The 111,163-nt window shown below is 72.2% G+C and carries 108 protein-coding genes and 1 tRNA gene (2 of these 109 running past the window's edge); 44 read left to right on the forward strand and 65 right to left on the reverse strand.

The genetic code is table 11. The annotated features are described in order from the left end of the window. From LQ940_RS15190 to LQ940_RS15225, 8 genes are all read right to left on the reverse strand, one after another. A protein-coding gene (locus tag LQ940_RS15190; RefSeq protein WP_231244353.1) for an RraA family protein crosses the window boundary here: on the reverse strand, positions 1-410 show its 5' portion. 238 nt of this gene lie to the left of the window's left edge; only the first 410 of its 648 coding nucleotides appear in the window; it begins with the start codon at positions 408-410; the stop codon falls past the left edge of the window. Positions 411-443: 33 nt separating this feature from the next. Next, positions 444-1,109: an RraA family protein gene (locus LQ940_RS15195; protein WP_231244354.1), complete on the reverse strand. Its 666-nt coding sequence runs from the start codon at positions 1,107-1,109 to the stop codon at positions 444-446. Then, on the reverse strand, positions 1,106-2,368 hold the full coding sequence (locus LQ940_RS15200) for a Rieske 2Fe-2S domain-containing protein (RefSeq protein WP_231244355.1): 1,263 nt from the start codon (positions 2,366-2,368) through the stop codon (positions 1,106-1,108). The genes LQ940_RS15195 and LQ940_RS15200 overlap by 4 nt, the downstream gene beginning before the upstream one ends. A 48-nt stretch (positions 2,369-2,416) precedes the next feature. After that, a complete protein-coding gene (locus LQ940_RS15205) occupies positions 2,417-3,472 on the reverse strand; it encodes an amidohydrolase family protein (RefSeq protein WP_231244356.1) in 1,056 nt (351 codons plus the stop codon). A 43-nt stretch (positions 3,473-3,515) separates the two neighbouring features. Beyond that, entirely contained in the window at positions 3,516-4,508 is a 993-nt protein-coding gene (locus LQ940_RS15210; RefSeq protein ID WP_231244357.1) for a hypothetical protein, read from the reverse strand. A 128-nt stretch (positions 4,509-4,636) separates the two neighbouring features. Beyond that, complete coding sequence (locus LQ940_RS15215; protein WP_231244358.1) at positions 4,637-5,386, reverse strand: IclR family transcriptional regulator; 750 nt, start codon at positions 5,384-5,386, stop codon at positions 4,637-4,639. Between the two features lie 54 nt (positions 5,387-5,440). After that, the gene (locus tag LQ940_RS15220; protein ID WP_231244359.1) at positions 5,441-5,821 is read right to left on the reverse strand and encodes a RidA family protein; all 381 of its coding nucleotides are present in this window, start codon (positions 5,819-5,821) and stop codon (positions 5,441-5,443) included. Continuing rightward, entirely contained in the window at positions 5,811-6,623 is an 813-nt protein-coding gene (locus tag LQ940_RS15225) for an IclR family transcriptional regulator (protein WP_231244360.1), read from the reverse strand. The genes LQ940_RS15220 and LQ940_RS15225 overlap by 11 nt, the downstream gene beginning before the upstream one ends. Before the next feature lie 237 nt (positions 6,624-6,860). Here LQ940_RS15225 and LQ940_RS15230 point away from each other — a divergent pair, with 237 nt between their 5' ends. From LQ940_RS15230 to LQ940_RS15245, 4 genes are all read left to right on the forward strand, one after another. Continuing rightward, positions 6,861-7,787 (forward strand): PaaI family thioesterase, encoded by a 927-nt coding sequence (locus LQ940_RS15230; protein ID WP_231244361.1) that lies wholly within the window; start codon positions 6,861-6,863, stop codon positions 7,785-7,787. A 62-nt stretch (positions 7,788-7,849) separates the two neighbouring features. Continuing rightward, positions 7,850-9,025 (forward strand): acyl-CoA dehydrogenase family protein, encoded by a 1,176-nt coding sequence (locus tag LQ940_RS15235; RefSeq protein ID WP_231244362.1) that lies wholly within the window; start codon positions 7,850-7,852, stop codon positions 9,023-9,025. A gap of 117 nt (positions 9,026-9,142) precedes the next feature. Continuing rightward, on the forward strand, positions 9,143-10,255 hold the full coding sequence (locus LQ940_RS15240) for an alcohol dehydrogenase catalytic domain-containing protein (RefSeq protein ID WP_231244363.1): 1,113 nt from the start codon (positions 9,143-9,145) through the stop codon (positions 10,253-10,255). Positions 10,256-10,318: 63 nt separating this feature from the next. Next, positions 10,319-10,948 carry a TMEM175 family protein gene (locus LQ940_RS15245; protein WP_231244364.1) on the forward strand — a complete coding sequence of 210 codons (630 nt, stop codon included), beginning with the start codon at positions 10,319-10,321 and terminating at the stop codon, positions 10,946-10,948. 13 nt (positions 10,949-10,961) lie between these two features. Here the strand turns inward: LQ940_RS15245 and LQ940_RS15250 are convergent, their stop codons facing one another. Next, the gene (locus tag LQ940_RS15250; RefSeq protein ID WP_231244365.1) at positions 10,962-11,744 is read right to left on the reverse strand and encodes an MBL fold metallo-hydrolase; all 783 of its coding nucleotides are present in this window, start codon (positions 11,742-11,744) and stop codon (positions 10,962-10,964) included. A gap of 95 nt (positions 11,745-11,839) precedes the next feature. Between LQ940_RS15250 and LQ940_RS15255 the strand changes: the two genes are divergently transcribed. Both LQ940_RS15255 and budA read left to right on the forward strand, forming a co-directional pair. Further along, complete coding sequence (locus LQ940_RS15255) at positions 11,840-12,694, forward strand: sugar phosphate isomerase/epimerase family protein (RefSeq protein WP_231244366.1); 855 nt, start codon at positions 11,840-11,842, stop codon at positions 12,692-12,694. Then, entirely contained in the window at positions 12,691-13,359 is a 669-nt protein-coding gene (budA, locus tag LQ940_RS15260; RefSeq protein WP_231244367.1) for an acetolactate decarboxylase, read from the forward strand. Before LQ940_RS15255 ends, budA begins: the two co-directional genes overlap by 4 nt. A gap of 3 nt (positions 13,360-13,362) precedes the next feature. Here the strand turns inward: budA and LQ940_RS15265 are convergent, their stop codons facing one another. Continuing rightward, positions 13,363-13,680, reverse strand: a complete 318-nt coding sequence (locus LQ940_RS15265; RefSeq protein WP_231244368.1) for a hypothetical protein — start codon at positions 13,678-13,680, stop codon at positions 13,363-13,365. A 167-nt stretch (positions 13,681-13,847) separates the two neighbouring features. Between LQ940_RS15265 and iolE the strand changes: the two genes are divergently transcribed. Together iolE and LQ940_RS15275 are read left to right on the forward strand one after the other, a co-directional pair. Next, entirely contained in the window at positions 13,848-14,753 is a 906-nt protein-coding gene (gene iolE / locus LQ940_RS15270) for a myo-inosose-2 dehydratase (protein ID WP_231244369.1), read from the forward strand. A 2-nt stretch (positions 14,754-14,755) separates the two neighbouring features. After that, a complete protein-coding gene (locus LQ940_RS15275) occupies positions 14,756-17,446 on the forward strand; it encodes an MGH1-like glycoside hydrolase domain-containing protein (RefSeq protein WP_231244370.1) in 2,691 nt (896 codons plus the stop codon). Here LQ940_RS15275 and LQ940_RS15280 read toward each other — a convergent pair. Next, complete coding sequence (locus LQ940_RS15280) at positions 17,443-18,945, reverse strand: alpha-amylase family glycosyl hydrolase (protein ID WP_231244371.1); 1,503 nt, start codon at positions 18,943-18,945, stop codon at positions 17,443-17,445. The two genes, LQ940_RS15275 and LQ940_RS15280, sit on opposite strands and share 4 nt — an antisense overlap. A gap of 125 nt (positions 18,946-19,070) precedes the next feature. On the opposite strand from LQ940_RS15280, the gene LQ940_RS15285 reads away from it, so the two are divergent. Genes LQ940_RS15285 through LQ940_RS15295 form a run of 3 tightly spaced genes read left to right on the forward strand, consistent with a single transcriptional unit; the run spans position 19,071 to position 22,481 of the window. Beyond that, a complete protein-coding gene (locus LQ940_RS15285; protein ID WP_231244372.1) occupies positions 19,071-20,927 on the forward strand; it encodes a GMC family oxidoreductase in 1,857 nt (618 codons plus the stop codon). Between the two features lie 4 nt (positions 20,928-20,931). Next, positions 20,932-21,999 (forward strand): ferritin-like domain-containing protein, encoded by a 1,068-nt coding sequence (locus tag LQ940_RS15290; protein WP_231244373.1) that lies wholly within the window; start codon positions 20,932-20,934, stop codon positions 21,997-21,999. 2 nt (positions 22,000-22,001) lie between these two features. Beyond that, positions 22,002-22,481, forward strand: a complete 480-nt coding sequence (locus LQ940_RS15295) for a hypothetical protein (RefSeq protein ID WP_231244374.1) — start codon at positions 22,002-22,004, stop codon at positions 22,479-22,481. Between the two features lie 42 nt (positions 22,482-22,523). Here LQ940_RS15295 and LQ940_RS15300 read toward each other — a convergent pair whose 3' ends face one another. From LQ940_RS15300 to LQ940_RS15310, 3 genes are all read right to left on the reverse strand, one after another. Beyond that, the gene (locus tag LQ940_RS15300) at positions 22,524-23,510 is read right to left on the reverse strand and encodes an aldo/keto reductase (protein ID WP_231244375.1); all 987 of its coding nucleotides are present in this window, start codon (positions 23,508-23,510) and stop codon (positions 22,524-22,526) included. Between the two features lie 179 nt (positions 23,511-23,689). Further along, the gene (locus tag LQ940_RS15305; protein ID WP_231244376.1) at positions 23,690-24,457 is read right to left on the reverse strand and encodes an ABC transporter permease subunit; all 768 of its coding nucleotides are present in this window, start codon (positions 24,455-24,457) and stop codon (positions 23,690-23,692) included. Positions 24,458-24,510: 53 nt separating this feature from the next. Then, positions 24,511-25,452, reverse strand: coding sequence for an ABC transporter ATP-binding protein (locus LQ940_RS15310; protein ID WP_231244377.1), 942 nt, complete (start codon positions 25,450-25,452; stop codon positions 24,511-24,513). Positions 25,453-25,663: 211 nt separating this feature from the next. Between LQ940_RS15310 and LQ940_RS15315 the strand changes: the two genes are divergently transcribed. Continuing rightward, positions 25,664-26,854, forward strand: a complete 1,191-nt coding sequence (locus LQ940_RS15315; protein WP_231244378.1) for a sensor histidine kinase — start codon at positions 25,664-25,666, stop codon at positions 26,852-26,854. Further along, a complete protein-coding gene (locus LQ940_RS15320; protein WP_231244379.1) occupies positions 26,851-27,528 on the forward strand; it encodes a response regulator transcription factor in 678 nt (225 codons plus the stop codon). The genes LQ940_RS15315 and LQ940_RS15320 overlap by 4 nt, the downstream gene beginning before the upstream one ends. A 47-nt stretch (positions 27,529-27,575) precedes the next feature. Here LQ940_RS15320 and LQ940_RS15325 read toward each other — a convergent pair whose 3' ends face one another. After that, entirely contained in the window at positions 27,576-28,172 is a 597-nt protein-coding gene (locus LQ940_RS15325; RefSeq protein WP_231244380.1) for a TetR/AcrR family transcriptional regulator, read from the reverse strand. A gap of 80 nt (positions 28,173-28,252) precedes the next feature. Between LQ940_RS15325 and LQ940_RS15330 the strand changes: the two genes are divergently transcribed. Both LQ940_RS15330 and LQ940_RS15335 read left to right on the forward strand, forming a co-directional pair. Continuing rightward, positions 28,253-29,032, forward strand: a complete 780-nt coding sequence (locus LQ940_RS15330; protein WP_231244381.1) for an SDR family oxidoreductase — start codon at positions 28,253-28,255, stop codon at positions 29,030-29,032. 140 nt (positions 29,033-29,172) lie between these two features. Continuing rightward, positions 29,173-29,916 carry a B3/B4 domain-containing protein gene (locus LQ940_RS15335; protein ID WP_231244382.1) on the forward strand — a complete coding sequence of 248 codons (744 nt, stop codon included), beginning with the start codon at positions 29,173-29,175 and terminating at the stop codon, positions 29,914-29,916. A gap of 22 nt (positions 29,917-29,938) precedes the next feature. Here the strand turns inward: LQ940_RS15335 and LQ940_RS15340 are convergent, their stop codons facing one another. Then, a complete protein-coding gene (locus LQ940_RS15340; RefSeq protein WP_231244383.1) occupies positions 29,939-31,840 on the reverse strand; it encodes an FAD-dependent monooxygenase in 1,902 nt (633 codons plus the stop codon). Positions 31,841-31,986: 146 nt separating this feature from the next. On the opposite strand from LQ940_RS15340, the gene LQ940_RS21780 reads away from it, so the two are divergent. Together LQ940_RS21780 and LQ940_RS15355 are read left to right on the forward strand one after the other, a co-directional pair. Next, positions 31,987-32,862 carry a MarR family winged helix-turn-helix transcriptional regulator gene (locus LQ940_RS21780; protein ID WP_269214989.1) on the forward strand — a complete coding sequence of 292 codons (876 nt, stop codon included), beginning with the start codon at positions 31,987-31,989 and terminating at the stop codon, positions 32,860-32,862. Positions 32,863-32,980: 118 nt separating this feature from the next. Next, entirely contained in the window at positions 32,981-33,988 is a 1,008-nt protein-coding gene (locus tag LQ940_RS15355; RefSeq protein WP_231244387.1) for a DUF389 domain-containing protein, read from the forward strand. Between the two features lie 32 nt (positions 33,989-34,020). On the opposite strand, the gene LQ940_RS15360 is transcribed toward LQ940_RS15355, so the two are convergent. The 3 genes from LQ940_RS15360 to LQ940_RS15370 all read right to left on the reverse strand — a co-directional run bounded on the left by LQ940_RS15360 (position 34,021) and on the right by LQ940_RS15370 (position 35,651). After that, the gene (locus LQ940_RS15360) at positions 34,021-34,449 is read right to left on the reverse strand and encodes a type II toxin-antitoxin system VapC family toxin (RefSeq protein ID WP_231244384.1); all 429 of its coding nucleotides are present in this window, start codon (positions 34,447-34,449) and stop codon (positions 34,021-34,023) included. Beyond that, positions 34,446-34,673: a FitA-like ribbon-helix-helix domain-containing protein gene (locus tag LQ940_RS15365; RefSeq protein WP_231244385.1), complete on the reverse strand. Its 228-nt coding sequence runs from the start codon at positions 34,671-34,673 to the stop codon at positions 34,446-34,448. Before LQ940_RS15365 ends, LQ940_RS15360 begins: the two co-directional genes overlap by 4 nt. Before the next feature lie 435 nt (positions 34,674-35,108). Continuing rightward, the gene (locus LQ940_RS15370; protein ID WP_231244386.1) at positions 35,109-35,651 is read right to left on the reverse strand and encodes an SRPBCC family protein; all 543 of its coding nucleotides are present in this window, start codon (positions 35,649-35,651) and stop codon (positions 35,109-35,111) included. Positions 35,652-35,890: 239 nt separating this feature from the next. Here LQ940_RS15370 and LQ940_RS15375 point away from each other — a divergent pair, with 239 nt between their 5' ends. Both LQ940_RS15375 and LQ940_RS15380 read left to right on the forward strand, forming a co-directional pair. Then, positions 35,891-37,114, forward strand: coding sequence for an IS481 family transposase (locus LQ940_RS15375; RefSeq protein ID WP_231245226.1), 1,224 nt, complete (start codon positions 35,891-35,893; stop codon positions 37,112-37,114). Positions 37,115-37,285: 171 nt separating this feature from the next. Next, on the forward strand, positions 37,286-38,509 hold the full coding sequence (locus tag LQ940_RS15380) for an IS481 family transposase (RefSeq protein ID WP_231245226.1): 1,224 nt from the start codon (positions 37,286-37,288) through the stop codon (positions 38,507-38,509). A 61-nt stretch (positions 38,510-38,570) separates the two neighbouring features. On the opposite strand, the gene LQ940_RS15385 is transcribed toward LQ940_RS15380, so the two are convergent. The 6 genes from LQ940_RS15385 to LQ940_RS15410 all read right to left on the reverse strand — a co-directional run bounded on the left by LQ940_RS15385 (position 38,571) and on the right by LQ940_RS15410 (position 44,245). Further along, positions 38,571-38,644, reverse strand: a tRNA-Met gene (locus LQ940_RS15385). Positions 38,645-38,691: 47 nt separating this feature from the next. Continuing rightward, entirely contained in the window at positions 38,692-41,661 is a 2,970-nt protein-coding gene (locus tag LQ940_RS15390; RefSeq protein WP_231243176.1) for a UPF0182 family membrane protein, read from the reverse strand. Further along, positions 41,658-42,254 (reverse strand): PPA1309 family protein, encoded by a 597-nt coding sequence (locus LQ940_RS15395; RefSeq protein ID WP_231243175.1) that lies wholly within the window; start codon positions 42,252-42,254, stop codon positions 41,658-41,660. Before LQ940_RS15395 ends, LQ940_RS15390 begins: the two co-directional genes overlap by 4 nt. Continuing rightward, positions 42,251-43,327 (reverse strand): YlbL family protein, encoded by a 1,077-nt coding sequence (locus LQ940_RS15400; protein WP_231243174.1) that lies wholly within the window; start codon positions 43,325-43,327, stop codon positions 42,251-42,253. The genes LQ940_RS15395 and LQ940_RS15400 overlap by 4 nt, the downstream gene beginning before the upstream one ends. A gap of 51 nt (positions 43,328-43,378) precedes the next feature. Then, entirely contained in the window at positions 43,379-43,660 is a 282-nt protein-coding gene (locus tag LQ940_RS15405; protein WP_231243173.1) for a hypothetical protein, read from the reverse strand. A gap of 156 nt (positions 43,661-43,816) precedes the next feature. Beyond that, the gene (locus tag LQ940_RS15410) at positions 43,817-44,245 is read right to left on the reverse strand and encodes a molybdenum cofactor biosynthesis protein MoaE (RefSeq protein ID WP_231243172.1); all 429 of its coding nucleotides are present in this window, start codon (positions 44,243-44,245) and stop codon (positions 43,817-43,819) included. A gap of 42 nt (positions 44,246-44,287) precedes the next feature. On the opposite strand from LQ940_RS15410, the gene LQ940_RS15415 reads away from it, so the two are divergent. Together LQ940_RS15415 and LQ940_RS15420 are read left to right on the forward strand one after the other, a co-directional pair. Further along, positions 44,288-45,613, forward strand: coding sequence for a zinc-dependent metalloprotease (locus LQ940_RS15415; protein WP_231243171.1), 1,326 nt, complete (start codon positions 44,288-44,290; stop codon positions 45,611-45,613). Further along, on the forward strand, positions 45,610-46,230 hold the full coding sequence (locus LQ940_RS15420) for an NUDIX hydrolase (RefSeq protein ID WP_231243170.1): 621 nt from the start codon (positions 45,610-45,612) through the stop codon (positions 46,228-46,230). The genes LQ940_RS15415 and LQ940_RS15420 overlap by 4 nt, the downstream gene beginning before the upstream one ends. On the opposite strand, the gene LQ940_RS15425 is transcribed toward LQ940_RS15420, so the two are convergent. The 3 genes from LQ940_RS15425 to LQ940_RS15435 form a co-directional block, all read right to left on the reverse strand. Then, entirely contained in the window at positions 46,155-46,694 is a 540-nt protein-coding gene (locus tag LQ940_RS15425) for a M48 metallopeptidase family protein (protein ID WP_231243169.1), read from the reverse strand. The genes LQ940_RS15420 and LQ940_RS15425 overlap by 76 nt on opposite strands. A gap of 9 nt (positions 46,695-46,703) precedes the next feature. Continuing rightward, a complete protein-coding gene (locus LQ940_RS15430; RefSeq protein ID WP_231243168.1) occupies positions 46,704-47,735 on the reverse strand; it encodes a PHP domain-containing protein in 1,032 nt (343 codons plus the stop codon). Between the two features lie 331 nt (positions 47,736-48,066). Next, a complete protein-coding gene (locus LQ940_RS15435) occupies positions 48,067-48,858 on the reverse strand; it encodes an enoyl-CoA hydratase/isomerase family protein (RefSeq protein WP_231243167.1) in 792 nt (263 codons plus the stop codon). A gap of 200 nt (positions 48,859-49,058) precedes the next feature. On the opposite strand from LQ940_RS15435, the gene LQ940_RS15440 reads away from it, so the two are divergent. Then, positions 49,059-49,217, forward strand: coding sequence for a DUF5679 domain-containing protein (locus tag LQ940_RS15440; RefSeq protein WP_091115022.1), 159 nt, complete (start codon positions 49,059-49,061; stop codon positions 49,215-49,217). A 151-nt stretch (positions 49,218-49,368) separates the two neighbouring features. Continuing rightward, positions 49,369-50,253, forward strand: coding sequence for a hypothetical protein (locus tag LQ940_RS15445; protein WP_231243166.1), 885 nt, complete (start codon positions 49,369-49,371; stop codon positions 50,251-50,253). A 16-nt stretch (positions 50,254-50,269) separates the two neighbouring features. On the opposite strand, the gene LQ940_RS15450 is transcribed toward LQ940_RS15445, so the two are convergent. The 5 genes from LQ940_RS15450 to LQ940_RS15470 form a co-directional block, all read right to left on the reverse strand. Continuing rightward, entirely contained in the window at positions 50,270-50,431 is a 162-nt protein-coding gene (locus LQ940_RS15450; protein ID WP_231243165.1) for a hypothetical protein, read from the reverse strand. Between the two features lie 132 nt (positions 50,432-50,563). Next, positions 50,564-50,761, reverse strand: a complete 198-nt coding sequence (locus LQ940_RS15455) for a hypothetical protein (protein WP_231243164.1) — start codon at positions 50,759-50,761, stop codon at positions 50,564-50,566. A 53-nt stretch (positions 50,762-50,814) separates the two neighbouring features. Continuing rightward, positions 50,815-51,162, reverse strand: coding sequence for a WhiB family transcriptional regulator (locus LQ940_RS15460; protein ID WP_231243163.1), 348 nt, complete (start codon positions 51,160-51,162; stop codon positions 50,815-50,817). 135 nt (positions 51,163-51,297) lie between these two features. After that, on the reverse strand, positions 51,298-51,531 hold the full coding sequence (locus LQ940_RS15465; protein ID WP_231243162.1) for a hypothetical protein: 234 nt from the start codon (positions 51,529-51,531) through the stop codon (positions 51,298-51,300). 144 nt (positions 51,532-51,675) lie between these two features. Continuing rightward, on the reverse strand, positions 51,676-53,715 hold the full coding sequence (locus LQ940_RS15470; RefSeq protein WP_231243161.1) for an ATP-dependent DNA helicase UvrD2: 2,040 nt from the start codon (positions 53,713-53,715) through the stop codon (positions 51,676-51,678). A 74-nt stretch (positions 53,716-53,789) separates the two neighbouring features. Here LQ940_RS15470 and LQ940_RS15475 point away from each other — a divergent pair, with 74 nt between their 5' ends. Continuing rightward, positions 53,790-54,035 carry a mycoredoxin gene (locus tag LQ940_RS15475; protein ID WP_231243160.1) on the forward strand — a complete coding sequence of 82 codons (246 nt, stop codon included), beginning with the start codon at positions 53,790-53,792 and terminating at the stop codon, positions 54,033-54,035. Positions 54,036-54,100: 65 nt separating this feature from the next. On the opposite strand, the gene nudC is transcribed toward LQ940_RS15475, so the two are convergent. Next, positions 54,101-55,015, reverse strand: coding sequence for an NAD(+) diphosphatase (nudC, locus tag LQ940_RS15480; RefSeq protein WP_231243159.1), 915 nt, complete (start codon positions 55,013-55,015; stop codon positions 54,101-54,103). Between the two features lie 29 nt (positions 55,016-55,044). Here nudC and deoD point away from each other — a divergent pair, with 29 nt between their 5' ends. Together deoD and LQ940_RS15490 are read left to right on the forward strand one after the other, a co-directional pair. Further along, positions 55,045-55,761, forward strand: coding sequence for a purine-nucleoside phosphorylase (deoD, locus tag LQ940_RS15485; protein ID WP_231243158.1), 717 nt, complete (start codon positions 55,045-55,047; stop codon positions 55,759-55,761). A gap of 28 nt (positions 55,762-55,789) precedes the next feature. Beyond that, on the forward strand, positions 55,790-56,836 hold the full coding sequence (locus LQ940_RS15490; RefSeq protein WP_231243157.1) for an FAD-dependent oxidoreductase: 1,047 nt from the start codon (positions 55,790-55,792) through the stop codon (positions 56,834-56,836). On the opposite strand, the gene LQ940_RS15495 is transcribed toward LQ940_RS15490, so the two are convergent. The 8 genes from LQ940_RS15495 to LQ940_RS15530 form a co-directional block, all read right to left on the reverse strand. Further along, complete coding sequence (locus LQ940_RS15495; RefSeq protein WP_231243156.1) at positions 56,826-60,029, reverse strand: ATP-dependent DNA helicase; 3,204 nt, start codon at positions 60,027-60,029, stop codon at positions 56,826-56,828. The genes LQ940_RS15490 and LQ940_RS15495 overlap by 11 nt on opposite strands. Further along, positions 60,026-63,274, reverse strand: a complete 3,249-nt coding sequence (locus LQ940_RS15500; protein ID WP_231243155.1) for an ATP-dependent helicase — start codon at positions 63,272-63,274, stop codon at positions 60,026-60,028. Before LQ940_RS15500 ends, LQ940_RS15495 begins: the two co-directional genes overlap by 4 nt. 103 nt (positions 63,275-63,377) lie before the next feature. Next, complete coding sequence (locus LQ940_RS15505; RefSeq protein ID WP_231243154.1) at positions 63,378-64,742, reverse strand: LLM class flavin-dependent oxidoreductase; 1,365 nt, start codon at positions 64,740-64,742, stop codon at positions 63,378-63,380. 119 nt (positions 64,743-64,861) lie between these two features. Further along, a complete protein-coding gene (locus LQ940_RS15510) occupies positions 64,862-65,965 on the reverse strand; it encodes a ring-opening amidohydrolase (RefSeq protein WP_231243153.1) in 1,104 nt (367 codons plus the stop codon). 18 nt (positions 65,966-65,983) lie between these two features. Next, entirely contained in the window at positions 65,984-66,916 is a 933-nt protein-coding gene (locus LQ940_RS15515; protein WP_231243152.1) for a carbamate kinase, read from the reverse strand. Between the two features lie 40 nt (positions 66,917-66,956). Then, positions 66,957-68,249, reverse strand: coding sequence for an SLC13 family permease (locus LQ940_RS15520; protein WP_231243151.1), 1,293 nt, complete (start codon positions 68,247-68,249; stop codon positions 66,957-66,959). Further along, positions 68,246-69,751: a potassium/proton antiporter gene (locus tag LQ940_RS15525; protein ID WP_231243150.1), complete on the reverse strand. Its 1,506-nt coding sequence runs from the start codon at positions 69,749-69,751 to the stop codon at positions 68,246-68,248. Before LQ940_RS15525 ends, LQ940_RS15520 begins: the two co-directional genes overlap by 4 nt. Next, positions 69,738-70,283, reverse strand: a complete 546-nt coding sequence (locus LQ940_RS15530; RefSeq protein ID WP_231243149.1) for an SPFH domain-containing protein — start codon at positions 70,281-70,283, stop codon at positions 69,738-69,740. The genes LQ940_RS15525 and LQ940_RS15530 overlap by 14 nt, the downstream gene beginning before the upstream one ends. Positions 70,284-70,422: 139 nt before the next feature. Here LQ940_RS15530 and LQ940_RS15535 point away from each other — a divergent pair, with 139 nt between their 5' ends. Further along, positions 70,423-71,379, forward strand: coding sequence for a sensor histidine kinase (locus LQ940_RS15535; protein WP_231243148.1), 957 nt, complete (start codon positions 70,423-70,425; stop codon positions 71,377-71,379). Then, positions 71,376-72,020 (forward strand): response regulator, encoded by a 645-nt coding sequence (locus LQ940_RS15540; RefSeq protein WP_231243147.1) that lies wholly within the window; start codon positions 71,376-71,378, stop codon positions 72,018-72,020. Before LQ940_RS15535 ends, LQ940_RS15540 begins: the two co-directional genes overlap by 4 nt. A 2-nt stretch (positions 72,021-72,022) precedes the next feature. On the opposite strand, the gene LQ940_RS15545 is transcribed toward LQ940_RS15540, so the two are convergent. Further along, positions 72,023-72,835, reverse strand: coding sequence for a class I SAM-dependent methyltransferase (locus LQ940_RS15545; RefSeq protein WP_231243146.1), 813 nt, complete (start codon positions 72,833-72,835; stop codon positions 72,023-72,025). Positions 72,836-72,961: 126 nt separating this feature from the next. Here LQ940_RS15545 and LQ940_RS15550 point away from each other — a divergent pair, with 126 nt between their 5' ends. Beyond that, entirely contained in the window at positions 72,962-73,642 is a 681-nt protein-coding gene (locus LQ940_RS15550; RefSeq protein WP_231243145.1) for a winged helix-turn-helix transcriptional regulator, read from the forward strand. Here the strand turns inward: LQ940_RS15550 and LQ940_RS15555 are convergent. From LQ940_RS15555 to LQ940_RS15570, 4 genes are read right to left on the reverse strand one after another with little or no spacing between them, the layout of a single operon-like run. Further along, a complete protein-coding gene (locus LQ940_RS15555; protein WP_231243144.1) occupies positions 73,639-75,543 on the reverse strand; it encodes a hydantoinase B/oxoprolinase family protein in 1,905 nt (634 codons plus the stop codon). The two genes, LQ940_RS15550 and LQ940_RS15555, sit on opposite strands and share 4 nt — an antisense overlap. After that, positions 75,540-77,624, reverse strand: a complete 2,085-nt coding sequence (locus tag LQ940_RS15560) for a hydantoinase/oxoprolinase family protein (protein ID WP_231243143.1) — start codon at positions 77,622-77,624, stop codon at positions 75,540-75,542. Before LQ940_RS15560 ends, LQ940_RS15555 begins: the two co-directional genes overlap by 4 nt. A gap of 19 nt (positions 77,625-77,643) precedes the next feature. Further along, positions 77,644-78,312 carry a lysophospholipid acyltransferase family protein gene (locus tag LQ940_RS15565; protein WP_231243142.1) on the reverse strand — a complete coding sequence of 223 codons (669 nt, stop codon included), beginning with the start codon at positions 78,310-78,312 and terminating at the stop codon, positions 77,644-77,646. A 20-nt stretch (positions 78,313-78,332) separates the two neighbouring features. Further along, a complete protein-coding gene (locus LQ940_RS15570) occupies positions 78,333-79,118 on the reverse strand; it encodes a GNAT family N-acetyltransferase (RefSeq protein ID WP_231243141.1) in 786 nt (261 codons plus the stop codon). Positions 79,119-79,952: 834 nt separating this feature from the next. On the opposite strand from LQ940_RS15570, the gene LQ940_RS15575 reads away from it, so the two are divergent. Both LQ940_RS15575 and LQ940_RS15580 read left to right on the forward strand, forming a co-directional pair. Then, positions 79,953-81,299, forward strand: coding sequence for an HNH endonuclease signature motif containing protein (locus tag LQ940_RS15575; protein ID WP_231243140.1), 1,347 nt, complete (start codon positions 79,953-79,955; stop codon positions 81,297-81,299). A 14-nt stretch (positions 81,300-81,313) separates the two neighbouring features. After that, a complete protein-coding gene (locus tag LQ940_RS15580) occupies positions 81,314-81,490 on the forward strand; it encodes a hypothetical protein (protein ID WP_231243139.1) in 177 nt (58 codons plus the stop codon). Positions 81,491-81,539: 49 nt separating this feature from the next. Here the strand turns inward: LQ940_RS15580 and LQ940_RS15585 are convergent, their stop codons facing one another. The 7 genes from LQ940_RS15585 to LQ940_RS15615 are packed head-to-tail and all read right to left on the reverse strand — an operon-like array spanning position 81,540 to position 89,321. After that, positions 81,540-82,169: a maleylpyruvate isomerase family mycothiol-dependent enzyme gene (locus LQ940_RS15585; RefSeq protein ID WP_231243138.1), complete on the reverse strand. Its 630-nt coding sequence runs from the start codon at positions 82,167-82,169 to the stop codon at positions 81,540-81,542. A 40-nt stretch (positions 82,170-82,209) separates the two neighbouring features. Beyond that, entirely contained in the window at positions 82,210-83,601 is a 1,392-nt protein-coding gene (locus tag LQ940_RS15590) for an amidase (protein WP_231243137.1), read from the reverse strand. Positions 83,602-83,605: 4 nt separating this feature from the next. Beyond that, positions 83,606-84,217: an SRPBCC family protein gene (locus LQ940_RS15595; protein ID WP_231243136.1), complete on the reverse strand. Its 612-nt coding sequence runs from the start codon at positions 84,215-84,217 to the stop codon at positions 83,606-83,608. Continuing rightward, entirely contained in the window at positions 84,214-86,619 is a 2,406-nt protein-coding gene (gene cutA / locus LQ940_RS15600; RefSeq protein ID WP_231243135.1) for an aerobic carbon-monoxide dehydrogenase large subunit, read from the reverse strand. The genes LQ940_RS15595 and cutA overlap by 4 nt, the downstream gene beginning before the upstream one ends. After that, complete coding sequence (locus LQ940_RS15605; RefSeq protein WP_231243134.1) at positions 86,616-87,095, reverse strand: (2Fe-2S)-binding protein; 480 nt, start codon at positions 87,093-87,095, stop codon at positions 86,616-86,618. Before LQ940_RS15605 ends, cutA begins: the two co-directional genes overlap by 4 nt. Then, positions 87,088-87,900 (reverse strand): FAD binding domain-containing protein, encoded by an 813-nt coding sequence (locus LQ940_RS15610; RefSeq protein WP_231243133.1) that lies wholly within the window; start codon positions 87,898-87,900, stop codon positions 87,088-87,090. The genes LQ940_RS15605 and LQ940_RS15610 overlap by 8 nt, the downstream gene beginning before the upstream one ends. Then, positions 87,897-89,321: a uracil-xanthine permease family protein gene (locus LQ940_RS15615; protein ID WP_231243132.1), complete on the reverse strand. Its 1,425-nt coding sequence runs from the start codon at positions 89,319-89,321 to the stop codon at positions 87,897-87,899. Before LQ940_RS15615 ends, LQ940_RS15610 begins: the two co-directional genes overlap by 4 nt. Positions 89,322-89,427: 106 nt before the next feature. Here LQ940_RS15615 and LQ940_RS15620 point away from each other — a divergent pair, with 106 nt between their 5' ends. From LQ940_RS15620 to LQ940_RS15635, 4 genes are read left to right on the forward strand one after another with little or no spacing between them, the layout of a single operon-like run. After that, a complete protein-coding gene (locus LQ940_RS15620; protein WP_231243131.1) occupies positions 89,428-90,081 on the forward strand; it encodes an oxamate carbamoyltransferase subunit AllH family protein in 654 nt (217 codons plus the stop codon). Beyond that, positions 90,078-91,511, forward strand: a complete 1,434-nt coding sequence (locus tag LQ940_RS15625; RefSeq protein ID WP_231243130.1) for an FdrA family protein — start codon at positions 90,078-90,080, stop codon at positions 91,509-91,511. Before LQ940_RS15620 ends, LQ940_RS15625 begins: the two co-directional genes overlap by 4 nt. Further along, positions 91,508-92,905: a DUF1116 domain-containing protein gene (locus LQ940_RS15630; RefSeq protein ID WP_231243129.1), complete on the forward strand. Its 1,398-nt coding sequence runs from the start codon at positions 91,508-91,510 to the stop codon at positions 92,903-92,905. The genes LQ940_RS15625 and LQ940_RS15630 overlap by 4 nt, the downstream gene beginning before the upstream one ends. A 48-nt stretch (positions 92,906-92,953) precedes the next feature. Beyond that, a complete protein-coding gene (locus LQ940_RS15635; protein WP_231243128.1) occupies positions 92,954-95,359 on the forward strand; it encodes an SCO7613 C-terminal domain-containing membrane protein in 2,406 nt (801 codons plus the stop codon). On the opposite strand, the gene LQ940_RS15640 is transcribed toward LQ940_RS15635, so the two are convergent. From LQ940_RS15640 to moeZ, 3 genes are all read right to left on the reverse strand, one after another. Next, positions 95,338-95,655 carry an MGMT family protein gene (locus tag LQ940_RS15640; protein WP_231243127.1) on the reverse strand — a complete coding sequence of 106 codons (318 nt, stop codon included), beginning with the start codon at positions 95,653-95,655 and terminating at the stop codon, positions 95,338-95,340. The genes LQ940_RS15635 and LQ940_RS15640 overlap by 22 nt on opposite strands. Positions 95,656-95,747: 92 nt before the next feature. After that, positions 95,748-96,659 carry a S1 family peptidase gene (locus LQ940_RS15645; RefSeq protein ID WP_231243126.1) on the reverse strand — a complete coding sequence of 304 codons (912 nt, stop codon included), beginning with the start codon at positions 96,657-96,659 and terminating at the stop codon, positions 95,748-95,750. A 129-nt stretch (positions 96,660-96,788) separates the two neighbouring features. Further along, on the reverse strand, positions 96,789-98,015 hold the full coding sequence (gene moeZ / locus LQ940_RS15650) for an adenylyltransferase/sulfurtransferase MoeZ (protein ID WP_231243125.1): 1,227 nt from the start codon (positions 98,013-98,015) through the stop codon (positions 96,789-96,791). A gap of 236 nt (positions 98,016-98,251) precedes the next feature. On the opposite strand from moeZ, the gene LQ940_RS15655 reads away from it, so the two are divergent. The 3 genes from LQ940_RS15655 (at position 98,252) to LQ940_RS15665 (ending at position 99,585) form a co-directional block, all read left to right on the forward strand. Further along, positions 98,252-98,839, forward strand: coding sequence for a TetR/AcrR family transcriptional regulator (locus tag LQ940_RS15655; protein WP_231243185.1), 588 nt, complete (start codon positions 98,252-98,254; stop codon positions 98,837-98,839). Positions 98,840-98,882: 43 nt separating this feature from the next. Continuing rightward, positions 98,883-99,104 (forward strand): DUF3107 domain-containing protein, encoded by a 222-nt coding sequence (locus LQ940_RS15660; protein WP_231243124.1) that lies wholly within the window; start codon positions 98,883-98,885, stop codon positions 99,102-99,104. A 184-nt stretch (positions 99,105-99,288) separates the two neighbouring features. Then, complete coding sequence (locus LQ940_RS15665) at positions 99,289-99,585, forward strand: GlsB/YeaQ/YmgE family stress response membrane protein (RefSeq protein WP_231243123.1); 297 nt, start codon at positions 99,289-99,291, stop codon at positions 99,583-99,585. A gap of 15 nt (positions 99,586-99,600) precedes the next feature. Here LQ940_RS15665 and LQ940_RS15670 read toward each other — a convergent pair whose 3' ends face one another. Further along, positions 99,601-100,314, reverse strand: coding sequence for a ferritin-like fold-containing protein (locus LQ940_RS15670; RefSeq protein WP_231243122.1), 714 nt, complete (start codon positions 100,312-100,314; stop codon positions 99,601-99,603). 229 nt (positions 100,315-100,543) lie between these two features. Between LQ940_RS15670 and LQ940_RS15675 the strand changes: the two genes are divergently transcribed. Next, entirely contained in the window at positions 100,544-101,959 is a 1,416-nt protein-coding gene (locus tag LQ940_RS15675) for a DEAD/DEAH box helicase (protein WP_231243121.1), read from the forward strand. Positions 101,960-101,987: 28 nt separating this feature from the next. Then, positions 101,988-102,227 (forward strand): hypothetical protein, encoded by a 240-nt coding sequence (locus tag LQ940_RS15680; protein WP_231243120.1) that lies wholly within the window; start codon positions 101,988-101,990, stop codon positions 102,225-102,227. A gap of 14 nt (positions 102,228-102,241) precedes the next feature. On the opposite strand, the gene LQ940_RS15685 is transcribed toward LQ940_RS15680, so the two are convergent. Beyond that, complete coding sequence (locus LQ940_RS15685) at positions 102,242-103,318, reverse strand: hypothetical protein (protein ID WP_231243119.1); 1,077 nt, start codon at positions 103,316-103,318, stop codon at positions 102,242-102,244. Next, the gene (locus tag LQ940_RS15690) at positions 103,315-104,457 is read right to left on the reverse strand and encodes a hypothetical protein (protein ID WP_231243118.1); all 1,143 of its coding nucleotides are present in this window, start codon (positions 104,455-104,457) and stop codon (positions 103,315-103,317) included. Before LQ940_RS15690 ends, LQ940_RS15685 begins: the two co-directional genes overlap by 4 nt. A 110-nt stretch (positions 104,458-104,567) precedes the next feature. Between LQ940_RS15690 and LQ940_RS15695 the strand changes: the two genes are divergently transcribed. Both LQ940_RS15695 and LQ940_RS15700 read left to right on the forward strand, forming a co-directional pair. After that, positions 104,568-105,323, forward strand: coding sequence for a dihydrofolate reductase family protein (locus LQ940_RS15695; RefSeq protein ID WP_231243117.1), 756 nt, complete (start codon positions 104,568-104,570; stop codon positions 105,321-105,323). Beyond that, complete coding sequence (locus tag LQ940_RS15700) at positions 105,320-105,829, forward strand: flavin reductase family protein (RefSeq protein ID WP_231243116.1); 510 nt, start codon at positions 105,320-105,322, stop codon at positions 105,827-105,829. Before LQ940_RS15695 ends, LQ940_RS15700 begins: the two co-directional genes overlap by 4 nt. A gap of 13 nt (positions 105,830-105,842) precedes the next feature. Here the strand turns inward: LQ940_RS15700 and LQ940_RS15705 are convergent, their stop codons facing one another. Together LQ940_RS15705 and LQ940_RS15710 are read right to left on the reverse strand one after the other, a co-directional pair. Further along, on the reverse strand, positions 105,843-106,922 hold the full coding sequence (locus LQ940_RS15705; RefSeq protein ID WP_231243115.1) for a hypothetical protein: 1,080 nt from the start codon (positions 106,920-106,922) through the stop codon (positions 105,843-105,845). After that, positions 106,919-108,097: a hypothetical protein gene (locus tag LQ940_RS15710; protein ID WP_231243114.1), complete on the reverse strand. Its 1,179-nt coding sequence runs from the start codon at positions 108,095-108,097 to the stop codon at positions 106,919-106,921. Before LQ940_RS15710 ends, LQ940_RS15705 begins: the two co-directional genes overlap by 4 nt. A 109-nt stretch (positions 108,098-108,206) precedes the next feature. Here LQ940_RS15710 and LQ940_RS15715 point away from each other — a divergent pair, with 109 nt between their 5' ends. Beyond that, positions 108,207-108,608, forward strand: a complete 402-nt coding sequence (locus tag LQ940_RS15715) for a hypothetical protein (protein ID WP_231243113.1) — start codon at positions 108,207-108,209, stop codon at positions 108,606-108,608. Here LQ940_RS15715 and LQ940_RS15720 read toward each other — a convergent pair. Together LQ940_RS15720 and LQ940_RS15725 are read right to left on the reverse strand one after the other, a co-directional pair. After that, positions 108,598-109,290 (reverse strand): L,D-transpeptidase, encoded by a 693-nt coding sequence (locus LQ940_RS15720; RefSeq protein ID WP_231243112.1) that lies wholly within the window; start codon positions 109,288-109,290, stop codon positions 108,598-108,600. The genes LQ940_RS15715 and LQ940_RS15720 overlap by 11 nt on opposite strands. 4 nt (positions 109,291-109,294) lie before the next feature. Continuing rightward, complete coding sequence (locus tag LQ940_RS15725; protein WP_231243111.1) at positions 109,295-110,083, reverse strand: ParA family protein; 789 nt, start codon at positions 110,081-110,083, stop codon at positions 109,295-109,297. A gap of 130 nt (positions 110,084-110,213) precedes the next feature. On the opposite strand from LQ940_RS15725, the gene LQ940_RS15730 reads away from it, so the two are divergent. Next, on the forward strand, positions 110,214-110,975 hold the full coding sequence (locus LQ940_RS15730; protein WP_231243110.1) for an SDR family NAD(P)-dependent oxidoreductase: 762 nt from the start codon (positions 110,214-110,216) through the stop codon (positions 110,973-110,975). 4 nt (positions 110,976-110,979) lie between these two features. Here the strand turns inward: LQ940_RS15730 and LQ940_RS15735 are convergent, their stop codons facing one another. Next, a protein-coding gene (locus LQ940_RS15735) for a MarC family protein (RefSeq protein WP_231243109.1) crosses the window boundary here: on the reverse strand, positions 110,980-111,163 show its end. 434 nt of this gene lie beyond the right edge of the window; 184 of the gene's 618 nt are visible here — the last part of the coding sequence; its start codon lies beyond the right edge, outside the window; the stop codon is at positions 110,980-110,982.

The raw sequence follows: 111,163 nt of genomic DNA on the forward strand, positions 1-111,163 counted from the left end.
ACCTCCACCCGGTCCTTGCCGGTGCGCATGAAGCGCCCCGCGCTGAACATCGGGTAGCCGGTCTCCAGGGCCACGCGCACGTCGCGGCAGACCCCCCAGATCGCCGTGCCCGCGAGCCGGTGCTGGTGGGCGTAGGTGGTCAGGATGTCGCCCCACACGGTCGCGTCGGTGCGGCCCTGGTTGTCGAGGACCGCCACTCCGCCGTCGGGGATGTCGTCGACGTAGTCGCCGACCGTTCCGGCCGGGTCACCGGCCGGCACGTAGCGCACCGTGTACGCCGGCCCGGCCATGCGCGTGCCGTTGGCCAGCGGCGCGATGCCGTGCGCGCTGCCGGGCAGGCCGAGGCGGTCGAGCGCGTCGGAGATCGTCGCGGTGCCGAGCTCGGCCAGCCGGCCCATCATGTCTGCCATGTCACTGCCTTCCGAAGATCTGGGGGTGGAGGTTCACGTGGTGCCCGACAGTGCGGAGCTGAACTGGGTGTCGGCCATGACCTCGACGACCGAGCGCCCCTCGCGGACGGCGGCGAGCATCGCCTCCTGGCGCGCAACCAGCCGCTCGGCCGCCGCGAGGACGTCGTCGGCCCGGTCGGCCGGGACCACGACCACACCGCTCGCGTCCGCGATGACCAGGTCGCCGGGTCGCACGCTCACCCCGCCGAAGGAGACCGGCACGTCGGTGGCCCGCTCGACGATCCGGCCACGGGCGGTCACCGGGACGCCGGCACGCGCGTAGACCGGGAACTGCGCCTCGGTGATCGCGTCGACGTCGCGGCAGGCGCCGTCGATGACGACGCCGCGGATGCCACGCTGCTGGGCGGCCGCCGTGAGGATGTCGCCCCAGCACGAGACGTTCGTACGCCCCTGGTTGGCGATGACGATGACGTCCTCGCTGCCGGAGGAGACGACGGTCTGGGTGGCCAGGTGCCGGCCCCGGACGTCGCCGGCGGCCGCGGCGTCGACGACCTCGACCGTGCGGGCGTAGCCCACGATCTTGGGGATCCCCCACATCGGCCGGATGCCGGTGGTGGCACCGGAGATGCCGAGGTGGTCGAGCGCGTCGGAGACGACGCAGCTGTCGAGAGCGCCGAGGCGCTCGAGTGGAGATGTCATGCGGTCTGTTCCTGTCCTTGGTGTTGCGCGGCGTTGAAGAGCTCGTCCCAGGTCTGCCCGGCGGTGCCGTCACCCGCGAGTGAGCGCTGCCGGAAGGCGTCGGCCCGCTGGGGCTGCGTCGGCTCGATGCCCTGGGCCAGCGACTTGGCGGTGCGCAGCATGAGGCGGCGGGCAGCCACGATCGCCCGGTCGGTGGTGCCGAGGTGCTCGGCGTGGCGCTCGCAGATCGGACCGTCCTGGTCCTCCTGCACCGGCAGGTCCTGGGAGCGGACGCCCATGATCCCGGTGAAGTTCTGCGTCGCCATGACCTCGAGGTCGCGCAGGTAGTCGTTGTCCATGTTGGCCACCGGGACGAACGTCTCGGGGTCCACCCGCACGTGCAGGCCGAGACCGGACCTCTCCCGCTCGAGCTCCTCGGCGCTCAGCGGACGGTCGGCGAGCCAGGTCACGGTGAAGCCCCACATCGAGGTGTCGTCGATCGGGATGGCGGCGGTGAAGGTGTAGCGCTCGCCGACGCGGGCCGGGACGATCGTGGAGGCCGGCATCAGGAACGGCGTGATCCGCCAGTAGCTGCCGCCGTCCGGGAGCGCGCGCTGCGCGACCGCGAGCATGCCCACGGGCGTCTCGGCGATCGTGTACTCGGGGTTGCCGGTGGTGTCGAAGCGCTTCTGCGGCGCGAAGTCGTGCTCGCCGAGCTCACGGTGCAGGAACTGCACGTGCGCGGTGTCCAGCTCGCCCTCGATGTTCTGGAAGTAGTTGCACCGCTGGTGGCGCTTGCTGACGTAGGAGTGGCTCTCCGGCAGCAGCGTCCAGTCGTGCAGGGGGAAGTCGGGCTGCACGTCGGCCGGGCCCAGGTAGGTCCAGATGATGCCGCCGGCCTCGTGGGTCGGATAGGCGACGGCCTTGACCCGGTCCTTGTACGTCGAGTCGACCGGCTCGGCCGGCATGTCCAGGCACGCGCCGTCGAAGCCGAACTTCCAGCCGTGGTAGACGCAGCGCAGCCCGTCCTCCTCGTTGCGGCCCCAGTACAGGTTCGCGTGCCGGTGCGGGCAGCGCGACTCGAGCAGGCCGACCTTGCCGTCCTTGCCGCGGAACGCGATGAGCTTCTCCCCCAGCAGGCCGACCTTCACGGCCGGGCCGCCCTGCTGGGGGAGCTCGGAGGAGAGGAGGGCGGGGATCCAGAAGCGACGGAACAGCTCGCCCATCGGGGTGCCCCTGCCCGTCCGGGTCAGTACCTCGTTGTCCTCGACACTGAGCATGCCGTCCCCCTCCTCGCTCCGTAGTGCAGTGGGTGCGGTGGTCGCCGGTCAGGGGGCGACGGTCGCGGCGCCTTCGAGGAAGGCCTGGTAGCGACCCGCGCGCGCCATCCCGGGGACGACCTTCAGGGGGTTGTCGTGGAGGATCCGGGTCCGGTCCTCGTCGGACAGGAACCCGAAGGAGTCCAGGACGGGCACCAGGTCGTCCGACGTGCGACCGGTCTCCGGGCGCACGGCGCCGCCGGAGCCGGGGGCCTCGGTGCCGAAGACCATGCGCGGGACGCCCCGCTGCTTGATCGCGGCCTCGAGGAAGTTCAGGTCGTAGCCGCAGCTGTCGTAGAACAGGTTCTCCGACAGGTCCTTCTGCGCGATGTGCTGGTCGGTCGAGATGAACCGGTCCAGTGCGCCGCCGCAGTGGCAGATGATGATCCGCAGACGCGGGAACCGCTCGAAGACGTCACCGTGGCTGAGGAACTGCCCGGCGAGGTACTGCTCGGTGAGGAACGCGAGCTGGTAGTTCATCGGGACGTCGCGGAAGCGCGGGTCCAGGGTGTTGGTGCCGTGCACGATCAGCGGGATGTCGTAGTCCTGCGCCGCGGCGTACAGGTCGTCGAACCACCGGCTGTCCATGCCCGGCTGCTCGCGCGTGCCGCTGACGTCCGGGGAGACGTACGCCGCCACGAAGCCGAGCTCGTTGACACAGCGGTCCAGCTCGGCCAGGACGTGCTTGGTGTCGGGCTCGCTGGCGATCATCGGCAGCTGCGCGGCACCGACGAAGCGGTCGGGGTGGAACGACACCTGCTGGGCGATCATGTCGTTGACATAGCGGGCCCAGCCCGGCGTGATGTGCGGCTCCATCCAGCCGAACTGCAGGTAGGGGCGCGGGCCGAGGACCTGGACGTCGATGTTGCGGGCGTCGATGTAGTCCACGTGGACCTGCGCCGCCTTGCGGAACTCCTCCTCGGTCGCCCCCTTGCCGCCCTGCTTGCCGATGTTGCTGGGCATCGGCTGGTTCGAGCCGAGCATCGCGACCGCCATGTAGTAGGCGGCCGGCGGCGCGGAGACGTGACCGTGCACGTCGAGCACCAGGGTGTCCTTGTAAGCCATGCGTATTTTCCCTTTCAGGGGTATGTGGAGAGGAGGTGACCGGTCACGCCCAGGAGGCGAAGGCCATCCCGGTGCCGGTGCCGGCCGGGCTGCGGTAGCCGGGCACGTAGTCGATGACGGTGGCCTGGAGGCCCTCGAGCATGCCGGCGGCCGTGACCCAGTTGAGGATCTCGGAGTTGCCGGAGCGCATCTGGTTGCGGGGCAGGTCTCCGAAGGACGCCAGGTCCCCCTTGACCAGCCCGTCGAGGACCTGCTGGTCGAGCTCCTCGTTGATGACGAAGTGGCTCAGGCCGCCGGAGGTGATGACCGCGACGCGCACGCCGGGGGTCCAGGACTCGATCGCCTTGCGGATCACCTGGCCGAGCTGGAAGCAGCGCGACGCGCTCGGGACGTTCGGCGGGATGTAGGTGTTGATGAAGATCGGCACGATCGGGATGTCGGTGCTGAGGTCCAGGCGGTAGCGCGGGAACGTGAACGCGTGGCCGAGCGACCGGGTGGACGGCTGCTCGGAGAACTGGAAGACGTCGAACTCGGCCTCGGCCAGGGCCGCGGTCAGGTGCGCGGCCAGCTTGCCGTCGGTCTTGTTGATGTTGCGGGACTCGCCGTGGGCGGCCCATTGCGCGGCCTTCAGACCGGGCGCCAGCTTCTCGAGCGCCTCGCCCGTGCGCGGCTCGTCCCACAGCTCGTCGCCGTGGAACAGCGCGAAGGTCGGCACTCCCTCGGCCTGGAACAGCTCCCACTGGTCATCGCCGATGACGAGCGCGACGTCGGGCTTCGCCTCGACCAGCAGGCGCTTGAGCTCGTCGATGCCCTTCTGGGTGCGCTCGTACTTCGCCTCCCACACCTCGTTGGTCAGCTGCTCGGCGACGTGCGGGTCGACGCTCTCGAGCAGCTCCTCGTAGGTGTGGAACTCACCGTCCTTGCCCAGCAGCGCGCTGGAGCGCTTGTCGCGCGCACCGTGGTCGTCCCACATGTCTGCGCCCGAGCTCAGCTGGGGGGTGTGGGAAGCAGCGAGTCCTACGACGATCTCCGCCATCGAGGTTTCCTCTCTCATCGTCGATCAGGGGATGTGACCACCCTCCTGTGACCGGCGACGAGGCTCCAGAGGTCCTCGCACCCAGCGGAAGCCGTCCTCAGCGGGCGAGGGATCGCTCCCGGGCGCGCTCAGCGGTTCGCGGCCGCCGTGAGGTGGACGTCGGCCTCGAGCAGCGCGGCGATGTCCGCGCTGCACTCGCGCATCGGCTCGCGGAACTCGCCGAGGCGCTCGGGCACCAGTCGATGCGCGGGCCCCGAGACGGTGATGACCGCGGCGAGCCGGCCGTCCGGGTGGCACACGCTCGTCGCCGCCGCGACGACGCCGTCCTCGAGCTCACCGAAGGAGACCGCCCACTGCTCGTCCCTCATGAGGTCCAGCTCGGCCACCGTGGGGGCGTGCCGGTCACCCTGTCGGGCCAGCTCCGCGAGGACCGCCCGCCGCCGAGCATCGCCGGCGAAGGCCAGCAGGAGCTTGCCGCTCGAGCCGGCCCCCAGCTGGCCAGGACGGCCGAGCGCCACGAACGGGCGCAGGGAGTAGTGGGACTCCACCGAGGCGATGCACACCTTGTGGCCGTCCTCGTCCACGTAGAGGTGCACGCTCTCACCGAGCCGGTCCCGTAGGCGCCGCATCGGTGCCTCGGCGTACGCGCGCAGGTCGTAGCCCTCCGAGGCGATGGCCCCCCAGTACAGAAGGCGAGGCCCGATGGCGTAGCGATCGCCCTCGCGACGGACGATCCCCAGCGCCGTCAGCTCGCTGAGCATCCGGTGGGTCGACGACTTCGGCATGCCGACTGCGGCGGCCACGTCGCGCAGGCGCAGCGGGCCCTCGGCCGCGCCGAGGCAGTCGAGGGTCTGGGTCGCCTTCGCGAGCACTGACACGGGTCTTCCTTTGCAGTCGAGCGGTCCTGCCCGGGGGGTCCCCCGACCGGGGCGTCAGCTCCCGAGGACCGCGAGGCACTCCAGCTGGAGCCGCATACCGGTCAGGTTCGCCTCCAGGGTATGCCGAGCGGGGCGACTCTCGGGGTCGGGAAACAGCTCGAGCCAATGCGGGTTCACGTGGCCGCGGATGTCTCGGTCCGCGACGAAGACGGTCACCTTGGCGACCTCGTCGGGGCTGGCCCCCGCCGCGTCGAGCACGGCGCGCAGGTTGGCGAACGCCTGGGCCACCTCGGCCGCGGGGTCCTCCGGGATGGTGCCGGTGGCCGGGTCCTTGCCGCTGATCCCGCCGGTCATGACGATGCCGTTGACCACCGACGCCATGGGGATCGGCTGCCCACCGTGCCCGAGCCCGGGCACCTCGACGCTACGACGCATCCGACTGCCTCCGGATCGGCGTGGCGGTCGGGCGACCGGGCCGGGTACGCGCGCCGAGCCCGTGCGAGACGGCACGAGCCGCCTGCCGGACGAGCTGGGTCACGGGCGCCAGCGCCAGGCGCTCCTCGGGCACCACGACGGAGAGGGTCGAGCGCAGCCCCCCGCCGCTGTCGTAGATCGGCGCGGAGACCCAGGCACGGCCGCCGGGGCGGCCCCGGGTCACCGCGAGGCCATGGGCCCGGATCTCGGCGAGCGTCTGCAGCAGGAGGAACTCCTTCTCGGCGAGCGCCCGCGGCAGCTTCACGTGCCCGTCGGCGACGAGCCCGCGCATCTCCGGGACGGGCATGTGCGCCAGGTGGACCAGGCCGGGGGCGATGCTGCCCATCGGGAAGCGCCGGGTCGACTCCCAGGCCGACCCGCAGGAGCGGCCGGCGATCTGGTCGACCAGGAGCACGTCGTTGCCGTCACGCGAGCCCAGGACGACGATCTCCTGGGTGGCGGAGTACAGGTCGACCATGTACGGGCGAGCCACGTCGCGGACCTGGCGAGCCCCTGGCACGCCCCAGCCGAGTCGCCACAGGCGCATGCCGAGCCGGTAGCGCCCACGTCCGGCGCGCTCGATGGCGCCCCACTCGCTGAGGGTGGCGAGCATCCGGTGGACCGTGGCCGGCGGGAGGCCGGTCTGGTCGCAGAGGGTCGAGATGGTCTGCTCCGGCTCGGGACCCACGAAGCAGTCCAGGATGTCGAACGCCCGTCCCAGGACGGACCGCTTGGCGTCGAGCTCGGGTGTGACGGCCACCATCAAACTTTTCTCCCATTATTCGGAACGCATGCGGATGGTCGACTGACGGTAGAAGCCGCCTTCACGTGATGTCAACCACTCGAAGGGTACCTCCCTTGCCTCAAGAACCGCGCAAGGCCGCCATTCCACGTGTTTTCCTCGGGAATCCGTTAGTTCCAAATACCGGAACTTAGGCGATGTTCCATCCCTTGGTACGAGCACCTCGTCGCCCCCGGCCGCGACTTCTAGCATCAGCCCATGGAGCCTCATCCCGCCGCCTTGGGCGCCGTTGCCCGTACGCGTGCCCTGGGCCTGCACTTCTGGGGTCAGTTCGTCGGCGTGACCCCGCTGGACCACACGCCCGGTCATACCCGGATGCGACTGGTGCCGGAGTCGACGGTGCTCTCACGAGACACCCGGCTGGACCTGCCCGTCGAGGTGACCTCCCTGGTGACGCTGGCCGACCTCTCCCTGGGCTTCGCCATCCGGGCCCAGGGCTCCCGCCACCAGCGACTGGCCACCACCTCCCTGTCCCTCCAGCTGGTCGCGCGCCCCCGAGGGGCGGTGACCTGCCGCAGCGAGGTCGTGTGGACCTCGGCCGACGCGACGCGCGCCCTCGTGCACGCCCACCTCACCGACGCCGCCGACGGCCCCGTCGCGGAGGCCCAGGCCTGGTTCCTCACCCTGCCCATCCCCCCGGACGCCGAGGTCACGGCGATGCCGTGGGAGCGCCGCCCCAGCGCCGTGCCGCGACTCTCGGCGGCCGACCTGACCCCCGAGGAGTCGGCTGCGGTCACCGCGGCCACGATCGCGGCCCAGCGCGCCAACGCCCTCGGCTCGCCCGTCGCCCGGGAGCTGCTCGGACTCGAGTGGTCCGAGACCAGCGCCGAGCGGGTCGTCGGCGCGGTCGAGGTCGGACCGCACCTGGCCAACCGCATCGGCGACGTGCAGGGCGGGGCACTCTTCGGCATCGCCGCGACGGCGGCCGAGCGGCTGATGGGCGAGGGCCTGGAGCTCGCCGACGCCGGCATGCAGTACCTGCGCCCCGTCCGCGGCTCCCGGCTGAGCGTCACCGCCACCGCGGTGCGTCGCGGGCGCTCGGCCGGCTTCGTCGAGGCCCGCATCGACGTCGACGGCCAGACGACGAACGTCGCCCACCTGACCTTCCTCGCCACGACCCGGTGACCAGCCTTCCTCTCTCCGTGGGCGGCTCGACGGCGCGCGGGCCGATGCCGGAGGCTGGAGCCATGTATCCAGGCAACCCCGACGTGCCCGACGACGTGTTCGCCGACGTCCACCGCCAGGTCGCCGACTTCGTACGCACCCGCGTGGTGCCGCGCGAGGTCGAGATCATGCGCTCCGACGCGATCCCCGACGACCTGCGCGCGCAGATCGCCGACATGGGCCTGTTCGGCTATGCGATCCCCCAGGAGTGGGGCGGTCTGGGGCTCGACCTGGTCCAGGACGTCGAGCTGGCGATGGAGCTCGGGTACACCTCGCTGGCCGTTCGCTCGATGCTCGGCACCAACAACGGCATCGCCGGACAGGTCCTCGTCGGCTTCGGCACCCGGGAGCAGCAGGCCCGGTGGCTGCCGAGGATCGCCTCCGGCGAGATCCTGGCGTCGTTCGCGCTGACCGAGCCGGGCGCCGGATCCAACCCCGCAGGCCTGCGCACCTCGGCCACCCCCGACGGCGACGGCTGGGTCCTCGACGGCACCAAGCAGTTCATCACCAACGCACCGCAAGCCGGGCTCTTCGTCGTGTTCGCGAAGCTGCAGCCCGCCCCCGAGTCGGGCAACGGCATCGCGGTGTTCCTGGTCCCCGCGAACACGGCAGGGCTCTCGGTCGGGGCCAAGGACGCCAAGATGGGCCAGGACGGCTCCAGCACCGCCGACGTCGTGCTTCGCGGCGTCCGGGTCGGGCCCGAGGCGCTGGTCGGCGGCAGCGCCGAGGTCGGCTACCGCGCGGCGATGACCTCGCTGGCCCGGGGTCGGGTGCACATCGCGGCCCTCGCCGTGGGCTGCGCACAGCGGGCGCTCGACGAGTCGGTGGCGTACGCCGCGGCCGCCACGCAGGGTGGCACCCCGATCGGCGACTTCCAGCTGGTGCAGGCGATGCTCGCCGACCAGCGCGTCGGCCTGGACGCGGGTCGCGCCCTGGTCCGCGATGCCGCCCGCAAGTACGTGAGCGGCGCGGACCGCCGCGTCGCGCCGAGCGTCGCCAAGCTGTTCTGCACCGAGATGGCCGGCCGGGCGGCCGACCTGGCCGTCCAGGTGCACGGGGGCGCCGGCTACATGCGCGACGTGCCCGTCGAGCGGCTCTACCGCGACGTGCGGCTGCTGCGCCTCTACGAGGGCACCAGCGAGATCCAGCGGCTGATCATCGGCGGCGCGCTCGTGCGTGACGCGAAGGCGGCGCAGTGACGCGGCCCCACGACGTACCCGACCGGCACGGTGCTGCGGAGCGCCGGCCCGGCCGATGTGACGATGGGGTCCCCCACCCCGCCTGACCTAGGCACGCACCCCACGGAGGAGCACCCCATGGAGATCACCGGCGCCGTGCTGGAGGAGATCGGTCGCGCCCGGCCCTTCGCGGGCTCCCGCCCGATCACGGTCGAGACAATCGAGCTGGACGCACCCGGCCCCGGCGAGGTGCTGGTCGCGATCGAGTGCGCCGGCCTGTGCCACTCCGACCTCTCCGTCGTCGACGGCAACCGGGTCCGGCCGGTGCCCATGCTGCTGGGCCACGAGGCCGCCGGCACCGTCGCCGAGCTCGGGCCCGGGGTCGCCGGGCTGTCCCTGGGCGACCGGGTCGTCACGACCTTCCTGCCGCGGTGCGGGGCCTGCGAGGCGTGCGCCGGCGACGGGACCCGTCCCTGCGTCCCGGGGTCGGCGGCCAACGGAGCGGGGACCCTGCTCTCGGGTGCTCGGCGCCTGCACCGCGCCGGCGGCGACGTACACCACCACCTCGGCGTCTCGGCGTTCGCCACCCACGCCGTCATCGACGCCCGCTCCCTGGTGCGGGTCGACCAGGATGTGCCGCCCGAGGTCGCCGCCGTCATGGGCTGCGCGGTGCTCACCGGGGGCGGGGCCGTGGTCAACGTCGGCCGACCGGTCCCCGGGGACACCGTCGTGGTCGTCGGGCTCGGCGGCGTCGGCATGGCCGCCGTCCTCACCGCCCTGGCCCACGAGGACGTCACCGTCGTCGCCGTCGACCCGGTCGCCGACAAGCTGCGCACCGCCCTCGAGCTCGGCGCCCACCGGGCGCTCAGCGCCGACGACGCCGTCGCCGCCGGGGTGAAGGCGCGCGTGGTCGTCGAGGCCGCCGGCAACGTCCACGCGCTGCGGACCGCCCTGGAGCTGACCGGTCCGGGTGGCACCACGATCACGGTCGGGCTGCCCTCGCCGGACGCCCGCATCGAGCTGTCCCCCACCGCGCTGGTGGCCGAGGGCCGCTCGCTGGTCGGCAGCTACCTCGGCTCGGCGGTCCCCGGTCGCGACATCCCGCGGTTCGTCGAGCTGTGGCGCGCCGGCCGGCTGCCCGTCGAGCGGCTCGTCTCCAGCCGGCTCCCCCTCGCCGACATCAACGCCGGCATGGACCGGCTCGCCGAGGGCACGACCCTGAGGCAGATCATCACCATGTCGGGCGTCTGACGATCCGCCCACATCCGGGGCGCGGGACTCCTAGACTGCGGGTCCGCACAACGGAGGGTGGACATGACGGTCGAGGCGCAGCAGGACAGGAGCCTTCCGGCCCGTGCCCACTACGGCACCGAGCGGATGAACGCGCTCAGCGACGGGGTCTTCGCCATCGTGCTGACGCTGCTCGTGCTCGAGCTCAAGCTGCCCGAGAGGGACGAGTCCATCGTCGCGCTGCTGGCCGACGACTGGCACGTCTTCCTGGCGTGGCTGATCAGCTTCCTCGCCATCGCGCGGTTCTGGCTGGTGCACCACTCGATCACCGCAGACCTCCGGCAGTGCCACAACGGGACGCTGGCCCTCAACTTCTCGGTGCTGGGCGCAGTGACCCTGGTGCCCTTCTCCGCCGACATCATCGGCACCGAGCGCGTCGCCGAACCGTGGTCCACGGTGGTCTTCGCCGTCAACATCGGGGTGCTGTCCGTCGCCGTCGGCCTGCTGGCGCGCCACGCGGCCCGGGAGGCCCAGCTGCTCCACCCCGACCACGCCGCCGAGCTGCTGGCGCGCAGCCGGACCCACCACCTGTACCTGCTGCCGGCGGTCACGCTGGTCGCCACGGTGCTGGCGTTCGTCGAGCCCTACGCCTCGGTCGGGCTGCTGCTGGCGGAGTTCGTGGCGTTCGGCTGGCTCGGCGGCCGCCGCCGCTGACGTCGTACGGCGCTCAGGCGCCGGCCAGCGACTTCTCGAACTCCGCCTGGTTGGGCATGGGGACCGGCTCCATGTCCCCGATCCGGGCGATCCAGTCGCAGACCTGCAACGGGTCGTGGCGGAACGTCGGCCCGTGGCCGGTGACGATCAGTGCCGGGTCGACGGCGCGGATGCGCGCGGCCTGCTCCTCGATCAGCGCCGTGGGGATGTGGTGGAACCAGATGTGGTTGGCGCGGTTCATCCAGTAGAAGCCCTCCTCCATGTCGGCCGCGGACATGTCGTCGGCGAACGGCACGTTGTCGGTGAGCACGGTGCCGAAACAGTCGGCGGAGAAGTAGACGTCGGTCTTGGGGTCGTAGAAGCCGCGGGTGGCCGAGGAGTCGTAGAGCGGCGGCCGGATCGCCTCGATCACGCGGTCGCCGATGTCGAGGCTCTCGCCGTCGTTGAGCAGGTTGACCCGGTCGAGCGGGACCTCGAACTCCTCGGCCAGCTTGCCCAGGCCGAGGAAGTTGGTGATCAGCCTGGCGTTGGGGCAGCGCTCCATCACCTGCATGACCGAGCCGGTGTGGTCGCGGTCCTCGTGGCTGATGAACAGCCACTTCACGTCCTCCGGCTCGACGATCTCGAAGACCCGCTCGAGGTAGGACTCCCGGTGCACGGTGGCCAGCGTGTCGACGAGCATCGGCTGCTCGCCCCGCACCACCATCGCGTTGACCGGCAGCAGCCCGATCCCGGGGACCGGCACCGCGTCGGGGATCACGAAGGTCTCGTCGGCCACCTGGTAGGGATCCTGCATCGCCTGCTCCTGGGTTGATCGGTGGCATTCAGGACACCCGGCGGGCCTGCCGGCCCTACCCTACGAACACCCATCACTCCCCCGGAGGGAAACGCATGAAGTTCGGCATCGGCATGTACATCTGGACGACCGACGTCGCCCCCGAGCACTACCCGATCTTCACGACCCTCGCCGAGCTGGGGTACGACGGCGCCGAGATCCCGGTCGGCTCGGGGCTCGCCGCCGACAACCAGAAGATCCGGCACGCGCTGGACGACGCCGGGCTGGGGTGCACGACGATCCTCAACCTCGCCGCCGAGCAGAACCCGGTCAGCCCCGACGCCGCGGTGCGCCGACGCGGCCTCGACGAGATCCGGTTCGGAATCGACGCCGCCCACACCCTGGGGAGCACCGTGCTCAGCGGTCCGTTCCAGACGGCGTACGCCGTCTTCTCCGGCGCCGGCCCGACCGAGCAGGAGCTGACCTGGTCCGCCGAGGTCATGCGGTCCGCGGCCGAGCACGCCGCCGAGGCCGGCGTGGTGCTCGCGGTCGAGTTCCTCAACCGGCACGAGGGCTACCTGCTCAACACCATGGCGCAGTCAGCGTCGCTGACCGCGCGCGTGGACCACCCGTCGTTCGGCGTCCTCTACGACACCCACCACGCCCACGCCGAGGAGGACGACGTGGTCGCCGCCATCACCACGCACGGTGCGGCGATCAAGCATGTGCAGGCCAGCGAGAACAACCGCGGCGTGCTCGGCGCCGGTCAGGTCCACTGGGCAGCGACGGCCCGCGCGCTGCAGGAGATCGGCTACGACGGCTGGGTCGCCGCCGAGGCCTTCGCGGCCGACGTCCCCGGCCTGTCGACCAAGGCGCACGTGTGGCGCGACACCTTCGGGTCCAAGGATCGGTTCGCGGCCAACGCGATCGGCTTCATGCGCGACACCTTCGCCAGCGAGGCCGCCCGATGAGCATCCTGTGGCAGAACGCCCCCGCCGTGTCCCTGCAGAACGGCTGCTTCGACGGACTGACCAGCGTCGCCGACGCCAAGGCGCACGGCAACCTGGGGGTCGGCGCGTTCGACCACCTCGACGGCGAGATGGTGATGGTCGACGGCGTCGTCTACCGCATGCACGCCGACTCGAGTGCCCAGGTCGCCGACGACGCCGACACGCTGGCGTTCTGCATGGTGATCCCGTTCGAGCCCGAGCTCAGCCGCGAGCTGCCGGACTCCACGACGACCGGCGACATCGGCGCCCTCGTCGCCGAGATCGCCGGCACCAGCAACCTGTTCGTCGCGTTCCGCCTGCACGGCACCTTCGGTCACCTGCACACGCGCTCCATCCCGCGCCAGGACCCGCCGTACCCCCGACTGGAGGAGGTGGAGCACACCCAGCCGGAGTACCACTACACCGACGTGTCCGGCCTGATGGTGGGCTTCTCGGCGCCGTCGTACGCCGGCAAGATCGCGCCGGGCGGCTTCCACCTGCACGTCGTCGACGACGCACGCACCATCGGTGGGCACGTCATCGACTTCCAGCAGGGCCGCGACCTGCGCATCGAGATCCAGCGGATCACGCGGCACGAGGTGGACTACCCCGTGACCGCCGACTTCACGACGCGCGAGCTGACCTGAGGATCAGACGTCGGCGAGGGTCATCGTGTCGAACTCCTCGTAGCGCGTCATCACGAAGGTGTCCATGTCGATGAGGTCCAGGAACGGCGAGGTGTCGGGGTTGCCCACGAACTTGTCCATCGAGGACTGGGCGTCCGCGGCGCTCTCCCAGTGGAGCACCACGACGATCTGACCGTCGGCGTTGGCCGAGGTGCTGCGGTTCTTGAACCCGTGGAGGTGGCCCAGGAAGGCGTGCTCCATCTTGGCGTTCTCGGCCTTGAAGGTGTCGAGGTCGACACCCTCCTTGAGACGCATGGTCACGATCTCTACGGTGTCAGCCATGTCGGCTCCTCGGCAGGGGGTGGGGTGGGCCTCGGAGGCTACGCGCACTTCTCCCATGCTGCGGGGGAAACCGGCGAAGCCGCCACGCAGCGGTCCCGCGGGTCCTACGCTCGGGCTCCGACCAGCCGGAGGACGCCCCCTGGCATGCACTCCCCGAAGGGACCCCCATGTTCGCCGCAGGAACCGTCCGCATCGCCGCCGTGCCCAACGCCTGGATCAACGACGACCTGCCGGAGCTGGGTGCGGGCACGTCGTTCGAGCAGATCGTCAGCGAGATGGCCCTCGCCGGGTACGCCGGCACCGAGCTGGGCAGCACCTACCCGACCGACGCGGCGACCCTCAAGGCGGCGCTGGACGTCCGTGGCCTGGTGCCGTCGGGCGGCTGGGTGTCGACCTGGTTCGCGTCCCAGGGCGGCGCCTACGAGCAGACGCTGCAGACCTTCCGCGACCAGATCCCGTTCTTCACCGCGATCGGCCTGCAGGACGTGTACGTCGCCGAGGTCACCGGCGCGGTGCACCAGCAGCCGGTGCCGGCGCTGGCCAACCGGCCGGTCTTCGACGACGAGCAGTGGGACGCGATGGTGCGCGGGCTCGGCGAGATGGGCCGCATCGCGAGCGACCACGGGCTGCGGATCAACTACCACCACCACACCGGGACCGGCGTGCAGTCCTCCGAGGACATCGACCGGCTCATGGCCGACACCGTCGCCGGTGAGACCTGGCTGCTGCTGGACACCGCGCACCTGATGGTCGGTGGAGGCGACCCGATGGCGGTCCTCACCAAGCACGAGGGCCGGATCGGGCACGTCCACCTCAAGAACCTCCGCCAGCCGGTGCTCGACCGGATGCACCAGGAGTCGCTGAGCTTCTGGGACGCGCTGCGGCAGGGCATCTTCACGGTCCCCGGCGACGACGAGGGCTGCATCGACTTCGCGCCACTGCTGCGCAAGCTCGCCGACGACGGCTGGGCCGGCTGGCTGGTCGTCGAGGCCGAGCAGGACCCGGCCCTCGCCCATCCGCTGGAGGCGTTCCGCACCGCCCGGCGCCACATCGCCGACCTGACCGGACTGTAGAGATGGCCACCGCCGAGGACGAGCGCCTGCGCGCCGCCAACATCGACGGGGTCCCCTGGCGCCAGTGGGGCCCCTACCTCTCCGACCGGCAGTGGGGCACGGTCCGCGAGGACACCTCCCCCGGCGGCGACGCCTGGAACTCCTTCCCCCACGACCACGCGCGGTCCCGGGCCTACGGCTGGGGCGAGGACGGCCTGCTCGGCATCAGCGACGACGCCCAGCGCCTGTGCTTCGCGATCGCCGTGTGGAACGAGGCCGACCCGATCGTCAAGGAGCGGCTCTTCGGCCTCACCAACGGCGAGGGCAACCACGGCGAGGACGTCAAGGAGTACTACTTCCACCAGGACTCGACCCCGACCCACTCCTACATGCGGGGGCTCTACAAGTACCCCCAGGCCGCCTACCCCTACGAGGACCTGCTGCGCACGAACGCCGCGCGCGGCAAGGGCGAGGCCGAGTACGAGCTCGTCGACACCGGCGTCTTCGACGACCAGCGCTACTTCGACGTCGAGATGGTCTACGCCAAGGCCGGTCCCGACGACCTGCTGATCCGCGTCACCGCCACCAACCGCGGCCCCGACACCGCGGCCCTCCACCTGCTGCCGACCCTGTGGCTGCGCAACACCTGGTGGCACGAGCGCGACCGCGACGACCCGCGCCCTCGGCTGAGCGCCGACGCGGAGGCCAAGCGGATCACCGTCGACTGCCCGGGGCTGGAGCCCTACACGCTCGCGTGGGAGGACGAGGCCGACGTCCTGGTCACCGAGAACGAGACCAACTGGGCGCGCATCAGCGGCGGCAGCAACCCCACGCCGTACGTCAAGGACGGCATCAACGACGCGGTCGTCGAGGGCCGCGCCGACGCGGTCAACCCCGAGCTGAGCGGCACCAAGGCCGCCGTACGCCGGCGCGTCGAGCTCGCTCCCGGCGAGTCGGTCACGATGCGGCTGCGGCTCGCGGCCTCGATGCCGCGCTCCCCCTTCGACGCCAAGTCCGACAAGGTCGTGGCCCAGCGTCGTGCCGAGGCCGACGACTTCTACGCCAACATCACCCCGCCCTCGGTCTCGGCCGACTCGGCGCTGGTGATGCGCCAGGCGCTGGCCGGGATGCTGTGGTCCAAGCAGTTCTACTGCTACGACCTCGACCGGTGGCTGAGCGAGCGCGACGTGCACCCGCTACGCAGCGATACCAGCCTCGACCACCGCAACGCCCGCTGGTTCCACATGGTGGCCGGCGACATCATCTCGATGCCGGACTGCTGGGAGTATCCCTGGTTCGCCGCCTGGGACCTCGCGTTCCACACGATGACGCTCGCCATGGTCGACACCGCGTTCGCCCGCGACCAGATCCGCCTGCTCCTGGGTGAGCGCTACCTGCACCCGTCCGGGCAGATCCCGGCGTACGAGTGGAACTTCTCCGACGTCAACCCGCCGGTGCACGCGCTGGCGACGCTGTTCAGCCACGTCGAGGACGCCGACATCAGCGGCGAGCAGGACCACGCCTTCCTCAGCGACGTCTTCGGCAAGCTCGTCCTCAACTTCACGTGGTGGGTCAACCGCAAGGACGCCGTCGGCGCCAACGCGTTCGAGGGCGGGTTCCTCGGGCTCGACAACATCGCGGTCTTCGACCGCAGCGCCGCCCAGCTGCCCACCGGCGGCCGCCTCGAGCAGGCCGACGGCACGGCCTGGATGGCGCTCTACTGCCAGACCATGCTGGAGCTCTCGCTCGAGCTCGCCGCCACCGACCCTCAGTACGACGGCATGGCGCTCAAGTTCGTCGAGCACTTCCTCTACATCGCCGCCGCCATGGAGCGCGGCGACGGCATGTGGGACGACGAGGACGGCTTCTTCTACGACCAGCTGCGCCTGCCCGACGGCTCCTCCGAGCGGCTGCGGGTGCGCTCGATGGTGGGGCTGATCCCGCTGTGCGCGGTCACCGTCGTGCCGGCCGCGGCCTTCGCCGGGCTGAGCGACCGCCTCGCCGAGTTCATGGACCGCCACCCCGACCTGCTCGGCCAGCTGGCCGACCCGATGGTCCCCGGCGTCCAGGACCGGCGACTGCTCACCCTGCTCAACGAGGAGCGGCTGCGCAGCGTCCTGGGCTACCTGCTCGACGAGGAGGAGTTCCTCAGCCCCTACGGCATCCGGGCCCTGTCGCGCCACCATCGCGACCACCCGTTCTCCATGGAGGTCGACGGCCAGGCGTTCGGGGTGGGCTACCTGCCGGGCGAGTCCGACAGCGGCATGTTCGGCGGCAACTCCAACTGGCGCGGTCCGGTGTGGATGCCGGTGAACTTCATGATCGTCCGCGCGCTGCTGCAGTACTACCTCTACTACGGCGACGAGTTCACCGTGGAGATGCCGACGGGCTCAGGGCAGCAGCACACGCTCTTCGAGGTGGCGCAGGAGATCTCCGAGCGCCTGGTGAGCATCTTCGTGACCGACGACGAGGGCCGGCGCGCGGTGTTCGGCGGGGTCGAGCTGTTCCAGACCGACGAGCACTGGCGCGACAACGTGCTGTTCTACGAGTACTTCCACGGCGACAACGGAGCCGGCATCGGCGCCTCGCACCAGACCGGCTGGACCGGCCTGGTCGCGAAGCTGATCCAGCTCTTCGGCACCCTCGACCCGGCCGCGGTGCTGGCCGACGAGCGTCCGCACCCCTCGACCACGCTGTTCCGCCGAGACGCCTAGGACTCCACAGCAGAGATCTCGAAGACGTGGTGGCCGTGCGGGCCGAGGTCGAGGAACAGCCCCTCGGCCGCGGTCGCGGCGACGTCGCGGACGTACGCGACGTCGTCGTGCATGCGGTCGACCAGACACACGCTCCCGCCCGCGGGCAGGACGGTGGCGACCGCGACGCGGCACTGGGCCTGGTGCTCGCTCAGGTTGACCGCCACCAGCCAGCGCAGCGGCGCATCGGCGGTCGGCGACCACCCCGCCACGACATACGAGTCGTGCGAGCCGTTGCCGTCCCAGGCCGGACCCACCTGGAGCAGCTGCCAGTGGCCCCTGCGCAGGACCGGGTCCGCCAGCACGCCGAGCAGCCGGTCGTAGAACTCCGCGAGGACCGGGTCCGGCCGCTCGTCTGGGCGCCGCCGCAGGTGCAGCGGCGCCTTGACCCGGCGGCCCTCGAGCTGACCCTCGTGGAAGAACCGCAGGCCGGTGCACAGGAACGTGACCACCGCGGCCGCCTGGTGCACGGCGGGATCGGGGAAGGTCGCGGCCGCCCGGGGCTCGTCGTGGTTCTCGAGGAAGCGCGCCGAGCGCGCCTGGAAGTCCGCGTCGGCCGCGAGGTGCCCGCGGACCGCGGCCGCGTCACCGCTGCGCAGCCGGTCGTAGAGCCGCTTGTCGTAGGTGTAGTCGAAGCCGTGCTGCTGCAGCTGCCACTCCAGGTCCCAGTAGACCTCCGCCATGAGCAGGAAGCCGGGGTGCTGGGCGCGCACGGCGGCGATCGCCTCGGGCCAGAACGGCGAGTCGGCGGCGGGCGTGCCGTCGGCGGGGACCGACCGGTCGCCCCAGGTCTGGGCGAACACCTCCGGCTCGAGCAGCATCGCCATGTCGCAGCGGACGCCGTCGCAGCGCGCCGCCACCCGGGCCAGCTCGGCGGTCATCGCCGCCCGCAGGTCGAGGTGGCGGTAGTTGAGCTGGGCGGTGTCCGGCCAGCCGTCGAAGTAGGGGTCCCGCCCGTGCGCGACGACGTGGTCGCCCACGCGGAAGTAGTTCTGCGGCTCGGCCGACAGGTCGTCCTCGGTCCCACCCACGTAGCGCTGCGGGGCGTCGAGAAGCCACGGGTGGTCTAGCGCGGTGTGGTTGGGCACGAAGTCCAGCAGCAGCCTCAGCCCGCGCTCGGACAGCCGGGTCCGGAGCCGGGCGAGGGCTGCGTCGCCTCCGAAGTCGCGGTGCACGCCGTAGTCGACGATCGCGAACGGCGAGCCCGTGACGTCCTCGGGAGTGAAGTCGGGCAGGGCCTCGTGGTACTCCGCCTGCCAGTCGGGGTTCGCCGCCGACACGGCCCGTGCCGCGTCCCCGGTCTGCCACACGCCGAGCAACCAGACCCAGTCGAATCCTCGCGCCGCGATCTCGTCCAGGAAGGCGTCGGTGACGTCGTCGAGAGTGGCCGGACGCCCAAGCCCGCCTGCGATCTCGTGCAGCAACACCCGGGTGTTCACCTGGTAGAGCAGCGGGTTCATAGCAGTCTCCAGACACGGGGCTTCAGAGGTGCGAGCATGGCCACCGTAGGGCGTCGCGCTCACCCGCGAGTGCTTTTCGAGGTCGTTGCCGTCCAGCCTCACTGACCCTCCGGGAGAGTTCGACCATGCCAGCTCAGATCGACCACGCGACCGCTGCGCGCACCGAGTACGACGTACTCGTCGTCGGCTCCGGTGTCAGCGGCGCCATCGTCGCCCGCGCCTCGGCCGAGAAGGGCCTTCGGGTCCTCGTCGTCGAGGCCGGGCCGGGCGACGAGCTCTCGGTGGCCGACTACGAGAGCTACCTGACCCGGTTCTACGGGGCGGCCGCCAAGGACAACAACTCCGCCTACGAGGTCAACCCCAACGCGCCGATGCCGCGCTCTCCCGACGTGCGCCGTCTCCAGCCGGGGCACCCGGACTCCACGGGATACCTGATCCAGAACGGCCCCTACGAGATGGACAGCACCTACACCCGGGTGCTCGGCGGCACGACGATGCACTGGGAGGGCAAGGCGCTGCGCATGCTCCCCGAGGACTTCGAGATGCGCAGCCGCTTCGGGCAGGGCCGGGACTGGCCCCTCGGCTACGACGACCTGGAGCCCTACTACCGCCAGGCCGAGCTCGAGCTCGGCGTCTCCGCGGACGTGGCGGACCAGACCTTCTACGGGATCACGTTCCCCCCGGGCTACGAGTTCCCGATGCACGGCCTGCCGAAGTCCTACCTCGACCAGATCGTCGCCCGCGACCTCGACGGCACCGAGATCACGCTCGGCGACACCACGTGCACGCTCACGGTCCGCCCCACCGCGCAGGCCCGCAACAGCATCCCCAACGCGGCGTACGACGGCGGCAAGGGCTACGTCCCCGTCGGCGCCGTGAGCACCCACCAGGTCGAGGAGGGCGGTCGCTGCCAGGGCAACATCAACTGCGTCCCGCTGTGCCCCGTCCAGGCGAAGTACAACGCGCGCAAGACGCTCGCCTTCGGCCTGCAGACCGGCCGCGTCGACATCCTGAGCCAGACCATCGCCTCGCAGGTGCACGTCGGCGAGGACGGGCTCATCAGCCACATCGACTACCAGGCCTACGGGTCGACGACGTCGCCCGAGCACGTCACCGGGTCGCTGCGGGCCCGCGCCTACGTGCTCGCCGCCAACCCGGTCGAGAACGCCCGGCTGCTGCTGGCCTCGGGCCTGCCCGGCAGCAACGGCCTGGTCGGGCGCAACCTGATGGACCACGCCTACCTGCTCACCTGGGCGCTGCTGCCCGAGATCGCCGGCACCATGCGCGGCTCGCAGTGCACCTCGGGCATCGAGGACCTGCGCGCCGGCGGCTTCCGCAAGGACCACGCCGCGATGCGCGTGAGCATCCACAACGACGGCTGGGCCTGGCCCACGGGCTCGCCGTACACGGACCTGGTCGAGCTGGTCGACGACGCCAACCTGTACGGCGCCGCGCTGCGGCGGGGCGCGGTGGACCGGATCTCGCGCCAGCTGATGCTCTCCTTCATGGTCGAGCTGATGCCGGAGCCCAGCAACCGGATCACTGTCGACAGCCGCTACGTCGACGCGATGGGCAACCTGCGCCCGGTGCTGTCCTACTCGCTGCCGGAGTACACGATGGACGGCGTCGCCGCCTCCCGGCGGATCTCGCGGCGGATCTTCCAGCGCCTGGGTGCCGAGGACCGGACCCACTACGACCCGCTGGATCCCGGCTACGTCGCCTACCAGGGCGAGGGCTTCGTGATCCGCGGCGGCAACCACTGGGCCGGCACCCACATCATGGGCGAGAGCAGCCACGACTCGGTCGTGGACGTGAACCAGCGCTCGTGGGACCACGCGAACCTCTACCTCGTCGGGCCCGGCAGCATGCCGAGCATCGGCACCTCCAACACGACGCTCACGCTGGCGGCCCTGTCGTTCCGGACCGCCGAGAGCATCGCCGCCGAGCTGACCATCCGACCGACCGTCACCATCGGGGGCTGACCAGATGACCCTGCGCCGCATCGCCACCGTCGAGGACCTGCACTCCTACCTGCACATCGCGATGCAGCTGGAGCACGCCACGATCCCGCCGTACCTCACCGCCCTCTACTCGATGCACCCGACGACCAACGCGGACGCCTACCGGGTGATCCGGGTCGTCGCGGTCGAGGAGATGCTCCACCTGACCCTTGCCGCCAACCTGCTCAACGCCGTCGGGGGCGACACCGCCCTCGCCGCCGAGGGGTTCGTGCCGACGTACCCGGCCCACCTGCCCGACGGGGAGACCGACTTCGAGGTCGGCACCCGCGCGTTCTCGAAGGAGACCATCGCGACCTTCCTGCAGATCGAGCGCCCGGCCGTGGCCGAGGGTGAGGGCAGGTTCGTGGCGCGCGACCGCTCGTCGCGCGCCCTGCTGCCGGCCGTCGACGCGCACGAGGACGACCTGCACTTCTACAGCATCGGCGAGTTCTACGCCGAGATCGGCGACGGCATCCGCCGGCTCCACGACGAGATGGGCGACGCGCTGTTCTGCGGCGACCCGGCACGCCAGGTCGGCCCGGAGTACTACTACTCCGGCGGCGGCGCGATCACCAAGGTCACCGACCTGGACTCCGCGGCCGAGGCGATGCGCACGATCAGCGAGCAGGGCGAGGGCCTGGGCGGCGCCATCTTCGACGAGGAGGGCGAGCTGGCGCACTACTACCGCTTCGAGCAGCTGCTCCTCGGTCGCTACTACCAGCCCGGGGACACCGGCGGCAGCCCCACCGGGCCGGAGCTCGCGATCGACTGGGACGCGGTCTACCCGGTCAAGGCCGACGCCCAGCTCGCCGACTACGCCGAGCCCGGCGAGCTGCGCGACGCGGTCCTGGCCTACAGCACGGCGTACGGCGAGTTCCTGGCCTGCCTGGACCAGGCGTTCTCCGGGCGCCCCGACCTGCTGGTCCCGGCGGTTGGCGACATGTTCCACATCAAGGAGCTCGCCTCCCAGATCATGCGCAACCCGATGCCCGGCGAGCCCGGCGTCAACGCGGCCCCGGTCTTCCGTGGCCCCGCTCCTGTGGAGGTGTCCTGACCATGACCGGCGACCACGACGTCCTCGAGGCGTTCCTCGAGCTCTCGGCTACCCTCACCGGCTACTCCCGGTTCCGACTGCGCGGCACCGGGCAGGCCGAGCCCTACCTCGAGACCACCCGTGACGCGAGCGGCGACGGCGTCCTCGCCGACCTGCTCGCCACCTCGGCGGAGGTCCACGCGACCGCCGCCGGTGACGAGGGCGTCCTCGACCGGGGCCTGCGCGCGCGCATCCTCAGCGACGACCGGCTCGGTCCGGTCGCGCGCAACGTCATCAAGATGTGGTTCGTCGGCACCTGGTACCAGCTCCCTCAGGAGTGGCGCGACGCCCACGCCACCCGGGCGCCCGACGCCACCCACGTGGTCTCCCCCGCGTCCTACACCGAGGGCCTGCTGTGGCCGACCATCGGCGCCAACCCGCCTGGTGCCAAGGGGCAGGGCTACGGCACCTGGGCCGCCCCGCCCCGCCTCGACCTGCCCTGAGGATCCGCGAGCCCTGAGACCCGGTGAGCGGGGCCGCGTCGGTCAGCGGTCGATCATCCGCTGCATCGCCTCGGGGTAGCGCTCGCCCACGACCTGCACCCGGGCCGACCCGTCGTCGAGCTCGGCGAGATCGTCGGCGCTGAGGTCCAGCTGCGCCGAGGCGAGGTTCTCCTCGAGCCGCTCGAGGCGCCTTGTGCCGGGGATCGGCACGAGCGACGGCCTCTGGGCGAGCAGCCAGGCCAGCGCCACCTGCCCGGGCGTGGCGTTCGTGCGCTCGGCCACCGCCCGCACCACGTCCACCAGCGCGAGGTTCGCCTGGAGTGCCTCCCGCTCGAAGCGCGGCAGCGTGGCGCGGATGTCCTGCTCGCCGAACCGGGTCTCCGCCGTGACCTGTCCGGTCAGCAGCCCGCGGCCGAGGGGGCTGAACGGCACGAAGCCGATGCCGAGCTCGTCCAGCGTCGGCAGGATCTCCTCCTCGGGCTCGCGCCAGAACAGCGAGTACTCGCTCTGCAGCGCGGTGACCGGCTGCACCGCGTGGGCGCGACGGATCGTCGCGACCCCGGCCTCGGACAGGCCGAAGTGGCGGACCTTGCCCGCCTCGATGAGCTCCTTGACGGTTCCGGCCACCTCCTCGATCGGGACGTCGGGGTCGACCCGGTGCTGGTAGAGCAGGTCGATGGCGTCCGTGCGCAGGCGCCGCAGCGAGCCCTCGACGCCGGCCCTGACGTCGTCCGGTCGGCTGGACACGCGGGCCTCGCCCCGATCGTCGAACGCGAAGCCGAACTTGGTGGCGATGACGACCTGGTCGCGGACCGGCTCGAGTCCCTCGCCCACGAGCTCCTCGTTGTGGAACGGGCCGTAGACCTGGGCGGTGTCGAAGAAGGTGACGCCCCGCTCCACCGCGGCGCGGAGGAAGGCGATCATCTCCGGCCGCGGAGGGGGCGGCCCGAACGACTGGCTCATCCCCATGCACCCGAGGCCCACGGCGGAGACCTCCAGCCCCTGCCCGCCGAGCGTGCGTGCCTGCATGACGTCTCCCTGCGGTCGGTGCGGTCGGTGCGGTCCGTGCGAAGACGACGCTAGGCACCCCTCGGCCCCGTGGGAAGGGCGGGTCTCATGACGAAGGTGGCGACGATCGGCACGGCTCTCAGCCGACTGCCGCCCGCTGCCTCAAGAGGCAACGGGCGGCAGTGGGTGGAACGACGCGGTCATGCAGGCCGACGCACGAACGCGACAGCGGCTCCCAGGAGGGGGACCAGGATCCAGGCCGCGAAGACCGCCGCCCCCATGCCCGGGCTGAGCTGGGAGGTGTCCGGCGCCACCGAGGTGAAGGAGCTCCCGGCCGTGGTCGGCAGGTACTGCAGGAGGTCCTCCCGCACGCTCTCAGGGAGCAGGATGAAGCCCAGGCCGGGGAGGACGAAGATGATCCCGAACAGGGTCGAGATCGCCCCCGCCGTGCTGCGCAGGATGCCGCCCAGAGCCAGCCCCAGCAGCGCCGTGCCCATCAGGAAGGCAGCGGAGCCGATGACGGCCCGCAGGACGCCGGGGTCGCTCAGCGTCGCGGTGTCGACGTCGCCGCTGCCGATCAGGGCTTGGCCGGCGAAGAACGTGACGAAGGCGGTCACTCCGAGCACCGAGAACGTCGCGAGGGCCACGACCGCGACCTTGGCCCAGAGCACGGGGAGCCGGGACGGCACCGCCGTCAGCGTGGTCCGGATCGTCCCGGTGCTGTACTCGCTGGTGATGGCGAGGACACCGAGCACGCCGATGATGAGCTGCGCGACCTGGACCCCGGCGAGGGCTGCCCCGGCGGGGTCGTCCCCGGCGTCCTCCGGCGGGTTCCCGACCACCCCGCCGATCATGGCGGAGAAGATCAGGCCGATGAACAGCAGCGCGCCTGCCGAAGCGGCGAGCGTGACGACGTTGCTCCTCACCGACCGGAGCTTGGTCCACTCCGAGCGCATCACGTTGCTCATGGTGATGCGGCCTGGAGCGGCCGGAACACCTACGGGTGCGGTTGCCTGGGTACTCATCGGACTGTCCTCTCGTCTGCGGGGTGCGCGGTGGTGGTGGTCTCGCCGGCGTACTCGACGGCGTCTCGGGTGAGCTCCATGAACGCCTCTTCGAGAGACGCCTGCTTGCTGCTGAGCTCGTGCACGGGGATGGAGGCCTCGCTGGCTCGGGCGCCGATCTGCTCGGGCGTGAGGCCGATGACGTCGAGGGAGCCGTCCGGCTCCGTCGTCACGGTGACGCCCTCGCCGGTGAGGAGCGGCTGCAGCAGAGCCGCCTGGGGGCTGCGGACCCGGACGCTGCGGATGGACCTGCTCATCAGCTCGGCCACCGGGAGGTCGGCGATGAGCTTCCCGCGGCCCAGGATGACCAGATGCTCCGCGGTCATCGCCATCTCCGTCATCAGGTGCGAGGAGACGAACACCGTCCGGCCCTCGGCGGCGAGGCTGCGGAGCAGCTCGCGGATCCAGCGGATGCCGTCGGGGTCGAGCCCGTTGACCGGCTCGTCCAGCACGACCGTCTGGGGATCTCCGAGCAGGGCGCCGGCGATCCCGAGCCGCTGGCCCATCCCGAGGGAGAATCCCCCGACCCGGTCCTTGGCGACGTCGGCGAGCCCGACCAGCTCGAGCATCTCGTCGACCCGACTCACCGGCAGTCCGTGCGTGTGGGCCTGGGCCAGCAGGTGGTTGCGGGCGGAGCGGCCGGGGTGCCGGGCGCCGGCGTCCAGCAGGACTCCGAGCTCGCGGATCGGCGTGGGGTGGTCGCGGTACGGACGGCCGTTGACGGTGGCGCGTCCGCTGGTCGGGTCCTCGAGACCCACCAGCATCCGCATCGTGGTCGACTTCCCCGCACCGTTGGGCCCCAGGAAGCCGGTGACGACACCGGGCTGCACGGTGACGGTCAGGTCGTCGACGACGGTCTTGGAGCCGTACCGCTTGGTCAGGTGCTGTAGTTCGATCATGGTGTTCTCCTTGTGAGACCGGGGCTTCCGGCGTTGAGAGAAGCCTGCTCGGCGGAGGTGCCTTCCCGCGTCGTGCAGCCGCAGACACCTGTGGCTGCTGCACGCGCAGCAGCGCAGAGGCCGGGCAGCGTCGAGGTACCGCCTCGGCGGTACGCCGGTGTACTGCCGCCGGAGGACGCCACGGACCCGGTGTGATTCGTAGGCTCCGGGTATGACCGTCCTCAGCGACCTGCGCGCACTCCACGAGAGAAACCCTGTGGTGGTTGACGTGCTGGTGGCGGTGGGGCTCATGCCGATGGTGGTGCTCGTCCCCGATCCCGACCGCCCAGGCGGGTCCTCGCTCTCGGGCGCGGCGGCGGTCATCGCGATCCTGACCTGCGCCGGGTTGGCACTACGCCACCGGTGGCCCGGCATCGTCCTGGCGGGCACCACCCTGGGCGCCGCGGTCGTCATCATGCTCGCGGGCGGAGCGTCGTGGATCGTCCTCACCACGATCGTGGCCTTGTACACGTTCGCCGTCCTGCGCGACCGACGCAGCGCCATCCTGGCCTTGGCCGCGTCACTGGCGACGGTGTCGGCCGCGGTCACGCTGGTGACGGGCCCGTGGCCGCTCGACCCCGCAGCCTTCCAGTACATCTCGTCGTTCGCCGTCGCCACCGCCGTCGGAGTGGCGGTCCGGTCTCGTCGCGCCTTCGTCGTGGCGGTCGAGGAGCGCGCGGAGCGGGCCGACCGCATGCGCGAGGAGGAGGCCGCTCGGCGCGTGGCGGAGGAGCGGCTGCGCATCGCGCGCGAGCTCCACGACGTGGTCGCGCACCGCGTCGCGATCGTGAACGTCCAGGCCTCGGTGGCTCGTCATCTCGTGCTCGTCGACCCGCCGGCGGCACTCGCCGCGATCGAGCACGTGCGGGAAGCCGGGCGAGCGATCCTCGATGAGCTGGGTGACGTGTTGAACGTCCTCCGCCAGCCGGACGAAGCGGTGGATCCCCACTCCCCCGCCCCGGGTCTGGACGAGGTGCACCACCTGGTGGCCTCCTTCCAGTCCCTGGGCCTGGCCATCAGGCAGTCTGTGTCCGGCAGTCCCCGCGCTGTCGCTGGCGGAGCAGACCTGGTGGCCTACCGGGTCCTCCAGGAAGCCCTCACGAATGCCCACAAGCACGGAATCGGACAGGCGACCATGACCATCTGCTACGAGCCCACCGAGATCGGACTGGAGGTCACCAACCCCGTCGGCGACGACCACGCAGCCGCCGCAGTCCGCTCCGCTGACGGCGCCGGCTTCGGCCTCATCGGGATGCGTGAGCGCGTCGCCGCGGTTGGCGGGGAGATGACCGCACGCCAGGAGCCCGACGGGCACTTCCGGGTGTCGGTCCGGCTGCCTGACCGAGCGGGGGCGGAGCGATGAGCATCCGGGTGGTCATCGCGGACGACCAGGGGCTCATCCGGGTGGGGTTCAGGTCGCTGATCGACTCCGCGCCGGACATGAGCGTCGTGGGGGAAGCCGCCAACGGGCAGGAGGCGGTCGACCTGGTCCGCAAGACCCGTGCCGACGTCGTGGTGATGGACATCCGCATGCCCGAGCTGGACGGTCTGGGCGCGACGCGCCTGATCTGCGCCGACGAGGATCTGGCCGGCGTGCGGGTGCTCATCCTGACGACCTTCGAGCTCGACGAGTACGTCCTCGAAGCGGTCGAGGCCGGCGCCAGCGGGTTCCTCGGCAAGAGCGTCGATCCCGAGGACCTGATGCAGGCGATCAGGACGCTGGCGGCCGGCGACGCCCTGCTCTCCCCCAAGGCGACGCGAGCGCTGATCAGCCGCTACGCCAGGCCCGTCGCGGCCGAGTCTCCCGGCGCCGTCGACTCGACGCTCCTGCCCGGGCTGACCGAGAGGGAGCGCGAGGTGGTCGCCCTGGTGGCCCACGGCCTGACCAACGACGACATCGCCGAGCGCCTCTTCGTGTCGCCGCTGACCGCCAAGACCCATGTGAACCGCGCGATGATGAAGGTGGGCGCCCGCGATCGAGCGCAGCTGGTGGTCGCCGCCTACCAGAGCGGACTCATCCGGCCCGGGGCCCAGTAGGCCAGGACCAGCTCGACGTCACCTCGGGCGCACGCCCCGGCACAGCTTCATCCGCTTCGCGAGGTCGGGTGGCGAGCGAAGCTGTCCACTGCGGTGGTGGCGATGCGTTGCAGGGTTGCCGGGTCCACGCCTGCCTTGGCGAGCGCCTCGAGTCCCCGATGCGTCGCCACGATCAGTCCGCCGAGCACGGCCGCGTCCGCATCGGCGTCGATGTGCCCGGCGGCCTGAGCCTGCTCGACAAGCTGCCGACAGCTGGCGAACAGCGACTCGAACGCAGCGTGCGAGCGGGCGGCGATGGCGTCGTTCTCCCACGCCAGCTCGGCGGTGCCCCTGGCCAGCAGGCAGCCCCGGCGGTTGGGCCCGGCCACCGGCGCAGCGAGCCACGCGCGGATCCGATCGAGTGCCTCGTTCTCGGGGCCCTGGACCAGAGCCGCCGCGCCTTCCTCGGCGGCCGTGCAGTACTCGTCGAAGACCCGCTGGAACAAGGCCTCCTTGTCGCCGAACGCTCCGTAGAGGCTGCCCTTGCTGAGTCCCGTAGCGCGGGAGAGATCGTCGACGGAGGTGCCGTGGTAGCCGGTCTCGTTGAACTGCCGCCGCGCGGCTTCGATGACGGTCTGCTCGTCGAACTTCCGGGGCCGCGCCATACCCCGAGTGTACGCCAGTTCTGAACTTTCGGTCGAGAACTTCTGGACGATCGGTCCATAACCTGCCTATAGTGGACCGCATGTTCAGAACCCCTCGCCCAGCAGACCACACCGAGCTCGCCGGCAAGCGCGCCCTCGTCACCGGAGGCTCCCGCGGGATCGGCGCCGCGATCGTCCAGCGCCTGCTCGACGGCGGCGCGAGCGTCGTCACGACGGCGCGCACCGTGACCGACGAGACGCCGAGCGGCGCAACCTTCATCCCAGGCGACCTCAGCACCCTCGCCGGCGCGCAGGAGCTCGCCGCAAACGCACTCGACCGGCTCGGCGGCGTCGACATCGTCGTCAACAACGCGGGGGCCGCCCGGACCCACCTCGGCGGTATTTCCGCCATCCCCGACGAGGAATGGCTCGACGCCCTGGACCTCAACTACCTCTCCGCCATCCGGGTCACGCACGCACTGCTGCCGGCGCTGCGGGAGGCCGGCGCGGGCAGCGCGATCGTCAACATCTCCTCGGTGGCGGCGCTCATGCCGGTGCCGCCACTGGCCCACTACAGCGCCGCCAAGGCTGCGCTCAACGCCTACAGCAAGGCGCTGGCCACCGAGCTCGCTCCCGCCGGGATCCGCGTCGCCACGATCATGCCGGGCCACGTGCTCACCCCCGGTGCCGACGCGATCAACCAGACGTTCGCCGACGCGATGGGCGTCTCCTTGGCCGACATCACGGCCGACGTTCCCCTGGGTCGCCCCGGGGATCCGCGCGACATCGCCGAGACCGTCGCCTACCTCGTATCGGACCGTGCGCAGTGGGTGACCGGAGTGACCCTGACCATCGACGGCGGCCAGCTCCCGGTCATCTAGCCGGCGGGTCGGACCCCATCCCGCGGCAGCGGTCGTAGTTGCACCGGTGGGGCACGATGCACTGATGGACACCAGTGCGAGCCGGCTTCCGTCCGCCATCGACCCCGGCGTGGGTCCGGGCCCGAGGACGGAGGCCGGCCATGACTGACCTGGAGGCGTTCCTCTCCGGCGCGCGTGTCGACGACGCCGTGGCCGCCCTGCGTCCGGACTACCGTGCGCTCCTCATCGCCGTCGACGGGCTGCCACCGTCCTCCAGCGACGCGACCGGCCGGACGGCGGAAGGCCTGCTGGTCCGCGCCGAGGAGTCGGCTGCCGAGCTGCTCTCCACCATGGCGGTGGAGGAGACGCCGCATGTCGCCGCCTGGCGTGAGGCGTACCGGCAGTTCGGTGCGAAGCCGCAACGCACCCGCAACAGCCTCGAGGCCCTGCTGCGCCGCGCCGTCGGCGGCTCGGGGCTGCCGCGGGTGAACCCGCTCACCGACATCTACAACGCCGTCAGCGTCATCCACCAGGTCCCCCTCGGCGGGGAGGACCTGACCGCCTACGTCGGTGCCCCGCGCCTGCTGCGCGCGGCGGGCACGGAGGCCTTCGACGTCGTCGCGGACGGGCAGCCGGTGGTGGAGCACCCCGAGCCGGGTGAGGTGGTGTGGTGCGACGACGCCGGCGTCACCTGCCGTCGCTGGAACTGGAGGCAAGGGCGTCGCACCCAGCTCAGGCCGGACACCACGGCCGCGCTGTTCATCCTCGACGCCCTCGCCCCCATGACCGACGCCGCCCTCACTGCCGCCGGGGACGAGCTCGTCACCCAGTTGAGCGGGCTCGGCCCCGGCGTGCGCGTCGCGACTCGCCTGCTTCGCGCGACCAGCACCACCGCTCAGGGCTGACCCGTCAGCCCTGAGCCGCGGCCTACGACACGGGCGTCATGAACCGGGCGAAGTACGCCGCGATCTCGTCGTACGCGTCGAGCGGCAGCACGTGGGCGACGTACTGGTCCGGGCGCACGATGACCAGGGCGCCGCTGCGGTCGATCTCCCGCAGGTCGAAGATGTCCTCGTTCTCGAGGTCGGGCGTGAAGACCTTCTCGTAGTCCTTGAGGCCGAGGGCGCCCTTGGTCGGCAGGAAGATCCTCGGCACGTCCTCGACGTCGAAGTCCTGGAAGCCCTGCTGGTAGACCGCGTGCGCGTCGAACACCGCGTCGATGTCCGCGCCCTGCGGGGTGTACTTGACCACCGGCGACTCGGGGTCGGTCATCAGCCACTCGCCGAGCGCACCGAGCTTGGACTCGGCCGACGTGGCGGGCGCCTGGTCGGCGAAGGCGAAGAGGCGCCAGCGGGCGTCGGCCTTGTGCACGTGGCCGAGGTGGTAAGGCTTGGCGTCGGCCAGGCGGACCACCGGCGCGGAGTGGAAGCGGTAGCCGATCGGGTAGCCGTTGGCGAGCTTCTGGTGGGCGTCGTCGCCGATCAGGGTGGACCCGATCGGGTAGTGCGTCGCCACGCCGGCGGTGTAGCGCCCCGCCTGCTGGAAGATCTCCTTGACCCCGGCCAGGTCGGGGCGCCCCTCCTTCTCGTCCATGGTCTCGGGTCGCTTGCCCCCCATCGCGGCAGCGAAGTAGCGGTCGAACTCGATGAGCTCCTTGGCGACCGGGCGCCGCTCCTCGTTGTAGGTGTCGAGCAGGCTCTGCGGGCTGCGGCCGAGCAGCACGGAGACGAGCTTCCAGCCGAGGTTGAAGGTGTCCTGCATCGAGACGTTCATGCCCTGGCCGGCCTTGGCGCTGTGCGTGTGGCTGGCGTCGCCGGCGATGAAGACGCGCGGGGAACGGCTACCGCGCTCGTCCTCGGGCACGTCGTCCATGCGGTCGGTCAGGCGCTGCGCCACCTCGTAGATCGACCACCACGGGATCTCCTTCGGCTCGAAGGTGTAGGGGGTGAAGTACTTCTGCGCGGCCTCGACGATCATCTCCTTGGTCGCCGTGGTGCGGAAGGTCTGGTCGCCCGGCTCGATCGGGCCGAGGTCGACGTACAGGCGCGAGAGGAAGCCGCCCTCGCGCGGGATGATGCCGATGCCGCCGGCACCGTCGGTGCGGATGATCGCCTTGTGCCGGATGTCGGGGAAGTCGGTGACGGCCAGGACGTCGAGCACGCCGTAGGCGTGGTTCATCGAGTCGCCCTTGAGCTCCAGGCCCAGCCCGCGGCGGATGGAGCTGCGCGCGCCGTCGCAGCCCACGACGTAGCGGGCCTTGATGACCAGGTCCGGCTCGGACTCCGCCATGCCGGCCCGGCGCACCTTCACCTCGAGGGGCTGGTCGTGGTCGGCGGGCACCTCGATGCCGACGACCTCCATGCCGTACTCGCACTGGAGCCGGCTCGGCGAGGCGGCTGCGCGGTCGACGAGGTACTGCTGCAGGCGGGCCTGGTTGACGATGACATGGGGGAACTCCGACAGGCCGGCCTCGGTGTCGGGCACGCGGCCGGTGCGGTGGATGTCGCCCTTCTCGTCCGGACCCCAGAAGACGGTCTCGGTGATCTGGTAGGCCTCGCGCAGCAGCTTGTGGGCGAGGTCGAAGGCGTTGAACATCTCGACCGTGCGGCAGGCGACACCGTCGGCCTGGCCGAGCGTCATCGGGGTCTCGCGCCGCTCGATGAAGCGGGTCGAGATCTCCGGGAAGTCGGCGAGCTGGGCCGCCAGGATCGACCCGGCCGGGCCGGAGCCGACCACGAGGACGTCGACGACGTCCGTGTCGTGTGCGATCTGCGCATCGGGCTTCAGGTCGGGGTCACCGTGGTGGAAGCCGTTGAGGTGGATCTGCATGTCGAGCACCGCCTGCGTGATTAGTTTGTGTGCATACTAGTTTTCGCGAGACTATGCGTCTCCCACCAGCCCGACAACACCAAGCCTCACTCAGCGGGGTTTGGGCGCCGGAGTTGCAGACGATCATCGGACGGAGGCTCGGCGCCATGACGAACGAGCGGACGCTCGGCCAGCTGCTGCACCGCTGCCACCAGGTCAACACCGCCATCTGGACCAGGACCTTCGGACCCACGCTGACCGCGCCCCAGTACGCCGTCCTCTCGGTGGTCGCGGAGTCGGAGACCCACGACATGCAGACCGTCGCCACCATCGGGGCGCTCGACAAGGCCACGATGACCGGCGTCGTGCGACGGCTCGAGGCCGGAGGCTGGATCCGCCGCGCCCGGCACCCCGATGACGGGCGGCGCCAGACGCTCGCCCTCACGCCCTCGGCGGAGCTCGTCCTGAGTCAGACGCTGGACCTGGTCGCGGCCGCGCGGGAGGAGCTGCTGGCTCCGGTGCCGACCGAGGACCACGCCCGAGCGACCGAAGGCCTGCGCAGGCTCGCCCGGGCCGACGAGGTGCCGCCGCACCTGACCCCCGACGTGGAGCCGGCCTGGGCCAAGGTGGGGAGCTCCCCCGGTCACCTCATCCGCAGGGCCCAGCAGGTGCACACCTCGCAGTGGTCGGCGGAGTTCGGCCAGGAGCTCACGGCTCCTCAGTACGCGGTGCTGCGGACGCTGAGCACGGCGGGCGAGAGCAGGCAGACCCGGCTCGTCGAGCTGATCGCGCTGGACAAGGCGACGCTGTCCGGCGTCATCGACAGGCTGGCGCGCCGGGGCCTGGTGGTGAGCAGGCCGGACCCGGCCGACCGACGAAGCCGCCTCGTGGCGCTCACGGACGCCGGACGCGCCCTGAACGAGGCGGCCCTCCCCCGAGCAGAGCGAGTGCAGGCACAGACCACGGCGCCGGTGCCGCCGGCCGAGCGCGCGTGGCTCGACCACGTCCTCGAGCTGCTCGCCTTCCGGGGCGAGGCGTCATAGCCACCCCTTTGCGGCGGAAGACCCACTGTCCGCAGGGGCGACAAGATGTCGTCAAGAGTCGCCGACAACGCAGGCTGCGCGTGCGGAACTGCCCTAGCATCGCGGGCGTGAGGTGCCCATGTTGAACCTGCGGATCTCATCGCCGACGAACCTCACTGCCGCCGTCTTGGCGACCCTCTCCTCCGACCCAGCGGTCAGCGAGCTCGCCTCGATCCCGGGCGCGTCCCTGCGCCCTCAAGGCGATCTCATCCTCGCGAGCGTCGCGCGCGAAGCAGCCAACGACCTCATCGACCGGCTCCGGGAGCTCGGCGTACAGCACGAAGGCAGCATCCAGATCGCCCCAGCAGGCGCTTGGATGTCCAGCCGGGCCCTGTCCGCTCAACAACTTGCCCCCGGCAGCGGTGCGGACTCCGTCGTCTGGGCCGACGTCACGCAGCAGGCCTACGAGGACTCCGAGCCCAACTGGACCTTCCTCAGCCTGATCAGCCTGGCCACCCTGATCGCCGGAATCGCGATCATCCTCGACTCCCAGATCCTCGTCATCGGCGCGATGGTCATCGGACCGGAGTTCGGCGCCATCGCTGCTCTCGGCGTGGCCCTCGTCCGCCGCCGGCACGGACTCCTCGGTCAGGCCCTTCGAGCGCTGGCGCTGGGATTCGCGGTCGGCATCGCCGTCACCACGCTCGCCGCTCTCGCCGCTCGCGGCCTCGGCTGGGTCAGCGTCGCGGACGTGACGGCCATCCGGCCTGCCACCGGCTTCATCTACACGCCCGACCGGTGGTCCTTCATCGTCGCGCTCATTGCCGCCGCCGCCGGGGTCCTCGCCCTCACCTCTGCTCGGGTGGGTGGACTGTCAGGCGTCTTCATCTCCGTCACCACGATTCCCGCAGCAGCCAACATCGCCCTGGGCATCGCCTTCGGTGTCCCGGAGGAGATCTGGGGCAGTGTGCAGCAACTGCTGCTCAACGTCGCGGGCATGGCCATCGCCGGCTGGGCGACGTTGCTTCTCCAGCAGGTCGTCTGGGGGCGCGTATCCACGGGCCGCTCACGACTCGCCACCCGGCTCCGCACCCGCGCCCGTGGTCGACGTGCATCATCCTCGACACCGGGGGCGAGCGGCCCGTGAGGTTGTCCGGTCAGGTCTTGCCCGATCGGGTGTCAGCCCTCGGGTGTGGGCGTGTCCCACGGATCATGGACCGGCACCCCGAGGGGCTCGAAGTGTCGGACGTTGCGCGTCACCACCGTCATTCCAGCAGACTCCGCAACCGCCGCGATGAGAGCGTCGTCGAACGGCGCGTGCTCGGGAACCCGATAGCCAGCAAGGATTCGCGCCGCTGGCAAGTCGAACGGGAGCACCCGGTCCGCGAACGCGGGCAGCACGTTGTCCTCGAACCAACGTCGAAGAAGCACTCCCTGCCTTGCGTCGGTACGTTCCTTCGCGACCACGCTGCGCTCGATCTCCGCGACGGTCAACGCCGAGACGAACTGGTCGCCAACCGGCACCGACGTAGCCCACGCCTCCACCGCGAGGTTCCGACCGCGGACCCGCAGCGCGGACACCACGTTGGTGTCCAGCAGGTACCTCACAGGTGCGCTGATCGAGCCGTCAGCCCCAGCCGCTCGGGCTCGAACTCAATGTCAGCGCCCTCGTCCGTGCCCAGCAGATCGACGATCGTGACAGGCTCGTCACTGAGTGCCTTCGTCAGCGCGTCGCGCGCCTCGGCCTCCACCGACCGGTGGCTCTGCTTGGCACGCTTGCGCAGCGCCGCCTTGGTCCCAACGGGAAGGTTGCGGATCAGAATCTGCTCCATCACTCACCTCCGATATCGATACAACGATATCACGGCTGGCGGAAGCCACGTCTCTTCAGCTTCGGCGCCAACGGTGCTCCAACGGCGTTGAGGCTCGGTGGGTTCACCGGGAGGAGCCTGCGCAGGCATTCGCCACGAGGTCGGTCCCGATGCCTTCCTCGGCGAAGGCGGCGCGCATGCTGTCGAGCGGGCGCCTCCCCGCGCGAGTGGCGGCGCGCCCCCGCCTCCACCTTCGACGACCCCACCGATGCAGTGGTGGCGCGGGTCCACTGACCGCGAGGCCCGCCATCGGCTGCGACGTCGGCCTGCGAGTGGCGGGGCAGGACCAGGAACCGCGATTCACTTGAGCTCCTAGTCCGCGCGCGACTCTGACGGAGCCGGGGCAATGCGACGCGAGGGCCCAGCGCGTGCGCGTCCGAAAGACGCAGTGGACGGTCAACGGATTGCGAAATACCGCCGCAAGCGTCGTTGTCGATGCCTGAAGAAGGGATCGATCACCCGTGCGAGGACTGCGGCGAGGCCTGGAACAGGCACCCGAGGCTGGAAGGTGACCCGATCATGAACCCGGGTGCCGCCAGGGACCGGCGTCAACCGCCGCTCGTGCTCCCAACTGCGCATGCTCAACATCGTGGAGCGCTCGAGGAATCGGACGCCCACCTCGACCTCGACAACCGTCAGATGATCGAAGTCGAAGGGGATGAAACCGAACAATCGGAGCCACGCGCGACCGATCGGCTGCCCCAACGGCACGGTGTCCACTGTCAATCCGACCGCTCGACGCGGCATCTTCATCGTCATCCAGGGCCGCATCTCGTAGTTGATGCCGTCGGGTTGAACCACGCGCTCCCATACCGCAGACGGGGAAGCAGGCACTTCTATCTGGTTCTCAACAGTCTTGGTCGGTATGGCCGTTCCCTCCTCGAGCAGGGCCGCCGCATCTTCACACAAGCTTGTCGGCAGCGATTGGGCACGCACCATCCGCGGCGCGTGAGCCTGTCGCAATCCTGACGCGGGGCTTCTGGGTCCCAAACCGCGGCACAAGCCGGAATGGCTCAAATACCAAGCGGCCCCTGCCCTGCGTTTCCGCAGATCAGGGGCCACTTTCTTGTAGCGGGGGCAGTGTTCTGGTTCAGGACATCGGCGACACAGGTCTCAAGACATAGGCGACACCTGTCTCGGGTCATTGGCGACAGCTTCAGGAGGCTCGATGCTCGGCCATGTCGCAGCCCACGTCGAAGGCCCGCCTGGTCATCACCGCTCTGTTCGTCGACAACCAGACCCCTGCCGAGGTCGCCGCCCGCTACGGCGTGCATCGCGCCTGGGTCTACAAGCTCAAGGCCCGCTACGAAGCCGAGGGCGACACCGCACTGGAACCCCGCTCCCGGCGCCCCAAGACCTCCCCCAACGCCCTCGCAGCCGAGCTGGTCGACCTGATCGCCCGGATCCGCAAGGAGCTGACCGAGGCCGGCCTGGACGCCGGACCCGAAACCATCGCCTGGCACCTCGAGCACCAGCACGGACACCGGGTGTCCAGGTCGACCATCAGCCGTCACCTCACCGCGGCCGGACTGGTCACCCCCGAGCCCAAGAAGCGACCCAAGTCCTCCTACATCCGCTTCCAGGCCGCGATGCCAAACGAGACCTGGCAGTCCGACTTCACCCACTACCGGCTCACCCGTCCCGACGCCCGCCCCGGCGCGGACGCGGAGATCATCACCTGGCTCGACGACTGCACCCGCTACGCGCTGCACGTGAGCGCACACCCGCGGATCACCACCCCGATCGTGGTCACAACCTTCCGCGAAGCCCTCGCCCGGCACGGGATCCCCGCGTCCACGCTCACTGACAACGGCATGGTCTACACCGTCAGATTCGCCGGAGGACGCGGCGGCCGCAACAGCTTCGAAGACGAGCTACGACGACGTCACGTCGTCCAGAAGAACTCCCGCCCCGGCCACCCCACCACCTGCGGCAAAGCCGAGCGGTTCCAGCAGACGATGAAGAAGTGGCTGCGCGCCCAGCCCGCCCAGCCGACCACGATCGTCGAGCTGCAGGCACTCCTGGACCTCTTCCTCGACCAGTACAACCACCAGCGACCACACCGCTCGCTGCCCCACCGGGCGACCCCGGCAACGCTCTACGACTCGATGCCCAAAGCCCTGCCGGGTCCGGCCACCGACCCCGAGACCCACGAGCGGGTTCGACACGACCGCGTCGACAAAGCCGGCTCGGTCACGCTGCGCCACAACAGCCGTCTGCACCACATCGGCGTCGGCCGAACCCACGCCGGAACCTGCGTCATCCTGCTCGTCCAGGACCTCCAGATCAGGATCCTCAACGCGGCCACCGGCGAGCTCCTACGAGAACTGATCCTCGACCCGAGCCGCGACTACCAGCCCACCGGAGCACCCAAAGGCCCCACCCGGCGAACCCCGAAATAAACAACACCCGGACCTGCGTTCGCAGGTCCGGGTGTCGCCGATGTCCTGAGACATCACACTTGTAGCGGGGGCAGTGTTCTGGTTCAGGACATCGGCGACACATGTCTCAAGACATAGGCGACACCTGTCTCGGGTCATTGGCGACAGCTTCAGGAGGCTCGATGCTCGGCCATGTCGCAGCCCACGTCGAAGGCCCGCCTGGTCATCACCGCTCTGTTCGTCGACAACCAGACCCCTGCCGAGGTCGCCGCCCGCTACGGCGTGCATCGCGCCTGGGTCTACAAGCTCAAGGCCCGCTACGAAGCCGAGGGCGACACCGCACTGGAACCCCGCTCCCGGCGCCCCAAGACCTCCCCCAACGCCCTCGCAGCCGAGCTGGTCGACCTGATCGCCCGGATCCGCAAGGAGCTGACCGAGGCCGGCCTGGACGCCGGACCCGAAACCATCGCCTGGCACCTCGAGCACCAGCACGGACACCGGGTGTCCAGGTCGACCATCAGCCGTCACCTCACCGCGGCCGGACTGGTCACCCCCGAGCCCAAGAAGCGACCCAAGTCCTCCTACATCCGCTTCCAGGCCGCGATGCCAAACGAGACCTGGCAGTCCGACTTCACCCACTACCGGCTCACCCGTCCCGACGCCCGCCCCGGCGCGGACGCGGAGATCATCACCTGGCTCGACGACTGCACCCGCTACGCGCTGCACGTGAGCGCACACCCGCGGATCACCACCCCGATCGTGGTCACAACCTTCCGCGAAGCCCTCGCCCGGCACGGGATCCCCGCGTCCACGCTCACTGACAACGGCATGGTCTACACCGTCAGATTCGCCGGAGGACGCGGCGGCCGCAACAGCTTCGAAGACGAGCTACGACGACGTCACGTCGTCCAGAAGAACTCCCGCCCCGGCCACCCCACCACCTGCGGCAAAGCCGAGCGGTTCCAGCAGACGATGAAGAAGTGGCTGCGCGCCCAGCCCGCCCAGCCGACCACGATCGTCGAGCTGCAGGCACTCCTGGACCTCTTCCTCGACCAGTACAACCACCAGCGACCACACCGCTCGCTGCCCCACCGGGCGACCCCGGCAACGCTCTACGACTCGATGCCCAAAGCCCTGCCGGGTCCGGCCACCGACCCCGAGACCCACGAGCGGGTTCGACACGACCGCGTCGACAAAGCCGGCTCGGTCACGCTGCGCCACAACAGCCGTCTGCACCACATCGGCGTCGGCCGAACCCACGCCGGAACCTGCGTCATCCTGCTCGTCCAGGACCTCCAGATCAGGATCCTCAACGCGGCCACCGGCGAGCTCCTACGAGAACTGATCCTCGACCCGAGCCGCGACTACCAGCCCACCGGAGCACCCAAAGGCCCCACCCGGCGAACCCCGAAATAAACAACACCCGGACCTGCGTTCGCAGGTCCGGGTGTCGCCGATGTCCTGAGACATCACATTGTAGCGGGGGCAGGATTTGAACCTGCGACCTCTGGGTTATGAGCCCAGCGAGCTACCGAGCTGCTCCACCCCGCGTCGGTAAGAAGAACGTTACCGGACGGGGTCAGCGGCTCCAAATCGGGTCACTCGGCAGGCTGCTCCTCCGCCGGGCTCGCCTCGTCGGCCGCCGCGTCGCGCTGCTCGGCGAGGTCGATGGCCTGCTGGACGAGCTCCGAGGCGCGCTCGTTCTGCTCCTGGTAGGTGCCCAGGTCGTTGGCGGCCAGTGCCTCGTCAGCCCGGTCGAAGGCCGCCTGCGCCTGGTCGAGCAGGTTGCGGATCCGCTGGTCCACCGAGAGGCTCGGATCCGGCGGGGTGTCAGGGCCGGGGCTCGGCTTGGGCTCCTGACCGGCGATCTCGTCCACGTCGAGCACGTCCTTGAGCGCGTCGGTCATGGTGCCGCCGATGCCGACCTCGCCGCCGTAGGAGGCGAGGACGAAGCGCAGGATCGGGTAGCCCGATGTCGACGAGCGGACGGCGTAGACCGGCTCCACGTAGATCAGGCCCTGGTCGACCGGCAGCGTGAGCAGGTTGCCGAACTTCGGCGGCGAGTCGCCCGAGGTGTAGGGCAACAGCGCCTCGCGGACCTTCTCGTCGTTGCTGAACTCGTTGGCGATGAGGCCGGGACCCTGGGTGTTCTGGTCGGTGAGCTCGCGCACGGTGATCTTGCCGTAGTCCGGCGAGGTCGCGTCGGAGTTGACCGACACGAAGGACGCGAGGTTCTCCTTGCGGTACGGCACGAAGGTCGAGGTCAGCGACCAGGTCTCCTGCGTCGCCCCCTCCCCCTCGGCGGGTGCCTCGTCCACGAACAGCCGGTACGGCGGCTGCAGCAGGTCGCCCTTGGTGTTGGGGTCCTGCGGGACCTCCCAGCGGTCGTTGCCCTGGTACCAGTCGTTGGCGTCGGTGATGTGGTAGCGCGCGTACTGGTAGCGCTGCACCTTGAACAGGTCCTCGGGGTAGCGCAGGTGCTTCATGAGCTCGTCGGAGATCTCCGACTTGTCCTCCACCGTGTCCGGGAAGGCGCCCATCCACGCCTTGAGCAGCGGGTCCTCCTCGTCCCACTCGTAGAGCGTCACCGTGCCGTCGTAGGCGTCGACGGTCGCCTTGACCGCGTTGCGCATGTAGTTGATCTCGTCGGTGGGCAGCGTGGCCAGGCCGTCGTCGTCCTGCAGCGAGTCGGTCGTCATCTCCTCGAAGGACTCGCGCTCGGCGCTGGGGTAGCGGTCCGTGGTGGTGTAGCCGTCGAGGATCCACACGACCTTGCCGTCGACGATGGCGGGATAGGCGTCCTCGTCGACGGTCAGCCACGGCGCGACCTTCTCGACGCGCTCGCGCGGGGTGCGGTTGTAGAGCACCTGGCTGTTCTCGTGCACCCGCCCCGACAGCAGGAAGTTCGGCTCGCCGAACTTCACGGCGTACATGAGCTGGTTGAAGGTGGAGCCGATGTCGACCCCGCCCGCGCCGTCGTACGTCGTGGTCTGGTCCTCGTCCTCGGTGCCGCTGGACAGGCTCAGCTCGACGCTGCCGGCGTCCTCGGAGGCCTTGCCCACGACGGAGTAGTCCGGGCTGTCCTCGCCGAAGTAGATCCGGCTCTCGTAGCCGCCGGTCGCCTGGGTGAGGTCGTCCTGGCGGCTGCCGTCGCGATCCTCCTGGTTGCCCTCGGCCCACTGGATGTCGGTGCCGGGGCTGTTGTCGTCGGTCCCCCGCTGGTTGGCGTAGGCGGCGATGACGCCGTTGCCGTGCGTATAGACGGTGTGCAGGTTCGACCAGTTCTTGTCGGCGTCGTTGATCTCGTCCTGGTCGAGCTCGCGCACGCCGAGGACGAGGGCGCGCTCGACGCCGTTCATCTCGTAGCGGTCGACGTCGAGCACCGGCGCGACCGAGTAGTAGGCGCGACCCTGCTGGTTCTGCTGGAAGGTCGCCCGCACCAGCTGCGGGTCGACGAGCGGCACCGATGCGGTCTGGCTGCTCAACGCGGAGGCCAGCTCCGGGTCGGCGCTGGAGTTGCTCGTGTAGGGCTCGCTCTCCACGTCGGTGAGGTCGTACGCCGCCCGGGTGGCCTCGATGTTGGCGGCGATGTACTCCGCCTCCTTGTCCGCCTCGGAGGGCTTGACCTGGAACTGCTGCACGATGCCGGGCCAGATCATGCCCAGGAGCACCGCCGACAGCGCGAGCAGCGCGAGGCCGACCGACGGCAGGGTCCAGGTGCGGCGCCAGACGTTGAGGAAGAACAGGACCGCGCAGATCAGCGCGATGCCCATGAGGATGCTCTTGGCGGGCAGGACCGCGTGGTCGTCGGTGTAGGTGATGCCGGTGATGAGGCGACCCGACTGGTTCACCAGGTCGAAGCGGTCGAGGTAGTAGTCCCCGGCCTTGACCAGGACGAACAGCCCGAGCAGGACCGACAGCTGGACCTGCGCCGCGCCCGAGAGGCGGTCCCGGCGCGCCTGCAGTCGCACCCCGCCGTACAGGTAGTGGGTGACCGCCGCCGCGAGCAGCGCGATCACGATCGTCGCCATCATGAAGTCGACGAGGTAGTGCAGGAAGGGCAGGTCGAAGACGTAGAAGCCGATGTCGCGGTTGAAGTAGGCGTCCTCGCTGCCGAACTCCTGGGAGTTGCGCCACAGCAGGTAGTTGCGCCACTCCCCCGCGCCCGAGGTGCCGGCGAAGAGGCCGAGCAGCAGCGCGACCCCGACGACGATCCAGGTGCGGATAGGGGTGACGGCGTCGCGGTAGCGGTCGAGACCACCCTGCTCCGGCGAGGTCGGGCGGAACAGCGGCCGGTAGCGGTAGGCGAGCACCACGTTGACCGCGACCACGAGACCCATGAACGCGCCGAACGCGATGAACAGCCCGGTCCGGGTCCAGAACAGCGTGTTGAAGACGTTGCCGTAGCCCGACGAGCGGAACCACAGCCGATCGGTGTAGATCGCCGCGAACGTGGTGAGTCCGAAGAACGCGACGATGAGCACGACCGCCGAGACGATCAGCGCCCGCGAACGACGCGACGGCGCAGGGGCCGGGTCTCGGGGGTCGTCGTCGAACAGCTCACTCACGGGTTCTCCTCGGGTTCTGCGGATTCTGCGGTATCTGGCTCGTCGGTCAGGGTGGCGCCGAGCAGCGCGAGCAGCCCGGGCACCAGGTCGATGCCCCCGACGACCGACTGGTCGTCATCGTGGGCGCGCAGGCGCAGCGCACAGTACGTCGCGCCGTGGCGGGTGGCGCCCGCCACGATGCGCACTTCCTGCCGGTCGGGATGCTCGCGGGCGTAGCGCTGGGCCTCGGTCTCGTCCTCGGGGATCTGCGCGTCGGCGTCCGGCGGTAGCACCAGCCGCTCCACGACCGCCGCGCAGCCTAACACCTCCGGGGGCCAGCTGATCGTCTCGAGCGCCCGCTCCAGCTCGACCTCGGGGCTCAGCTGGTCCTGCTCGATCGCGGTCAGCGAGCCCTGCTCGGAGGCGTGGTCGAGGCCCATCGCCGCAGCCAGCGCCGGCTCGTGCGAGACCAGGCGGGCGGTGTCGACGAGCGCGTAGAGGCGGGCCGGCTGGTCCCAGCCGTCCTGGGCGAGGTGGCTCTCGATCTCGAGGATCGCGGAGGCGAGTGCCGGGTCCGCGTCGAGCGGGTCGGCCGGCGGCTTGGTCTCGGTCATGCGGCATCCTCGCAGGAGGGAAGGTCCGCGTCGGGATCGGCGACCCAGTCCTCGATGGCCTCGCGGGCCTCGTGCATCGTCGTGGCGCGCACCAGTCTCATGTCGCCGGGGTCGGCGCCGAGGGCCTCGTCACAGTTGTCGGCGGGCACCAGGAACAGCTCGGCCCCGTCGTCGCGCGCGCCGGCGATCTTCTGCTGGATCCCGCCGATCGGCCCCACCTTGCCGGCCGGGTCGATCTCGCCGCTCCCGGCGACGACGTGGCCGCCGGTCAGGGAGCCGGGCGTCAGGGTGTCGTAGATCGACAGGGCGAACATCAGTCCCGCGCTGGGACCGCCGATGTTGGGGTCGATGTTGACCTTCACGTCGAAGGGGAAGACGAACCCGTTGCCGGGGGTGATCCCGATCATCTTCTGGCCCTTGACCGTGCGCGGCTCGATCTTCACGTCCAGCTCCGTGCGGTCGCGCCGGATCCGGAGGTCGACGCTCTCTCCGGGCTTGGTCGCCTTCACGGCGTCCTGGATCTGCTGGGCAGAGGTGACCTTCTCGCCGTTCACCTCGAGCAGGACGTCGCCCACCAGCAGCTTGCCCTCCGCGGGCATCCCCTCCTCCACGAAGCTGACCTCCACGGCGCTGGTGAACTTCACCCCGAGCTCGCGCAGCGCGGCCGCGATCGCGGCGTCCTGCGAGGTCACCATCGACACGGCTCCCTCGCGGTCGTTGGACTCCTGCGTCTCGTCTTCGTCGTAGACAGCGTCGTAGGGGTAGACGGCGTCGTCGGGGCTGATCCACGCGGCCATCAGGTCGAAGAGGTTCTTGCGGCAGCCGCTGCCGCAGTCGCCGGCGTCGTCCTTCGGCAGCGAGACCAGGACCGTGGTCATCCGCAGCTCGCCGTCGTCGCGGTAGGCCTGGTGACCGTCGACCTGGATGATCTCCGAGCCGTCGGTCTCCGCGAGCACGTCCACGGTCTGGCCGGGCCGGTAGGTGACGTAGTCGAGCGGCAGGAACGCCGCCAGCACGAGCAGCACGAGCACCAGTGGTCCCGCGATCAACGCGGCCATCAGGCGCTGGCTCATGGCGCCAACCCTCTCATCCCGGCCAAGGTGCGACCGGCGCCGGGATCAGGCTCAGGACACGCGGCGCTGCGGGGGCTCCTCGGCCGGTGGCAGGGAGCGCACCGGCGCGCTCGTGCGCGACGGGCGTACGGCGATCCCGGTGCTGCGGTCGCGCTCGCGGGTGCGCGACACGTAGCGCGGGACGCGCGACGGCCTCTCCAGCGCCTGCCCCAGGCGGCGTACGGCGACCTCCCGGTCGACCTCGCCCCGCCCCTCGCGCCCGAGCCAGCTCACCCAGAGCATCGCCAGCACCGTGACCACGGCGGGCGGCACGAGCCAGAGCAGGATCTCCACGCGTTCGAGCCTACGACGCGGGGCGGGGGTCACCGGGTCTCGACACGCTCGCTGCCGCTCGCGGCTCGACCACCGGGTCTCGACGCGCTCGTCCTGGCAGGGACTCGGTGGTCGAGCCGGGCGAGCGCCAGCGAGTCCGTGTCGAGACCCGGCGAGCTACGGCGCGCCCACCCACTCCTGGGTGCCGTCGTCGAAGACCTGGTGCTTCCAGATCGGCACCTCGTCCTTGAGCGTGTCGATCAGGTCCCGCGACGCGTCGAACGCCTGACCCCGGTGCGCGGCGGCGGTGGCGACGACGACGGCGATGTCGCCGATGTCGAGGTGGCCGACGCGGTGCACCGCGGCGAGCCCGTGCACCTCGTGGCGCCCCGCGACCCGGTCGCACACCTCGCGGAGCCGGTCGAGGGCGCTGGGATGCGCGGAGTAGTCCAGGCCGGAGACCCCCTTGCCGCCGTCGTGGTCGCGCACCCGGCCGATGAACACGGTGACGCCACCGTCGGTCGGGTCGTCGAGCACGCCGGTGACCTCCTCGACGCTCAGCGGCGTCTCGCGGAGGTCGACGAGGCGGACAGCGGGATGGGCCACACACCGACCCTACGGGTTGCCGGAGAGCAGTACCGTGGCCTCATGAGCACAGGATCCGGAGATGGCTCCGGCGAAGGACCAGACGAGGGCCAGAACCCCTTCAAGGGCACGCCGTTCGAGCAGTTCTTCAGCGGCATGACCGGCGGGCCGGGCGGCCCCGGCCTCGGGGGGATGCCCGACCTGAGCCAGGTCTTCGGCCAGATCCAGGCGATGATGCAGCCCTACGACGGCGCCCTCAACTGGCAGGTGGCCGAGGACGTCGCCCGCAAGACGGTGGCGCAGAGCCCGGACCCCTCCCCGACCCAGCGCCAGAAGGACGCCGTCGCCGACGCCGTGCGCCTGGCCGACCACTGGCTCGACGGCGTGACCGACATCCCCTCCGCGGTCACCTCGACCGCGGCCTGGAGCCGCGCCGAGTGGGTCGTCTCGACGCTCGACTCGTGGAAGGTGCTGGTCGAGCCCGTCGCCGAGCAGTCCGTGACGGGGATGGCCAAGGCCCTCCCGCCGGAGGCCCAGGCCGCTGCGGGGCCGATCATCGGCATCCTCGGCAAGGCCATCGGCGCGATGCTGGCCAACCAGGTCGGCTCGGGGCTCGGCAGCCTCGCCGGCGAGGTGCTCACCGCCTCCGACATCGGCCTGCCCCTGTCGGCGCGCGGCCACGCCGCCCTGATCCCGGCCAACATCACGGCGTTCGCCGAAGGCCTGGACGTCGGCGAGGACGACGTCCTGCTCTACCTCGCGCTGCGCGAGGCCGCGCACCAGCGCCTGTTCGCCCACGCCCCGTGGCTCCGCGAGCACCTCGTGGGTGCGGTCACCCAGGTCGCGGGCGGCGTCGAGATCAACGTCGAGGGACTGCAGAGCCGCATCCAGGAGCAGATGAGCGGCCTGGACCCGACCAACCCCGAGTCGATGCAGCAGCTGCTCGAGGGCGGGCTGTTCGACCTGCCGCCGTCGCCGGCCCAGAAGGCGGCCCTCGAGCGCCTGGAGATCGCGCTCGCCCTGGTCGAGGGGTGGGTCGACGAGGTCGTCGGCCAGGCCACCGCCGAGCGGATGCCCACGGCGTCGCGCCTGCAGGAGGCCGTACGCCGGCGCCGCGCCGCCGGCGGGCCGGCCGAGGAGACCTTCGCCGCGCTGGTGGGGCTGGAGCTGCGCCCGCGCCGGCTGCGCGACGCGTCCACCCTGTGGGGCTCCCTGCGCCAGCGCCAGGGCCAGGAGGCCCGCGACGGCGTGTGGCTGCACCCGGACCTGCTGCCGACCGCGGCGGACCTCGACGACCCGCTGGGCTTCCGCGAGGACGCCGCCGCGCCGAAGTCCCTCACCGAGGACGACTTCGACGCCGAGCTGCGCAAGCTGCTCGACGGCGAGTGACCCTGCACGCCGACGCGCTGGCGAGCCTGCGCGGCTGGCCTGCGCCCTCGGCGGCGCAGGAGGCGCTGCGCCAGCGCTACCTCGCGCATCTCGAGGCCCACCCCGACGGCCTGCGCCGCGAGTGCCGTCCCGACCACCTGACCGCCAGCACCCTGGTCCTGAGCGCGGGGCTCGACCGGGTGCTGCTGACCCTGCACGCCAAGGCCCGGCGCTGGTTCCAGCTGGGCGGCCACTGCGAGCCCGGCGACGCCACCCTCGCCGGCGCGGCGCTGCGCGAGGCCGTCGAGGAGGGCGGCCTCGCGGATCTGCGCCTGGACCCGGTGCCGGTGCAGCTCAGCGAGCACGCCGTGCCGTTCTGCGGTCCGGACCTGCCCGGCGGGCCGGTGCACCATCTCGACGTACGGTTCCTGGCGCTGGCGCGCCCGGATGCCGCACCGGCGGTCAGCGAGGAGTCGCTGGACGTCGCGTGGTGGCCGGTGGACGCGCTGCCCGACCCCGGACCCGACCTGGTCGAGCTGGTCGAGCTGGCGGTGTCACGGGCTCAGGCGTCCTCGACGCCGGGGAGCGCATCGAACGGGGCCTCGAGCTGGGCGGCGGCCGACCAGCCCTCGAGGTAGCCCTTGGCCTTCTCGGCCTGCGGGTAGCGGTCGACCCAGCCCCAGAACGCCGCGTCGTGGCCCGGCTCGATGAGGTGGGCGAGCTCGTGGACCAGCACGTAGTCGACCACCCAGCCCGGCATCCCCTGCAGCCGCTCGGAGAGCCGGATCGTGCGGTCGCCGGGCGTGCAGGAACCCCACCGGGTCAGCTGGTTGTCCACCCAGCGCACCGTGCTGGGCGCGGCCAGCCCGCCGAGGTACTCGTCGCTCAGGCTCCTGGACCGGGTCAACAGGTCCTCGTCGGTGAGCTGCCGCCGCTTCTCGGCCCGCTCGATCCGCTCGACCATCGTGCGGACCCACTCGGTCTCCTCGGCCCGGGTCAGCGAGGCCGGCACGAGCACCACGATCCGGTCGCCCTCGCGGTAGGCGGAGACCGTGCGGCGGCGCCGCTTGCTGCGGCGTACCTCCACCTCGGCCCCGGTCATGGGCCGAATCTACTTCCGCGCCCACTCCAGTAGGCGCTCTTTCGGCCAGGTGTTGACGATCCGGTCGGGGTCGATGCCCGCCGCCTCGGCCCGCTCGCAGCCCAGGACCAGGAAGTCGAGCTGCCCGGGAGCGTGGGCGTCGCTGTCGATCGAGAACAGGCAACCGCTGTCGCGGGCGAGCTCGAGGAGCGCGGTCGGCGGGTCGCGGCGCTCGGGACGGGAGTTGATCTCCACGGCGACGTCGTGCTCCGCGCACGCCTCGAAGACCGCCTTCGCGTCGAACTGCGACTGGCCGCGGGTGCCGCGCCCGCCGGTGACCAGGCGGCCGGTGCAGTGGCCCAGGACGTTGGTGCGGGGGTTGCGGACGGCGCCGATCATCCGCCGGGTCATCGCCGGGGCGTCCATCTTCAGCTTGGAGTGGACGCTCGCGACGCGCACGTCGAGGCGGGCCAGGAGCTCGTCGTCCTGGTCCAGGGAGCCGTTGTCGAGGATGTCCACCTCGATGCCCTTGAGCAGCGTGAACCCCCCGGCCAGGTGGTCGTTGACCGCCTCCACGACGCCCAGCTGGCGGGTGAGCCGCTCGGCGCTGAGCCCGTGGGCGATCGTGAGCCGTGGCGAGTGGTCGGTGAGCACCAAGTAGTCGTGGCCGAGCTCCATCGCGGTGATCGCCATCTCCTCGACCGGCGAGCCGCCGTCGGACCAGTCGGAGTGGGAGTGCAGGTCGCCCCGCAGCCGGGAGCGCAGCGCGGCGCCGCCGTCGGTCAGCGGGCCGGACAGCTCCGCCTCGGCCGTCGCCAGGCGATCGGGCAGCTCCCCGCGCACGGCCGCGGCGATCACCTTCGCCGAGCTCGCGCCGACGCCCGGCAGGTCGGTCAGCGTGCCGTCCGCCACCCGGCGGACCAGCTCCTCCTCGGGCAGCGGCAGGATGGCGGCGGCCGCGCCGCGGAACGCCTTGACCTTGTAGGTGTCCTCCCGGGCTCGCTCCAGCAGGAACGAGATCCGGCGCAGCGCGGCGACCGGCCCGGCGTCGTACGAGGTCATCCAGGCGCTCCCTCTTTGAGGTATTTCCCGAGAACTTTCCGTCCACACGCGGTGGAGGACCATCGTCGCAGGTCAGGGTGCCCACGGCGGCAGATCCCGGGCGTGTCCTCCACAGGCCACTCCCGCCTGTCGGCCCCATGTCCACCGGTGGGTGCGGGTTGTCCACAGAGTTGTCCACAACCTTGTCCACAGGCGGGGGTCGGGACGCGTTGACCGGGGGCGGCCCGCTCTCTAGCGTTCGGGACGGACGAGGCCCCCGGGCCGCGAACCGGCACTCGCAAGGGGAAGGCGAGTGGCGTGACGCGGCGCGGGGGCCTCTTCCCGTCTCGGCTCAGCGGCCGGTGAACTCCGGCGGGCGCCGCTCGCGGCTGGCCCGGATGCCCTCCTGCAGGTCCGCCGTCGCGAGCGTGAGCGGCTGGGCCATGGCCTCCCACTGCAGACCGGCCTCCAGGTCGGCGTGGCCGTGGCGCAGCGCGAGGGTGGTGAGCCGGCTCGCGATTGGGGCGGTCGCCGCGATCCCGGCGGCGGTCTCCAGCACGTCCTCGAGGAACCTCTCGCGCCCGTGCACCCGCGAGACCAGGCCCAGGCCGAGCGCCTCCTCGGCCTCGACCACCCGGCCGGTGAGCAGCAGGTCCCGCGCGATCGCCGGGCCGACGACGTCGGGCAGCAGGTACGTCGCCGCCATGCCCGGGTGCATGCCGAGCCTGACGAAGGGCACGCCCAGCTTGGCGCCCGACGCGGCGTAGCGCAGGTCGCAGGCCAGCGCCAGGCACAGCCCCGCCCCGATCGCGGCGCCGTTGATCGCGGCGATCGTCGGGACCTCCAGGCGCCGCACCGAGAGCCAGGCGCGATAGAAGGGCAGCATCCGCTCGCGCAGCTCGTCGACCGTCGCGTCGGGCTCGCCGGCGATCCAGGACGTGTCGCCGCCGGAGCAGAACGCGCTGCCCTCCCCGGTCACGACGACGGCGCGCACGGAGCGGTCGGCGGCGAGCTCGTCGACGGCGGCGACCCAGGAGGACGTCATCTCCTCCGACATCGCGTTGCGCTGGTCGGGGTTGTCGAGGACCAGGAGGGCGACACCGGGAGCGGGTCGCTCGAGGCGCAGCTGGGTGAGATCGGGCATGGCCGCACCCTACTGAGCGCGGAGCGAGCGGTACGGCGGGCCACGGACCGATCTCAGGCGCGCGGGGCGCCTGTCACGCCCTCGCGCCCTCGTGCCGTAGGGTCGAGTCGGTTCGGTGGCACCCGCCGCCGAGCTTCCGGCGGGCTTCCCCATCATCCCCGCCGCGACGACCGAGTGAGTAACTAGGCAAGGAGGCCGTCATGGCGGAGACCTGGAGCGGCGAGTTCTACTGCGTGAAGTGCAAGGAGAAGCGCGAGGCTGAGGGCGAGGTGAAGGTGAACGACAAGGGCACCCGCATGGCCAAGGCCGTGTGCCCCGTGTGCAGCACCAACCTGAACCGCATTCTCGGCAAGGCGTGATCCACGACTGACACGCCCCACCCGCTGCGCGGCGGTGCCATCCCCTCGGGGGCGGCACCGCCGCCTGGCATTTCGGCCACCGCTCGGCTCTGGAGGGTGGGCCTGTGGAGAGGGACGACGACCGGGCCCGCGTCGGTGCGAGGCTCGGCACATGGCCGTCTCACCGCCCCTGCCCGGTCTGCCCGCCCGCCCCGTCCTGCGCCCGGGGATCGCGGTCGCGCGCCACGACGACCAGCACCTACGCGTGGGGACCGATCCGCCGCACCGCCTCGTCGTCGGTGACCGGCCCGTCGTACGCCGCCTGCTGGACGCGCTGAGCGAGGGCCGCCCACTCCCCGACCTCGACGGCGCCGCGTGGCTGGTGCTGCGCGGCCTGCACGACGCCGGCCTGCTCGTGGACGCCGACGTCCTGCAGCGGCTGCGCCCCGAGGACCCCGCACTGGTGGCCTGGACGCAGTTCGGCGCCTCGGCCGCCGAGCGCCTCGAGGCCCGTGCCACCGCCCGGGTGGGGGTCTGGGCAGCGCCGGAGGTCCGGGAGCCGGCGGCACGGCTGCTGCGCGACGCCGGTGTCGGCGTGCGCGAGCCCGGCGAGGAGGCCGACGTCTGGCTGGTGGTCTCCGAGGGCGAGCTGAGCCGGGCCGCGCTGGACGACCTCGTGCGCGACGGCGTCCCGCACCTCGCGATGGCCTCGTCGCTGGGCGCGGTGCGGCTCGGCCCGTTCGTGGCGCCCGGCACCACCGCGTGCCTGCGCTGCGTGGACGCGGCGCTGGCCGAGAGCGACCCGCGCCGCGCGCTGGTGGTCGAGCAGACCACCCTGGAGCCCGGCGTCCCCGGTCCCCCGCGCGACCCGGCCCTCACCCACCTGGCCGTCGGTTGGGCGGTGCGCGACCTGCTGCGCTACGTCGAGGGCGAGTGCCCGTCCACCTGGTCGACCACCTACGACCTCGGCCCGCTCGCCGCGCCGCAGCCGCGCCGCTGGCCGCGCCACCCGCACTGCGGCTGCGCCTGGGACGACCTGCTCACCGTCGCGATCTGAGGATCGTTGGCCCCGCTCACCAGTGCTCGCGGTCCAGCTTCGCCTCCATCGCGCGCAGGTGCTCGCGCGAGCACGTGTCGCAGTAGCGGCGGGTGACCCGGCCCTCGACGGAGGTGGTCCAGGTCAGGGTGGCGGAGGCGTCGGTCTCCCGACGCCCGCAGAAGTCGCACGTGACCATGGGGACGAGGCTAGCGCCGCGGGCCCGGAGCCGGCCGAGACGGGAAGGAGCCGGGTACGACGAGTTCGTCGTACCCGGCTCCGGGTTCACCCGCGATCAGGGTGGCGGTGATCGAGACGATCACCGGGGGTCCTACAGAGCGCGAGCGAGGGCGAGGCGTGCCTGCTGCGCGGCCAGCTCGGCCTTGCGGCTGAGCCGGCGGGCACGGGCAAGACGGCTGCCCATGCGCAACGATTGCGCCTCTCCCAGGCGCGCGGCCATATGCGCGCGCGCCAGGTCTTCGGTCAGGAGGTGGTTCATGTCGGTACTCCGGTTCTGATTCAGGTTCATGGATGGTGGTGGTGCTTTTCCGAGGCGGTGCTCTGGTCGGGACAGGCGGCCGCCTACGCGGCGGCCTCGTTCTTGCGGGGTCGGCCGCGCGGACGCTTGCGGGGGATCACTGCTCCCTGCAGGAACAGCTCGCCTCCCCAGACGCCCCAGGGCTCACGCCGGTCGAGGGCTCCGCTGAGGCACAGTGCCTGGACGGGACAGTCCTGGCACAGGGCCTTGGCGAACTCCACGTCGGTGGGCGACTCGGCGAACCACAGCTCGGGGTTGTTGACCCGGCAGGGCAGCCGCTCGTGGTCGACGTAACCGGCCTGGTCGTGCAGGTGGCCCAGGGTCGTCTCCGAGGAGAGCTCGTGGCCCGGCTCCTGCTGCCCGGCGGTGCGGTCGAGAACGCTGATGGTCATCCATCTCACCTCCTGTCGGTGACCTGATCGCGGTGGGTGGTGCGGTGTGGCGGGGAGATCGAGGCCTTTGACAAACACAAAGGCCGCGGATCCCTTGGTGGGTTCCGCGGCCTGGAGGTGAGCCAGTCTGTTATCTCAACAGGGTGGCGAACTCCAGGCGTGGGTCCCCGGGACGTAGGCGGCGGCGACGCGAGCCACCTGTCCCTTGACGACGGCGCGATCGCGGACGATCTCCATACCTCGAAGATCGACGGACCACCGGCCCGTCGCCGGGGTGGCGAAGGCGGCGTGGCCGCACATGGGCATGCCAAAGCCGGACGCCATCCCCTGGTTGGACGGGGTCGTCATCGTGATGGTGTTGGTGATCATGCGGGCCACCTCCTTCAGTGCTTCGGGCGCCGGCCTTGTCAGGACCGTGGTGCGCGGCTTATTCGATGACGACGAAGTTACCGCCACCGCGATGTAATGAGCAAACGATTTTATGGCTATTTCCGGCATTTCCTGCGAACCGCTCTAGACCAGCAGCTCCAGGAGCTCCTCGCCATAGCGCTCGAGCTTGCTCTCGCCGACCCCGCTGATGCGCAGCAGCGCCTGCGGCGACCGGGGCCGGTGCTCCGCGATGAGCTGCAGCGTCGCGTCGGTGAAGATGACGAACGCCGGCACCTCGTCCTCGCCGGCGCGCTCCTTGCGCCACTCCCGCAGACGGTCGAACAGCGCCTCGTCGTAGGACGCCGGGCAGTCGGTGCAGCGGCCGCGCTTCTTCTCCGCGCCGGTGCGCAGCGGCTTGCCGCACTCGCGGCAGTTGGCCACCCTGCTGCGGCGAGCGGTCGCGGGCTCGCTGCGAACGGCGTCGGGAAGCAGGGGGTCGAGGAAGCGCGACGGCTTGCGGCGGGCGGCCTGGCCGGGGTTGCGGGCCTGCGCCCAGGAGAGGGCGAGGTCCACGCGGGCGCGGGTCATGCCGACGTAGAGCAGGCGGCGCTCCTCCTCGATCGCGGCCGGGGTGTCGGCGTAGACGATCGGGAGCGTGCCGTCCTGCAGACCGCACAGGAACACCGAGTCCCACTCCAGGCCCTTGGCCGCGTGGAAGGTGGCGAGGGTGACCCCTTCGGCGACCGGGGCATGCTGCTCGGCGGCGCGGCGGTCGAGGTCGTCCACGAACGTCCCCAGCGTGGCGCCCTCGCCCCGGGCGAACTGCTCGGCCTGGCTGACCAGCGCCTGCCAGGACTCCCAGCGGTCGCGGGTCTGGCCCCGCCCGGTGGGCGGCTCCGCGGTCCAGCCCATGCCGGCCAGGGTGGCGCGGACGACGTCGACCAGCTCGCCCACTCCCCCGTCGACCTCCGAGCTGCCCGAGCGGGCGGCGCCGCGCAGCCGGGTCACCGCCTCACGCACCTCGGGCCGGTCGAAGAAGCGGGCGGCGCCGCGGATGACGTACGGGATGGCGAGGTCGGACAGCGCCTCCTCGTAGGCCTCGGACTGGGCGTTGATGCGAAATAGCACCGCGATCTCCGACAGCGCCCGCCCGCTCCCCCGCAGGGCCTGGATGCGCCGGGCCACCTGGTGGGCCTCGGCGACCTCATCGGGCGCGGGGGTGAAGGTGACCGCGGGACCGGCCGGACGCTGGGCCCGCAGCTGGACCGACTGGGTGGCGGAGCCCGCGAGGAGCGTGTTGGCGGCCTCGACGACCTGCGGCGTGGAGCGGTAGTTGCGCACCAGCTCGACCGAGGTCGCGCCGGGGAACTTGGTGGTGAAGCCGGTGAGGTAGTCGGCGTTGGCGCCGGCGAAGGAGTAGATCGTCTGCGCCGGGTCGCCGACCACGCAGATCTCGTCGCGGCCGCCGAGCCACAGGTCCAGCAGCGCCGACTGCAGGGGCGAGACGTCCTGGAACTCGTCGACGACGAACCACTTGTACTGGCGGCGTACCTGCGCCGCCACCCGCTCGTCCTCGGCCAGGATGCCGGCGGTCAGCAGCAGCACGTCCTCCATGTCCATGCGGCCCTGGGCGCGCTTGACCTCCTCGTAGGCGGCGAAGACCCGGCCCACGGTCTCGGGGTCCTGGCCGGACACCGTGCGCCCGCGCGCCTCGGCGAGGCGGGCGTAGTCGTCGGGGTGCACGTTGCTGACCTTGGCCCACTCGATCTCCGAGGCGAGGTCGCGCAGCAGCGCCTGGTCCGAGCTGAGGCGCTGCCGGCGGGCGGCCGAGGCGAGCATCCCGATCTTGGACTCGATCAGCGTGGGCAGCTCGGTGCCGTGGACGTGGGGCCAGAAGTAGCGCAGCTGGCGCAGCGCCGCGGAGTGGAACGTGCGGGCCTGGACCCCGCCCGCGCCCAGTCCGCGAAGGCGCCCGCGCATCTCCCCGGCGGCGCGCGTCGTGAACGTCACCGCGAGCACCTCCGAGGGCGCGTAGACGCCGGTGGCCACGCCGTGCGCGATCCGGTGGGTGATCGCGCGGGTCTTGCCGGTGCCGGCGCCGGCGAGCACCCGCACGGGGCCGCGCAGCGCCTCCGCCACACGCCGCTGCTCGGGGTCGAGCGCGGCGAGCAGGTCGTGGGACAAAGGAACAACTCCTGCGTCGAGATGGTTGTATCGGCTGCAGTCACGACCCTAGACGCCGGAGGCGACAACCCCACATGAGCAGCTTCACGATGTACACGACTCCCTGGTGCGGCTACTGCCACCGGCTGAAGAGCCAGCTCGACCGCGAGGGCATCACCTACGACGTGGTCGACATCGAGCAGCAGCCCGAGGCCGTCAAGATCGTCGAGTCCGCCAACAACGGCAACCAGACCGTCCCCACGCTGGTCTACTCCGACGGCACTGCCCAGACCAACCCCTCCCTGGCCCAGGTCAAGGAGAAGGTCGCCTCCCTGGCCTGACCCACCGCTGACCCGTCACAAACTTTCTGACGGGTCAGCGGCTTTTCCGTGCAGTTGGTGACGGGTCACCAGTGGCTGCCGGGAAGCGGGGCGCCGTACCAGTGCTCGACGAGGCTGCGACTGATCGAGACGCCGCTGGGGAGCAGGACGTCGCCGGCCTCGGCCTGCTCGCGCATCTCGGCCCGGGTGAACCAGCGGGCCTCCTCGATCTCGTCCCGGTCGACGACGATCTCGGTGGTCTCCGCGCGCCCGACCATGCCGAGCATCAGGCTCGCCGGCAGCGGCCAGGGCTGGTTGCCGAAGTAGCTCACCTCGCCGACTCGCACGCCCACCTCCTCGGCGACCTCACGCCGTACGGCGTCCTCGAGGGTCTCTCCCGGCTCGCAGAAGCCGGCGAGGGTGGAGAAGCGTCCCTCCGGCCAGACCGCCTGACGGCCCAGCAGGCAGCGCTCGTCGGCCGCGCCGGGCTCGCCGTCGGTGATCAGCATGATCACGGCCGGGTCGGTGCGCGGGAACTGCGGGCGCCCACACGCGGTGCAGCGCAGCTCGTGGCCGGCCGCCTGGGGCTCGAGGGCCCCGCCGCAGCGCGGGCAGAACCGGGTGGCCCAGAGCCACTCGGCGAGGCCGAGCGCGTGGAAGACCAGCGGCGCCTCGTCGGTCGAGGCGCCGGCGAGGGCCGGGAGCAGCCCGCGCAGCGGGACCCAGGCGTCGGACTCCTCCGCGGCCAGGGCGCCGTCGGCGATGACCGCCCACCACGTCGTCGCGTCGCGCTCCCCGAGCAGCACCCGGGTGCCCTCGGGCGCCTCGGCCGGGGACACCCACTCCAGCGCGCCGTTGCGGGGCCGCACGCGGGTCCCGGCCACCACCAGCACCCGGGTCCCCGGCTCCGCCCAGCGCTCCGCCAGCCAGCTGTCGTCCTTGCGCTGCTGCCCGAGGCGGTCGTGGGCGGGTGAGGCGAGGCGCAGGTGGGGATATGTCACGACCCGAAGTTAGTCCTAGGGTCCATGCCATGAGCACCCACATCGCCGCCCAGCCCGGCGAGATCGCGCCCGTCGTCCTGATGCCCGGCGACCCGCTCCGCGCCAAGTGGATCGCCGAGACGTTCCTCGAGGACGCCCGGTGCTACACCGAAGTGCGCGGCATGTACGGCTTCACCGGCACCTGGCGCGGGCAGCGGGTCTCGGTGCAGGGCTCGGGCATGGGCCAGCCGTCGATGGCGATCTACCTCAACGAGCTGTTCACCGAGTACGACGTGCAGTCGGTCATCCGGGTCGGCTCCTGCGGCGCACTGACCGAGCGCCTGGCGGTGCGCGACCTGGTGATCGCCTCCGGCGCGTGCACCGACTCCGCGATGAACCGGATCGCATTCGGCGGGCTGGACTACGCCCCGGTCGCCGACTTCTCGCTGTTGCGCGACGCGGCCGCCGCGGCCGAGGCCCTCGAGACCGAGGCATCGGTCCACGTCGGGCTGGTCTTCAGCAGTGACTCGTTCTACCCCGCCCGTCCCGAGTTGTCGGCGCGGATGGTGGAGTACGGCGTCCTCGCCGTCGAGATGGAGGCGGCCGCGCTCTACACGCTCGCCGCCAAGCACGGCCGCAGGGCGCTGGCCGTCTGCACGGTGTCGGACCACGTCGTCACCGGCGAGGAGACCACCGCACAGGAGCGGGAGCAGACCTTCGGCGACATGGTGGAGATCGCCCTCACCGCGGGGCTCGCCGAGCAATAACCAGCACTCCCCCGGCGTTGCAGCCGGTGTGGAGATCCTTGACGCGGTGGTGATCGGCGCCGGCCAGGCCGGTCTGTCGACGGCCTACCACCTGGGCCGTCGCGGCCTGTCGCACGTGGTGCTCGACGCCGACGAGGGCCCGGGCGGCGCCTGGCAGCACCGCTGGGACTCGCTGACGATGCACGAGGTCCACGGCATCGCCGCGCTCCCGGACTCGGCCGCCCCGGGCGGCTCCGAGCGCCGCGCGAGCGACGTGCTGCCGGCGTACTTCCGCGCCTACGAGGCCGCCCACGACATCCCCGTGCTGCGCCCGGTCCGCGTCGACCGGGTCACCGACGACGACGGCCTGCTCCTCACCCACGCCGGCGAGCGCACCTGGACCAGCCGGACCCTGGTCAACGCGACCGGCACCTGGAGCCACCCCTTCGTGCCCCGCTACCCCGGCATGGAGACCTTCGCCGGCGAGCAGCTCCACACCGCCGACTACCCCGGCGCCGAGCACTTCCGCGGCCGCCGCACGGTGGTGGTCGGCGGCGGCGCCTCCGCGGTCCAGCTGCTCGGCGAGATCGCCCTGGTCACCGACACCCTCTGGGTCACCCGGCGCCCCCCGGTCTGGCGCACCGACGACTTCACCCCCGAGGCCGGACGGGCCGCGGTCGCGCTGGTCGAGGACCGGGTACGCCGCGGCCTGCCGCCGGCGAGCGTCGTCAGCGTCACCGGCCTGGCCCTGCGCGAGCAGGAGCAGGCGGCCGCCCGGCTCGGCGCCTACGAGCGCCGCCCGATGTTCGCCTCGGTCGAGCCCGACGGCGTCCGCTTCGCCGACGGCGCCTTCGAGCCGGCCGAGGTCATCTTGTGGGCGACCGGCTTCCGCCCGGCGGTCACCCACCTCGGGCCGCTGCGCCTGCGCAGCCGGCACGGCGGGATCCGGCTGGACGGCACCACCGCGGTCGCGGACCCGCGGGTACAGCTCGTGGGCTACGGCCCCTCGGCCAGCACCATCGGCGCCAACCGGGCCGGCCGTACGGCGGCGCGAGGCGTGGCGGCCTGGGTCGACCGGGCGCAGGCTACGGCCTGAGCAGCCGCTCCAGCTCGTCGCGACCCGGCAGGTCGTCGGGCTCCACGAGCAGGTCGCTGCGCACGTAGTAGAAGCCGGCGCGGACCTTCTCGAGCGGCACGCCGTGCAGCTCGGCCCACGCCAGCCGGTAGACCGCCAGCTGCAGGGGGTCGGCGTCGTGGCTGCGGCTGGTCTTCCAGTCGACCACCAGGAACCCGCCGCCGGGCTCGTCATAGACGGCGTCGATGCGCCCGCGCACCACCTGTCCGTCGAGGACCAGCGCGAAGGCCGGCTCGACCACGTGCGGCACCCGGTCGGCGAAGCTGCCCTTCTCGAACAGCTCGACGAGCTCGGCCAGCTCGGCGTCGTCGGCCACATCGGCGTCGCCGCGCCCCGAGAGCTCGTCGGGGTCCAACAGCGACTGCTGGCCGAAGCGGGCCTCGACCCACGCGTGGAAGCGGGTGCCGAAGCGGGCCGCCGGCGACGGCTGGCGCGGCATCGGGCGCGCCAGCTCGCGGGCGAAGGCCTCGGGGTCGTCGCGCAGCCGGGCCAGCGCCGTGGCCGACAGGCTGGACGGCAGCGGGACCTCGACGTCGGCGGCCCGGTCCTGCCGGGCCTCGGTCAGCAGCCGGTCGATCTCGGCGTCCCAGTCGGCGACCTGCGCGGCCTGGACCATGTCCAGGCCCTCGTCCGGCGCGCCGGCGTCGGCGGCCCGCACGCGCGCAGCCGCGTCGAGGCGCAGCCGCGCCTCGACGCCGCGGTCGGTCGGCGGCCAGGGCCGGGCCGGGTCGAGCGCGTCGTAGGGGTTGGGATCGCCCTTGACGGGCTTGTCGCGCCAGGTCTCGACCGGCTCGCCCCACGCGGCGAGCTGCTCGCGCACCACGCGCTGGTAGTCCGAGGGGCCGTAGGGCGTGGCCCGCGTGCCCCAGCAGTAGGAGGTCACCGAGAGCAGGTGCGCGGCGCGGGTGAAGGCGACGTACCCCAGTCGCAGCTCCTCCTCCGCGTCGTGGGCGCGGGTCGCGGCCCGGTAGGCGTCCAGGGCCGCCTTGTCGGAGCCCTGGAGCTGCGGCAGGTCCGCCGCGTCGCCGCGCAGCGGCGCGGGCAGCACCGAGGGCGAGGACGTCCACAGGGTCCGGGAGCGGTTGGAGGGGAAGCGGGACTCGCACACCCCGACCAGGAAGACCGAGGCCCACTCCAGGCCCTTGGCGCGATGGACGGTCAGCAGCTTGACCGAGTCGGCCTCGCTGGGCGTCGCGATGTCCAGGCCGTTGCCCTGGTCGTCCTCCGCGGTGAGGTAGGCCAGCAGCGCCGGCAGGGTCACGTCGCCGTCCACGGCCTGGAAGTCCGCCACGGCCTTGACGAAGAGGTCGAGGTTGTCGCGCCGCGCCGCCGCGGCCGGGCTGACCGCCGAGGCCAGCTCGACGTCGACCCCGGTGGTCTCCAGGATCCGGCGGACGACGTCCAGCAGCGGCTCGCCGATGTGGGTGCGCAGCTGCCGCAGCTCGGCGGCGAGCAGGGCGAAGCGCTCACGCGCCTCCGGGGAGTACGGCGCCTCGCCCGGGTCGGCGATCGCGTCGTCCAGGGCCGGGATCTCGGCGGGGTCGATGCCGTCGGCGATCTCGACGAGCTGCTCGCCGATCGACGGCGACTCGGCTCGCCGTAGGTGGCGCCCGGCGAGCTCCTGCGCGCGCCGGCTGAGCAGGCGCAGGTCGCGCGGGCCGATGGCCCAGCGCGGCCCGGTGAGCAGCGTGAGCATCGAGGCGTTGGACGTCACGTCGTGGAGCAGGTGCAGGGTCGCCACCACCTCCGCGACCTCGGGGAGCCGGAGCAGCCCGGAGAGCCCGACGATCTCGACGGGGATGGAGGCCCGGGTCAGCGCGTCGAAGACGTCCTCGGCGTGTGCGTTGTCGCGGGTGAGCACCCCGATGTCGGACCAGGCGCCGGTGTGGGCGAGCTGCACGGCCGAGACCAGGTGCTCGAGCTCCTCGGCGTGGGTCTCGAAGACGGCCGTGCGGACCGTGCCGCGCTCGGCGCCGGGCTTGGCCAGCAGCGGTTGCACCTGGTCGTAGGCCTCGTAGAGCGGTGCCGCCAGCCGGTTGGCCACCTCGAGGATCCGCTCGTCGGAGCGCCGGCTCACCGTCAGGTGGTACGTCGGACAGGTGCCGGCGGCGGCCGGGAAGGTGTCGGCGAAGTTGAGGATGTTGGACACCGAGGCGCCGCGCCAGCCGTAGATGGCCTGGTTGGGGTCGCCCACGGCGGTGACGGCGTGACCCAGGCCGGTGTCGGGGGTCGGGCCGGAGAAGAGCCGCGAGAGCATCGTCGCCTGGGCCACCGAGGTGTCCTGGTACTCGTCGAGCAGCACCACCTTGAACTTCACCCGCTCGGCGGCGCCGACGTCGGGCTGGTCCTCGGCGAGCCGGGCGCCGAGCTCGATCTGGTCGGAGAAGTCCATGAGCCCCAGGTCGCGCTTGAGCCGGCGGTAGCCGGCGACCAGCTGCAGGAGCTCCGCGCGGCGGTCGATCGCGGAGATCGCCTTCTCGCAGGCCTCGCGGTGCCCCTTGCGGTCCTTGCCGGCCCGCTCCTCGACGATCGCGCGCTCGAACCCGCGCCGCGCCTCCTCGTCGACGGCCCGCACGTCGGCGGCGCTGCGCAGGTGCTCGCTCATGGCGCCGTCGAGCGCGAGGAGGTTCTGGATGGCGGTGGCCGGATGGTCGGTGAGGTGGCGCACCTCCCCGGTGAAGCGGTCGACCACCCGCGCGCCCAGCTGGTAGCGGGCGGCGTCGGTGACGACCCGGGTGTCGGGCTCGTGCCCGATGCGCAGGCCGTGCTCGGTGAGCAGGTTGGCGGCGTAGGCGTTGTAGGTCAGGACGGTGGGCTCGATCGGCTCCTCGTCGCCGTCGCGGACCGAGGCGTCCAGGGCGCCCGCCGCCACCAGGGCCTCGCGGATCTTGCGGCGCAGCTCGCTGGCGGCCTTGGTGGTGAACGTGAGGCCCAGGACCTCCTCGGGCCGGACCTGGCCGGTCACGACGAGGTAGACGACCCGGGCCGCCATCAGCGTGGTCTTGCCCGAGCCGGCGCCCGCGATGACGACCGCGGGACTCAGCGGCGCGGAGATCGCCGCCCACTGCTGGTCGCTGGGCGCGTAGGGCGTCCGCATCACCCGTTGCAGGTCCTCGGGCGTCTCGATGCGCAGCGGCTGCGAGGTCGTCGTCACTGGTCGGTCACCGACCCGGCGCTCTTGATCGGGCAGATCGGCACGAAGGAGCAGTCGCGGCACTGGCTCCCGGCGATCGCCGGGAACCGCTCGGTGCGCAGGAGCTCTGCGGCGCGCACGAGCTCGGAGCGCAGGGCGCCGCGGTAGGGCCCGTCGTCGGCCTGGGCGTCCTGGGTCTGCACGGCGGCGCTGGTCGAGTCGTCGAGGATGCCGAGCTGGACCAGCTCGGCTCCCCCGGCCCGGGCCTCGACACCCTCGGGGACCAGGTCCGCGACGGCGCCACGGTCGACGGCGTACTGGTACAGGCCGAGCTGGACGTGCTGCTCGACCGACTTGTCGCTCGGCTTGGCGCGCCCGGTCTTGAGGTCGACCACGACCACGGAGCCGTCGGAGGCCAGCTCGACCCGGTCGGCGTAGCCGGTGAGCTGCACCTCGACCGGCTCCTCGTCCTCGCCGCCCAGGGTGACCACCGCGGAGAAGGGGTGCTCGGTCGCGAGCAGCGTGCGGGTGTTGGCGTGGTGCCACTGCAAGAAGCGCGCCAGCGCCGCGCGCACCCGCTCGTGCTCGCGGGCCTTCGACCACGGCGTGCGGAACTCCAGGCGGTCCCACACCTCGTCGACGTGCGACATCAGCGCGTCGACGTCGCCGGGCCCGGCGTCGATCTCGCCGGAGGCGACCCGCTCGGCGAGCGCGTGGAGGAGCTGGCCGAGGTTGGCGGACTGGTGGGCCCGGGCGACCCCGCCGGCCTCACGCTCGAGGAACCACTGGGTCGGGCACACCATCAGCGACTCGAGCACGCTCGAGGAGACCGGGACGGGCAGGTCGGGGTCGCGCACGGGCTCCGGGGAGCGCGAGCGCGCGCGGGTGCCCCACCAGGTGCCGGGGTCGGCCTGCGGCACGAGCGGCCGCGGACCGGCGGTCTCGTCGGAGAGCCGCGCCAGCCGGCGCGCCGCGGCGTCGCGCAGCGGCTCCGGCGTCTCCGGGTCGGCGAGGGTACGGCGCAGCTCGCCGACGAGCCCGCCGATCGAGAGCGGCCGCGCCGGACGCCCCACCACGTGGGCGACGTCGTTGACGCCGAGCTCCTCGAGGAAGCGCGAGGGCTGCTCCCCCTCGTCCTCGGGCGACTGGACCGCGGTGACGACCAGCCGCTCGCGGGCGCGCGTGCACGCGACGTAGAAGAGTCGGCGCTCCTCGAGGAGCAGCTCGCGGGCGGTCACGGGCGGCACCAGCCCGTCAGTGCCGATCCGGTCGGCCTGCAGGAGCGTCGTACGCCGGCGCAGGTCGGGCCAGGCGTCCTGCTGGACGTGGGCGACGACCACCAGGCGCCACTCGAGCCCCTTGGCACGGTGGGCGGTCAGCAGCCGCACCGCGGCGCCGCGGGCGCCGCGCTCGGCCAGCGTGTCGGCCGGGATCTGCTGGGCGGTCAGCGTCGCCAGCAGGTCCGCGACGCCGAGGTGGACGCGCTGCTCCTCGGCCCGGGCGACGACCTCGAACAGCGCGCAGATCGAGTCCAGGTCGCGGTGCGCCCGCCGCGCGGCACCGCCGCCTGCCTCCACCGAGCGCCGCAGCCGCTGGGGCCAGGAGGTCCCGGCCCACAGGTGCCACAGCACCTCCTCCGCGGAGGCGCCCTCGTCGAGGGTGGCCCGCGCCCCGGCCAGCAGCTGGCCCAGCGTCCGGGCGCGGGTGATCTCGGGGCCGTGGAGCCCGTCGAGGTAGGACGGGTCGACGACCGCGCGGCGCACCAGCTCGCGCGAGGGCGCCGGCGAGGTGGCGTCGGCGTGGGCCCGCTCCTTGGCGCGGACCCGCAGCGCACGGGCCAGGCGGCGTACGTCGCCGGAGTCGAGGCCGCCGAGCGGACCCAGCAGCAGCGCCTCGGCGCGGGTGGGGTGGAGGTAGTCGACGTGGTCGGGGTCGTCGTTGTCGAGGTTGACCACCGCCAGCATGGCGTCGAGCAGCGGCAGCACCGCGGGGTCGCGGACCAGCGGCACCTCGTCGCTGGCGACCTCCACGGGCACGCCGGCGGCGCCGAGCGCCCGGCGCAGCGGCGGGATCGAGGTCCGGCCCGAGCGCACCAGGACCGCCATGTCGTCCCACGCGACGCCGTCCTCGAGGTGGGCGCGGCGCAGCAGGTCGGCGAGGTGCTCGGCCTCGGCGCGGTCGGTGTCGAAGGTGCGGACCACGACCTTGCCGTTGCCCAGCCCCGGCGCGTCCGCGAGGGGCTCGAGGAACGCCTGCTTGGCGGTGTCGGGGATCGAGCCCGGCAGCGCCAGCCGGGAGGCCACGCGCTGGGAGGCGAGCAGCAGGTGCGGTCCGAAGCGGCGGGTGGTGCGCAGCGCGACGACGTCGGCCGGCCTGCCGTCGGCGTGCGGGAAGGCGGCCGGGAAGTCGAGGATGCCGCGCACCTCGGCGCCCCGGAAGCCGTAGATCGACTGGTGCGGGTCGCCGACGACGGTCAGGTCGCGGCCGTCGCCGGCGAGCTGGCGCAGCAGCGCGACCTGGCCGGGGTCGGTGTCCTGGTACTCGTCGACGAAGACGTGCCGGTAGGCCGCGCGCAGCTCGTCGCGGTGCTCGGCCGCCTCGATGGTCGCGCGCCGGATCAGGTCGGAGTAGTCGGTGGCGCCGACGTAGTCGAGGTTGGTGAGGTACTGCTCGAGGAAGAGGCCGGCGGCCACGAACTCCGGCAGGTCGTGCTCCTCCCCCAGCGCCTTGAGATCGGCGCCGTCCTTGCCCTTCTCTCGGGCGCGAGAGAGCACCGCGTTGACCTCGCGGGCGAAGCCGCGGGTGCCCAGCGCGCGGTGCAGCGACTCCGGCCACGACACCGACTCGGGATGGTCGCTGAGCAGCTCGCGCAGCACGACGTCCTGCTCCGGGGCGGAGAGCAGCCGCAGCGGGGCGGCGTAGATCTCGGCCGGCGCGTAGCGGCGCACGAGGCCGTAGGCGAAGGAGTGGAACGTCGCGCACAGGCTGGTCGCCATCGTGCGCCCCAGGCGCGCGGTGACCCGGTCGCGCAGCTGCTCGGCCGCCTTCCGCGAGAACGTCAGCGCCAGGATCTCGTCGGGGCGGGCGCCGTCCTCGACGCGGCGCACGATCGCCTCGACCAGGGTCGTGGTCTTGCCGGTGCCGGGGCCGGCGAGGACCAGCAGCGGCCCGCCGGGGTGGTCGACCACGCGCTGCTGCTGCTCGTCCAGGCGGGGCACGTCGACGCGCGCCTCCTGCCGGACGAGGTGGTAGGTCGGCGCGCTCACGGGACCACCTAACCAGGGGCCACCGACACCGGGTTGGACCGACCTGGCCAGCCGGCGTTGGAGCGCGGCAGCTCCGCACGGGCGCCGAGCTCGGTGGCGCCGTTCAGACCGCGTCCTCGACCGGGCGCTCGGCCTCGCGGCGGGCCGCCGTGTGCCGGTTCTCCGGGATCGACAGCCCCAGGTTGCCGCGCAGGGTGTCGGCCTCGTACTCGGTGCGGAACAGGCCGCGCTCCTGGAGGATCGGGACCACCTCCTGGGTGAAGCGGCGGAACGTCGCGGGGTGGGAGTAGTCGATGTTGAAGCCGTCGGCCGCGCGGGCCTCGAACCACTCCTGCAGCCGGTCGGCCACCGTCGCCGCGGAGCCGACGAACTCACCGGTGGGACGCCGCCGGCTGGCCAGCACCGTCTCGCGCAGCGTCAGCCCCTGCTCCTGGGCCAGCTGGGTGACCTTCTGCGCCTGGGTGAAGAAGCTGCGCTCGGCGTGCTTGAGCGCCTCGGCGGGGAACGGCGCGTCGAGGTCGTGGGCGCGGAAGTCGTACCAGCCGAAGGAGCGCGACATGTCCGAGAGCGAGTGGTCGAAGCCGTGGTCGGTCTCGCGGTAGTGCTGCTCGAGCTCGCGGGCCTCCGCGTCGGTGTCCGCGACCACAGTGGTGATCCCGGGCATGATGACGACGTCCTCGTCGCGCCGGCCGAGCCGTCGCGCCCGGCCCTTGAGGTCGTCGTAGAACGCCTGACCTGCCTGGACGCTGGGCGCGAACGTGAAGATGCCCTCGCCGATGCGCGCCCCCAGGTCGCGACCGGCGTCGGAGTCGCCGGCCTGGAACACCACGGGCTGGCCCTGGGCCGAGCGGGAGATGTTGAGTGGCCCGGCGACCTTGAAGTACTCCCCGTCGTGGTGCAGCGCGTGCTGCCTGGTCGCGTCGAGGAACACCCCGGACTCCCGGTCGCGCACGAACGCGTCGTCCTCGTAGGAGTCCCACAGGCCGCGGAGCAGGTCGACGTACTCCTGGGCCCGTCCGTAGCGGGTGGCGTAGTCGAAGTGCTCCTCGAGCCCGAAGTTGCCGGCGGCGCCGGGGTCGCCGCTGGTCACGACGTTCCACCCGGCGCGGCCGCGGCTGATCAGGTCGAGCGAGGCGAACCGGCGGGCCAGGTTGAACGGCGAGTTGAACGACGTCGTCGCGGTGCCGACCAGGCCGAGGTGCGTGGTGGTCGCGGACAGGGCCGAGAGCAGGGTGAGCGGCTCCAGCCGGTTGAGGTAATGGGGCGGGGAGCTGGGGGTGATGAACTGGCTGTCGACGATGAAGACCAGGTCGAACCGCGCGTCCTCCGCCTCTCGCGCCACCCGTGCGAACCAGTCGATGTCGACCGAGGCGTCGCCCGGGATCTCCGGGTCGCGCCAGAGCTCGTAGGAGCCGGGGCCGCCGACGCCGTAGGGGATGACGCCCAGCTTGATCTTGCGCTCGGTCACGACGGTGCTCCTCGGGTTCGGCCGGGACGATCCCGGGCCCATTGTGTGGTAATCCTACTGAATCACCATACTTAAAGACGACAGGAGACCACGGTTGGTCGCGGCGCGCCGCGACTGGGCTAGCCGAGGTCGACGATCGCGGCGACCGGACCGCCGCCGTCGGGTCCCTGGTGGGCCGCCGACACCGACACGAACACCGCCGGATCCCCCGTCACCGCGGCGGTGACACCGCCGACCGCGGCCTTGATCTGGCGGTGCCAGTGGACGTCGGAGTCGTCGAGCATCGCGTTGCGGCGACCGCGGACCTGGCCGTCCTGCGAGACCTCGCACTTGAGGAAGACGTTGACCAGCCGGCCGTCGAGGTCCTCGGTGCGGGGGCGCTCGGGCAGGTCGAGGCCGGCGGAGCGGATCGCCTCCCAGATGCCGTCCTGGTCCAGCGCGTCCTTCATCACCGAGTGGCCCACCCGGTAGCGCCCGCCGACGCCGGTCGCGTTGCCGACGACCACCACCTGCGCCTGGTCCAGCTCGACGCCCGACGAGCAGGACGCCACCGCCGAGAACAGGTCGCGGTTGTGCATGACGTCGGCGTCGGTGGGCATCTCGATCTCGCCGAGCGCGACCGCGATCCCCAGCGCCGTACAGCCGTTGGAGAGGTCCATCGACTCGTGGGTGTGCTCGGTCCACACCGTCTTTCCGCGTGACTTGGCGTCGCGGATGGTGTGCACCGTCAGCAGGGGGGTCTTGGTCTGGACGTAGTGGACGTCGGCGACGTCGGTGATGCCGGCGCGCTCCATCGCGACCTGCACGGCGTCGGCCACCTTGGTCACCATGGCCACTCGGCCGATGTCCTCGGGGAGCAGCGTCTCGCTCATCGCGAAGCCGACGGTGAGGCGCGGCTCGTCCGTGGGCTCGACGTCCTCGTCCGGGACGGTGGCGAAGATCGTGGCGTGCGGGCTGATGACGCCGTCGGTGCCGCCGGACCACACGATCGGGATCTGCTTCACCTGCTCGGCCGGGGCACCCTTCTCGACGAGCACCTCGCGGAAGGCCCGGTCGCTGATGATGCGGGTGTAGTCGTTGACCCCGCCGTTGCCCTCGGTCTTGCCGATGATCGCGATGACCCGGTCCGCCGCCATGACCCCGTCGTCGATGAGCCTGGCGAGCTCGCTCGCGTCGGCGACGGAGTGGATCGGGACCTTGCGCACTTCGATGGCGGAGGGCATGGGATGTCCTTTCGAGGCCTACGCGGGTACGACGACGGTGCCGGACCCACCGTCCACGGCCCGGTCGATGTTGTCCAGGCTCGTGATCACGGCGCGTCGCCCGGTGCGCTCGACGAAGCGGCACACGGCGTCGACCTTGGGACCCATCGAGCCGCTCGCGAAGTGCCCCTCCCTGGCGTGGCCGCGCAGCTCGGCCACCCTCACCCGGCCGAGCTCCACGGCATCCGGCCGGCCGTAGCGCAGCACCGCATGAGGTACGTCGGTCGCCACCACCAGGACGTCGGCCCGCACCGTCTCGGCCAGCAGGGCCGCCGCGAGGTCCTTGTCGATGACCGCCTCCACCCCGCGCAAGCGCCCGTCCTCGCGCACGACCGGGATCCCGCCGCCGCCGCCCGCGACGACGACGTACCCGGCCTCGATCAGCGAGAGCGCCGCGGGCGCGTCGAGGATCTCGCGCGGCTCGGGCGAGGCCACGACCCGGCGCCAGCCCCTGTCGCCGCGGTCCTCCCACACCTCGCCGTGCCCCTGCAGCAGGGCCGCCGCCCCCGCCGGCAGGAACCGGCCGATCGGCTTGGTCGGGTGGGTGAAGCCGGGGTCGTCGCCGTCGACGAGGGTGCGGGTCACAAGCGCCGCCGCGGGCCGGGCGAGCCCGCGCGCGGCGAGCGCCGCCTCGAGCGCGTTCATGAGCACGAACCCCAGCGTCGCCTGGGTCTGCGCTCCGCACCAGTCCAGCGGCACCGGCGGCACGACCGCGGCGGCGAGCTCGTTCTTGACCAGGAGGTTGCCGACCTGCGGGCCGTTGCCGTGGGTGAGCACGACCTCGACGTCGTGGCTCAGCAGGTCGGCGACCGCGGCCATCGCCACCTCGGCCGCGGCGATCTGGTCCTCCGGGCGGGCGCGCCCGTCGGCGCCGGTCATGGCGTTGCCGCCCAGCGCGAGCAGGACCCTCATGCGCCGACCCTAGGCCTCCCGTCGCGCGGCGGCGAGCGCGCTAGATCACGAAGTACCGCAGCCAGACGTAGAGCCACGCGACGCACAGCGACGCGAACGTGACCACGAGGCCGTACTTGGTGAAGCGCCAGAAGCTGATCGGCTCACCGGCCTTGTGGGCGATGCCGAGCACGACGACGTTGGCGCCGGCCGCGACCGCGGTGGTGTTGCCCCCCAGGTCCGCGCCGAGGGCGAAGGCCCACCACAGCGGGTTGCCCGACCCGGGGTTGCCCGAGCCGGCCACCAGGTCCTGCACGATCGGCACCATCGCCGCCGTGTAGGGGATGTTGTCGACGAACCCGCCGACGATGGCGGACCCGAACAGCAGACTGCTGGCCGCGAGCAGATCCTGACCGCCGAAGGCCGCCGCGGCCCGCTCGCCCAGCTCGCCGATCACGCCGACCTCGACCAGCCCGCCGACGAGGACGAAGAGCGCCATGAAGAACACCAGCGTGCCCCACTCAACCTCCTCGAGGAACTCCTGCGAGGAGGTGCGGCTCACCAGCACCATCGCGCCGGCACCGAGCATCGCGACGACCGACGGGTCCAGGTGCAGCACCGTGTGCAGACCGAAGGCGAGCATCACGATGCTCAGCACCACCAGGCACGACGTGAGCCTGCGGCGGTCGGTGATGGCCGCCCCCGGGTCGACCTCCTGCATGGCCGCGGCGGCGAGCTCGCCGACCTCGCCCAGCTGGCGGCGGAACAGCAGGCGGCACAGCAGGACCAGCCCGGCGACGATCAGCACGGTCACGGGCAGGGTGTGCACCAGGAAGTCGTTGAAGGACAGCCCGGCGCGACTGGCGATGATGATGTTGGGCGGGTCGCCGATCAGCGTGGCGGTGCCGCCGATGTTGGAGGCGAAGACCAGCGAGATCAGGTACGGCGCGGAGGGCAGCCCGAGCCGCCGGCACACCGACAGCGTGACCGGCGCGACGAGCAGCACCGTGGTGACGTTGTCCAGCAGCGCGGACGCCGTCGCCGTGACGATGATCAGCAGCGTCAGCAGACGTGCCGGGCGGCCGCGCGACGCCCTGGCCGACCACAGCGCGAGGTACTCGAACAGCCCCGTCTGCTTGAGGATGCTGACGATCACCATCATCCCAAACAGCAGGAAGATGACGTTCCAGTCGACGCCGGTCTCGTGGTCGAAGAACGCGCTGTCGGCGTCCACCAGCCCGAGGACGGTCATGGCCGCGACACCCCCCAGCGCGGCGGCGACGCGGTCGATCCTCTCGGTGGCGATGAAGGCGTAGGCCACCAGGAAGATGGCGACCGCGGCGCTGACGATCAAGCGGAGCTCCGTTCGGGGAGGTCGATGTACCAGCCCGCCAGGCGACCGTGGTCGCTGACCGCGCGAAGACGTCGCTCGATGGCGGCGTGGTCGTCGCGGGCGGCGGCGACCAGGACGTGGTCGCCGACCCGCAGGACGGCGGTGGGACCGGGGGCGGTGATGGTGCCGTCGCGCAGCAGCAGCGAGACCGCCGAGCCCGCCGGCAGCCGCAGCTCGGCGACCTCCACGCCGGCCAGGCGGGAGCCGGGCGGCACCGTGAACTGCAGCAGCGTCGCCCCCAGCTCCTCCAGCGGCGCGGACTCGATCGGGAGGTCACGGGGCTGCTCCCCCGCCGCGGCACCCAGCCGTCGTGCGACCCAGGGCAGCGTGGGGCCCTGCACGAGCGTGAAGATGACGACCAGCAGGAACACCACGTCGAAGACCCGCTCCGCCGACGGCAGCCCGACGCTCATCGGGATGGTGGCCAGCACGATCGGCACGGCTCCGCGCAGGCCGGCCCAGCTGATGAACGCCTGGTCGCGCCAGGGCACCCGGAACGGCGTCGCGCAGAGCACCACCGAGAGCGGCCTGGCCACCAGCGTCAGCACCCCGCCGACCAGCAGCGCGTAGGGCAGCGCGTCCCAGAGCCGGGCCGGGCTGGCCAGCAGCCCCAGCAGCACGAACAGCCCGATCTGCGAGAGCCAGGCCAGCCCCTCCACGAAGCTGCCCGTGGCCGTGCGGTGCGGCAGGTCGGCGTTGCCCAGCGTCAGCCCGGCGACGTAGATCGCCATGAGCGCGCTGGCTCCTGCGACTCCGGCCACCGCGAAGCCGAGGACGGCGATGGCGAGGGTGGCGATGGGATACAGCCCCGAGGCCGGCAGGGCGCTGCGCACGAGCACCCACAGCCCGAGGCGGGCGACGACGTACCCGAGGACCACGCCGAGCACCAGCTGGTAGACGACCTGGCCGAGGATGCCGAGCCCACTCGAGTCGGCCCAGGCGCTCGAGGTGACGACGGTGACCAGGATGATGACCGGCGGGTCGTTGAAGCCGGACTCCGCCTCCACGGTCGCCCGCAGCCGGCCGCGGATCGGCATCGAGCGGAGCACCGCGAACACCGCGGCCGCGTCGGTGGACGAGGCGACAGCGCCGAGCAGGATCGCCGTGCGCAGGTCGACGTCGAGCACGAGGTAGACCAGGCCCGACGTCACCGCGACGGAGATCGCGACACCGACGGTGGCCAGCACGCCGGCCAGGGGCGCGACGGGTCGCACGACCTTCCAGTCGGTGGTGAAGCCGCCCTCGGCCAGGATCACCGCCAGCGCGGCGGTGCCGAGGATCTGGGTGAGGTCGGCGTCCTCGAACTGCAGGCCGAGGCCGGACTCGCCCAGCACCAGGCCCAGGGCGAGGTACACGAGCAGGCTGGGCAGCCCGGCCCGGGTGGAGATGCGGACGGCGGCCACGGCCGCCAGGAGAACACCCGCCCCCACGAGCAGGGCGAGGTTCAGGTCAGCCGGATCCACGGGCCGCCGTGACGCTCGTGGAGGGCACGAGCAGGACGTCGAGCTCGACGAGCTCCAGGTCGACCACGCGGACTCCGCGCGGACGGGTGACGGCGTCGGCGGCCGCGACCAGGGACGGCCAGGACTGCGTGAGCTCCTCGGCCAGGTCGGCGACCGCACGACGCCGTACCGCCTCGGCGAGCACCCGCTGGGCCGCCACCTCCGCGGAGGCGAGCGGCTCGACGAAGCGCTCGAGGGGGCTCGGCGGCACCAGCGTGACGCGGGCCAGCACGAGCAGGCGTACGTCGCGTCCGTCGGCCGTGTCAGCACGCACGACCAACGGGAGCTCCTGCGGGGCGACGGGGACGACCTCTGCCCGGTCGACTCCCGGCCACCGCAGGCGCAGCCCAGCCCCGGTGACCCGCGAGACGATCCCCCGCCGGATCACCACGAGCACGTGCCCTTCGGGCACCCACCGGACCGAGACCGTCGCGAGGAGAGCGAGGAGCGGCACTCCCAGGAGAGCCACCATGGGGACCTGGTACTCATCCACGTGACCCTCCTCGCTCTGCTCGTCGACACCTCCAGTGTCGGCTGCGGCGCGCTCGCGGACCATGGGTGCTACCACCCATCTCCCCGCCAGGGCGGCCGCCCGCGTGGACTCCGTGCGCCGAGTCCGGGAGGGTGAGGGCGTGGCCTGGCAACCGTCGCTCTTCTGGAAGGTCTTCCTCACCAACGGGGTCGTCTTCGTCGTGGGCACCCTGACCCTCGTGCTGTCGCCCGCCAGCGTCTCTCGGCAGCCGCTGCTGTCCGAGGTGCTGGTGCTCACCGTCGGGCTCGGCCTCATGCTGCTGGCCGACGCGGTGTTTCTGCGCCGCAGCCTGACCCCGGTGGACCGCGTCGTCGCCCAGATGGCGACCGTCGAGCTGCTCAAGCCGGGCCACCGGCTCGCCGAGCCCTCCGGCGGACCCGGCGCGCAGCTGGTGCGCGGCTACAACGCCATGCTCGACCGCCTCGAGGCCGAGCGCAGCGCGAGCAACGCCCAGGCGCTGGCCGCCCAGGAGGCAGAGCGGCACCGGATCGCCCAGGAGCTGCACGACCAGGTCGGGCAGAGCCTCACCGTCGTCCTGCTGGGGCTCAAGCAGGTGCAGGCCCAGGCGCCCCCGGAGCTGGCCGAGGAGCTCGGGCTGGTCCGCGAGAGCGTGCGCGCCGGCCTCGACGACATCCGCCGGGTGGCGCGCGAGCTGCGCCCCGGCGTACTCGAGGACCTGGGGCTGCACAGCGCGCTCGCCGCCCTCGCCTCCGACTTCTCGGCCCACTCCGGCACCCACGTACGGCGCACGGTCGCCCGCGGCCTGCCGGCGCTGTCGCCGCAGGCCGAGCTGGTCGTCTACCGGGTCGCCCAGGAGGCGCTGACGAACGTGGCCCGCCACGCCGACGCCCAGCAGGTCACGCTCTCGCTGACCCGGCTCGGTGACCGGGTGGTGTTGGAGGTCTCCGACGACGGCCGGGGCACCGACGGCAGCCACCCCGGCACCGGGCTGCTCGGGATGCGGGAGCGGGCCCTGCTCGTCGGGGGCGAGGTCACCGTCACCGGGGGGCCGGGTCTCGGCACGACCGTCCGGCTCGCCGTACCGGTGCCCTCGTGATCAGGATCCTGCTCGTCGACGACCACGCGCTGGTGCGGCGCGGCGTACGGCTGATCCTGGAGCAGGAGCCGGACCTGACGGTCGTCGGCGAGGCCGGCGACGGCGCCGAGGCGGTCGCCGCGCTGCGCGACCTCGAGGTGGACCTGGTCGTGCTCGACATCGCGATGCCGCGCATGACCGGCCTGCAGGCGGCGCGCGAGATGACCCGCCTCCGCAGGCCACCCAAGATCCTGATGCTGTCGATGCACGACAACGAGCAGTACTTCTTCGAGTCGCTCAAGGTCGGCGCCAGCGGCTACGTGCTCAAGTCGGTCGCCGACGAGGACCTGGTCGGCGCCGTCCGCGCCGCCATGCGCGGCGAGGCGTTCGTCTACCCCGGTGCGATGGGCGCCCTGGCCCGCGACTACCTCGACCGGCTGCGCCGCGGCGAGAGCGTCCCCGCGACGGTGCTGACCGAGCGCGAGGACGAGGTGCTCAAGCTGATCGCCGAGGGACAGTCGTCCAAGGAGATCGCGCGCGCGCTCACGATCAGCATCAAGACCGTCGAGCGCCACCGCGCGAACATCCTCGCCAAGCTCGGCATGCGCGACCGCACCCAGCTCACCCGCTACGCCATCCGCGCCGGCCTGATCGAGCCCTGAGGTCAGGTGCGACGGGCGGTGACGAGCAGGTACTCCCAGCGCATCAGCCCGTCGCCCTCGTCGAAGTCCCGGGCCAGGGCGGCGAGGTCCTCGTCCAGCGCTGCGGCCCGCGCCTCGTCCAGGCCGCGGTAGACCGCGATGGTCGGGCCGTAGCAGGCCTTGAAGTAGTCGCGGAACGCCACGGCCGTCGCGAAGCCGTCCACGGTGACCGTGCGCCGTACGGCGGTGAGGTCGACCACCTGCTCGGCGAGCAGGTCGCGGACATGGGCCTCGTCGCCCCAGAGAGGCGGCGGCTGGGCGCCGGGAGGCGGCGCGGGGGCGTACGGCCTCATGGTGGCGAACATCCGCCCGATGAACCCCTCAGGCGTCCAGGCGATCAGCCCGATCCGCGCTCCCGAGCGGGCCACCCGCAGCAGCTCTGCGGCCGCCACCCGGTGGAACGGCGCGAACATCACGCCCACGCAGGACATGACGACGTCGAACGACGCGTCGCCGTACGGCAGCGCCTCGGCGTCGCCGACCTCCCAGGAGAGCGAGACGTCGTCGGCCTCGGCGCGGGCGCGGCCGGCCTCGAGCAGCTCGGGCGTCAGGTCGCTGGCGGTCACGTCGGCGCCGGCGAGCGCGGCGGGGACGCTGGCGTTGCCGGACCCGGCCGCGACGTCGAGCACCCGGTCGCCGGCGGCGATGCCGCAGGCTTCGACGAGGGCCTGGCCCAGGTCGGGGATCACGGTCGCGGCGACGTCGGGGTAGTCGCCCAGCGCCCACAGGGCACGGTGCCTCGCCTTCAGGTCGGGAGGTACGGCGGTGTTCGTCATGATGGCTCCTTCGCTCGGGACTCCAGGCTCCCCGCCGCGCGCCCCTGCCTCCAGTGCCGGATCTGCACCGGGAGCGGTTCACGATCTGTACTGGCCACCGCGACCGGAGGGGCGTCTACTGGTCCCATGTCGACCTACGGTCAGTTCTGCCCCGTGGCCAAGGCCATGGAGGTGCTCGACGAGCGATGGACGCTGCTCGTCGTACGCGAGCTGCTCGCCGGGAGCAGCCACTTCAACGAGCTGCGGCGCGGGGTGCCCCGGATGTCGCCCGCGCTGCTGTCCAAGCGGCTGCGCACCCTGGAGCGAGCCGGCGTCGTACGCCGCTCGGAGGACGGCGGGCGCACCTCCTACGCGCTCACCGAGAGCGGGCGCGAGCTGCACGGGATCGTCGAGGCGCTCGGGGTGTGGGGGGTCCGGTGGATCGGGCAGCTGGGCGCGGAGGACCTCGACCCCCACCTTCTGCTGTGGGACATGAAGCGCACCGTCCCGCTCGACGCGTGGCCACGCTCGCGCACGGTGCTGGCGATCGAGTTCGACGACGTAGACACCCGCGCCGCGCGCTGGTGGATCGTGGTCTCCGGCGACGAGGTCGACGTGTGCGACTACGACCCCGGTTTCGACGTGACCGCCACCCTCCACACCGGCCTGCGCGCGCTCACTCGCCTGTGGCGCGGCGACCTCGACTGGCCGCAGCTGCTCGCCAGCGGCGAGTGCAGGGTGGAGGGTCCCTCCGAGGTACGCCGCGAGCTCCCCCGCTGGCTCGGCCGGTCCACGCTGGCCGCGGTCCCCCGGGCGGTCCCGGCCTAGCGGACGTCCAGCGCCGCGTACGCCGCCCCGCCGGCCAGCGCCGCGTAGCCCGGGCCCCGGTCGAAGAACGCCTCGCTCGCGGCGGGTCGCGCCGCCCGCTCGGCCGCGGTCGCGTCGGCGTCGAAGCCCAGGTCGTCGCCCTCGCCGGTGAGCACCACGCCGTACGCCGCCAGCGCGGCCTCGGGCGAGACCTTGTGCCAGCGCACGTCGCGCACGACCAGCTCCGGGTCGCGCGCCCGGGGGTCGCCCCATCCGCCGCCCCCGGTGGTGCGGATCCGGATGACCTCGCCGGCCTTGACCGGCTCGGCGTCGGCCAGCGCGTCGACCTCCCGCTCGGCCGGGCCGCCGGGGTCGATGACGACCGAGAACGGCTGGCCCGCCCGGCCGCCGCGTACCCCCCAGCAGGCCAGGATCGAGCGGTCCGCGATGGACATGAAGTGGCCGTCCTTGAGCATCCGGATGTGCTTCTCGTAGCCGAGTCCGCCGCGGAACTGCCCGGCGCCGCCACTGTCGACGGCCAGGGACAGGGACTCGACCCGGAACGGGAAGCGCGCCTCGGTGAACTCGCTGGGCAGGTTGCGCGAGTCGGGCACGACGTGGATGGTGTCCTCGCCGTCGGCGTAGTGGCGCCCGCCGGAGCCGCCGCCGAGGACCTCGCGCATCAGGTAAGGCAGCCCGTTCAGGTCCTCGCCGTAGACGCCGGTGTAGCGGATCGTCTCCTGGTCGGCCGGCATCCTCCCGTCGACCGCCTTGGCGAGCACGCCGGCCAGCACACCCAGCAGCCGCAGGATCACGAACGTGCGGGCGTTGGTGGGTGCCGGGAACACCGGCGTCAACAGCGTGCCCGGCTCCGGGAAGCGCATCTCGATCAGCGGCACGACGCCCTCGTTGACGTCGAGCTCGGCCATCCGCTCCGGCGACTCCGCGAGGTTGCGCAGGATCGGCGCGAGCCACTTCTTGAGGAACACGCCGTCGCTGTAGTCGCCGCAATGGTTGATCGGGCCCTTCGCCTGCGGCGAGGTGCCGTCGAAGTCCAGGACGATCCGCTCGCCCTCCGTGTCGTCTGCGGGCGTGCGGGTCAGCGTGATCCGCTGGGTGTGCAGCCTCGGCTCGTCGACGCCGTCGTGCTCGGCGTAGTCCTCCCACACCCAGGTGCCGACCGGGATCTGGCTGAGGATCTCGCGCCGGTACGTCGTGGTCGTGCGGTCGATGATCGCGTCGAAGCAGGAGTCCACGACCGCGACGCCGTACCGGTCGAACAGCTCGCCGAGCCGCCGCGCGCCCATCAGGCAGGCCGAGCACTCGGCGTCGAGGTCGGCGGCGAGCGACTCCGGCATCCGGGAGTTGCGGGTCATGATCGCGAGCGCCGCGCGGTTGGGCACGCCGGCGTCCCAGAGCTTGATCGGCGGCACCATCAGGCCCTCGGAGAAGACGCTGGTGGCGTTGCTCGGCATCGACCCGGGCACGGCGCCCCCGATGTCGTCGTGGTGGCCGAACGCCTGCACGAACGCGACCACCCGACCCTCGCTGAAGACGGGCACCGTCACGCACAGGTCGGGCAGGTGGCCGATGCCGCCCTCCGAGCGGTAGACGTCGTTGTGGAAGAACACGTCGCCGGGTCGCATCTGCTCGATCGGGAAGTCGCGGGCGACCGGGTGCACCAGGGCGGAGTACGAGCGTCCGGTCAGCTTACGCAGCAGCCGGTCGTGGATGCCGGCTCGGAAGTCGTGGGCGTCGCGGATCATCGGGCTGCGGCTGGTGCGCCCGATCGCGGTCTCCACCTCCAGCTCCACGCTGGCCAGGGATCCCTGGACGATCTCGACCAGGACCGGGTCGGCGCTCGCCCCCGCGTCGTCGGTGAGGTGTCCGAAGGGGAACTGCGTGGGCGCTCGCCTGCTCATACCGTCGCCTCCCGCGTCACGATGAGGTTGAGGTACTCGTCCACGCGGGCGGTGAACCCGGGGTGGATGGGCACCGTCGAGCCGAACTCCTCGATGACCACCGGTCCGGCCACGATCGTCCCGGGCGGCAGGTCCGTACGCTGCACGACCGGCGTCGCGACGTACCCGTCCCCCGCGTCGAAGCACACCTGCCTCTCGGTGGTTGAGGTGTGAGCGGAGCGAGCCTCGAAACCACTCTCGACCACCGGGTGGCGCGCGATCTCCGGCCGCCGGATGGGGCCGATCCCCGAGACCCGCAGGTTGACCCACTCGACCTGCTGGGTGGCGTCGGTGGAGAAGTCGTAGCCGTAGAGCGCGCGATGCGCGGCGTGGAACGCGCCCGCGACGTCGGCGAGCACGGCGACGTCGACGACCCCGTCGGGCACCGGCACCCGCACCTCGAAGGCCTGGCCGAAGTAGCGCAGGTCGGCGGTGCGGACGAAGCGGTGCTGCGCGGACGCGAACCCCTCGGTCCTCAGCGCCCGTGCGGCCTGCTCGGTCAGGTCGTCGTAGATCCCGGCCACCGTGGCCGCCTCGAGCTGGTCGGCCAGCGCGACGTGGGTCTGCACGTAGTCGTTCTTCACGTCCACGGTCAGCAGCCCGAACGCCGACACGTTGCCTGGGTTCGGCGGCACCAGGACGGTCGGGATCCCGAGCACGTCCATCAGCCGGCAGAGCAGCAGCGAGCCCGAGCCGCCGAAGGTCGTCAGCGTGAAGTCGCGGACGTCGAGCCCGCGCTTGACCGTGACCTGACGCAGCGCGTTGGCCTGGTTCCACGCGGAGATCTCCAGCACCCCGGCCGCGCACGCCTCCGGGCTCAGCCCGAGCTCCGCGGCCAGCGCGCGTACGCCGGTCGCCGCGGCCTCGACGTCCAGCGTGATCTCCCCTCCGAGCAGGTGCGGGGGGATCCGGCCGAGGAAGACATGGGCGTCGGTGATCGTGACCTCGCGCCCGCCCTTGCCGTAGCAGATCGGCCCGGGGTCGGCGCCCGCCGACTGCGGCCCCACCTTGAGCGTCCCCTCGGGCGAGAGCCAGGCGATGGAGCCGCCGCCGGCGCCGACGGTGACCACGTCGATCATCGGGATCTTCGACGGGAAGGCGCCGACCGAGCCCTCGGTGGTCAGCGTCGGCTCGCCGTGGATCACGACCGAGACGTCGGTCGACGTACCGCCGCCGTCGCTGGTGAGCACGTGGTCGAAGCCGGCCACCTTGGCGATCATCGCGGCGCCCAGCGCGCCGGCCGCGGGTCCGGAGAGCACGGTCGTGATCGGCTGGTGCACGACCTCGTCGGCCGAGAGCACGCCGCCGTTGGACTTCATCACGTAGAACGGCAGGTCGCCGTAGTCCGTCAGGCGGCTCTTGATGTTCGTGACGTACGCCGACAGTCGGGGCTTGACGGCCGCGTCGACGAGGGTGGTCATGGCTCGCTCGTACTCGCGGTACTCGCGCAGCACCTGGCTGCTCACCGACACCACGCACTCGGGGTGCTCCTGCGCCAGGACCGCGCGCATGCGCTCCTCGTGCTCGGCGTTGGCGTAGGAGTGCAGGAAGCAGATGCCGAGCGTGTTGACGCCGCGGCCGCGGAACCACCGCGCGACCTCGCGTGCGCCGGCCTCGTCGAAGGGCCGCACCTCGGCACCGGTGACGTCGAGGCGGCCCTCGACGCCCTTCACGAGGTCGCGCGGCACGATCCGGTCGGGCTTGACCCAGAAGTAGGAGTTGCCGTAGCCGTCGGGCACCGACTGCCGGGCGATCTCGAGCATCGCCTCGTAGCCGGTGTTGGTGATGAAGCCGAGCCGGTCGACCTTGCCCTCGAGCAGCTGGTTGGTGGCGACCGTCGTGCCGTGGCTGACCGACGCGACGTCGGCGCCCTTCGCCCCCGCCAGGGCGAGCACCTTCTCGATCCCCTCGAGGAAGCCGTCGGCCGGGTTGCTCGGCGTCGACGGGGTCTTGGTCGTGACCAGCGCTCCGGACTCCTCGTCGAAGGCGACGACGTCCGTGAAGGTGCCGCCGGTGTCGATCCCGATCCTGATCCGACCCATGCGTCGATCCAAGCAGAGATCAGGCCTCCGGGGAGCGCTCGTTGTAGACGCCTGCGGGCTCCTGGCCGGACAGCTCCTGGATGGCCGTCATGATCTGGTCGGTGACCTCGCGACGGGCCCGGCCCAGCGGGACGCCGTCGTAGCGTCCGACGACCTGGATCGGCCTGCCGAACGACACCGTCACGGGCACCACCTTGGGTCGCGACGAGCCGACCGGCTGCAGCTTGTCGGTGCCGATGAGACCGACGGGCACGACCGGGACGCCGGCGGTGAGGGCGAGGTGTGCGACGCCGGTGCGACCGCGGTAGAGCCGGCCGTCGCGCGAGCGGGTGCCCTCGGGGTAGATCCCGAACGCCTCGCCGCGGCGCAGCACCGAGAGCGCGGTGTCGAGGCTGGCGATCGCGGCCTTGCTGTCGTCGCGGTCCACCGGCAGCATGCCCATGCCCTCGAACCACATCCGGGAGAGGGCGCCCTTGAGGCCGGTGCCGGTGAAGTAGTCGGACTTCGCCAGGAACGCCACCCGCCGCGGCGCCACGATCGGGATGACCATGGAGTCGGCGAAGCTCAGGTGGTTGCTGGCCAGGATCACCCCGCCCGTGCGCGGGATGTTGTCCACGCCGTTGACCGTCGGTCGCCAGATCGCCTTGGCGAGCGGCGGGACGACGGTGTGGAGCACCCGGTAGAGCATGGCCCGATCGTAGGGGGAGCTCAGCCGCGCCACACGTACGGCGTCGTGGTGGTCACCGCGCGCAGTCCCGAGCGCTCCAGGATCGGTCGCGACATGGCGGTGCAGTCGCTGTGCAGGTGGCGCACCCCATGCTGCAGCGCCGACTCCGCGCGGGCCGCGGTGAGCGCGCGGTAGATGCCGCGACCACGCCACTGCGGCAGCGTCACGCCGCCCCAGAGACCTGCGCACTCGGTGCCTGGCACGACCTCCAGCCGCCCGGCGGAGACGACCACTCCGTCGGCCTCGGCCACCCAGACCTCGGTGTTGCCCTCGCTGCGCTCGACGCGGGCGAGGAGCTCGGCTCCGTCGCCCCCATATCCGAAGACGGCCGCCTGCAGGTCCGCCGCCGCATCGAGCAGCGCCGCACGGTCCGGGAGGGCGTCGACGCGCCGCACCACCACGCCGTCGGGTGGCGCCGGCGCGTCGGCGAGGTGGGCCGCCTCGCCGAGCATCACGGTCTCGACCTCCTCCGCGACGAAGCCCAGGCTCTCCAGCCACCCGGGCAGTTCGGCCGGCCGGTCGTGCCCCCGGGTCTTCCACTCGACCGTCGCCACCTCGGGGTCGGCGGCGAAGTGGTCGAGGCTCACGCGCACGAGGCCCGCCACCGCCGCACGGTCGAGGCCGGCCAAGCTGCGGTACGACACCAGGCCGTGGTCGCCGAACGCCCCCATCCACAGGGGGCCGGACCGCTCCCAGCTGCGGGCGCCGACCACCTCGGCGCTGCCGCGCAGCTGGTCGTCGTACACGGCGAGCAGGGGGTCGGTCATCGCGGTTCCTCGTGGGAAATAGGTGAAGGGCCCTTGTGAGTATGAGTCACAAGGGCCCTTCGGTTTGACCGGTCCGATGGTGTGTCCCGATCGACAGCTCTTCTCCTCCGGTCCCAGTAGCCTCACCATCCGGCTGCCGCGACAAGTTCCCAGCAAGCTGGTCCCCCGTCATCTGGACCCTCGTCTCCGAGCTGTCCCGCTCTCCCCGGGGGGAGTGCGTGGGTCAGTTCTATGCCCGCCCGATTCCCCCGCGCAAGACCTTCGCGCCACAAACCCTCGGTTCCACCGGAACTCCCCCTCCCTCCACAGCCCGACCCCCTCTCTCCACCACACCCGCCCCGTTTCCACAGCCTTATCCACCGTCCCTGTGGAGAAGTCACCCACTGGTCCAGACCGCAGCGACGAGCCTCGAGACCCGAAGCAGCCACATGTTCTCGGTGGTCGAGGTGCGAGGAGCGCGCGGGCGGGCCCTTTCGGTGGTCGAGGTGCGAGGAGCGCCAGCGCTTGTCCTGAGGTGCGAGCGCAGCGAGCCTCGAAGGGACGAGCCTCGAGACCCGGTGACCCGAGAAGCAGCCCCGGGGTACGGCGGTCGGTCGCCGGGGCCCGCGCCATCTCGGTGGTCGAGGTGCGAGGAGCGCCAGCGACGAGCCTCGAGACCCAATGAGCCGAGAAGCAAACCCGGGGTACGGCGGTCAGGCCGCGGGGGTCTCGAGGCTCAGGCGTTGCACGCCTTCACACCTCGACCACCGAAGGGGTCGAGAAGTGCTCAGAGCCCTGTGGACAAAGGGCATTCTCGGACCCCCGACTGTCGGTGGCGGGTGCTTGAGTAGTCCTATGCCCAGCACCCCCGCCGACCTCCTGCAGGTCATGCGCGCCACCACCGCGACCGCGGTCGCGGTCGAGCTGGAGCGGCTGCACGCGGCGCTGGACTGGTGCGAGATCCACGCCACCGACGACGAAGACGACGCCGCGTTCGGCGACCACGGCATCCCGCTCGCCGGACCCGGGGCACCCATGGTCAGCGAGTTCGCGGTCATGGAGCTCGGCGCCGCCCTGGGCATGTCGACCGACTCCGCCAAGCGCTACGTCGGCGCCGCCCTCGAGATCAAGTACCGCCTCCCACGGATCTGGGCACGCGTCGAAGCCGGTCAGCTCGGGTTCTGGAAAGCCCGCTGGATCGCCGAGCACACCAAGTGCCTGCCCATGGCGGGTGCGGCGTTCGTCGATGCCCGCCTCGGGTTCTGCGCGCACAAGGTGTCCTACGCCGAGGTCGAACGACAGATCACCACCGCGATCGCCCGGTTCGACCCCGAGCAGGCCGAGAAGCTACGCCGCCAAGCCGCCGACGGGCGCAAGCTCGACGTACACACCCACGACCTGACCCTCGAGGGCACGATCGAGGTATCCGGGACTCTGGATGCGCAGGACGCCCTCGACCTCGATGCCGCGATCAGCCGCCTCGCCGCAGACCGCAAGGCCGCCGGCTCCACCGAGTCACTGGATGTGCGACGCGCCCAGGCCGCCGGTGACCTCGCCCGCGGCCAAGACACGCTGCCCTTCGGTGACCAGGACGGTGAGGGTGGTTTCGAGACAGGACTTCGTCCTTCCTCAACCACCGAGAGCATCAAGATCACCCGGGTGATCGACCTGCACGTCCACGAGGCCGGCGTGTTCGGCGACCCGAACGCCACCGTCGGCAGAAGCGGCCGCAAGCCGGTGCTCGTCGAGACCATCCGCGAGTGGTGCGGCGCACCCGGCACCACAGTCATCAACGTCAAGCCCGTCAGAGACCTCGCCGAGCACATTCACGTCGCCGGCTACGAGCACCCGACCCGCCTCATCGAGCAGGACGACCTGGTCGACCACCACTGCGTGTTCCCCTGGTGCACCCGGCCAGCCGAACGCTGCGACCACGACCACGTCACCCCCTACCACCAGGGCGGACCGACCTGCTCCTGCAACTCCGCACCCCTGTGTCGCGGGCACCATCGCCTGAAAACGCACGGCCGCTGGACCTACGACGTCCTGGACCGCGGCACCTATGTCTGGCACTCACCCCACGGCCACACCTACCGCCGCGACCACACCGGCACCGAGCCGATCCCACCACCCGCGGGGCCACCGGCATGTCACCAGGGCGGTCGACGAGCCGACCCCGCTAGCGTGGGGTCCTCGCACTAGGGACGGGACCCGCCATGTACTTCGACAACTCGCCGTGCCGCGTCTGTGGAGCCGAGGTCGAGCTCCGGGCGCACGACGCGTCCGAGGTGCGCCACGGCAAGAACCCGGACGGCACCGTCGACCTCCGGGTCTGCAGCAACCCCGACTGCCCGACCAACGCGACCTCCCCTGCGGACACGCCGACTCCCTGAGACCGCAGCAAGGGGTCGATCTCGGTCCGGAGCTCCTGAACCACTTGGATCAGAGCTGCTCGGTCAGACGAGCGAGGCCTGGGCCGGAGAGGGCCAGCAGGCCGGCGGGGCGTCCCGAGACCGCGAGCAGCAGGTCGAGGTCGGTGCCGCGGACCGCCGCCCCGTGACCGTAGGACCAACCGGTGTCCGTGGACACGACCCGCAGCCCCCTGAGGCGCTTCGGCGCCCCCACGAACCTGTTCGTGGCGACGTAGGCCAGCGACGCCGCCACCACGTCGGGTGGTGAGGTGTGGACGAGACCGAGCGGGCGGGCGATGTCCTGGGCGTGGATGACGAGGTCCATGAGCGGGTCCATCCGGCTGCTGCCGGGCGTACGACGAGTGGAGGCCGCGCTCTCGCGCAGCATCTGGACGAGCTCCGCGGTCGAGTGCCGGGCCGCGCGCCGCGCCGCCCGGTCCACCTCCATCCGGTCGAAGCTGCCCCGGGCCCGCACCGCCGCGACCAGGATCGTGCCCAGGCCGTCGCGCGTGGTGCCGGTCAGGTGGGCGACGACGTCGCGGACCGTCCACGCGCCGCACAGGGAGGGAGTGGCCCACTGCCTGTCGTCCAGGTGGGCGACCAGATCGGCGAGGGCGACGCGCTCGGCACTCACCGCGCCGTCGATCGAGGCGTTGTCCATGCCGGTTCGACAGGTCGGAGGCGCGGGACTCATCGGCCTCTCAGGCGTCACGTGCCGCCTCGAACGCCGCGGCGACCTCGAGCAGCCGCCGCTCGGCGCCGTGCGGCGCGACGATCTGGACCCCGACCGGCAGCCCGGAGGGCGTGTGACCGGCGGGCACCGAGATCGCCGGGCAGCCGGTGACGGTGATGAAGTAAGCCGAGCGCATCCAGTCGAGGTACGACTCCATCTCGACGCCGTTGATCGCCGTCGGGAACTCCTGGTCGGCGGGGAACGGCGGTACCTGCGAGACCGGCAGCACCAGCACGTCGTACTGGGCGAAGAACAACCGCATGCGCTCCCCCAGTGCCGTGCGCCGCGCGTAGGCGGTCGCGACGTCGGCGCCGGTGAGCGACTCCCCGGCGCGGATGTTGTCGGCGAGCGACTGCTTGAACGACCCCGGGTGCCGCGCGAGCAGCTCCCCGAAGCGCGCCTGGAAGTGCCAGGCACGCAGGGTCCGGAACGTCTCGTCGGCCTCGCCGAGGTCCGGATGGTCGCCGAAGACCCGGGCACCCGAGCTCGCCAGCAGCCGCCCGGCGTCCTCCACGACGGTCGCGACCTCGTGGTCCACCTCGAACGCGCCACCGAGGTCCCGCGACCAGGCCACCCGCAGCCCGTGCAGCGTGCCGGTCACCGGGGGCGCGAAGGCCGACCCGTGCTCCCCCAGGGCCAGCGGTACGCGCGGGTCCGGACCGGCGAGCACCGACAGCAGGAGCGCCACGTCGCCGACGTTGCGAGCGAGCGGACCACTGACCGAGGTCGTCTCCCACTGGTTGGCCAGCGGCCACCCCGGCACCCGTCCCAGGGAGGGGCGCAGGCCCACGACGCCGCAGAACGAGGCGGGGTTCCGCAGCGAGCCGCCCATGTCGGAGCCGTCGGCGAGCGGCACCATGCCCGAGGCGAGCGCCGCGGCCGCTCCCCCGCTCGAGCCGCCGGCCGACCGGCTCGGGTCGACCGGGTTGAGGGTGGTGCCGAAGACCGTGTTGAAGGTGTGGGAGCCGGCGGCGAACTCGGGCACGTTGGTCTTGCCGAGCAGTACGACGCCGGCCCGGCGGATCCGCTCGACGACCAGGTCGTCGGCGTCCGGCACGTGGTCGGCGAACAGCGGCGAGCCGTAGGTGGTGCGCCAGCCCGCGACGGCGTGGGTGTCCTTGACCGCGAACGGCAGTCCGTGGAGCGCGCCGACCGGCCCGCCCGAGGCGAGGTGCTGGTCGGCCGCGGCCGCTCCGGCCATGGCCCGGTCGGCGTCGAGCGAGACGATCGCGTTGAGCTCGCCGTTGCGGCTCTCGATGCGCGCCAGGTGCAGCTCGAGCAGCTCGCGCGCCGAGATCCGCCGCTCCCGGATCGCTGCGGCCTGCTCCCGCGCGGTGGACTCGACCGTCAGCTCGCTCATGCGGTCATGATCGCCGACGGCCGAAGAGGCCCCCGACCAGACCCTGCGCGACGACCCCCAGCAGCACCAGCCCGGCGCCCACCGCGACGCCCCTGAGGAAGTCCTCCTGCGACGCCGCCGCGCCGGCCCTCGGCGCGCTGAACACCTCACCCGGCACCGCTGACCCGTCAGAAACTTTCTGACGGGTCAGCGTGTCGCCCACGTTGCTGAAGAACTCGCCGGCCATGCGCTTGGAGACCGAGCCGAGCATCCGCTGGCCCACGCCGCCCACCATCCCGCCGACGACGGCGTCCGCGTCCCACGTCACCTGCGTGCCCTCGGGCACCTCCTCGAAGCGCACCGCGACGGTCGCGTCCACCGTCCCGGGAGCGCCCGCGCCCTGTAGGCGCATCGTCAGCGACTCGTGCTCGGCGAGCTCCGACAGCGCGCACGACCCGTCGTAGGTGCCCTTGATCGCAGCCACCCCGGCCGTGACCGTCATGGCGTAGGCGTGCTCGCCCGTGGCCTCGAGCCGGGAGCAGCCCGGGATGCTCTGCACGAGGACGGCCGGGTCCAGGACGGCGTCCCAGACCGCGTCGAGGGGCAGGGGGATGACGTTCGAGCCGCTGATCTTCACGAGGTCTCCTCGGCGTGCGCGAGTCGGAGGTGGAAGAGCTCGGAGGGAGAGATCGGCATCGCCGTGATCGTCAGACCAGGTGAGCTGAGCCCCTCGGCATCCTCGATCGCGGAGGCGAACACCGCCGCCGACGGGATCACCCCGGCCTCGCCCGCGCCCTTGATGCCGAGCGGGTTGAGCGGCGAGGGGGTCTCGAGGTGGTCGATGTCGATGCCGTCGGGGACCTCGGTGACGTAGGGCATCAGGAAGTCCATGAACGAGGCGTTGAGCAGCTGCCCCGACTCGTCGTAGACCATCCGCTCGTAGAGCGCCCCCGCGACTCCCTGCGCGACGCCGCCGTGGATCTGCCCCTCCACGATCATCGGGTTGATCAGCCTGCCGCAGTCGTGGACGACGGCGTACTTCAGGATCGTGATCTCGGCGGTCAGCGGGTCGGTCTCGACGATCACCGCGTGCATGCCCGAGGCGAACGTCGAGCGCTCGGGCGAGTAGAAGTCGGTGCCCTCGAGCCCCGGCTCCTCGTCCTCGGGCACCGGCGGCTTCCCGGGGTCGCCGACCGTGAACTGGGTGGCCGCCTTGGACGCCTCGTCGAAGGCGTAGCGCAGCGGGTTGGACAGCACCGCCACCGTGCCCAGGTCGATCGCCGCGCCGGGCGAGCCCTTGACCGACACGACGCCGTCCACGACCTGCAGGTCGTCGGGCGAGGCCTCGAGCGCCTCGGCGGCGATCCGGAGGACCTTCTCCTTGGTCTTCCTGGCCGCCAGGTGGATCGCCGAGCCGCTCATCACCGCGGCCCGCGAGGCGAAGGTGCCGACGGCGTACGGCATCCGGCGGGTGTCGCCGGTGACCACCTCGACGTCGTCGAAGCGGCAGCCGAGCTCGTCGGCGACCAGCTGCGCGAAGACCGTCGCGTGCCCCTGCCCCTGGGTGGTGAGACCGGTGGCGACCTTGACCTTGCCGGAGGTCTCGATGTGCACGTGCGCGCCCTCGTAGGGGCCCACGCCGGTGCCCTCGACGTAGCAGGCCAGGCCGATGCCGACCCGCCGTCCCTGCGCGGCCATCTCCGCGCGGAACGCCGGGAAGTCGTCCCACCCGACCAGCGTCTTGATCTTCTCCAGCAGGGCCGGGTAGTCGCCGCTGTCGTACTCCAGCTCGCGGCCGTCCTGGAAGATCAGGCCCTGGTCGAAGGGGAACTCGTCGGGCTGGATGAAGTTGACCGCCCGCACCTCGGTGCGGTCCCGACCGAGCTCGGCGGCGATCGCGTCCATCGTGCGCTCCATCGCGAAGCAGCCCTGCGGCCGCCCGGCGCCGCGGTACGGCGTGACCATCACCGTGTTGGTGTAGAGCGACTCGAACACCACCCGGTAGACGTCCGGCTTGTAGGGCCCGAGCAGCTGGGTGGAGGTGATGATCGGGACGATCAGCCCGTACGGCGTGTAGGCGCCGTGGTCGTGCCAGAACCTCACGTCGAGGGCCAGCAGCCGCCCCTCGTCGTCGAAGCCGACCTCGATGTGGTGGATCTGCCCGCGCTCGTGGGCCGAGGAGACGAAGTGCTCGCGGCGGTCCTCGATGAACTTCACGGTACGGCGCAGGGTGCGCGCCGCGAGCGGCACCAGCAGCTCCTCGGGCCAGGGATGGTTGATCTTCACGCCGAACCCGCCGCCGACGTCGGGGGTGATCACGTCGACCTGGCGCAGGTCGAGCCCCAGCTTGACGGCGACGACCGCGCGCACGCCGGTCGAGGTCTGGGTGGAGGTCCACACCTGCAGCCGGTCGCTGTCGGGGTCCCAGCGGGCGACGGTGCCGCGCCCCTCCAGCGGCATGCTGGCGCTGCGCTCCACGTCGAGGTCGAGGGTGAGCCGGCGCGGGGCCGCGGCGAGCGCCGCCTCGACGTCGCCGGTGCTCTGCTCCATCCGGGCGCCGACGTTGCCCGGCACGTCCTCGTGCACCAGCCGGTCGGCGGCGCGGGCGGCCTCGACGCCGACCACGGGCGGCAGGACGTCGTAGGTGACCCTGATCCGCCCGACCGCGTCCTCGGCGACGTAGCGGTCCTCGGCCACGACGAACGCGACGGCCTCGCCGACGTAGTTGACCTCGTCCTTGGCCAGCGCGTACTGCGTGCGGCCGTGGGTCAGCGCCGGGTGCGGGATCAGCAGGGGCAGCGGGTCGGCCATCGGCCCGGTCAGGTCGTCGTAGGTCCACACCGCGTGGACCCCCTCGACGTCGAGCACGTCGGCCACGTCGATGTCGACGATGCGCGCGTGCGCGTGTGGCGAGCGGAGCACGGCGGCGTGCAGCGTGGCCGGGTCGACCGCGATGTCGTCGGCGTAGCGGCCCCGACCCCTGAGGAACCGCTGGTCCTCGACGCGCTGGACGCCCGTGCCCATCAGCCTGGTGGTCATGCGCCCAGCTCCGCGGCGCGCTCGACGGCCTTGACGATGTTCTGGTAGCCGGTGCAGCGGCACAGGTTGCCGGCGATCATGTCCCGGGCCTGCTCGTGCGTGGGCTGCGGGTTGTCGCGCAGCCCGGCGGTGATCGTCGTGAGGAAGCCGGGCGTGCAGAAGCCGCACTGCAGGCCGTGGCACTCGGCGAACGCCTGCTGCACGTTGCTCAGCGTCCCGTCCGCGCCGGCGAGCCCCTCGACCGTCGTGAGGTTCAGCCCGACCGCCGACACCGCGAACATCAGGCAGGCTCGGACGGGCCGCCCGTCGGCGAGCACCGTGCACGCCCCGCAGACGCCGTGCTCGCAGCCGACGTGGGTGCCGGTGAGGCCGAGGTCGTGGCGCAGCGCGTCGGACAGCAGCCGCCGCGCCGGCACCCGCAGGTCGTGGACGACGCCGTTGACGCTCAGCTGGACCTCCAGCAGCGGCTCACTCATCGCCCGTCGCCTCCCGCACGACCCGCTCGGTGAGCACCCGGACGAGCTGGGCGCGGTAGGCCGCCGTGGCGTGGATGTCGCCGGCCGGCTCCAGCCGCGCGAGCGCGGCCTCGCCCAGGTCCTTGACCGGCACGCCGGAGAGGTCCACCACGACGGGTACGTCGCTCACGGACACGTAGCCGACCTTCACGGTCCCACCCTCCACCAGCGCGGCCGCGCCGACCAGGGCGTAGTCGCCGTGGCGACGCGCGATCTCGGCGAAGGCCACCCGCCCACCCGGCGCCAGGGCCGGGAAGCTCGCCGACGTGGCGATCTCGTCGTGCGCCAGGCTCGACTCGAGCGGACCGACGTACAGCTCGGAGGCGGGGATGGTGCGGGTGCCGGACGGCCCGACCACCTCGACCGAGCCCCCGAGCAGCGTGAGCACCATCGGCAGCTCCGCGGCCGAGTCGGCGTGCACGATCGAGCCCACCGTCGTGCCGCGGTTGCGGATGGTCGCATGGGCCACGTGCGACAGCGCGAGCCGCAGCAGTGGCTGCACCCGCGCCGCCTCCTCGTGCGTCAGGACGTCGGCGTGCCGCGCCAGCGCGCCCACGCGAACCCCGCCGGGGCTCACCGTCACCTCGTCCAGCCCGGGCAGGCCGTTGATGTCGACCAGCCTCGAGGGCGCCGCGAGGCGCATCGACAGCAGCGGTACCAGCGACTGACCCCCCGCGAGCACCTTCGCGCCCGGGTCGCCGGACAGGGCGGCCAGCGCGTCCTCCAGCGAGCCGGGGCGGACGTAGTCGAAGGGGGCGGGCTTCACAGCGCTCGGGTGACCTCGTCCGCTCCTCGATGGACGCTCGGGCGGTGCCCGCGGCCGACGAGGTGGAAGTAGACGATGACCAGGATCGTGCCGAGCGCGATGCCGCTCAGCTCGAAGTCGTCGGTGATGGCCAGCGTGACGCCGCCGATGCCGGCGATGATGCCGGCGGCCAGCCCCACGAGGTTGACCGGGTTGCCGAAGTCGACCCGGTTCTCGACCCAGATCTTGGCGCCGACCAGGCCGATCATGCCGTAGAGCACCACCGTGATCCCGCCGAGCACCCCGCCGGGGGTCGCGCTGACGATCGCCCCGAACTTCGGGCACAGCCCCAGCAGGATCGCGACGAGCGCGGCGACGTAGTAGGCGGCGGTGGAGTAGACCCGGGTGGCCCCCATGACGCCGATGTTCTCGGCGTACGTCGTGGTCGGCGAGCCGCCGAACGCGCTCGCCAGGGCGGTGGCGAACCCGTCGGCGCCGATCGCGCGGCCCATGTAGGGGTCGAGGTTCTCGCCGGTCATCTCGGCGACCGCCTTGACGTGCCCGGTGTTCTCCGCGATCAGCGCGATGACGCCGGGGAGCACGAGCAGGATGAAGGTCAGGGAGAAGCTCGGCCCGTGGACGACGCTGACGCCGTCGCCGAGCGTGCCGCTGGGCACCCCGATCCAGTCGGCCGCCTTGACGCCGGCCCACGTGACGCGGTCGTGGTCGAACGCCGTGGCGACGCAGTAGGTCCCCTCCGTCGTGCAGGGCTCGCCGTTCTGGTCCAGCAGGTTGGCGCCGGGCAGCACCGAGTTGACGGTGCCGAACACCTTGTCGGCGCCCCACGAGACCAGGTAGCCGAAGATGAGCGCCAGGAAGACCGCGACCCGGGACCAGAACCCAGGGAACAGCACGGCGGCGGCGACGAGGAAGGTGGCCGTCAGCAGGGCCACCCACTGGTCCTGCGGCCAGTAGACGCCGGCGACGACGGGCGCGAGGTTGAAGCCGATGAGCATCACGACGGCGCCGGTCACGGCGGGCGGCAGGATGCGGTGGATCACCGAGGAGCCGGCGAAGTGGACCAGGACCCCCACGAGCAGCAGCACGAGGCCCGCCACCATGATCGCGCCGGTGACGTCCGCGGAGTCGCCGCCCTGGCCGCGGATCGCGGCGACGCTGGCCACGAAGGACGCACTGGTGCCCAGGTAGCTCGGCACCTTGTTGTTGCAGATCAGCAGGAACAGGATCGTGCAGATGCCGGAGAACATGATGGCGAGGTTCGGGTCGAGCCCCATGACCAGCGGGAACACGAACGTCGCCCCGAACATCGCGACCACGTGCTGGGCGCCGAGCCCGGCGGTCTTGCCCCAGCCGAGGCGCTGGTGCGGGCCGACCGCCTCGCCGGGAGCGGGGTCGATCTTCTCCCAGGTGAACAACGACATCGGTGGCCTCCTCGGCGGTGCGCGATCCACGAGAGCCCTATGACACACCCTCCGGGCCCTGACGGACAGGACCTACGCCGCAAAGTTGCGGAGTAGCGTCTGGCCTGTGACCCGGCCTCGACCGATCCCGGCCGCCGCCCCGGCCCGCGTGGCAGCGCGGCTACGTGACGCGCCCGACGGCCCGCTGCCGCTGCTCCACACCGGGCGGCACGCCGTGTACGTCGCGCTCGGCGAGCGCGCGCTGGGCGTGGTCGCGCGGCACGCGTGGCAGGTGCCCTGCGCGTTGCGCACCCGCCTGCCCGCACTGCCCGACGTCCGCTCCGCCTCGGTCCTCGCCGGGGTCCTGCACCTCGACGCGGCGCCGGTCGTGGTGGGCCGACTGGTCCAGACCAGCGTCACGGTGCGGAGCCTGCGACTCGCCGCGGACCGCGTCGACCCCGCGGCTCTGGTGGGCGGCGGCGGCGGGCTCACGCCGTACGGAGACGACGTGCTGTGCGGCTACCTCGCCGCCCTCCGGGCCGCCGGCCACCCCACCGAGCGCCTCGACGCCGAGGTCATGCGGCTGCTGCCCCGGACCACCGTCCTGTCGGCGACGCTGCTGGAGTGCGCACTGCGCGGCGAGGTCCTGCCGGAGGTCGCGGCCCTCCTGGCGGCCTGGGGCACGCCCGCGGCGGCCGCCGCCGAGGCGGCCCTGCTGCGCGTCGGCAGCTCGTCGGGCGCCGGACTGCTCGAGGGCGCCCGTCTGGCGCTGGCCGCATGAGCAGCCACGTCGAGCTCCGCCCGGGCGCGTACGCCGACTCGGTGACCCTGCTCCAGGTGAGCCGCACCGTCGCCGGGCTGCCCGGCGTGGCCGCGGCCCAGGTGGCGATGGCGACCCCGCTCAACATCGAGGTGCTCGAGGGCATGGGCTTCGCCGTCCCGGCCGAGGCGGGGGTCAACGACCTGGTCGTCGCCGTACGCCTCGACGACCCGGCGGCCCTCGACGCGGTCCTCGCCGGAGTCGACCGGGCGCTCGACGACAGCAGCCGCCGCCCCACAGGCGCCGCCGAGGTGGCGCCGCACCGCACCACCGCCGCCGCGCTGCGAGACGCCGGCGACGCCCTCGTCCTGGTGTCCGTGCCCGGGCCCAGCGCCGTCGTCGAGGCGATGGACGCCGTCGAGGCCGGGCGCGACGTGATGGTCTTCAGCGACCACGTGCCGGTCGAGCACGAGGTGGCGCTCAAGCGCGCGGCCGAGGCGGCCGGCGTCCTGGTCATGGGCCCCGACTGCGGCACGGCGATCGTGGATGGCGTCGGCCTCGGCTTCGCCAACGTCGTGTCCCCCGGCCCGGTCGGCATCGTCGCCGCGTCCGGCACCGGCTGCCAGCAGCTGCTCGCGCTCCTCGACCACGCCGGTGTCGGCGTCACCTCGGCGCTCGGTGTCGGCGGCCGCGACCTCACCGCCGAGGTCGGTGGCCTCGCCACCCGCGAGGCCCTGCGCCGCCTCGACGCCGACGACCGCGTCGAGCTCATCGTCGTGGTCTCCAAGCCGCCCGCGCCCGAGGTCGCCACCGCGATCGAGGAGTACGCCGCCGGCCTGGCCACCCCGGTCGAGCTCGCCCTCCTCGGGCCCGGCCGGCCCGATCTGACCGCCGCCGCCGAGCGCGTCCTGCGACGCCTCTCCCGCGCTCTCCCGGACCTGTCCCCCGCTGACCCGTCAGAAACTTCGCGACGGGTCGGCGGGGAGCTGCTGCGCGGGCTGTTCGTGGGCGGCACCCTCGCCGGCGAGGCGCGACAGATCGCCGCCGAGACCCTCGGCGTGGTGGGCAGCGCGCTGGCGGACCTGCACGGCGAGGGACACGGCGTCGTGGACTTCGGCGACGACGCCTACACCTCGGGGCGCGCGCACCCGATGATCGACCCGACCCTGCGACTGGAGCACCTCGCCCGAGCCGCCGCGGACCCGCACACCGGCGTCATCCTGCTCGACGTCGTGCTCGGCCATGGCGCCGAGCCCGACCCCGCGGCGCTCCTGGCCACGGCCCTGGCCGAGGTCAGCCAGCCGGTCGTCGCCTGCGTGGTCGGCACCGCCCAGGACCCGCAGGACCTGGACCGACAGGTCCGACTGCTCGCGGAGGCCGGCGCCGAGGTCCACCTCTCCAACGCCGGCGCGACCCGGCGCGCCCTCGAGATCCTGGGAGCCGGCCGATGAGGGTCGTGACCGCCGGAGCCGACCTGCTGGCCGACGCGGTCCAGGCCCAGGCCGTCGACGTCACCCGCGTCGACTGGCGCCCTCCCCTGCCCGGCACCGAGGCCGACCTGACCGCGGTCGCCCTCGACCCCCGTCGCTCCGAGGCCAACGCGCGCGCCGGCGCCGCGATGCTCGCCGTCACCGCCCACCTCGTCGACGTCGGCCCGGCCTCCGAGGTGCTGGGGCTGCAGCGCGGCGAGTTCCTGCACGCCGGGCCACCGATCACCTGGGACCGCGCCTCCGGTCCGCTGCGCGGCGGGCTCATGGCGGGCGCCGCCCTCGAGGGCCTGGTCGACGACCCGGAGGACGCCGTCGCGCTGTTCGAGTCCGGCGACACCGTCTCCCTCGAGCCCTGTCACCACCGGGGCACGGTCGGCCCGATGGCCGGCGTGGTCACGCCGAGCATGTGGATGTTCGTGCTCGAGGACCGGGCCACCGGGCGGCGTACCCACTGCTCGCTCAACGAGGGCCTCGGCAAGGTGCTGCGCTACGGCGCCTACTCCCCCGACGTCCTCGCCCGCCTGCGTTGGATGGGCGACGTCCTCGGCCCCGCGCTGCGTACGGCGGTCCGGGCCACGGTGGACGACACGGGGCCCGTCGACGTCACCGGCATCCTCACGCAGATGCTGCAGATGGGCGACGAGGCCCACAACCGCAACCGCGCCGGCACCCTGATGCTGCTGCGCGACCTCGCCCCGGCGCTCGCGAGCAGCGGCATCGACGCGGGCGACGTCGCCGAGGTGCTGCGGTTCGTGGGCGGCAACGACCACTTCTTCCTCAACCTGGCGATGCCGGCCTGCAAGCTCGCGCTCGACGCGGCCCGCGACGTGCCGGGCTCGACGATGGTGGTCGCGATGGCGCGCAACGGCACCGACTTCGGCATCCAGGTCTCGGGCACGGGCGACGAGTGGTTCACCGGCCCCGCGCAGGTCGCCGAGGGCCTCTACCTCGGCGACTACGGCCCCGACGACGCCAACCCCGACATCGGCGACTCCGCCATCACCGAGACCGCCGGGCTCGGCGGCTTCGCGATGGCGACCGCCCCGGCGATCGTGCGCCTGGTGGGCGGCAGCGTGCCCGACGCCCTCGCCACGACCCGCCGCATGCACGAGATCACGCTCACCGAGAACCCCCGCTGGTCGGTGCCGGTGCTGGAGTTCCAGGGGACGCCCACGGGCATCGACGTGACCCGGGTGTGTCGCACCGGGATCCTGCCGCAGATCAACACCGGCATGGCCGGGAGGCTCGCCGGCGTGGGGCAGGTCGGCGCCGGCCTGGTCACGCCGCCGGCCGCGATCTTCCCCCAGGCCCTGGTCCGGCTCGCCGAGCTGAGTACCCAGGCTCAGCACGCCTGAGCCCGTCGCCACGCGCGACGCGAGTGCCCGAGCGGGCTGACTGGGGGCATGACCCGTTACGGCGACCCCTCCGCCTGCCCTGACTGCCGCGCCAGCCTGCCCACGGGCGCCGAGCGCTGCCCCTCGTGCGACCTGCCGCTGACCCACCCGGTCGCCGCCGAGCTGCTCGCCACCCTGACCTACGCCGACCATCTGCTCGCCCGGCTGCGCGCCGTCGGCGCGGTCCCGGTCGCGGCGTCGTTCGTGCCGCCCGTGGCCCCGATGCCGCGCGCGGCCGCACCTGCTCGCCGTACCGGCGTCCGGGCGGCGTCGGTGCCCAAGATCCTGCTCGGCCTCGGCGCCTTCTGCCTGCTCGTCGCGGCCGTGATCTTCCTGGCCGTGGCCTGGTCGTGGCTCGGCGTCGGGGGCCGTACGGCGGTCCTGGTCACGCTGACCGCCGCGGCCGGCGCCGCCGGCGCCTGGTTCGCCCACCGCGGCCTGCGGGTGGCCGGGGAGGCGCTCACGGCGGTGTCGCTCGGTCTGCTGGTCCTCGACGTGGTCGGTGCCGACAATGCGGGCTGGCTCGGCGAGCGCCCCGCATCCGGCCTGGCGCTGGTCGTGGGGGCCACCGTGGCGGTCGTGTCGCTCGGGCTGGCGCTCCTCCCCACCCGCCTGGTCGCCCCGCAGCTAGCGACCGTGGCGGGCGCCGGAGTGGCTGCGATGGCGGCGTTCGACCTCACCGACGGGTCGCTGTGGCTGGCTGCGGCCGCGGTGCTGGTCTTCGCCGGGCTGGCCGGTCTCGGCCAGCGCACGACCCTGGCCCCGCTGATGTGGGCGGCCGCCGCGGGCGCCAGCGTCTCGTGGATCGTCCTCACCTCGTCCGCGTTGTCGGCCACCGCCACGGACACTGGCGTCATCACGTTCACCTCTGTCTGGGCCGGTCCCGGCTGGGCGCTCCTGGCCGCCTCCGCGTTCGTGCTGCTGCCGCTGGTCGTGCATCGCGCCCGCGAGACAGTCGTCGTCGCCGTCGCATCGGCCGCGTCGATGCTGTCGCTGACCCTCGCCGTGCCGTTCGTCGACGACGGCGTCACCACGGTCGCGGTGGTCGCGCTCGGTCTCCTGGTGACCTGGACCGGCCTCTCCCTCGCACTCCCGCGTGCGTGGTCGGTCGTCGCGCGCGTCCCGGCGACACTCGCGGCCGTCCCGGTCGCGGTCGTCGCGGCCGCGCTCGCCGCCGAGGCCGCGCTGCGGACTCTCGAGGCCGGGCAGAGCGAGGGTGCCGATGTCCTGCTCGGCGACGCCGCTCCGTGGGCCCACCCGGCCGTCCTGCTGCCGTCGGTCGCCGCCCTCCTCGTCCTCGTCGCGGCCTGGATCCCGCGCACGCGGGGCACCGCGGGCCTGGTGACCGCCGCCGCTGCCCTCGCCGCGGCGAGCGTGGCCACCCTCGCGCTCTGCCCGGTCCCGCTGTGGACCGTCGTGGCGGCGCTCGCCCTGGCCGGAGCGGTGCTCGTCGCCGACTCGCTGCGGCGTGAGACCGGAGCGCCCGAGACCCTGGTCGGTCTGGGAGGCCTGGCTGTGTCACTGGTGGCGGGGCGAGGCAGCGAGGTGCTGGTCACCGTGGACCTCGGTCTGCTCACGGCCGCCGCCGTCGCCCTCCTGGCGCTGGGCTGGGCACCGGCGTCCCGCCCGCTCGGCGACCTGCTGTTGCCGGGCGTCCTCGCGGCGCTGATCTGGTCGGGCGCCGGGCTGGGCGGCATCGAGGTCCTCGACCGGGCCGTCCCGATCCTCGTCGTGGTGGGCCTGCTCGCGATCGCGCGCCCGCACGTGGAGCTCGAGGCCTCCGCCGCCGTCGCGGCGGCCGCGGCCGCCGGCGCGAGCGTCCTGGCCGCCCATGACACCGCCACGGCCGCGAGCCTGCACCTCACCGTCGCGGGCGTGCTGGTCACGGCGTCCAGCCTGGTGCACGAGCGGCGCCGCGCCCTGGCCGTCCCCGGTGGCGCCCTGCTGCTGCTCGCGACCTGGGTGCGCCTCGCCGACCTCGGCGTCGAGGCGCCCGAGGCCTACACGCTGCCGCTCGCGGCGGTCCTCGTCCTCGTCGGCCTGCGCCGGGTGCGGCGCGACCCGGCGGCGTCCACCGGCGCCTCGCTCACCCCCGGTCTGGTGCTGGCCACGGTCCCCTCGCTGCTGTGGGTCCTGGCCGGCGACCCGGTCTCGCCCCGCGCGGTGCTGCTGGGCGCCGGGTGCCTGACCCTGGTCCTCGCCGGCACCCGGCTGCGCTGGAGCGCCCCGCTCGTCGTCGGCGCCACGGTCGGCGCCGTCCTGGCCGCCCGCGAGCTCGCGCCGTACGTCGCCGAGACGCCGCAGTGGGTGGTGCTCGGCGTCGCCGGAGTGCTGCTCACGGTCGTGGGCGTGACCTGGGAGCGTCGCCTGGTCGAGCTGCGCCAGGCCTCGGCCTACCTCGAGCGCCTGCGCTGAGCCTTCGGCGACCAGAAGGCCGCCACGATGTCGATGCTGCCGGAGCCGCGCATCGGGGTGCCCTCCTCCAGGTAGCACTGCCGGGCCTCGCCCTCGTGGCTGTGCGGCAGCGAGCCGTCGGCGCGCACCACCCGCCACCAGGGCACCGGCCCACCGTGGCGCGACATGATGGCGCCGACCTGGCGCGGCCCGCCGCCCACCACGTCGGCGATCGCGCCGTACGTCGTCACCCGGCCGCGCGGGATCCGCTCGACGACGCGCAGCACCGCCTCGGCGTACTCCTCGGCGTCCGGCATGGACGGCAACCTATCTGTGGGTGGAAGGGCAGTGGCCCCGTCCGCCGAGACGGACGGGGCCACTCAGTGTCACCCCCGTCGGTGGGTCCTCGTCAGAGGATCGGAGAGAACGGCTCCGTGCCGTGGGCCAGCGCGAGGCCGGAGAGGGAGCCGTGCTGCTGGGCGTAGGCGAGCTCGCGGCCCAGGTCGCCCACGCCGTTGGAGGCGGGCAGCGGGGCGAGCGCGAGCGTCGAGAGCGTGCCGAGCGCCTTGCCCTCGTCGTCGAGGAACGCCGACCCGGAGTCGCCGGGAACGCCCGGGGTCAGCGTGTAGACCGAGTGGGTCCAGCCGCCACCGTCGGCGCCGAGGCTGACGCCGGCCTTGGGTCCGAGCTGCTCGATGCCGGCGCGGATGCCGGAGTTGCCGAAGCTGTAGACGTGGTCCCCGGTCGCGGTGCCGGCGGTGTTGATGCCGTTCGGGCCGCCCCAGAAGGGGATGGACGGGTTGACCTTGTCGACGTCGCCGGCGTCGACCCTCACCAGGGCGAAGTCGTTGTAGGCGCAGGTGTCGGGGTCGGACTCCTCGCGGGCCTGCATCGTCAGCCAGCTGCTGTAGACCAGGGTGCCGGCGCCGACCTGCTCACCGGCGCCCACGAGCGAGCCTCCTCGGTTGAAGGTGACCCGGGTGCCCACGGGCAGCGACTGCGCCAGGCAGCCGTCGGTGTCGGTGGCCTCGCCGGTGCTGGCGCAGTGCGCAGCCTGGCCGACGTAGACGCTGCCGGCGGCGTCGGTGAAGACGAAGTTGGCCGTGCACTGACCGCTGCCGGCGGTGTTGGTCTGCACACCGGGGGTGATGGCCGCGGTGTCGGCCGGGGCCCAGGCGACGGCAACCGAGCCGTCAGCGCCCTCGGGAGCGGCCTGAGCGGTGGGGGTGGTGCTCATCGCGGCGGCCAGCACGGCGCTGGCCACGGCGGCGCCCAGCGCGGTGAGCCGCCTGGTCCGGGTGGTCCGGGTGGCGATCTTCATCGGGTCCTCCTGGGCGTTCGGCGACGGCGCCGAGAGCTGGTGTCCCCGGTCCAACGCCGGACCCCCCGAACGGGTTACGCCCGGGTAGTCATTTCTGACTACCCGGGCGCAGGTCCCGCAGCGGAGGACTCAGTACGAGGGCTGGCTCGGGTCGATCTGGTCGACCCAGGCCACGACGCCGCCGCCGACGTGCACGGCGTCGGCGTACCCGGCGCCCTTCACGATGGCCAGCGTCTCCGCCGAGCGCACCCCGGACTTGCAGTGCATGACGACCTGCTTGCCGGCGTCGACCGGGGGGAGCTGCTCGAGCGCGCTGCCGTTGAGGAAGTCGCCCTTGGGGATGAGCACGGAGCCGGGGATCCGGTTGATCTCGTACTCGTTGGGCTCGCGCACGTCCACCAGCACGAAGTCGCGGGTGCCCTCCTCGCGCTCCTTGAGCATGTGCTCGAGCTGGACGACCGAGATCGTCGAGCCGACGGCCGCGTCGGCGGCCTCGTCCGAGATGGCGCCGCAGAAGGCGTCGTAGTCGATCAGCTCGGTGACCGTCGCGTGCTCGCCGCAGAGCGCGCAGTTGGGGTCGCGGCGCACCTTGAGCTTGCGCCACTCCAGCTCCAGGGCGTCGTAGATGACGAGCTTGCCGACGGCCGGGTCACCGATGCCGGTCAGGACCTTGATCGCCTCGTTGACCTGGATCGACCCGATCTGGGCGCACAGCACGCCGAGCACGCCGCCCTCCGCGCAGCTCGGGACCATGCCCGGCGGCGGGGGCTCGGGGTAGAGGCAGCGGTAGCAGGGTGCGTCGACGCTCTCGCCGTTCTCGTCGGTGGCGTGCGGCCAGAAGACCGACGCCTGGCCGTCGAAGCGGTAGATCGAGCCCCACACGTAGGGGATCTTCAGGAAGTACGCCGCGTCGTTGACCATGTAGCGCGTGGCGAAGTTGTCGGTGCCGTCGACGATCAGGTCGTAGCCCTCGAAGACCTGCATCACGTTGTCGTTGTCGAGGCGCTCCTCGTGCAGGACGACCTTGACGTAGGGGTTGATCTCGGCGATCGACTCCTTGGCCGACTGGCCCTTGGGCTTGTCGATGTCGCTCACGCCGTGGATCACCTGGCGCTGCAGGTTGGACTCGTCAACGGTGTCGAACTCGGCGATGCCGAGGGTGCCGACGCCGGCCGCGGCGAGGTAGAGCAGGGCAGGGCTGCCGAGGCCGCCGGCGCCGATCACGAGGACCTTGGCGTTCTTCAGCCGCTTCTGCCCGGTCATGCCCACGTCCGGGATGATCAGGTGCCGGCTGTAGCGACGGACCTCGTCGATGCTCAGCTCGTCGGCAGGCTCGACCAGCGCGGGAAAACTCACGGCGTACTCCTCGGTGCAGTTTGGGGGGTGCTCTCGGCCCAACGCCGGGGCCTCCTGCCATGTTCCCCGTCCAACCTGAGCGGGCCCGACCGCGTCCCGTCATCCGGACCCCGGGCACCGGCGGGTACGCTCGCCTCGTCGATGAACTCGACGTCTCGGCACCAAGCGGCAAGAGGGAGCACGCGGTGAGCTCAGGGCAGTACGACGTCGCCGGGCCGCGCCCCCGGGGTGCCCGGATGCCGCGGCGCGAGCGCCGCGCCCAGCTGCTGTCCTCCGCGCTCGAGGTCTTCGTCGCGCAGGGTTACCACGCGGCCGCGATGGACGACATCGCCGAGCGGGCGGGGGTCTCCAAGCCGGTGCTCTACCAGCACTTCCCCGGCAAGCTCGACCTCTACCTCGCGCTGCTCGACGTGTCCTGCGACCAGATCATCGACAACTGCCGGGTGGCGCTGGAGTCCACGCAGGACAACAAGCTGCGCGTCGGCGCGGCCGTCGACGCGTTCTTCGAGTACGTCGCCAACGACAGCGGCGCGTTCCGGCTGGTGTTCGAGTCCGACCTGACCAACGAGCCGGCGGTGCGCGAGCACGTCGACCGGGTCACCTCCGAGTGCGCCGCGCTGATCGCCCACGTCATCCACGACGACACCGGCCTGCCCGACCCTGCGTCGCGTCTGCTGGCCGTGTCCCTGGTGGGAATGGCCCAGGTCAGCGCCCGGTTCTGGCTGAGCGAGGCTGGCGACATCGGCCGCAGCGAGGCCGCCGCCCTCGTGTCCGCCCTCGCCTGGCGCGGCATCCGCGGCTACCCCAAGACCGACGAGCACTGAGTCCCACGAACAACTGAGAAGCACGAGCAGAAGGAGACGACCTGTGGAGGTCAAGATCGGCGTCCAGTACGCATCCCGTGAGTTGGTCGTGGAGACCGACGAGACCACCGAGGCGGTCGAGAAGCTCGTCGCCGACGCGATCTCGGGCGACGGGGTCTTCGCGCTGAACGACACGAAGGGCCGCCGCATCATCGTCCCCGGCGCCAAGCTCGCCTACGTCGAGATCGGCCGCTCCACCACCGGCCACGTGGGGTTCCGCAGCTGAGCTGACCGAGCGAAGCGAGGTCAGGTCAGCTAGGAGGAAGATCGAGCGGCGCCCGCGACTGAGGAACGAAGTCGCGACGGCGCCTGTCGAGACCCGCAGCTGAGCTGACCGAGCGTCGCGACGACTGGCTCGGCCCCGACCGGGTACCGCACTCCGTTAGTCACTCCTAGCGGAAGGCTCCGTCATGCTCTGGACGATCATCGTCACCATCGTGGCCGGCACCATCATCGGTCTGCTCGGCAAGCTGGTCGCGCCCGGCGACCGCGACAACATCCCGCTCTGGCTCACGATCCTGTGCGGCATCGGGGGCTGCCTGATCGGCAGCTACCTGTACGCCGCGCTGTTCGACTGCAGCGACATGAACAACTGCACCAACGGCGTCGACTGGTGGCGCCACGTCTGGCAGATCGGCGTCGCCGCGCTCCTGGTGATGATCGCCGCCGCGGTCACCGGCCGCAGCGGGACGCCGGCGCGCCGCTGAGCCGTCCGCCGAGACCTAGCTCGCGAGCCCCAGGTCGGCCATGCGCTCGGCGTGGCGCTCGGTGAGGCGGGTGAACATCCGCCCGATGCTGGCCAGGTCGAGGCCGGGGCGGTCGACGCCGCCGGCGAGCAGGGCGGTCAGCGCGTCGCGCTCGGCGGCGACCCCCTGGGCCTGGATCAGCGCCTCCCCCATCAGTCGCCGCCCCCACAGGGCCAGCCGGCCGCCGAGGCGGTGGTCGGCCGCGATGGCCTCGCGGACCCGGTCGACCACGAACGCGGCGTTGCCGGCGGTGTCGACCGAGGACACGACGAGGTCGCGCGTGGCCGGGTCGAGGTAGGCGGCGATCTCGCGGTAGAAGTCGTTGGCCAGGCCGTCGCCGACGTAGGCCTTGACCAGGCCCTCGTACCAGTCCGACGGCGCGGTGTGGGCGTGGAAGAGATCGAGCGGCACGCGGAACGGCGCCATGGCGGCGAACGGGTCGCCGCCCAGCTCGACGATGCGGCCGTGGAGCAGCGCGACCTTGCCCAGCTCGGTCGAGGCCATCTCGGCGAGGGCCAGCTTGTCCTCGAGGCTGGGGGCGAGCTTGGAGTCCTCGGCCAGGCGCTCGAAGGCCGAGATCTCGCCGTAGGACACCACGCCGAGCAGGTCGATGACCGCCTCGCGGTAGACGGGGTCGTCGAACGCGACCGACAGGTCGGGGTCGGTCGGCTCGACCGGAGATGCGGGCATGGCCGCACCCTACCGATAGACTTGACCCAGCAGCGCCGCCTGACGGCGGCCCGTATGTGCGCGGCTGAGTGTGAATTGGCCGCAACCGACATCGACTCGGCTACCGGCTGATCCCACACGAAAGCGAAAGACACTGACCACCACCACCTTCCGCGAGCTCGGCGTCCTGCCCGAGATCTGCGACGCCCTCGAGCGCGCCGGCATCACCACCCCCTTCGCCATCCAGGAGATGACCCTCTCCGTGGCGCTCATGGGCACCGACCTGATCGGCCAGGCCCGCACGGGCACGGGCAAGACCCTCGCGTTCGGCATCCCGGTGCTGCAGCGCAGCGTCGTGTCGACCGACCCGGCCTACGCCGACCTGCCGCAGGGCAAGCCCCAGGCGCTGATCGTCGCCCCGACCCGCGAGCTCGCGCTCCAGGTCTCCAACGACCTGCACCTGGCCTCCAAGGACCTGGGCCTGCGGGTCCTGACCGTCTACGGCGGCGTCGGCTACGACACCCAGCTCGACACCCTCGAGTCCGGCGTCGACATCGTCGTCGGCACTCCCGGCCGGCTGATCGACCTGGCCAACCGCAAGGCGCTCGACCTCTCCCACGTCCACGCCGTCGTGCTCGACGAGGCGGACGAAATGCTCGACCTCGGCTTCCTTCCCGACGTGCAGCGGCTGCTGAGCATGACCCCCGAGACCCGGCAGACGATGCTGTTCTCGGCGACCATGCCGGCCGCGATCGTGGCGCTGGCGCGCACCCACATGCGCCACCCGATGAACATCCGCGCCGAGTCGTCGTACGACACCACGATGGTGCCTGCGACCGCGCAGTTCATCTACCAGGCCCACGACCTCGACAAGCCGGAGATCATCGGCCGCATCCTGCAGGCCGAGGACGCCGGCAAGATCATCGTCTTCACGCGCACCAAGCGGCAGGCCCAGCGCGTCGCCGACGACCTGGCCGAGCGCGGCTTCAGCGCCAGCCCCCTGCACGGCGACATGGCGCAGGTGGCGCGCGAGAAGGCGCTCGCGAAGTTCCGCGAGGACAAGATCCGGGTGCTCGTGGCGACCGATGTCGCGGCCCGCGGCATCGACGTCGCCGGCGTCTCCCACGTCATCAACTACACCTGCCCCGAGGACGACAAGACCTACGTCCACCGGATCGGCCGCACCGGTCGCGCCGGCGCCTCGGGCATCGCGATCACCTTCGTGGACTGGGCGGACCTGCACCGCTGGAAGATGATCAACAAGACGCTCGACCTGCCGTTCGACGAGCCGCAGGAGACGTACTCGACCTCCGAGCACCTCTACCACGACCAGGGCATCCCGCCGGGCACGAAGGGCCGCATCGTCGACCCGGCGCCGGTGGAGCGCAAGCCCCGCGAGGACCGCGGTGAGCGCGGCGAGCGTCGCAGCAGCGGCGACCGCCCCGCGCGCAACCGCGACCGCAACCGGACGCGGACCCGCACCCGCAGCGGCGGCGCCGAGGAGCAGGGCGCGACCGCGCCGGCCGAGTCCGGCGAGGCACCCGCGACCGCCGGCGCGTCCGAGGAGACCTCCGCCGCGCCGCGCAGCCGCAACCGGCGCCGGCGCTCGCGCGGTGGCGGCGGTGGCGGGAACGCCGCCGGCGACGCCTCGCAGCAGCCCGTCTGACCCCATCCTCGAGCACTCGGGAGACCTCATGGCCACCTACGACGCCCACCTCCAAGCCGCGGTCGACGCCACCTCGGTGGCCAAGTCCATCGGTGAGACCGATCTGGTCGCCTACCTGCGCGAGCAGCTCGCCGAGCGCGACATCGAGACCGCCGACGAGGCCTGGCTGCAGCACATGGTCGAGCAGATCCACGCGGACCCGAACTTCATGATCGACCGCGAGCCCGACGACTACGAGCGGCCCGAGAGCACGCTGCCCCGCGAGTAGGGCACGGCCGGCAGTCAGCCCAACGGGGCGAGCTGACGGCGTAGGACGACCGGCAGTCGTCGCTCCCCCGGGCCGCTCAGCATGAGCACCTGCTCCACGGTGAGCACACGAGGCGCGGTGTCCGCGTCGACGCGGAAGACGACGCTGCCGTAGGAGTCGTGCGCGTCTGCCTCCAGCCCGTCCCGACGTACCGGCTGCGCGCCGTCGAGGGAGACGCTGGGCCGGCTGTAGCGACGGACCTTCCAGGAGTCGCCGGCGGCGTTGTGCACGGAGACACCGAGGATCTGTAGCCGGACCGCGGCCCAGAGGGTGCCGTCGTCCGCCCAGCCGAGGACGGGGTCGTAGGGATAGAGCGAGACATAGGACGCCGTGAGGTTGGGGGGACTGGGGCGCAACGACGAGGCAGGATCGGCGGCGGCGAGCGCGCAGCGGTCCTCGACCTCCGTGCACCCGGCCGTGAGGCTCCGCTCCTGCTCGTAGAGCGCCTGTGCCACCCCGGCGTCGACCTTCCCGGTGGAGACGTCGACGGTCTGGGTCAGGCCGTCGTACTCCACCTCGAGACTCAGGTCGGTGACGTCCAGGTCGCCGCCGACACCGACCGCGAGCATGCGGGGGTCGTAGGAGACCACGTCGTCGTGCCCGAGATCGACGCGGTCGAGCTCGACCGTGCGGTCGCCGGCCACGAGACGCAGCTCGATCGGGGCCGGGTCCCCATCGCTGAGGAGCCCGCCCGGCGCGTCGAAGCGCCATCCGAGCGGCACCAGGGTGCCACCGTCGGGGGCCTGGAGATCCTGGCCGTCCTCCCAACGCGGGTCGTCGTACTCGACGTCGAGCATCTCGTGGGCGACGACGTCGACCGGCGCGCCGACGACGAACGTGAGGTCGGTGCCGGGCAGCCGCACCGTGATCGCCCGGCCGTAGGGGTCGGTCTCGAGAGGGACCATCTCGCCGACGTCGGCGGTCTCGCTCGCGTCGCCGGCGTTCGCGCGCCACACGAGCACGGCCAGGACCAGGGCGGCGACGGCGAGCGCCGCGATCGCGACCATCGCGATCGAGCGACCTCGCTCGGCCCGCGCCGAGGGCGTCGTCATGGGAGCTCCCTGGCCGGCACCGTCCAACGGAACCGCACCTCGTGTCGGCGGGTCACGAACGGCTCCCCCAGGGTCGCGTCGGCGACCAGGTCGAGTGTGAGGTCACCGAGCGGCTCACCCTGCGCGACGTCGAAGACCACCTGTGCCGGGTCGTGCGGATCCCTCGCGGCGAGGCCTCCTGCGAGGTCGTTGGCGTCGACCGCCGGCGCCACCGGCTCATCGCCGGCGAGGCGGACGGCGAAGCGGAGCCTGCTGTCCCAGTACTCCGTCGCGTCGCCTCGTCCGGTGACGAGCGAGAGCCGGCGGGGTCGCACGACGTTCACCACGACGAACTCGCGGCCCTCCTCGGCCCAGCCGAGGCCGTCGACGTACGGCGTGCGCAGCACGAGGTGGACCTGGCACTCCAGCCCGGGCAGGTAGTCGAGGGTCAGCGGAGTGCTGTCGAGGCGGCGAGGCTCACCGCACGGCGTGCCGCGGACGGCGAGCAGGTCCTCGGGTGACGGGAGGGCCGCCAGGTCGCTCGCACGCCCCGCCTGCACGGAGCCGTCTGCTGCGTCGACGACCTGGGTCGACCCCGCCACCTTGACGAGCACCTCGAGCTCCTCGGGCTGGCCCTCGACCGCGACCCAGCGCGCTCCTCCCCGCTGGGTGGGGTCGTTGGGATCCATGCTCAGGCCCCCCGGGACGGAGAGGGGGTACTCGTGGCCGTCGGCGCGCAGCACGATGTCGGCGACCCCGGCGTACGGCACGGAGACGGCGCTCATCGGGATGCGGTAGTCCTCCGCGAGGTTCACCTCGACCCGGACGAAGCTCCCGCCCTCGGGCGCCCGGATCGTGGGCTCGGCGCCCAGCAGGTCCGGGAGCTCCGCGCTGACCTGGCCCGCGGCCACCTGGGTGCGCGCCCACGGGAGCAGCACCTCCCCAGGATGCGGCAGCGGGTCCTCCTGGAAGGGGTGGTTGAAGATGTCGCCCGCCGCGGCCCGCGGCCGCGAGTCCTGCGCCCGGACGGCCACCAGCGTGGCGGCGAGCGCCAGCACCACGACGGCGAGGACCAGGACGACCCACCACAGGGAGCGCCCGCCCGGCGCCGGGTCCGACGCGGCGGGCTCGTCCGGCCCGGGCGACTCGTCGCTGTCCATGCGCTGCACCGTCCCCTCCGCCGGCGGGCCCGAAACCCAGCCGCGCCATCGGGACCGCACGACCGGCGCCACGCAGAGCTCCCGCCGAGCCGCCGCCCTAGGGTGGAGGGATGCATGAACTCCGACGCGGCGCCGAGGTGCCCGATGCGCTCGCGCCCTACCTCGACGTCGACCGCTCCCGTCCGCGCCACGAATGCTGGGTGGCCGGGCACATGGTGGCCGGGCTCGACGGGACGGCGGCCGTCGGCGGCCGGGTCGGCTCGCTGTCCACCGGTCCGGACCAGGCCCTGTTCCGCAGGATGCGCCAGCTCGCGGACATCGTGCTGGTGGGCGCCGAGACCGTCCGCCGTGAGGGGTACGGCCCGGTCCGGCTCGCCGAGGAGGCCCAGGAGTGGCGCCGCGTGCGGGGGCTGTCCCCCACTCCGCCGCTCGCGGTGGTCAGCCGGTCGCTCAACCTCGACTGGGACGCGGCGGTGTTCCGAGAGGCGCCCGCCGACGCGCGCACCCACGTGATCACGTGCGCGGCCGCGGACTCCCAGCGCCTGGCCCGCGCGGAGGGGGTCGCGACCGTGGTGATGGCCGGGGACGAGCGCGTCGAGCCCGAGGCGGCCCTGCGGGCACTGGCCGGACTCGGCCGGCGCGTCGTGCTCTGCGAGGGCGGCCCCACGTGGCTCGGCGAGCTCGTCGCGGCCGACCGCCTCGACGAGCTGTGCCTGTCCCTCTCGCCGCTCATGGGCGGCGACCCGCTGCCGGTCGCCGTGACCCCGCCGGGCGCGGGTCTGGCAGAGTTCGACCTGATGGGCGCGATGTCCGAGGAGCACACCCTCTTCCTCCGCTACGAGCGAAAGGTCAGGCAACCGACGTGAGCGATGACGCCTTCGGCACCCTGATGGCCTCCATCGACCCGCCGCTGATCGTCCTCACCACCGCCGCCGAGGGCGAGCGGGCCGGGTGTCTGGTCGGCTTCCACGCGCAGTCGAGCATCAGCCCCCAGCACTACTGCGTGTGGCTGTCGAAGGCCAACCACACCTACCGCGTCGCGCTCCGCTCGGCGCACTTCGCGGTCCACTTCCTGACCGACCAGGACGCCGCGACGGCGGAGCGGTTCGGCACCCTGTCGGGAGAGGACACCGACAAGTTCGCCGGTCTGGACTTCGAGCTCGACCCGCACGGCGTGCCGCTCCTGGGCGCCTGTCCCCACCGGATGTCGCTCGAGCGGATCGCCGTGCTCGACGACGGCAGCGACCACGTCTGCATCACCACCCAGGTGAGCTCGGCCTCCGCCCCGGGGAGCTTCGAGCCCTTGCGCGTCTCGGACGCCACCCACCTTGTCCCCGGTCACAGCAGCGAGGAGCGGGCGATCCAGCCGTGAGGCGCTCGCGACCTCAGCCGACCGGGGCGAGGTCGAGGACGGCCCGCAGCGGGAGGTCGGGGGGTGAGCCCGGTCCGCTGAGCGGGAAGGTGGCCTCGATCGTGAGCTCGCGCGGGTCCTGGTCGGCGTCGACCTGGAAGACCACACGGCCGTAGGTGTCCCGCTCGGCGTCGCCCAGGTCCTCGCGACGGACCGGCTCGGCCCCGTCGAGGGTGACCTTCGGCGCGGGGAATCGGAGCACTGACCAGTAGCCGCCACGCGCGTCGACCACCCCGGAGGTGCCGAACACGTGGAGCCGGACACCGGCCCACAGGGTGCCCTCCTCCGCCCAGCCCAGCGCTCGGTCGTAGGGGTAGAGCGTGAGGTAGGACGCGGTGAGCGTCGCGGAGTCCGGTCGCCGCGGCGAGCGCGGGTCCACGACGCTCAGCTCGCATCGGTCCTCCACCTCGGCGCATCCGGCGGTGAAGTCGTCCTCGTCGTCGTACAGCGGCTGGGCGACGCCCGCGTCGATGTCCCCGGAGTCCACGTGTCCGGTCTGGGTCAGCCCGTCGTACTCGACCTCGATCGTGAGGTCCTCGACCTCATGGCGCCCGGCGAAGGCCACCACCACGGGACGCTGGTCGTCGGCGTCCATGGAGGCGCTGGTCCCGTCCAGCACGATCTCGGTCAGGTCGACGCCCTCGTCGCCGGCCAGCAGTCGGATCCGGATCGGCGTCGGATCGCCTTCGCGCATGAGACCGCCCAGCGCGCGAGCGCGCCACGAGAGCGGCACCAGGGTGCCGCCGTCGGGGGCGACGAGGTCCTGGTCGTCCTCCCAGCGCGGATCGTCGTACTCGACCTCGAGCAGCTCGTGGTCGAGGGTCGCGACCGGAGCACCCACCGTGACGGTGACCTCGCTCCCGGGCAGCTGGACCGTGACCGGCTGCCCCGGCGGCTCGGCGCGCAGCGGCAGGATCTCCCCCACGTCGGCCCGCGCGCCACCCCCGCTCGCCGCCGCCCGCCACACGAGCAGGACCAGCACGAGGGCGGCCACGGTGAGCAGTGCGACCGACATCAGCGCGACCGAGCGCGAGCGCTCCTCCCGGGTGGTCATGCGACGTCAGCTCCGGTCAGGATCCAGCGGTAGTGGACCGGTCGTCGCTCGGTCACGAACGGCTCGCCCAGGCGCGCCTCACCCGTCAGGTCGAAGGTGAGGTCGGCGGCCTGGCCCTGCACGACATCGAAGACGAACTGCTCCGGGTCGCCGGGCGACTGCAGCGTGAACGGGGTCTGGTTGAGCGAGTTGACGTCGACGCCCGGACCGACGGGCGCGGCGTCGCCGAGGCGGGCGGTGAAGCGCAGGTCGGTGTCCCAGGAGTCGCTGTCCCGGGTCGGGTCGAACAGAGAGACCCGCCGCGGCCGCACGACGTGGACCACGACGAACTCGCGTCCGGACTCGGCCCAGCCCAGCCCGTCGACGTACGGCGTGCCCAGCACGAGCGTCACCCGGCACTCCAGTGAGGGCAGGTAGACGACCGTGAGCCGGTTGTCCTCGAGCGTCCGGGGCGCACCGCAGGGGGTCCCCTTGGCGTCGCGCAGCTCCTCCGGCGCGGGGATGCCGGCCAGGTCCGCGGCTCGCCCGGCCTCGACGGAGCCGTCGGTGGCGTCCACCACCTGGGTCACGCCGTCCACGGTGACCCGGACCTCCATGTCGCTCGGCTCGCCCTCCACCGCGACCCAGCGGCTCCCGCCCTGTGGGGTGAGCCGCCCGGGATCGAGGACGATCCCGCCCCGGCCCGAGAGCAGGTAGTCGCGGCCGTCGGCCCGCAGCACGACCTCGGTCTCCTGGGAGTAGGGCAAGGCCACCGCGGTCAGCGGGATGGCATAGTCCTCCGCGAGCGAGACGTCGACTCGGACGAAGCTCCCGCCCTCCGGGGCCTGCAGGGGGGCCGGCGCGCCCAGCAGGTCCGGCAGCTCGGCATGCGGCTCCCCGGCTGCCACCTTCAGCCGCGCCCACGGCAGCAGCACCTCTCCCGCCTGCGGCAACGGGTCCTCCTGGAAGGGGTGGTCGAGCACGTCTCCGGCCGCGGCTCGCGGCCGCCCGTCCTGCGCGCGCAGCACCACGAGCGAGACGACCAGCACCACCACGATCACCGCGAGCACCGAGGCGACGGGCCACAGCGTGCGACGCCTCGGCTCGTCGGTCGCGACCTCCTCGTCCGCGGCCACATCACCGGCCTGAGCGTCCGCGGCCGGTGCGACCGGCTGACCCTGCCCCCCGTTGCCCATGGCCTGCACCGTGCCCCGCGGCTGACCAGGCGAAACCACCGGCCCCGGAGGTGCGTGCCTCCCGACGAGTCCGCTTGATCCGGCTCGGCCCCCGGGCGATCATCGAAGGATGGGGCTCGTCCTGGTCCAGGGGGCGGCGGTGGTCGCCGTCCTGGCCCTGCTCTGGCTGCTGCCGGAGGCCGACGCCCACCTCGCTCGTGCACGTGCGCTGGGGCGGCGGCTCGGGCTGGTGCCGCCCCCCGTGCCGGCACCGGTCGCGCCGCCGATCGAGCAGATCGCGGCGGACCTGTGGCGGATCGGATCGGCGCTGCACGACGCTCCGCCCGGCACCCCCGTCGCCCGCCGGCGCGGCTGGCTGGCGGCGTACGACGACGTGCTGGTCGCCGCGTGCCGGGGCCTCGACCTCGACCAGAGCCTGGAGTCGTACCCGCCGGGGGCCAGGCGGGACCTGGAGCGCGAGCGGGTCGAGCGGATGCTGGTGCGGGCCGGGCTGGGCCCGCTCAGGCGGTGACGACGACGGTGGTGCCGATCGGCGCGAAGCGCCAGAGGCGAAGGGCGTCGGAGCGCCGCTGGCGGATGCAGCCGTGCGAGAGCGGGGTGCCGAGCTCGGCGACGCTCTGGACCCGCTCGCCATCGAGCACCGGGATGTCGTGGAAGCCGATCGCGGCGCCCGCATCTCCCTGGGTGAAGCGCACGAAGTACTTCATGGTGCCCGAGTCGTCAATGCCCGTGGCGTCCTCGGAGCGCGAGTAGACCTCGAAGGTGCCGGGGTCGAGGTTGTCGTAGACGCTGCCCGAGACCCGGTAGGTCGAGACCACCTTCTCCCGCTCGTCCACGAGCCACACGCGCTGACGGCTCTCGCTGAAGACCACCCGCTTGCCCTCGCCGGAGTCGGCGGGCAGGGCCGTCGCCGGCCGTGCGGGCCTGGCCGGATCGGGGGACGGCGTGGCGGCCTCCGGGCGGGCAGCGACCTCGGCCCGCGAGTCGGAGCGGGAGGCCTCGGAGCTGCGGTCGTCGGGAGTCGTGACGCGCTCGGACACCCGGCCGACCAGGTCGCGGGGGTCGGTGTCGTGGGCCGTCGAGGGCAGAATGCCGGTGCCGCCGAGGACGGCGACGAGGGTCACGGCGAGCGAGGAGCCGAGGATGCCGATCCGCCCGTAGCGGGGCCGGACCTCGGCGCGGTGCCTGCTCATCGGATCACCTCCGCTTGGCGCGCTTGACCAGGTTGGCGGCCACGTCGCGGTAGGCGGTCGCACCCTTGTTGGAGCGGCTGGTGGCGAGGATCGAGCGTCCCGCTGCCGGCGCCTCCGCGAACTTGATCGTCTTGGGGATCGGCGGCTCCACGACCTCGAGGTCGTAGGTCTCGGAGATCGTGTCCAGCACGGTGCGTGCGTGGGTGGTCCGGCCGTCGTACAGCGTCGGCAGCACGCCCCACACAGCCAGCCCCTTGTTGGTGAAGCGGCGTACGTCGTGGACGGTGTCGAGCAGCTGCCCGACCCCGCGGTGCGACAACGTCTCGCACTGCAGCGGGATGAGCACGCCGTCGGCGGCCGTCAGCGCGGCCACGGTGAGCACCCCCAGCGACGGCGGGCAGTCCAGCAAGATCCAGTCGTAGCCCTGTCCCTTCTCGGCGAGGTCCTCGATGACACCGCGCACGACGTGCTCGCGACCGGTGCGGGTGAGCAGGTCGGCCTCGGCGCGGGCCAGCTCGATGGTCGCAGGCAGCAGGTCGACGCCGTCCTCGGTCTCGAGGATCGCCTCGATCGGGTCCAGCCCCTTGGTGAGGACCTGGTGGACCGAGAGCTCGAGATCCTCGGGGTCGACGCCGAGCGAGAACGTCAGACAGGCCTGCGGGTCCAGGTCGATCAGCAGCACCCGGTGTCCGAGCTCGGCCAGGGCAGCGCCGATCGACGCGACAGAGGTGGTCTTGGCGACGCCGCCCTTCTGGTTGGCGACGGCCAGCGTGGTGGTCCGCTTCTTGCTCATCGGCACCCATCATGCCGGACCGCCCCGGCCGAGCGGCGCGCCGCGCCCCGTGAGGTTGGCTACTGCGCAGGCGGGCCGTGCCCGGTGCCGCTCGCCCCCCTCGCTGCACCCAGGCGGTTTACTGGCCCTCATGTCCTCCACCGCGCTCGTCACCGGGCCCACGGCCGGCATCGGCCACGCCTTCGCCCTCCAGCTCGCCGCCCGCGGCTACGACCTGATCCTGGTGGCTCGCGACGCCGAGCGGCTGGCGGCCGTGGCCACCGAGGTCACCGAGAGGTACGGCGTCCAGGTCGAGGTGCTGCCGGCCGACCTGGGCGACCGCGCCCAGCTGGGCACCGTCGAGGCCCGGCTCTCGGACCGCTCGCGACCGGTCGACCTGCTGGTCAACAACGCCGGCTTCGGGCTCAAGCAGCGTTTCCTCGACAACGACGCCGACACCGAGACCGGGATGCTCGACGTCCTGGTGACGGCCGTGCTGCGGCTGACGCACGCCGCCCTCGACCCGATGGTCGAGCGCGGCCACGGCGGCGTCATCAACGTCTCCAGCGTGGCGGCGTTCCTCCCCCGCGGCACCTACGCGGCGGCGAAGGCCTGGGTCAACAGCTTCAGCGAGTGGGCCGCCCACGAGTACCGCGCCCAGGGGGTGAGCGTGATGACGCTGTGCCCCGGCTTCACCAGGACCGAGTTCCACGAGCGGATGGACGTGGGCCGCGGCTCCGCCCCCGGCTTCTTGTGGCTGGACGCGGACTTCCTGGTCTCCAAGGCGCTCAAGGACTTCGACAAGGGCCGCATCTACTCGATCCCCGGCGCCCAGTACAGGACCATCGTCGCCCTCACCAAGCTCGTCCCCCACCGAGCCCTGCAGGCCTACCAGGCCATGGGCCGCCGCTGACCTGTCAGCCTTCGCCGGCGATGAAGGCGCGGACCGCGTCGGCCACGAGCTGGACGGCGATGGCGGAGAGCAGCAGGCCCGCGATCCGGGTGACGAGCAGGACGCCGCTCTCGCGGATCAGCTTGAGGATCGGCAGCGAGAAGCGCATCGCCGCCCAGAGGCTGGCGTGCACCAGGATCACGCCGAGC

This window comes from Nocardioides sp. cx-173 (assembly GCF_021117365.1).
Lineage (GTDB): Bacteria > Actinomycetota > Actinomycetes > Propionibacteriales > Nocardioidaceae > Nocardioides.

Excerpts from the sequence above, each read along its gene's own strand:
- LQ940_RS21780 (WP_269214989.1), top strand. The coding sequence starts at position 31,987 with ATGACGAACGAGCGGACGCTCGGCCAGCTGCTGCACCGCTGCCACCAG.
- LQ940_RS15200 (WP_231244355.1), bottom strand. The coding sequence starts at position 2,368 with ATGCTCAGTGTCGAGGACAACGAGGTACTGACCCGGACGGGCAGGGGC.
- LQ940_RS15415 (WP_231243171.1), top strand. The coding sequence starts at position 44,288 with ATGAGCACAGGATCCGGAGATGGCTCCGGCGAAGGACCAGACGAGGGC.
- LQ940_RS15455 (WP_231243164.1), bottom strand. The coding sequence starts at position 50,761 with ATGAACCTGAATCAGAACCGGAGTACCGACATGAACCACCTCCTGACC.
- LQ940_RS15245 (WP_231244364.1), top strand. The coding sequence starts at position 10,319 with ATGACGGTCGAGGCGCAGCAGGACAGGAGCCTTCCGGCCCGTGCCCAC.
- LQ940_RS15695 (WP_231243117.1), top strand. The coding sequence starts at position 104,568 with ATGCATGAACTCCGACGCGGCGCCGAGGTGCCCGATGCGCTCGCGCCC.
- LQ940_RS15255 (WP_231244366.1), top strand. The coding sequence starts at position 11,840 with ATGAAGTTCGGCATCGGCATGTACATCTGGACGACCGACGTCGCCCCC.
- LQ940_RS15720 (WP_231243112.1), bottom strand. The coding sequence starts at position 109,290 with ATGAGCAGGCACCGCGCCGAGGTCCGGCCCCGCTACGGGCGGATCGGC.
- LQ940_RS15640 (WP_231243127.1), bottom strand. The coding sequence starts at position 95,655 with ATGCCGGACGCCGAGGAGTACGCCGAGGCGGTGCTGCGCGTCGTCGAG.
- LQ940_RS15220 (WP_231244359.1), bottom strand. The coding sequence starts at position 5,821 with ATGCGTCGTAGCGTCGAGGTGCCCGGGCTCGGGCACGGTGGGCAGCCG.
- LQ940_RS15570 (WP_231243141.1), bottom strand. The coding sequence starts at position 79,118 with ATGACCGACCCCCTGCTCGCCGTGTACGACGACCAGCTGCGCGGCAGC.
- deoD (WP_231243158.1), top strand. The coding sequence starts at position 55,045 with ATGAGCACCCACATCGCCGCCCAGCCCGGCGAGATCGCGCCCGTCGTC.
- LQ940_RS15310 (WP_231244377.1), bottom strand. The coding sequence starts at position 25,452 with ATGATCGAACTACAGCACCTGACCAAGCGGTACGGCTCCAAGACCGTC.
- LQ940_RS15460 (WP_231243163.1), bottom strand. The coding sequence starts at position 51,162 with ATGACCATCAGCGTTCTCGACCGCACCGCCGGGCAGCAGGAGCCGGGC.
- LQ940_RS15240 (WP_231244363.1), top strand. The coding sequence starts at position 9,143 with ATGGAGATCACCGGCGCCGTGCTGGAGGAGATCGGTCGCGCCCGGCCC.
- LQ940_RS15430 (WP_231243168.1), bottom strand. The coding sequence starts at position 47,735 with ATGACCTCGTACGACGCCGGGCCGGTCGCCGCGCTGCGCCGGATCTCG.
- LQ940_RS15655 (WP_231243185.1), top strand. The coding sequence starts at position 98,252 with ATGCCGCGGCGCGAGCGCCGCGCCCAGCTGCTGTCCTCCGCGCTCGAG.
- LQ940_RS15265 (WP_231244368.1), bottom strand. The coding sequence starts at position 13,680 with ATGGCTGACACCGTAGAGATCGTGACCATGCGTCTCAAGGAGGGTGTC.
- LQ940_RS15370 (WP_231244386.1), bottom strand. The coding sequence starts at position 35,651 with ATGGTGCGTGCCCAATCGCTGCCGACAAGCTTGTGTGAAGATGCGGCG.
- LQ940_RS15205 (WP_231244356.1), bottom strand. The coding sequence starts at position 3,472 with ATGGCTTACAAGGACACCCTGGTGCTCGACGTGCACGGTCACGTCTCC.
- LQ940_RS15290 (WP_231244373.1), top strand. The coding sequence starts at position 20,932 with ATGACCCTGCGCCGCATCGCCACCGTCGAGGACCTGCACTCCTACCTG.
- LQ940_RS15325 (WP_231244380.1), bottom strand. The coding sequence starts at position 28,172 with ATGGCGCGGCCCCGGAAGTTCGACGAGCAGACCGTCATCGAAGCCGCG.
- LQ940_RS15450 (WP_231243165.1), bottom strand. The coding sequence starts at position 50,431 with ATGGTCACGTGCGACTTCTGCGGGCGTCGGGAGACCGACGCCTCCGCC.
- LQ940_RS15445 (WP_231243166.1), top strand. The coding sequence starts at position 49,369 with ATGGCCGTCTCACCGCCCCTGCCCGGTCTGCCCGCCCGCCCCGTCCTG.
- LQ940_RS15680 (WP_231243120.1), top strand. The coding sequence starts at position 101,988 with ATGGCCACCTACGACGCCCACCTCCAAGCCGCGGTCGACGCCACCTCG.
- LQ940_RS15440 (WP_091115022.1), top strand. The coding sequence starts at position 49,059 with ATGGCGGAGACCTGGAGCGGCGAGTTCTACTGCGTGAAGTGCAAGGAG.
- iolE (WP_231244369.1), top strand. The coding sequence starts at position 13,848 with ATGTTCGCCGCAGGAACCGTCCGCATCGCCGCCGTGCCCAACGCCTGG.
- LQ940_RS15560 (WP_231243143.1), bottom strand. The coding sequence starts at position 77,624 with ATGGGTCGGATCAGGATCGGGATCGACACCGGCGGCACCTTCACGGAC.
- LQ940_RS15335 (WP_231244382.1), top strand. The coding sequence starts at position 29,173 with ATGACTGACCTGGAGGCGTTCCTCTCCGGCGCGCGTGTCGACGACGCC.
- LQ940_RS15605 (WP_231243134.1), bottom strand. The coding sequence starts at position 87,095 with ATGAGTGAGCCGCTGCTGGAGGTCCAGCTGAGCGTCAACGGCGTCGTC.
- LQ940_RS15550 (WP_231243145.1), top strand. The coding sequence starts at position 72,962 with ATGTCGACCTACGGTCAGTTCTGCCCCGTGGCCAAGGCCATGGAGGTG.
- LQ940_RS15715 (WP_231243113.1), top strand. The coding sequence starts at position 108,207 with ATGGGGCTCGTCCTGGTCCAGGGGGCGGCGGTGGTCGCCGTCCTGGCC.
- LQ940_RS15545 (WP_231243146.1), bottom strand. The coding sequence starts at position 72,835 with ATGACGAACACCGCCGTACCTCCCGACCTGAAGGCGAGGCACCGTGCC.
- LQ940_RS15365 (WP_231244385.1), bottom strand. The coding sequence starts at position 34,673 with ATGGAGCAGATTCTGATCCGCAACCTTCCCGTTGGGACCAAGGCGGCG.
- LQ940_RS15375 (WP_231245226.1), top strand. The coding sequence starts at position 35,891 with ATGTCGCAGCCCACGTCGAAGGCCCGCCTGGTCATCACCGCTCTGTTC.
- LQ940_RS15710 (WP_231243114.1), bottom strand. The coding sequence starts at position 108,097 with ATGGGCAACGGGGGGCAGGGTCAGCCGGTCGCACCGGCCGCGGACGCT.
- LQ940_RS15340 (WP_231244383.1), bottom strand. The coding sequence starts at position 31,840 with ATGCAGATCCACCTCAACGGCTTCCACCACGGTGACCCCGACCTGAAG.
- LQ940_RS15630 (WP_231243129.1), top strand. The coding sequence starts at position 91,508 with ATGAGGGTCGTGACCGCCGGAGCCGACCTGCTGGCCGACGCGGTCCAG.
- LQ940_RS15235 (WP_231244362.1), top strand. The coding sequence starts at position 7,850 with ATGTATCCAGGCAACCCCGACGTGCCCGACGACGTGTTCGCCGACGTC.
- LQ940_RS15625 (WP_231243130.1), top strand. The coding sequence starts at position 90,078 with ATGAGCAGCCACGTCGAGCTCCGCCCGGGCGCGTACGCCGACTCGGTG.
- LQ940_RS15230 (WP_231244361.1), top strand. The coding sequence starts at position 6,861 with ATGGAGCCTCATCCCGCCGCCTTGGGCGCCGTTGCCCGTACGCGTGCC.
- LQ940_RS15590 (WP_231243137.1), bottom strand. The coding sequence starts at position 83,601 with ATGAGCGAGCTGACGGTCGAGTCCACCGCGCGGGAGCAGGCCGCAGCG.
- LQ940_RS15575 (WP_231243140.1), top strand. The coding sequence starts at position 79,953 with ATGCCCAGCACCCCCGCCGACCTCCTGCAGGTCATGCGCGCCACCACC.
- LQ940_RS15645 (WP_231243126.1), bottom strand. The coding sequence starts at position 96,659 with ATGAAGATCGCCACCCGGACCACCCGGACCAGGCGGCTCACCGCGCTG.
- LQ940_RS15435 (WP_231243167.1), bottom strand. The coding sequence starts at position 48,858 with ATGCCCGATCTCACCCAGCTGCGCCTCGAGCGACCCGCTCCCGGTGTC.
- LQ940_RS15305 (WP_231244376.1), bottom strand. The coding sequence starts at position 24,457 with ATGAGCAACGTGATGCGCTCGGAGTGGACCAAGCTCCGGTCGGTGAGG.
- LQ940_RS15675 (WP_231243121.1), top strand. The coding sequence starts at position 100,544 with ATGACCCTCTCCGTGGCGCTCATGGGCACCGACCTGATCGGCCAGGCC.
- LQ940_RS15465 (WP_231243162.1), bottom strand. The coding sequence starts at position 51,531 with ATGATCACCAACACCATCACGATGACGACCCCGTCCAACCAGGGGATG.
- LQ940_RS15510 (WP_231243153.1), bottom strand. The coding sequence starts at position 65,965 with ATGCCCTCCGCCATCGAAGTGCGCAAGGTCCCGATCCACTCCGTCGCC.
- LQ940_RS15320 (WP_231244379.1), top strand. The coding sequence starts at position 26,851 with ATGAGCATCCGGGTGGTCATCGCGGACGACCAGGGGCTCATCCGGGTG.
- LQ940_RS15475 (WP_231243160.1), top strand. The coding sequence starts at position 53,790 with ATGAGCAGCTTCACGATGTACACGACTCCCTGGTGCGGCTACTGCCAC.
- LQ940_RS15195 (WP_231244354.1), bottom strand. The coding sequence starts at position 1,109 with ATGACATCTCCACTCGAGCGCCTCGGCGCTCTCGACAGCTGCGTCGTC.
- LQ940_RS15730 (WP_231243110.1), top strand. The coding sequence starts at position 110,214 with ATGTCCTCCACCGCGCTCGTCACCGGGCCCACGGCCGGCATCGGCCAC.
- LQ940_RS15665 (WP_231243123.1), top strand. The coding sequence starts at position 99,289 with ATGCTCTGGACGATCATCGTCACCATCGTGGCCGGCACCATCATCGGT.
- LQ940_RS15225 (WP_231244360.1), bottom strand. The coding sequence starts at position 6,623 with ATGGTGGCCGTCACACCCGAGCTCGACGCCAAGCGGTCCGTCCTGGGA.
- LQ940_RS15355 (WP_231244387.1), top strand. The coding sequence starts at position 32,981 with ATGTTGAACCTGCGGATCTCATCGCCGACGAACCTCACTGCCGCCGTC.
- budA (WP_231244367.1), top strand. The coding sequence starts at position 12,691 with ATGAGCATCCTGTGGCAGAACGCCCCCGCCGTGTCCCTGCAGAACGGC.
- LQ940_RS15315 (WP_231244378.1), top strand. The coding sequence starts at position 25,664 with ATGACCGTCCTCAGCGACCTGCGCGCACTCCACGAGAGAAACCCTGTG.
- LQ940_RS15400 (WP_231243174.1), bottom strand. The coding sequence starts at position 43,327 with ATGAGCCAGCGCCTGATGGCCGCGTTGATCGCGGGACCACTGGTGCTC.
- LQ940_RS15555 (WP_231243144.1), bottom strand. The coding sequence starts at position 75,543 with ATGAGCAGGCGAGCGCCCACGCAGTTCCCCTTCGGACACCTCACCGAC.
- LQ940_RS15685 (WP_231243119.1), bottom strand. The coding sequence starts at position 103,318 with ATGACGACGCCCTCGGCGCGGGCCGAGCGAGGTCGCTCGATCGCGATG.
- LQ940_RS15250 (WP_231244365.1), bottom strand. The coding sequence starts at position 11,744 with ATGCAGGATCCCTACCAGGTGGCCGACGAGACCTTCGTGATCCCCGAC.
- LQ940_RS15380 (WP_231245226.1), top strand. The coding sequence starts at position 37,286 with ATGTCGCAGCCCACGTCGAAGGCCCGCCTGGTCATCACCGCTCTGTTC.
- LQ940_RS15330 (WP_231244381.1), top strand. The coding sequence starts at position 28,253 with ATGTTCAGAACCCCTCGCCCAGCAGACCACACCGAGCTCGCCGGCAAG.
- LQ940_RS15425 (WP_231243169.1), bottom strand. The coding sequence starts at position 46,694 with ATGACCGGGGCCGAGGTGGAGGTACGCCGCAGCAAGCGGCGCCGCCGC.
- LQ940_RS15565 (WP_231243142.1), bottom strand. The coding sequence starts at position 78,312 with ATGCTCTACCGGGTGCTCCACACCGTCGTCCCGCCGCTCGCCAAGGCG.
- LQ940_RS15275 (WP_231244370.1), top strand. The coding sequence starts at position 14,756 with ATGGCCACCGCCGAGGACGAGCGCCTGCGCGCCGCCAACATCGACGGG.
- LQ940_RS15585 (WP_231243138.1), bottom strand. The coding sequence starts at position 82,169 with ATGGACAACGCCTCGATCGACGGCGCGGTGAGTGCCGAGCGCGTCGCC.
- LQ940_RS15210 (WP_231244357.1), bottom strand. The coding sequence starts at position 4,508 with ATGGCGGAGATCGTCGTAGGACTCGCTGCTTCCCACACCCCCCAGCTG.
- LQ940_RS15295 (WP_231244374.1), top strand. The coding sequence starts at position 22,002 with ATGACCGGCGACCACGACGTCCTCGAGGCGTTCCTCGAGCTCTCGGCT.
- cutA (WP_231243135.1), bottom strand. The coding sequence starts at position 86,619 with ATGACCACCAGGCTGATGGGCACGGGCGTCCAGCGCGTCGAGGACCAG.
- LQ940_RS15705 (WP_231243115.1), bottom strand. The coding sequence starts at position 106,922 with ATGACCACCCGGGAGGAGCGCTCGCGCTCGGTCGCGCTGATGTCGGTC.
- LQ940_RS15615 (WP_231243132.1), bottom strand. The coding sequence starts at position 89,321 with ATGTCGTTGTTCACCTGGGAGAAGATCGACCCCGCTCCCGGCGAGGCG.
- LQ940_RS15690 (WP_231243118.1), bottom strand. The coding sequence starts at position 104,457 with ATGGACAGCGACGAGTCGCCCGGGCCGGACGAGCCCGCCGCGTCGGAC.
- LQ940_RS15670 (WP_231243122.1), bottom strand. The coding sequence starts at position 100,314 with ATGCCCGCATCTCCGGTCGAGCCGACCGACCCCGACCTGTCGGTCGCG.
- LQ940_RS15300 (WP_231244375.1), bottom strand. The coding sequence starts at position 23,510 with ATGCAGGCACGCACGCTCGGCGGGCAGGGGCTGGAGGTCTCCGCCGTG.
- LQ940_RS15580 (WP_231243139.1), top strand. The coding sequence starts at position 81,314 with ATGTACTTCGACAACTCGCCGTGCCGCGTCTGTGGAGCCGAGGTCGAG.
- LQ940_RS15635 (WP_231243128.1), top strand. The coding sequence starts at position 92,954 with ATGACCCGTTACGGCGACCCCTCCGCCTGCCCTGACTGCCGCGCCAGC.
- LQ940_RS15395 (WP_231243175.1), bottom strand. The coding sequence starts at position 42,254 with ATGACCGAGACCAAGCCGCCGGCCGACCCGCTCGACGCGGACCCGGCA.
- LQ940_RS15285 (WP_231244372.1), top strand. The coding sequence starts at position 19,071 with ATGCCAGCTCAGATCGACCACGCGACCGCTGCGCGCACCGAGTACGAC.
- LQ940_RS15515 (WP_231243152.1), bottom strand. The coding sequence starts at position 66,916 with ATGAGGGTCCTGCTCGCGCTGGGCGGCAACGCCATGACCGGCGCCGAC.
- LQ940_RS15280 (WP_231244371.1), bottom strand. The coding sequence starts at position 18,945 with ATGAACCCGCTGCTCTACCAGGTGAACACCCGGGTGTTGCTGCACGAG.
- LQ940_RS15725 (WP_231243111.1), bottom strand. The coding sequence starts at position 110,083 with ATGAGCAAGAAGCGGACCACCACGCTGGCCGTCGCCAACCAGAAGGGC.